Raw genomic sequence first — 115343 nt, forward strand, 5'->3', positions numbered from 1 at the left:
GTTGACCAATTTTTTAAAACCCGGTACAATCCCGCATTATAATTCCTATCCAAATCCGGCCGCTTTTCCAGATTTCATACGTCCCGGCCCGGTGGAAAAGACCGATGATCACCCGATTCGATTTTCGCCTTCCGTGGCGGATTATGAGAGCAACGGTCCGCCAATTCCTGACGGCTCAGGGACCGTTCCTGGCCTCCGGATTGGCCTTTGATCTGCTCCTTTACTGTGTCCCGCTCCTTTTTCTGATCCTTTCGGTCATGGGTTTTCTCCTCGCCCGGAAGGAGCAGATTGAAGTGGCCAAAAACCTCCTGACCCAGGTGATGCCCGGGGCCCATCAGGTCATCACCGAGAATCTTACGATGATCGTCGCGAGCCGGAACCAGTCCGGACTGATCGGGTTCCTCCTCTTCATCATGTTCAGCATGACCATGTTCGGGTCGGCCCGCACCGCCTTGAATGCCGTCATGGCGGTCACGCGGCCGGGCAATTTTTTCATCGGGAAGGGGGTCGATCTTTTGGTCTCCGTGTTTTTCGCCGGCCTTTTCGGTCTCACCATCGCGGTGCTGTCGCTGCTGTCGGCCCTCCGGGGATTGACGGACCGGATCTTCTTTCTCGGCGCCATCCTCAGACCCGGCTGGATGCTGCTCAGCGAGGTCCTCGGCTTTCTGTTCACGGCGGTGCTCTTCTACGTGCTGTACCGATTCTGCCCGGCCCGGACCTGCGGGCGCAACGCGCTCTCCATCGCCTCGCTGGCGGGAGCGGGGCTGTTTGAAATATCAAAATGGGTCTTTGCCTGGTATGTCTCGAGGGCCCGGGACTTCGCCCTTGTGCACGGCACGTTGAACGGCCTGCTATTCTTTCTTCTCTGGGTTTATTATGCCTGCGTGGTTTTTCTCTTCGCCGGCGCCTTGGGATGGGCGGTGGATCGCGAGACGGCGTCCCTTTCCCCGCGCGGACCCTTACCCGGAGACTAATCCTCCGGTGCGGCCGCGGACAGACAGTCGAATAACCCTCTTCTTCCTGACCGCCCTCACCCTGGCCTTCGTATCGGCGTCACCCGCCCGCTCGGAGGAAACCGGGGATTCCAGGCCCGGGTTGTACTTTACCCCCCACAAGCTGAATTATTTCATTCTCAACGGGCTGCCGCCCAACGATAACGCGCAGGTCAAATTCCAGATCAGCGCGAAATATCAGGTGGTCGAATGGTCCGACTATCATTTCTATTTCGCCTATACCCAGAAATCGTTCTGGAATATCGGAAAACCTTCCATGCCCTTCGAGGAAAACAACTACAACCCCGAAATCTTCATCTCCCGCACCTTCGACCGGCCGATCCGGGGAAATCTTGAGCTCCACGACGTCGCCGTCGGTCCGATCGAACACGAATCGAACGGCTTGGACGGTCCCGATTCCCGCAGCTGGAACCGGACCTATGTCGCCTCCTCCCTCGGTCTTGAACCTCGAAAGCCCCTGGCCGAGACTCCCGCGCTGATCCGGTACCGCTTTCTTTTCTCGATCAAGCTATGGGTCCCTTACGACACGGGAAGCGAGGACAAATATCTGGAGTCCATCGGCAAGGGGAATGAACGTTTTACAGATTACGCCGGATGGGGCGAGGTCAGGATAAATCTCCGGGACCTTCTCTGGCCCAAGAATCAACTCGATATTACGACCAGGATCCTCAATGACTGGAATAAAGGGGGCTACGAATTCGGGTTTCATCAGAATATCCCCAACACCGATTTCTATTTATACGCCCAGTACTGGTACGGCTACGGCGAGAGCCTGCTGCGGTTTGCGGAGTCGGATCGAAGGTTCAAGGTGGGGTTCTCGTTCTTTTTTTAACGGATCGCGGCGTTTATATATATAATGTATGGGCGGCAACGCGCTGCGGCCCGATATGAGAGATCCGGGCAACAACAGCGGGTCGCCCCGACAAATGGGTTGATGGTTTTTATTATTGGAGATCGTCTCCGATGCCTCGTAATCTGAGTCGACGGGAGGTGCTCGGCCTGCTGGGGGTTGCCACCGCCATGCTGACGGGTTGTGGACCCGGATCGTCAAGTCCGCGATGGTTGACGGGCCTTTTGTCCCGGAAGCCGGCTGCGGCGGCGCTGCCTCCCTGCATCGTGAGGCCGGACCAGACGGAGGGCCCCTATTTCGTGGACGAGCGGCTCAATCGAAGCGACATCCGTTCGGATCCTTCTGACAACTCGGTGAAGGAAGGCCTTCCGCTCCAACTGACGCTTCGCGTTCATGAAATCCGCGACAAGGACTGCACGCCGCTCGCGGGCGTCATGGTGGATATCTGGCACTGCGACGCGAACGGCGTTTACGGGGACGTTCGGGACCGGTCGTTCGACACGCGGGGGAAGAAATTCCTGCGCGGCTATCAGATCACCGACGCCGACGGGAGGGCCCGCTTTCTGACGATCTATCCCGGTTGGTACCCGGGCCGGGCCGTCCACATTCATTTTAAGATCCGCACGAAACCCGAGTCCCGACGGGGCTATGCCTTCACGTCGCAGATTTATTTCGACGATGCCCTTACGGACCAGATTCATGCCCATCCGCCCTATGCCGCAAAAGGAAAAGGCCGGGTGAGGAACGAGCAGGACGGCATCTTTCAAGACGGCGGCGATGAATTGATTCTCCCGTTGACCCAACAACCGCCAGGATACGCCGGAACGTTTGATATCGGGCTCGTGCTGGCGTGAATCACCGATGGTACGGGCGCAGCATGCTGCGCCCCTACGAACCATTGACCATTCCTTTAAATCCCGATACAATCCCGTGTCATTATACACACCTTCCCCAGCGCGGCCGTTTCCCCACTCGATTAAACGTCCCGGGCCACTGGGATAATTTAGGCCGTCCCCAGTATGAAGAGAATCACAATGCCTGTGCTGGTTCTCGTCGCACTCCTGATATTTATAAACAGCAGTCCTGCATGGGCATCGGCCCCCGTAGAATTGGGAGCCGAGATCCATGCGGGTTGGTCCGATTTCTCGAATCCGGATTCAGACCCGACATTGGATTCCCACTCCATTCTGGGATTCGGGCTCCAGGCTCGGCAAGGCCGTTTGAGCCTTGAGCTAGGCGCGGATTGGATCGAAACGGAAGTCTCGCAAAAATTCATCGAGGGATTTGGTATTTTGCCGATTCTGCTCGTTGGGAACGTCCTAACCGTAAAAGGGAATTTGACGATCGTTCCGATTCTGCTAACCGGACGACTCCACCTCGGAACAGAAGGGGGAATGATCGACCCCTATATCGGAGGGGGTGGCGGTTATTATTTCTTATCGTATGATCCCGGTTCGACGGCAACCTCGATCACCGGCGGCAATTTATCGCATGACATCAATTTCCAAAGCACGCCCGGTATTCATGCAAACCTTGGCCTTGACATCCGGGTCACTCCCGTCATGACCTTCACAATCGATGCGCGGTACGTCTGGGCCAATGCCAAGGTGAGCTATAAAGGGGATCTGGCGGGTTTGAACTCCGGGGCCAATCCCCTGAGCCTCGATGGTTGGGTGACAACGTTCGGAATTAAGTATTACTTCAAAAACTAATTATTGAATCCGGTTGCCCCTACCGACCATTGACGATTTTCCACAATAGCGTTACAATCCTGCATCATTATATATACCTCCCCCAGCGCGGCCGTTTCCCCACTCGATTAAACGTCCCGGGCCGCTGGGGGAGAAGAGCTTTCTCAAAATATACTCTGAACCAATCTATTTCAGACAAGTAGGTACTCCCCTCCTCCGCGCCGGCCGAGGGATCGGGGGTAGCGGATTTCGTAGGGCCACGGCGCGCCGCCCCGCCACTAGAAGGGATCAATTCTTTTGACAGAAGGTCGATATAGAAATGGGTTGCTGTTGCTTCTGATAACTTTATTGACGTTGGGGATCGGTTATGCGGGGTGCGCAACCAAGAAACATTCCACCGTTATTGAGATTCGCTACCTTGTTGTTGTAGACCCTGCCCTCCCTTTTGTCGAAGACTACCAGATTAATAATTGGCTGGAGAAGGTCGAGGAAATATTCAAAGAGGCTGATGATATATCAATCCATTTCGTCCCCGCAGGAAAAGTTCACTTAGAGACCTTTTTAAGGGGTGAACAATGGGGACAAAGAGATTGGTTCCAGTCACAGAAGTTCAATGCACAGATCGATTCTCTCATCGAATCACGGCTGAGACAATATGACTTAAACTATATAAAGGATTATTTTGAGGACATCAAAAGAAAAGGACGCCTGAGCCAAAGTTTTTTTCTGAAAGATGTTCAAAATGCTCAAAAGCTGGATATCGATTTTTTTATAATGGAGATCAAAAAATATTTAACGGCTAATATTGAAGCATTTAGGGAAAAGGTAAGAATTCATGAGGATCAAAGCAGTGATCATATAAAATTCTCCCTCATGGCCGGTTGGCAAAATGCGCTGCGAGACTTGAAAGGCGCCGACATGATCCTGACCAACGAGATCGGGGCCGATATCTATACTTTGGGGGATGTGTTTAATGAGAACAGTTTTCGAGTTAGCTTTACTCCGGGGTTGGCGGATTTTGAGACGTCTAGAATACTTGTAAGTGCATTCCCTTGGCTTTATGCGCGGCCGCAGGATTCGGTCAAAGACTATACCCCGGCCAAGGATTATTTCACTTCCGCCGTGATTAGTCATGAAATTGCACATGCCATCTTTCACCTTCAACACGATTTCACAAGGGGTGACTTCATTATGAGTGCCTCAGAAAATACACAAAGTAACTGGTTCAACAGAAAGCCTCGGTTTTCCGAAGAGAGTAAAAACGAGCTTCATGCCTGGGTCCTTGTTAAAGAAGCGCGCCAATTGGAACACGAGCGACGGCACCAGGAAGCCATCACCCGACTGCAGGGCGCGATACAAGTAAAAAAGGATTATCTACCCGCCTATCAGATGCTTGCTGGAATTTACGACCAGGACGGCCAAAAAGAATCGGCCGCACGGATAAGACAGGCGAGCAAAGAGATTGATGACCGCGCCCATTGGCTTGAGAATTATTCCCGAGTTGCTTTTGCAAGTTATGCGAAGGGCAAAGAATTAGAATTGCTCGGCCGATCCGACGAGGCTATTGAAGAGTACAAAAAAGTTGTATATGGTGAGAATACAAATAATGCGTTGAATTACGATTTGCTCAATGACCTTATTATAGAAGCATACAGGAATATGGGCATACTCTATACAAACGAAATGAAACACGATGAGGGCATAAAAGTTTTAAACAAGCTATTGCAGATTCAGCCAAAAGACCCCAAAGCGCTTTACTTATTGGGAAGGAATTACTATTTTAAGAACGACAAACCGAATGCTGTATGGGCTTTGAAAAGTTTCTTGGCCTTAGAACAAGAAGGCCTGGATGCAGAGTCAGCGAGATCTCTTTTGAACGAACTCTCACAAGATAACGACGTAAAGTGAAGGAAATAAATATTGTGGTACTGCTCTCCCCTCCCCCGCGCCTGCCGAGGGATTGGGATATGAACATCATTTTGGTCTAAATACATTTTCGCTTGATTGTTTGTAATACCCGAGGATTAACCGTGAACGAGTTTTTTAAAGTAACCTTCCATTTGCTGACATTAGCCATCCCAGCCTGCGTAGCCATAGCCGGTTGTGCCTCTGAATCGTCTTTTGCCGGGAAAAATACATTAGGAAGATCCTCGACGCTACCTTTCTCCGACAGTATCAGACTATTGTCTCCTCAGGAATCGGCTCAGATGGAATACGGGGGAAAGTCTGGAACCCCTGTGGTGCTAACCAAACCAATCAGAGGTGCAAATCTGAAGCAATATAAAAGTTTTGATGCCAATATCGCTATTCTGCGCAACATAGAAGGTAGGGAAAAGGCAAACCAATATAGTCAAGTTATGCGCCAAACATCAGCGGATATTATGAAACAGCGCGGTTTTAAGGTGGTCGATCCCAACGATTCTGACGCCGGTGTCGCCAGCGTCTTTGCACCATTCCAGGCCCAATCCGGAAGGACGGCCTTTGAACTTGTTGTGATCGTCTTTGATCGCAAAAAAGGCATGGACATCATCAATGAATCTCCCGGAAAAAAGGGGTTGTCTGCAATTTATCAATCCGCCGCCTGGATATCTGTTGCGCGGCTCTATCCCCAGATCGATCTCGGTCCAGAGCCAAACCCGACCGAGAAAGAAACGCTTTCCGTCCTAAAGAAGCTCTTTGACGCTGCATTTAACAAATTTATGTCTAAAACAGAATATCCCCAGATCCATTTTGACAATCGAATTTGGACAGAAGGGCACCGGGCTAACAGAACGGGAGGATTCATTGTAGAGTTTGTCCATCAGGGGGAAACGGTTGAAAATTGGACCGAGTTGGTCACCTGGGAATTTTTTCAAACTTTAAAGACCGACACCCTTGAAGGCACGATGGACCGGATGAAACTTTACTTTTCTGAAAAACATCCCAACATTACGTGGAATGTGATAAGCAAAAGCGATACAGATTTGATTTACGAATGGAAATTACAGAACGATCCAACTAACGAAGATCAACATGAGATTGCGCGAATGATGCGGGGTGAAAATGGCATTCACCTCATACGCTACACAATCAAAACCCCCAACATACCCTCTCAGAAACGTGAGGAATGGCTAAATTTGTTGAGAGAAATTAAATTTGAGGGTTCATAATAGGTATTTCTCACCGCCCCCCCTCCCCCACGACTGCCGACGGATGAAGGTTAATGTTTCCGTAAGGAGGCCCGAAGGGGCCGACTTTTCGGATCCATCGACAGGGTCGGAGTTTGTTTGATTAACCGCGGATGGAACGAGTCTTTTTCTAACAGCAGGAGGAATGAACCATGTTTCAATGGCTGAAATCACTGCTTAAGACGCCGGAGCCGGCCGGTCCGTCCCGTACGATCCGGACCTTCGGCGCATCGGATCAGCCCATCTCCACAGCCTCGGCCGCGTATCAAGATGGCTGGATTTTTGAAACGAACGGAAACCAGACGTTTCGCCTCTTTGAGGTTCCGCTCTCCGGCATCGAGCAGTGCAGGGTGATCTATCGCGCAAAACTGAAGACCGAGAAGGTACAGGGCCGGGCCTATCTTGAGATGTGGTGCCAGCTGCCGGGACGCGGAGAGTTCTTCTCCAAAGGATTTCACCACGCCGTTAAAGGAACAAACGACTGGGCTACGTATGAGACCCCTTTCTACCTAAAGCGCGGCCAGCAACCCGACCTCGTCAAGCTCAATCTCGTCATCGAAGGCGGCGGAAAGGTCCGAATCAAAGAGGCCGAGCTGTTTTACATCCCTCTCAAATAGGAATTGGATTCATAAAATCCCTAAAGAACCCCTCCCTTCCCCCGCGCCTGCCGAGGGAATCGGGATTTCACCCTGAGGTTCATTCATCCTCCTCCCAAACCTCGTCTTTGTATTTCCGTTTCCGGACCAAGAACCGGATGAATCCCAGAACGGTGAGGACCGCCCCGAGGAAGAACAGGATGGCCGGAAGCTGGTTGCTCACGTAGACGATCCAGGTCACCTCCTGTTTGAGGTGGTCCCGCCAGGCGGCCTCAAGCTCCCCGAAGGAAACCGCCAGCGCCCCCTCGACGGCGTCCTCGATCCGCTTTCCATCCCGCAAGCCGTTCAGGATCCGTAGCAGCCCGGCGCTTCCGTAGCGCTGGACGATAAACTCCACAAAGCTCCGGCTCTGCTCGTAGGCCAGGGACAGGGCCGGGTCGTCCGCCGGGAAGGGCCCGGCCAGGGAGTTGAAGGGAACCCATTGCCCGGAGAGAACGGCCTGTTTGAGCCGGGGGCCGGTTCCCTCCATCAATGCGATCTCGGCCGTTCCGCCGCTGACCCACTGGGCCACCCCTTCGTCCAGCCACCGGGGAAGTGCGTCCTCCGGAATATGGCGGTGAAGGATGAGATGGGCCAGCTCATGTGTCAGGATCGGCTCAAGGCTGAAGGGATCGATCCGCACCCGGGCGTTGTCGATGACGATCAAGCCCCGTCGGGGTACGGCAAAGGCGACCGCGTAGCCCCCAGCCCCCATCTCCGCAAAAACCTCCCGATCCTTGACGATCATGATCTCCGGCCGGGAACCCAGGGTCCATCCCAATCGGCTCTCAAGATTCCGAAGGATCCCGGGGTAGGACGCCGCCGTCTCCTGTGCCACGCCGCCCAGGGGCTCATCATAACGGATGACCGCCTCGTCCGTTTCAATGGACCCGATCTCGCGCGCTAACGATGGAAGGTTCGGGAGTACGGCCAGGGTTAGGATGAGAAGGAAAAGAATCCGTTTCAAGGCTGGGGTCGATTCCTGGGGATCGTCCACGGATCGCTCACCGACAGTACAACCCGAAGTGCCAGGGGCACTTCGATCAACGGGTTAACTTCTTGTATTTGATCCGGTGCGGCTGGTCGGCGTCCGTGCCGAGACGCTTGTGTTTATCGGCCTCGTAGTCCTGATAATTCCCCTCAAACCAGACCACGCGGCTCTCCCCTTCGAAGGCCAGGATGTGGGTGGCGATCCGGTCGAGGAACCAGCGATCGTGGCTGATGATCAGCGCGCAGCCGGCGAAATCGAGCAGGGCCTCCTCCAGCGCGCGGAGCGTCTCGATATCGAGGTCGTTGCTCGGCTCGTCGAGCAGCAGGACGTTGCCGCCGCTTTTGAGGACCTTCGCCAGGTGGACCCGGTTCCGCTCCCCGCCGGAGAGATCCTTGATCCGCTTCTGTTGATCGGTGTTCTTGAAATTGAAGCCCCCGACATACGCCCGCGACGGGACCTCCCGTTTTCCGACCTGAATCACGTCCTTCCCGCCGGAGATCTCCTCCCAGACATTCTTCTTGTCGTCGAGCGTATCGCGCGATTGATTGACGTAGGCGATCTTCACCGTCTCGCCGATGCGAAGCGTCCCGCCGTCGGGTTTCTCGATCCCGGCGATCATATTGAAGAGCGTCGTCTTCCCGGCGCCGTTCGGCCCGATGATCCCGACGATCCCGCCCCGCGGGAGGCTGAAGGTAAGGCCGTCGATCAGGAGGCGGTCGCCGAACCCTTTCTTGATATCGGCCGCCTCGATGACCAGATCCCCGAGGCGCGGCCCCGGCGGAATGACGATGTCCTTCGTCTCGTTTCTTTTTTGCGTCTCCTCCGACGCCAGGGCTTCGTAGGCGCTCAGGCGCGCCTTGCTCTTCGCGTGCCGCCCCTTCGGCGCGGTGCGCACCCACTCCAGCTCGTGCTCGAGCGCACGGCGCTTCGCGGTCTCCTGTTTTTCTTCCAGGGAAAGGCGCTGCGTCTTCTGATCGAGCCAGGAGGAGTAGTTGCCTTCCCAGGGAATACCCTTGCCGCGATCCAGCTCCAGGATCCAGCCGGCGACGTTGTCGAGAAAATACCGGTCGTGCGTGACGGCGACTACCGTACCCGGAAATTCCTTGAGGAAGCGCTCGAGCCAGGCGACCGATTCGGCGTCGAGGTGATTGGTCGGCTCGTCCAGGAGGAGCATGTCCGGTGCCGATAACAACAGGCGGCAGAGCGCCACCCGGCGCTTTTCACCCCCGGAGAGTTTCGTCACGTCGGCCTCCCAGGGCGGAATCCGGAGGGCGTCGGCGGCGATCTCCAACTGCCGGTCGAGCTCCCAGGCGTTGACCGCGTCGATCCTTTCCTGGAGCTGGCCCTGCTTCTCGAGCAAGGCCGCCATCGCGTCATCCGACATCGGCTCGGAAAATTTGGCGCTGACCGCGTTGAATTCGTCGAGCAAGGCCTTCGTCCCGGCCACCCCTTCTTCCACGTTGCCCCGCACGTCCTTGGCGGGATCCAGGCGGGGCTCCTGCGGCAGGAAGCCTATCTTCACCCCCTTGGCCGGTTTCGCCTCCCCTAAAAAATCGGGGTCGACCCCGGCCATGATCCGAAGCAGGCTCGATTTGCCGGAACCATTGAGTCCCAACACCCCGATCTTCGCGCCGGGATAGAACGAAAGCGAAATATCTTCCAGGATCTTCCGCTTGGGAGGAACGATCTTCGTCACCTTGTTCATCGTGTAAATAAACTGATACGTCGCCACGTGAGGTCCTTCCTTTGATTCAATGGAACATGAAAGCGGGATCGCGATTTTCTATTGTTGTTCACCCATCATAGTGAGACCTCTCCTGGATGTCAAATGGCGCGGACTTGAGCTTCTCCGTTCCGAGTTTTTTGATTCCGAATTATCTCAGTTATCTTATTTCCGGGACGTAAAGAATAGTCTAAAACCTTTTTTTTGCCGGACTCCCCTCCTTCGCGCTTGCTGATGGATGGAGGATTATGGGTATTTTAGGGGCGCTTCACTATTAAGGGCAGAATTAGTCACAAGCTTTGCGGACAATGGCAGCCCGAACTTTGCCAATTTTGCCGTCCACATCCGCTTTGACGATTGATCCGGTTTTGTATCAAATGGATCCACTACCTCGGGTGGGGGAAGCGGCTGTTCGACCAACCAGGTTCCTGAGCCCACCTCTCTGATTCTCCTTGGCTCCGGATTCGCCGGGCTTGGGCTGTGGGGGCGGAAAAGATTGAAGGCGAATAGCTGAGTAAACGTTTAGAGCTAAAAAAGCGCCCGCCAGTTCTAGGCTGACGGGCGCTTTTTTTATGTCCGGGAATGGCTTGGAATTTGACCCATCATTTCACCCAGCCCCCCCCGCAAACATCACGGTCTACCCGCCGGAATATTTTATTCAGAAAAAATCTTAACCCTCCCTTTTATTGAAGCGCGCAGGGGCAGGGAACGCCGCGCCCCTACCATCGTACGATTTCCTTCCCTTTTCCTTCCTGTCTGTCGTATGGTAATATGTTATCCCGAATTTAGAATCCCCGAAGGTTGAGGTTTTCGTGCAGGGAGGATCGCGATGAATCGTCGTTCATTATATCTCACGGCACTGGCCATGATTTTCCTTGTAGGCCCGCGGATTACCGCGGCCTTCGGAGAGGACAAAGGGGATTCCCCCGGAGCTCCGGTGATCCGCACGCAGGGCGATGCGGTGCTGACGGCCGAGCCCGATCTGGCCGAGATCCAGATCGGGGTGCAGACGGAGGACCCGAGCGCGCAGGTCGCGGCCCAGAAAAACGCGGAACGGGCCGACGCGGTCCTCAAGGCGCTTCGCGAGTTCCTCGGCCGCGACGCGGACATCCGGACCGTCGCCTACTCGCTCAACCCCGTCTATCCCGTTCCGAGGGACGGAAAAAGCGGCGCCGTCCGCTATACCGCGACGAACATGCTCCGCGTCAAGACGGACCAGCTCAAGCGTGTGGGGGAGGTCATCGACCGGGCGAACAAGGCGGGGGCCAATATAAGCGGCGGACTCCAATTCAGGATCAAGGACGATGCCGCGATGCGGCTCAAGGCCCTCGAACAGGCCTCACGGGAGGCGCGGGCGAAAGCCGACGCGATCGCCTCCGCGCTCGGCATCAAGGTCAAACGCATCCTGGAGGTGGAAGAAATCGAACAGGGACCGAGGCCTTTTCCCCGCAACCGCGCCTTCGCCGGGGTCGCGATGGAGGCCGCGCCGACGCCGATCGAGGCCGGAACGCTCGAGATCCAGGCCGCCGTCGCACTGACCGCGGAGCTGACCCGATAAGGAAGGCCGGCGGCTGCGCCGTCGCCGCTTCGCGGAGCCGATGGACCTTTATGAAACGCATAAAATTGGTTCTGAATGATGTCCAGTGGTCCCTGGTCCGGGGCATTCTGGAGGAGGCCGGGATCCGATATTCGATTCTCAACGAGCAGTTCTCAAGCCTCTACCCCGGCCCGGCCCTGGGCGCCTTCGCGAGGGAAATCCTCGTGGCCGACGAGGACGAGGCAAAGGCCCGCGGACGGCTCGAGGAATTTTTCGAATAGGAGGTCGTCATGTCACGCGACGCTCAACTTAACTTCATCCAACAACAAGGGTTCAAGGACGCAAGCGCCGCCGTCTGTGAGACGCAATATCCCGCATTGATGTTCCAGCCGAGGCTCATCGGAGTGATCGTGGCGCTAGGATTGATCCTGCAGGCCCCGGCCCTGTTCCTGCTTCTCTCGGCCGTCCTGTGGTGGAACGTCCTCCTGCCGGCCCTCAACCCCTTCGACGCCCTCTACAACGGTCTGATCGCCGTACCGAAGGGGCTCCCGAAACTCAGGCCCGCTCCGGGGCCGAGGCGCTTCGCGCAGGGGATGGCGGCGTCCTTCATGCTCGGCATCGGGCTCTCCATTCTTTGGGAACGGCCTGTCGCGGCCGGGGTGCTGGAGGGATTATTGGTCGTGGCGCTCGCGGCCCTGGTCTTTGGAAAATTCTGCCTGGGGTCCTACATTTTTCACCTCATACGGGGCCAGGCCGCGTTTGCCAACCGTACGCTTCCATGGGCCCGGGGCAACTGATTCGGATATGCGCATCGAACCCAAACCGCAAGGAGGAGGGGTATGGACGGCTATCGTTTGATCGTCCTGTCCGGGATCGTGCTGGGTCTCGGTTGGTTTCCGCATCCGGTGAAGGCGCAGGGACTCCGGACCGAGAAAGTCCTGCCGCTGGCGCTCGCAGCCGAGGCGGCCGAGGCGGCGCTGGCCGCCTGCGAGGAACAGGGCTATCACGTCAGCGTCGCGATCGTCGACGGCGACGGGGTGGTGCGGGTCCTGATGCGCGGCGACGGCGCCGGTCCCCACACGGCGGACAGCAGCGGGCGCAAGGCCTACACGGCCGCGAGCCTCGGCCGGCCGACCGGGGATCTCGTCAAGATCGTCGCCGGAAACCCGGCCAATGAAGGGCTTCGAAATATGAATGAAAAAATTCTGATTCTGGCCGGGGGACTGCCCGTGAAGACGGGCGAGGAGGTGATCGGCGGCATCGGCGTCGGCGGCGCCCCCGGCGGCGAGAAGGACGAGACCTGCGCCCAGGCGGGATTGGATAAGATCAAGGACCGGCTGAAGTGAAGGTCAGTCTTTTACCCCCTGCACGGACAGGAGGACCAGCTCACCCTTCATGTTCGGATGCAGGTCGCAACGGAATTGAAAACTGCCCGGCCGGTTCGGCGTGAAGTGAATCCGGAGTGTTTCCCCGGGGTTGATGTAGACTCCGCTGATCCCCAGCCCGTAAGCGGTCCCGCCGGCCGTTTCCACCTGAACGTCCTGTTCCCGGAGATAGGGAGAGGTGAAGCCGTGCTGGACCTTGTCCAGATTTTTTAGGACGATGGTTCCCGGCTGATTCGGCCGGAGCGCCCCGCCTTGAAATTCGAAGGTATAGTTCCGGATGACGATATCGACCTGCGCGGTCTCCGCAGCGGTCAGGACGAAATCGCCTGCCGAAAGGAAAGACAATACCGCGGTCATCAATATAAACAATATAAACCCGGTCCGCAACCATCGTTTACGAATCCGCACGCGAAAAACTCCCGGAGCCCCTTGCGAGATCATGACTTGATTTTGACGGCCTGCTTGGGCAAGATAACAGAACCGGGATCGTGTGTCAAAGGAAATTCGGCCATGGAGCCGAATAGGGATGAGGCGCGCCGCCATGGTACGACTCAAGCGGGTCTATGAAAAACCCTCCAAGGAAGACGGGTTCCGGGTTCTCGTCGAGAGGCTCTGGCCGCGGGGGCTGACGAAGGAGAGGGCCGGAATCGATCTGTGGCTGAAGGAGATCGCCCCCAGCGACCGGTTGAGAAAATGGTTCGGCCATGATCCGGTCCGGTGGGAGGATTTCCGAAAACGCTACGAGGCCGAACTGAGGAAGAAAAAGGAAGCGCTCGATCCCCTCCGGCGCAGGATCGACGAAGGGGATGTGACCCTGGTTTACGCGGCGCGGGATGAAGCCCACAACAGCGCCGTGGCGCTGAAACGGTTTCTCGGTTATTAATTCTTGTTCAGAGCAGCCGACGCGCGCCGAGGTAGCGATCCCGCCAGTATTCTTCCCCGAGATTCTGGATATTGACATGCCCGCGGGCGCTGGGGGCATGGATGAATTTTCCGTCGCCGATATAAATTCCCACGTGAAGCGGCTTCTGGTGCTCGATCTTGAAATAGACCAGGTCGGCCGGCGCGATCTCGGCGACCGAAACCGGTTTTCCGGAATGGACCAATTCATGCGTCTCGCGGGGAAGGGCGAGACGGGCCGCCCGCCGATAGACGTAGCCCACGAACCCGCTGCAGTCAAACCCTTCCGGCGTCGTCCCTCCGAAGCGGTACGGACGGCCCAAAAGAGAACGCGCGGTCTTGATCACCTCGGACTGAGCCGGCGTGAACGATCGTTCGTCATCCTTTGGATGCCGTGGAAAATCCGCGCGGGGAGGGTTCCCGGCGCAGCCCGCCAGGAACACAAGCGCGAGGATCGTCATCCCGATGACCCGCCGCGGACCCATTCACGACAACCGGCGGTCTTCGGCCAAAAGCCCGGACATCTCATCCGCCGGCAAGGGTTGGCTGAAGTAATAACCTTGAATGAGGTCGCAGCGAAGCAGCCGAAGCAGTTTGAGCTGATCGGCCGTCTCCACCCCCTCCGCAATCGCTTTCAGACGGAGGTTGTGGGCCAGCGTGATGATCGCGGTCACGATGAGGGGATCATCGGGGTCGTCAGTGAGATGATGGATAAAGGCCTGATCGATCTTCAGCGTGTTGATCGGGAAACGCTTGAGGTAGCTCAAAGAGGAATAGCCCATTCCGAAATCGTCGATCGATATCTCCAATCCCATCGCTTTCAGCCGGCGGAGCGCCTTGACCGACGTCTCGGCATTCTGCATGATGCTTTCGGTCAACTCCAGCTCAACGCAACGGGGCTCGATCCCGGTTTCCTTCAGGACGCGGCCGACCGTCTCGATCAAATTCTTCTGCCGGAACTGGCGGGGGGACAAATTCACCGAGATCCGAAGGTCTTTGAACCCTCCGGAACGCCAGACCACGGCCTGGGCGCAAGCGGTCCGAAGAACCCATTCCCCGATCGGGATGATCAGTCCCGTTTCCTCCGCCAGGGGAATGAATTTTCCGGGGGAAATGAGGCCCTTCTCCGGATGCCTCCAACGGACCAGGGCCTCGACCCCGACGACCCGCCCCGAATCGAGATCGACCTGCGGCTGATAGTGCAGGAGGAACTCCTGGCGCTCCAAGGCCAGTCGAAGCGCACTCTCCAAGGAAAGCCACTCGCTCCGCTGTTTTTGAAAAACCGGATCATAATATTGAAAGCTGTTTCCGCCCTCCTCCTTGGCCCGGTACATCGCCATGTCCGCCGTCTTCAGCAGCGTGGAGGTATCCTCCCCGTCTTTGGGAGAGAGACTGACGCCGATGCTGGTCGTGACGGAGAGATCGCTCCCTTCAACGTTGATCGGCTTGATCAGGGAGTCGAGGATCTTTTGAATGATAAGGGAGACATCCCCTTCCCGGGCCAGGTCGGTCAGCAGGATCGCAAACTCGTCCCCGCCCAGCCGCGCGACCGTGTCGCCCGGACGAAGACAGAGCTTCAGCCGTTCCGAAAAGGCCACCAGCAGCGCGTCCCCGACATGATGGCCGAGGTGGTCGTTAAACTGTTTGAAGCGGTCGATGTCGAGAAAAAGGACGGCCATCACCCGCTTGCGCCATCGCAGCCGGCTCAATTCCTGCCCGAGACGGTCTTCAAAGAGCCGGCGATTGGGCAGATCGGTCAGGCCGTCGTGGTACGCGAGATACACCACCCGTTCCTCGGCCTGCTTCCGCTCGGCCATCTCTCTTTCAAGCGCTTCCTTCGTCTTGAGGTGTTCGTTGGATCGCTCTTCGACCTCCCGGAGCAGCCTCTGAACCTCGGTCTTTTCCTGTTCTTTCTCGACGAGCTCGTCTCTTAAACGGTCCAGGCGGGCGTGGGCCTGAATTACGTAAAGACAGAACAGACAGATCAGGACCGCCAGACCGGACAGGTAGGTGGACAGTTCGGCCCGGCTCGGCGCCATGGGGATGCCCATCAGATCCGGCGCGTAGATGGTGATGATCGTCAAGGTCAGGGCCACGATCACGGAGATCGATATCAACCATAAATGGCGATCGCGAGCCTTGATCTGGCCGATCCGTCCGTTTCCGGCCCCCATCCGCCTTCTCCGATGAACACACTAAAAAACCCCATCTTCCTGAACAGGAAGAGGGGTTTTCATCCATGAAGCCGACACGCGATTATATATCAAATATATAGTTCATCCGCCGATGCGTCAAGAGGTCAACGAGATCAGGGATATCATGCGCTTCCGTCATCCGCCCCCCCCCGGTCTTTCAACGGCGTCCGGGCCGGCCTGCTTGACAGCGCGATTCCTACGCCCTACAATACCTTTCCACCGATGAAACGCACACGATCCGCGCAACTCTTCGAACAATCCCAGCGTCTGATTCCCGGCGGCGTGAACAGCCCCGTCCGGGCCTTCAAAGCGGTGGGCGGACAGCCGCTTTTCATCGCGAAGGGCCGGGGGGCGAAGATCTGGGATGCGGACGGTAACGCTTACCTGGATTACGTCCTGTCCTGGGGCCCGATGATCCTGGGCCACGCCCATCCGCAGGTCATCCGGGCCATCCGGGCGGCCGCGACCAAGGGCACGAGTTACGGCGCTCCGACCGGGCTGGAGGTCCGCCTGGCCGGGATGATCCGGAAGGCCTTTCCGTCGATGGAATTGACCCGGCTGGTCTCCTCCGGAACCGAGGCCGCGATGTCGGCCATCCGGCTCGCGAGGGGTTTCACCGGCCGCGACAAGATCCTCAAATTCGACGGCTGCTATCACGGCCACGCCGACAGCCTGCTGGTGAAGGCCGGTTCGGGCCTTGCCACGCTGGGAGTGCCCGACAGTCCCGGTGTTCCGGCCGATCTGGCCAAGCACACCCTCACCGCCCCCTATAACGATCTTTCGGCCGTCCGAAAGATTTTTGATCAACACGGGCGGGAGATCGCCGGCCTGATCGTGGAGCCGGTCGCGGCCAACATGGGCGTCGTCCCGCCCAAGGATTTTTTCCTGCAGGGCCTGCGCGACATCACGCGGCAGTACGACAGCCTCCTGATTTTCGACGAGGTGATCACCGGCTTTCGCGTCGCGTTCGGCGGGGCCCAGGAGCGGCTCGGGGTGATTCCGGATCTCACCTGCCTGGGTAAGATCATCGGCGGGGGCCTGCCGGTCGGGGCCTACGGGGGAAAGCGGGAGATCATGGAGCGGATCGCGCCGTTGGGACCGGTCTATCAGGCCGGAACGCTCTCGGGCAATCCGCTGGCCGTGACGGCCGGGATCGAGACCCTCAAGCTTCTGAGTCGGCCGGGCGTCTACCGGAAACTCGAAGAGCGGTCGGAGCATTTATCGAACGGGCTGACCGACGCCGCCAAAAAAGCCGGCGTCGCGGTTTTCGGGTCGCGCTTCGCCTCGCTGATGACCCTGTTCTTCACGGACCGGATCGTGACGGACTTTGCCTCGGCCAAGACCTCCGACACCAAAGGCTACGCGAAATTTTTTACCGCGATGCTCGACGCGGGGATCTACCTGGCGCCCTCCCAGTTCGAGGCCGCGTTTCTCTCAACGGCGCATACCGACGCCGATATCGAAAAGACGATCAAAGCGGCCTACGCAGCGGTCAGGAAGATGTAATCCAGATCCCGACCGCTCCTTCAGCGACGCGCACGGGGTATTTTCAGCCTTCCCGCTTCCTTGACAATCCCCGCCCCTGAATCTATAATGCGCTATCGCCCCCATGATGAAATCCAAGATCAAAGAAGAGTTTTTGGAAAGCGCCGAGGTGAAGCGGCTCTTCGTCGAGGAGTCGGCCGACCTGATCGCCCAGACGACCGAGCGGATCATCGCCGCACTCAAGCAGGGCCGGAAAATCCTCCTCTTCGGAAACGGAGGCAGCGCGACCGACGCCTCCCATCTCGCGGCCGAGTTGGTCAACCGATACACCCAAAACCGCCGGGCGCTGCCGGCGATCGCGCTGACAACGGATCCGTCCGTGATCACGAGCATCGGCAATGATTCCGATTTCTCAGAGATCTTCGCGCGGCAGATTGAGGCGCTGGGACAAAAAGGCGACATCGCGATCGCCATCTCAACTTCCGGAAAATCGCCCAACGTTTTAAAAGGCGTCGAGACCGCGCGCAAGATCGGCATGGCCACGATCGGATTCACCGGCGGCGACGGCGGGTTGTTGGCGAAGCGGGTCGAACATGCCTTCATCGTCCCGTCCCCGGTCACGGCCCGCATCCAGGAAACCCATATCACCCTCGGCCACGTGATCTGCCGGCTGGTCGAAGAGGCCTTCAGCGAATAAACCTGAACGGGTGGCCGGAGGCGGGGCGCCCCATCCGCGCGCAGCCGGGGTCCCTACACCGGGCGGGGTGGCGAGCACGGTGGGGCTGCCGAAGGACAGGACCCGCGAAGGCAAGGAAACCTCCGTGAAAAAGAAAGAGCGAAGAAAAGACGACCGGATCGATTTTTCCGGCGTTCGGACCTATCCCCTCAAAAACCGAAAGAGCAAGGTCTCGATCCGGGAGTTCGGCCGCCCATATCGCGGCCAGGACCGGATCGCGCCGTTCATCGATTCCCTGCCGGATATCCTCGCGGCCAAGGATCTCAAGGCCGTGATCGAGGCCGTCGTCCAGGCCCATCGGAAGAAACGACCGATCATCGTCGGCATGGGCGCCCATCTGACGAAGGTCGGGCTGAACCCCATCCTGATCGACCTGATGGAGCACGGCGTGATCTCCGCGATGGCCGTGAACGGGGCCGTGATCATCCACGACTACGAACTGGCCCTGGCCGGGAAAACCTCCGAGGACGTGGAGGAGCAGCTCGGCAGCGGGGCCTTCGGCATGGCCGAGGAGACGGGACGCGACCTCAACGAGGCGATCATCAAGGGCGTCCAACAGGGGCTCGGAATCGGCGCGGCCGTCGGACAGTGGCTCAATCATTCCGACGCCCCGAACAAAAAGTTCAGCCTCCTGGCCGCCGCCGACCGTCTGGACATTCCCGTGACGGTGCATGTGGCCGTCGGCACGGACATCATCCATATGCACCCGTCCGTCAGCGGGGCCGCGCTGGGCGAGGGATCGCTGCTCGACTTCAAACGTCTCTGCGCCGTCGTCGCGCGGCTGGAGGACGGCGTCTATCTCAATATCGGCTCCGCCGTGATCCTGCCCGAGGTCTTCCTGAAGGCCCTGACGCTGGTCCGGAATCTCGGCCACACCGTCGACCGTTTCACGACCGTGAATCTCGACTTCATTCAGCAGTACCGCCCCCTGACCAACGTCGTCCGCCGCCCGACCCGGAACGGGGGGAAAGGCTACTCGATCACCGGCCATCACGAGATCATGGTGCCGCTTCTGGCGGCCGGGATCATCGAGCGGATCCGTCGATCGTCATGACCCGGTCCTCTTTCCGTGTTCGATCTTCACCCCGATCGAAAGTCAAGACCGTTCGTCAATTGAAAACGATCCTGGGCCGTCTGCGGAAGCGGGGTGAACGGATCGTATTCACAAACGGCTGCTTCGATCTGCTCCATATCGGCCACCTCCGATATCTCCAGCGAGCCCGACGGCAGGGCGACCGCTTGGTGGTCGGGATCAACAGCGACCGGTCGGTCAGGGCGATCAAAGGGCCTCCCCGCCCCCTGCTCCCGCAGGCCGAACGGGCCGAGCTTCTCGCGGCCCTGTCCTGCGTGGACTACGTCACGATCTTCAGCGAGCCGGATCCCCTTGCGGTGATCACGGCGTTGCAACCGGATGTCTTGATCAAAGGCAGCGATTGGGGTCACAATAAGATCATCGGCCGGGAGGCGGTCGAACGTCGCGGAGGCCGGGTCCGGCGGGTCCCGCTGGTCAAGGGCGTATCCACCACGCGGCTGATTGAAAAGATTTTGAAACTCTAACAAGCGGGTGGCCGAAGGCGGGGCGCCCCATCGCGCGCAGCCGGGGTTCCTACACCGGGCGGGGTGACGAGCACGATGGGGCTGCCGAAGGACAGGACCCGCTCAATGACGGCGCATGAAAGAATCCAAGTCTACAGAGGTAAAACAACCCTCCTTTCTACAACCCCTGATAACCCCCGCACTGAAACGGATACAGACCGGACGACCCCGGATGGTCTTCTCCGGACTTTGGGGTTCGGCCAAATCGGCCGTGGTCGCGGGGATCCTTCATGAGACCAACCTCCCGCTTTTCGTCCTGACCGCGACAGACGCGCAGGCGGAATCGTTTCATCAGGACCTGGTCTGCTGGTACCAATGGCTGGGCCGCCCCGCCGATGAGCCGATCCTGTTTCCATCCCCGGAAATTCTTCCCTATGAGTTGACCGCACCCCATCCCGACCTGGTTCGCGAACGGATGCGGGCCCTGTACGGGATGGCCAAGGCCGATCCCGGTCGGGCCGGACGGCCGGTCCTTTTGGTGGCCTCCGTAGCGGCCGCGATGCAGCGCGTGAGGACTCCCGTCTCGCTGCGCGAGGCCGTCCTCTCCTTGTCCGCCGGACAATCGGCCGACCGGGACGGCCTGATCGAATCCCTGGTCGATCTCGGTTATACCCGGACCGACCGCGTCGAACATCCGGGGGAATTCAGCGTGCGCGGCGGAATCCTCGACCTGTTCTCGACCGCGGACCGCGAGCCGGTTCGAATCGAATGGGCGGGCGATCAGGTCGAGTCGATCCGGTTCTTCGATCCCGAGACCCAGCGCTCCGCCGCGGCACAAGGGTTCGTCGGCATTCTTCCGGCCCGCGAACCGACCGACGAAGCCAACGCCACCGTGATGGACTATCTTCCAACCGGTACGCACCGGGTGCTGGACGAGCCCGGCCAGATCCAGGACCTTATGGAAGAATTTGATTCCGAGGTCCGCCTGGCCCGGTCCTCCCTGCCGGCCGACCGACGGACCGCGCTTCAACGCTATCTCACATCGGAGGAGTTGAACCGGCATCTGCAATCGGGGCCGTCCATTCTTCTCGAAACAAGCCATTTCGAAACGGACTCGGAACGGGACCGGCTGGCCTTCTCGACGCGTTCGCCCGAGAGCCTGGGCCTGGGCGTGAGAGGGACGCCTTTTTCCTCCGCGCTCAAGACGGCGGACGACCTGAGACGTAAGGCCCGCGTCATTTTCGTCGGCAAGACCCCGGTCCAAAGCGAAAGGCTGACGGCGCTGTTTCGCGAACATGATCTGCCGGCCGAGACCCTGCCGGGCCCGACCTTTCCACCGCCGCCCGGGCCCGATTCGATCCTCCCGTTCACCGTCGCGGTCGGCGCGATTTCGTCGGGCTTCATCGACCTTCAAAACCGTCTCGCCCTCCTGACGGACGAGGACCTTTTCGGCAAGACCGCCAAACACCGCCCGGCGCCGAAACTCAAACGGGCCCAGTTCCTCGCCTCGCTGGAGGACATGGAAGAAGGGGATTATCTCGTCCACGCGCAACACGGCATCGCGCGCTACGAGGGCCTGAAAAGACTCTCGATCCAGGGCTATGAAAGCGATTTCATGATCCTTCGTTACCGGGGGGGCGACACCCTCTACCTCCCCGTCGACCGCCTGAACCTCGTTCAGAAGTATACCGGCGTCGAGGGCCACCGACCCAAGCTGGATCGTCTGGGGGGCGTCACCTGGGCGCGGACCACGCGACGCGTCAAGAAGGCCGTCGAGACGATCGCGAAGGAAATCGTGGAACTCTACGCGGTGCGAGAGACGACCCCGGGCCATTCCTTTTCAAAAAACGCCGCGCTCGGCCGGGAATTCGATGCCGCCTTCGCCTATGAAGAGACCCCCGACCAGCTCAGGGCGATCGAGGAAATCCATAAAGACATGGAAGAGTCCCGGCCGATGGACCGGCTGATCTGCGGCGATGTCGGCTACGGGAAGACCGAGGTGGCGATGCGGGCCGCCTTCATGGCGGTGATCGACGGCAAACAGGTCGCGGTCCTGGTGCCGACGACCCTGCTGGCGCAGCAGCACGGGGAGACCTTTCGCGAACGGTTCGCGCCGTTTCCGGTCCGCGTCGAAACGCTCAGCCGGTTTCGCACCCCGAAAGAACAGAAGGCGGTCCTGTCGGATCTGGCGGCCGGCCGCGTGGATATCGCGATCGGGACCCACCGCCTCCTCCAAAAGGACGTCGTCTTCCACGATCTCGGACTGCTGATCGTGGACGAAGAACAGCGGTTCGGGGTCGGCCATAAGGAAAAACTCAAGCAGCTCCGAAAGACGGTGGACACCCTGACCCTAAGCGCGACGCCCATCCCCCGAACGCTCCAGATGGCCCTGACCGGGATCCGCGAACTCTCGATCATCGACACCCCACCGGCCGATCGCCTCGCCGTCCGAACGATCCTGACGCGCTTCGACCGTTCGGTGATTCGGAACGCCATCCTCCGGGAATTGGCGCGGGGCGGACAGGTCTTTTTCGTCCATAACCGCGTTCAGGACATCGAGCGGCTGGGGCAGTTCCTCCGGGAGCTCGTCCCGGAGGCGAGGCTGGCGGTGGCGCACGGTCAAATGCACGGACGGGAACTGGAGCAGGTGATGTGGAAATTCGTGCATCAGGAAACGAACGTCCTCCTGACCACGACGATCATCGAGTCGGGACTCGACATCCCCACCGCAAACACCATCCTGATCAACGACGCACACCGCTTCGGCCTGTCCGACCTCTATCAGCTCCGGGGACGCGTGGGACGGTCGGGTCATCAGGCCTTCGCCTATCTCCTCGTCCCCTCCGATCGCGGCCTGACCGAGGAAGCCCGGGCCCGCATCCAGGCCATCCAGGAATTCTGCGAGCTGGGCGCCGGGTTCCGGATCGCGGCGCGAGACCTGGAAATTCGGGGCGCCGGAAACTTCCTCGGCAAACAGCAGTCCGGCCACATCGCGGCGGTCGGCTTCGACTTTTATCTCCAGTTGATCGAGGAATGCGTGAAGGACCTCAAGGGCGAACCGGCCGAAGCCGAGAACGAGCCGACCCTGAATCTCAAGGTTTCGGCGTATATTCCAGAGACCTACATGCCGGACACCTATCAACGCCTGGCCGTGTATCGGCGGCTCTCGGATCTCAAAACCGAAGCCGACCTGGCCGCGTTCCGAGCCGAATTGGAAGACCGTTACGGGGCCCCTCCGGACCCGGTGGAGCGGCTCTTGCAGGCCGTCCAGATCAAGGCGCTGGCCCGGAAGCTGAAAATCCTTTCGCTCGATTCGAGGAGCGACGGGATTCATATCGCCTTCGACCCGGCCCACCCGCTGACGGAGGCCCAGGTCCGCCGGCACCTGTCGGACGCTTCGGGACGCCTCCGGGTCGTTTCCGAATTCAGCGTGCGACTGCGGCTCGGCGAATCGGAACAGGCCGAATGGCCGACGCTCTTTTCGACCCTTAGAAATTACTTGCAAAGCCTGCTATAATATGGTAGGAAACCCATCGGAGGGCGGAGGATGGATGTTTAGAAGTCCTTTACCAAAATTCGTGTTCATCACCGTAGGGCTTTTGGCCTGCAACAAGTCGGCGCCCCCTTCCCTTTCGAACCCCGATTCCACCCTGGCCCAGGTCAACGGAATACCGATCACGGTCGATCAATTTAATCGGAAATGGTCGCAACTGTCCGAACCGGCCCGCGCGGTCTATGCCGGCCCAAACGGGAAAAAAGATTTTCTGGGGGAATTGATCACGCGCGAGCTGCTCCTGCAAAAGGCCCATGAGATGAATCTGGACCGGGATAAAACCGTGGGAGAGCGTGTGGAATCCTTCCGGGAGCGGTTGTTGCTGGACGCCGCGCTTCATGAACTGATCGAGAAAAAAATCGACGTAACGGAGGAGGATCTGAGGGCCCGGTTCAACGCCCATCGAGAGGCTCTTCCCCCGATCGAAGAGGCGCGGGCGAGCCACATCCTGGTCAAGACCGAATCCGAGGCCCGGACCTTGCTGGTACGGCTGCGCCGGGGCGCCGATTTCGCCGCGCTGGCCAAAGCGCACTCCATCGATCCCGCCACCAAGGACAAGGGCGGGGATCTGGGGCTGCTGCGCAAAGGCCGGGTGCTCCCGGAGTTCGACAGGGTCGTATTCGAAATGAAGCCGGGTCAGATCAGCGACGTGGTCAGGACATCATACGGCTATCACATAATCCGCGTTCAAAGCCGGCGCACCCAAAAACCCCTCTCGGTCGATGACGTGCGGGACGAGCTCCGTGAGCAAATCATCCGGGAGAAAGAAACGGCCCTGTTCGACGCCCTCGTTAAAACATTGCGCGCCGAATCCAACATCGTGATTTCGGAGTCCCGGCTGGCCTCCGTCGGAGAAGATGTCGCAAAGAAACATGACCCCACGTCCGCGGTTCAACCCTAACCCGTTCTGTATGTACGCCGTGGTGGCCCTGTGCATCGGCTGCGGGAAGGACGCCGTTCTTCCCTCCTCGCCGATCGTCGCGATGGTCGGTGAGGACGGCATCAGTCGCGACGAGTTCAAGGCCGCGTTTTTAGAGGCCAAGATCGAGGGGGCGAACGACGAAAACAGCGAAGCCGTCAAGGAACTCAAACGGAACCTGCTCAACGAGCTGATTGAGCAACACCTGTTCCTGGCCGAGGCCGGAAGGCTGAAGCTGGAGGTCGGTGCCGATGAGCTCCAGCAAGCCGTCGACCGGGTCAAAGGGGATTACGCCGCCGGAGAATTTGAGGCCATGCTTCAACAGCAACAGACCACCTTTGAACAATGGAAGGAGCGCCTTCGAAAGGACCTCTTGAGTCAGAAGGTCATCAATCAGGCCGTGCCTCAAAACATCCAGATTTCCGGCGCGGAAGTTCAAACTTACTACGATCAGCACGCGAAGGATTTCGTGCATCCGGACGAGGTCCGGGCGCGCCAGATCGTCGTGGCCAAGGAAGAAACGGCTCGTTCGATCCGCCTTCAATTGATTCAGGGGGCCGATTTCGCCTCCATGGCGAAAAGCTATTCCCTCAGTCCGGATAAAGAGCAGGGCGGCGACCTCGGTTTTTTCGCCAAGGGCGATATGCCAGAAGAATTTGATATCGTTTTCTCCCTGGGGGTCGGGAAGATCAGCCCGATCGTCAAAACCGCCTACGGGTATCACATCTTCAAGGTGGAGGAGCGGCATCCCGCGAAACCCATGACCCCGTCGGAAGCCGCGGAGAGAATTCGAGCCCAGCTCACCCAGGAGCGACGTGAACAGTCCTTCGCCGCCTGGGTCGCCGGTCTGAAGGAGAAGGTTCGGATCACGGTGAACTATCGGATCCTTTATCAACCGCTGGGATTACCGGATTCCACCCCGGAGCCGGTCCATGACTAAACGACTCAGACACCTCATCGTCTGCTTCTTCTTTCTTGCGGCCGGAGTCCAACCGTCGTTCGGCACCACGGCCCCCGTCGACCGGATCGCGGCCATCGTCAACGGCGAGATCATCACCGCCTCCGACCTTCAATCGGCCGCCGCACGGGCCCGCCTCGGCTTGCTGGCGCTGACCCCGGACGGAACACCCTCCCGCACGCCCCCTTCCGAGCAGCAGCTCCTTGGACAATTGATCGAACAGAAACTTCAGCTGCAGCTGGCCCAGAAGAGGGGCATCACGGTTGAACCGGAGGAAATTCAAAAAGCGGTGGATGATGTAAAACAAAAAAACGGGATGCCGAACGACGCGGCCCTTCAAAAAGCGCTGGAGGAGGAGCATTCCAGCCTCGAACAGTATAAAAAAGGGCTGCAGGATCAGATCATGATCCTCAAACTCGTGAACCGTGAAGTGAAGTCCGGCGTCCTCCTCAGCGACCAGGATATTCGCGCGTACTACGAGGAGCACCCGGGCCTTTTTCGGACGCCGATGGAGTATCACCTCCACCAGATTTTCATCCCGGTTTCAAAATTCGATACTTCTTCGACGTTTGATCAGACCGTCCGGAATGTCGCCGACCAACTCAAAAGCGGCGCCGATTTCCAGGCCCTCGTCCAACAATACTCGGAAGGGCCGGATCGGAACGCGAACGGCGACCTGGGCAACCTCAAGGCGGAACAGATGCTGCCGGAAATGCGCCAGGCGATCGAACATTTGAAACCCGGCGAGGTCAGCGAACCGGTCAAAACGGCCACGGGGGCCCACATTTTCCGGCTCGATGAGATCATTCCGCCCCAAACCCGCCCGATCGCGGAGGTCAAGCCGGAAATTCAGGAACGCTTATATCAGGAGCGTTCGGCCGAATTATATGAAAAGTGGCTGAACGATCTGCGGGCCAGCGCCCAGGTTGAGATCAAATATTAGGGGAAAAAACGAAAGAACCGAATGGCAGGGAGGGTGACAGAATGATTCGAATCGCATGGGCCCTATTGTTGACGACGATGATCGGGTTATCTCCCGTGTTCGCGGACGAGTTGTTCGACGCGGACGCGGCGAAACAACATTTCAACACCGGTCTGGAGCTTTACTTCAAGCAGGATTATAAAAACGCGATCAAGGAGTTCGAGGCGGCGAGTACTATCGATCCCGATAACGCCAACGCATTGTACTTCATGGGCTATTCGTATTATAAACTGAAGGACATGAAGAGGGCCCGGGAGGTGTTTGACCAGGCCTATGGAGCGGATACCAAGTACAGCCCCATTCGAAAAACTCCGACGGTTGAGACCCCGCCGGGCCAGAAGTAAACGGCTTTCCGCTTCGCTCCAGTTCCGGACGGGCCGACATGACAAGCGGTTCCATAATCTTGAAACGGAGATCCATCCCGGGGCCGCCCTGAGCGCTCAGGGCGGAAGGCCCGTTTTGTTTAAAACCTGCACGAAGGATTGCACCAACTGCGGATCGAACTGTTTTCCGGCGCATTGATGCAGTTCCTCGATGGCCTCATCATCGCTCAGCCGTCTGCGATACGGCCGTGTCGAAATCATGGCCTGATAGGCCTCGGCGATGGCCAGAACCCGGGCCAAAAAGGGGATGTCCTCCCCGTGCAGACCTTTTGGATAGCCGTTCCCATCCCAACGCTCGTGATGGTAAAGGATGGCGGGCAGCACACCGTCCAACCGGGGGGCGTCTTTGAGCAACAACTCGGCAAGGGTCGGATGCGCCTGGATGATCTTCCGTTCTTCCAAGGTCAAGGGTCCCGGCTTGTTCAAAACATTCTCGGGCGCATTCATCAGCCCGATGTTGTGGAGCAAACTTGCGATCCGAAGGCTCTCCACCTCCGCCGGGTCGAGTTTCAAGAACTTGGCAAAACTCATGGCCAAACGAACCACCTGGTCGGTGTGGCCGAACGTAAAGGGCGTTTTGGCATCGATGGCCAATCCGATATTCCGCATCACGCTGAGTTTCGAATCCCGAAGAACGACCTCCAGGCTGCCCTGATCTTCCGCAAAGTGGGCCTTTAACATTTCCCCGTGAAGACCCACCCGATTCCGGCCGTTCTGTTTGGCAAAATAAAGGGCCTTCTCCGCCATTTCAATCAAGCCGTCCTTGTCCCGGGCGTCGATGGGAAGATTCGCAACCCCGACGCTGATCGAAATGAAGGCCCGATGACCGCCGGGCAGGTTGAAGAGATGATAGAGAACGCAGTTGCGTAGACGTTCCGCAACGACCCGGGCTCCCTCCAAGGTTGTTTCCGGAAGAAGGACCGAAAATTCCTCGCCCCCAAAGCGGGCGAGAAGATCGTTGGTCCGAAGGCCTTGTTTGATGAGCTCACTCAATTCCCGTAAAATGGCATCGCCGACCGGATGACCGTAGGTGTCATTCAGGGTTTTAAAATGATCCAGGTCGATCATGAGCAGCGAAAGTGGCCGGTTATACCTTCCGGAACGGGCGACTTCCTCCTCCAGCTGTCTCTGGAAGGCCCGGTGGTTATCGATCCCCGTGACGGCATCCTTCACCGCGGCCGACTGGGCCGTCTCTATGACCTGGGCCTGCAGCGAGAGGAGTTTCTTGGCCGTCAGACCGAAGGTCCCGCTGATCAACCATACGATGGCGATCAACGGAGTGAGGGTCAATATTTCCCGGCCGACTGCCGCAACCAGATATCCCGGTGTTCCATGGAAAACCAGACCGGCCAAATTCGATATCGAACCCAAGGCACCGGCGAGGATGAAAACCAGCGCGCCGAGACGCTCAAAATCGAGCCGTGCTTCACGTTTCAGACAGTACCCGAAGTAAAAAAGGACACCGCCCGACAGCGCGAGCACCCCTTGTTCGATCCAGCGAAGTCCATTCAACATCGTCATCCCGTTTTCCGCGATTCGGCTTTGTGGCGGATATCGCCATGGAGTTTCCATGCCATCCATGGAATGAGGATTCCCGCGCCTATCCCCAGCAACGCGCAAACCTCCTGGATCCAGACGGAATCCATAATTTGGAGAACGGCCCGGACGGCCAATATCAGGCACAGGCCGATCAGCATCATCCAGACCCGCTTGTCACCGACACTGTCCTGTCCAACCGGAAGAATCACAAGGGCCGCCGTCAACGCGGCGATCGTCAACGCGGTCGCGTTCATCACACCGATGATGTTTTCCAGATCCATCGATCCCCCTCAAACCACGGTGCCCGATGCGTTTCGCGCCCGCTCCACGAACCCCGTTCCCTCTTCCTCCGACGGTTCCATCGTCGCGAATCCCACGTTAATTCGAATCGAGTAACGGACGTTCCCGATGGTCCATTCCCGCTCGGGAAACAGAATCGGGATGCGTTGGGCCACAAGCTTCGCACCGTCCTCCGTCGTCTGGCACAACAGCCATAAGAATTCCTGGGAGTCGATCTGAGCTATCGTATCGTAGGCGCGTTTGTACGAATTCAACGTATTTAAGATCTTTCGGGTGATTTCACCCACCCCGTCCGCATTGTCGAAAGGAGAAATCTCAACTTTGACGGCGAGACAGGTCAGCGGATATTGAAAACGACGCGACCGGACCCGTTCCTCCTCAACCCGTTTCTGAAAATCCTCGATCCCTTTCAGGATCTCCGTGGCCGGATCGCGCAGAGACGAGGACGGTCGGCTGATCAAATTCACCAAGGTGCGGGCCGAAACATCCCCTCCGCCCGCCAAGGCCGCTTTAATCTTTTCAGCGGCCTTGCTCACAAGGTACCCTTGCTCGGTGAGTTTTTGAACGGCCTGCAACAATTCAAGATCCCGGTCCGTATAGCGGTAGAAAATTCTTGTGCCGTGCAGTTCCTGTCCGGGCCGCACAATCCCGATCAATTTCCAATATCCCAGTTGTCTGGCCGAGATTTTGGCCTGTCTGCAGATTTCTTTAGGGCTGTATGTCTTTTTACCCATGTTCTTCCACCGGCTATGAAAAATTGTCCATTCCTAATACATACATGAGCAATAAACGTACCAACCGACAGTAAAATAAGGGCTATTTCTTGTACATGGTTGTTCAATGTAATAAATCAACGGGTTATATTAGTGCCCTTTTTTGGGTTAAAAGAGGAACATTTGAATTAGGAAACTTCTTACCTACTACTTTGTCGAAATTTGGCAGGATTAAAGGATCAGTCTTTCAGAAATTGGGCGATTTCTTCCAGAAGGGAATCTCGGCCCTGGCCCGTCTTGGAGGAAAAAGGCAAGATGACTTGGTGAGCAGGGATACCCGGCAACGAGGTCTTGACCTGGCCAAGGGCGGATGCGAGACGTCCCCGGGGCATCTGATCCGACTTTGTGGCGACCAGGATATACCGAAGTCGGCAGGAATGAATCCATGTGATCAATTGCTGATCCAATAGACTCGGCGGGAGACGAATGTCCAACAGTACGATCAAGCCTCGAAGGGCGGGACGGTGCTTGAGATAATCATTCACCAAGTCACCCCAGGCCTGACGTTGCGCCAGGGAAACGTTGGCGTAGCCGTATCCGGGCAGGTCCACGAGATAAAAGGCCGCCGGCGATTTGATGCTCACGGTGATCTTGAAAAAGTTTATCAGTCGCGTCTTACCCGGGGTGCCGCTTGTCTTGGCCAGCCCTTTATGTCGCACCAGAGAGTTCAACAGCGACGACTTCCCCACATTGGAACGTCCCGCGAGAGCGATCTCGGGCAGCCCGTCCGTCGGACAGTCGCGAAGCGACGCGCAGCTTTTCACAAACTCCGCCCCATGGATCTTCATGGCCGTCACTCTACCGAACGGGCCAGGGACAATCAAGAAAAAAATCCTGTCGCGGGGCTGTTGACAGCCCGGGCCTTTTCTTTTATAGTGGATGGGCTATGAACGGGGATCCCGATTTCGAAAAAGTCTATCGTGCCGCCCAGGAATGCTTCGAGGAAAATCGTCTGGACGAAGCGGAACGTCTGTTTCTGAAGCTCCTGGAACGAAACTCAAAAGGGTACGCGGACGTTTTCAACCGTCTGGGTTTGATCTACTCCCAGAAAGGCCTGCTGGAGCGCGCCGCTCAATATTTTGAAAAGGCCTTGGCCATTAATCCCAAATACACGGATGCCGCCCTCAGCCTCGTTGTGACGTATAACGAACTTCAGAAGTTCGCCGAGGCCGAACGCGTCTTCAACCGTGCGGCCAAGGTGGTCCGTTCCGAACCCACGTCGCTTGATCCGTTTATTCAAGGCAAGCTGGCCAACGAGCATGGAAAGCTGGGGAATGCCTATTATAATTTGGGCCGGTACGATGAAGCCCTCGACGAGTACCAGAAGGCCGTCAAGCTCCGGCCGAATTTTGTGGATATTCTGACCCAGATCGGGATGACTCTGAGGGAGAAGGGCGAACTGGACCGGGCCATCGCGGCCTTCAGCCGGGCCAAAGAGGCCAGCCCCAAATATGTGCCGGCCTACATCCACCTTGGAATCGCCTATTACGCCCAAAACCGACGGGACTTGGCCTTGCAAGAGTGGAAAGCCGCGCAGAAGATCGATCCCGCCAACCGCGCCGTCCAGGTTTACCTGAACTTGGCCAAAAAGCCATAGCCTTTTCCTTCACCCGAGGAACCCGTGAACCCGGCCGTTCTGAGGATCAAGAATCTCCGGACGCAATTTCATACCGATGAAGGTATCGTTCAAGCCGTGGACGGAATAGATCTGACGGTCCGTCCGGGAAGCGTCCTGGGGCTGGTCGGTGAATCCGGTTCCGGAAAGTCGGTCACGGCCCTCTCGGTGATGCGCCTCATTCCACAGCCGCCGGGCCGAATCGTTTCCGGGGAGATATGGTTCAACGGAACCGACCTCATGACCTTGAAGGAAACCGAGATGCAAGCGATCCGGGGGAAACGGATCGCGATGATTTTCCAGGAACCGATGACCTCGCTCAACCCGGTCTTCACCGTTGGAAATCAGATCTCGGAAATGCTCCGTCTTCATCTGAAAATGAGCCGGAAAGACGCCCGCGACCGCACGATCGAACTCCTGGAGCTGGTCGGCATCCCCTCGGCCGGTCAACGCGCCAAGGAATATCCGCATCAACTCAGCGGCGGCATGCGACAACGGGTCATGATCGCCATGGCCATCTCGTGCAACCCCGAACTCGTTTTCGCGGACGAACCCACCACCGCCCTGGACGTCACGATTCAAGCGCAGATCCTGGTTCTCCTGGAGGAACTCCGAGAGCGGCTCGGCATGTCCCTCGTGCTGATCTCGCACGACCTCGGCGTGATCGCGGAAGTCGCCCATGAAGTGGCCATCATGTACGCCGGCCGCATCGTCGAAGAGGCCCGTACGGAAGCGCTGTTCGCGCAGCCCCTCCACCCTTACACGCAGGGACTTCTCGCCTCCCTTCCCCGATTCGATATGACGGGGGGGCGAAGGGAACGGCTCCGGGCGATTCCCGGAACCGTCCCCAAATGGACCGAGAACCTGCCGGGTTGTAAATTCACTCCCCGTTGCGGCGTGGCCATTCCGCACTGCAGCCGCCAAGAACCCGCGTTGGAGGAACTTCACCCCGGCCACCGGGTCCGATGCTGGGTCGCCATGGGGGAAAAAACGTGATGGAAGCGGGTCGGCCCACCAGCCCGGACGAACCCGCAACCGGATCGTCCCATACCGCCCTGTTATCGGTCCGAAATCTTAGAAAGTATTTCCCGATCCGCGAGGGCTTATTGACCAGGACGGACTTCCAGGTTCATGCCGTGGACGACATTAGTTTTGATCTGCAACGAGGAGAGATCCTCGGACTGGTCGGCGAGAGCGGTTGCGGGAAGTCGACAACCGGACGGCTGATTCTCCGGCTGCTGGAACCGACGTCGGGCGAGGTCCTCTTTCAAAGTGAAAATATTTTCAAAGCCGACTCCCGACGGATGCGCGTCCTGCGTCGCGAGATGCAGATCATCTTTCAGGACCCTTACGCCTCACTCAACCCCCGCATGACCATCGGGGCCGCACTCGAAGAACCGTTGATCGTCCACCGAATCGGAGACCGGAACGGGCGACGGACCCGTGTGCGACAGCTGCTCGAAAAGGTCGGATTGGACCCGGACGTCGTGAACCGCTATCCCCATGAATTCAGCGGCGGACAGCGTCAGCGGATCGGAGTGGCCCGCGCCCTGGCCCTGAACCCGAAACTCATCGTGGCCGACGAACCGGTCTCCTCTCTCGATGTCTCCATTCAGGCCCAGATCATCAACCTGCTCGAGGATATCCAGGAAGAGTATGGGCTTTCCATGATCTTCATCGCGCACGATCTTAACATGGTCCGGCATATCAGCGATCGCGTGGCCGTCATGTATCTGGGCCGGATCGTCGAACTGGGGCCGGCGACGGACCTGTACCGCGAACCGCTTCACCCGTACACCGAGGCCCTCCTGGCCGCCATCCCGATCCCCGACCCGAAGGTGAAGCGTCACCGGATCCTCCTGGAGGGCGACCTTCCAAGCCCCGTCAACCTCCCAAAGGGATGCCGGTTCTATTCCAGATGCCCGAAACGAATACCCGATTGCCTCAAGGAAGATCCTCCGCTGGTCCAGATCCGTTCCGGACACTGGGCGGCCTGCATCCTGGCCCGATAACGGGCCTCAACCGACTTTAGAGTGAAGAAACGATTTCTTCGGGAATTCGCCGGGGGCGGCCGTTCGAGACGCAGACCAAGACCACGATCGCCTCGGCGATGAGGCGGCCGTTCTGGTCCCGGACGGTGTGGGAAAAGGTGAGACTGGCCCTCGAAACTTCCGTTACGGCCGTTTCAATGTCCAGGAGGTCCGAATAGCGCGCCGGGGCCTTGTAGTCGATCTCCACACGGGTCACGACGAAGTACAGCCCTTTCTCGGCCCAGGCTCCAAGCTCGATCCCTCGCGCGCGAAGGTGTTCGGTCCGGGCCCGCTCCAGGTACCGCAAATAGTTGGCGTAATAAACCACGCCGCCGCAGTCGGTATCTTCATAATAGATTCGGATCCCCAGGTGACTCTTCGTCGGTTGCACTCTTGCTGGAACCGCCTTTCTACGCCGTCGGCCTAAAATGAAAAGACACCATCCGGCGATGGTGTCCTGAAGATATCCCCTTCGTTTTAGAAATGCAAGGAAAAGGCGTAAAGCCGGCGGAATCCTTCCGCCGTTCAGTTCAGAAGAATTTTCTTGGCCTGCTGAAACTCCGCATTCTGAAGATGGTCCAAGGCGGCTTTGATATATCCCAATCCGATAACGCACAGTTCAAAATTATCCGAAAGTTTCCGAAACAACGGCGCAAAGGGCTTGTATTTTCCGTAATTGAACTCGGACACGTTCCGATAGGAACATTTCCCGACTTTGACATAGTCGATCAGAAAGTCCGGATGGTGAATCCATTGACGGATCTTGATCCGATTCAGGAATTCCGGAAACAGGCCGACCATGAACAAGGTGAAGTCCCCGATATGCCGATGGACTTCCCTTTCCCTTTCGACCGAACCGGCATTGAGCAACAGGTCGGCTTCCAACAACATCCCGGCCACTTCCTCCAACCGCTTTCCCTTTATATCCCCAATCCGGTATAGATGATCCACGTGGATGAAATCGAGCAGCAGGTTGGAGACATAATGGGCCACCGGTTGATCCGGCCATCGTAATTGTTGAGAAAAGGTCCGCTCGGTGAGGTCCGTGAAAAGCTGTCTCAGGGGATGATGATCGGGGACCGGCTTTAACATTTCCGAATCCTCTAATTTTTTTAATTATAGCACAGATTTTGAAGACCCTCCGCCCAAGAGCGACGGGGATTCTTCGGCCCGACAGGAAACGACCACATTCGTATTCGCTCGTCGACCCCCCAGTGCGCGGGAGTTGCGCTCAGGATGGGGGTTCAAGATCGTCCGATACTCAGTCGGAGGTCAAATTCAGCAGATGGCGCCCGTGGCCGACGGACGCGCTGGTCCGGATGGCCTGATGAACAAACCCTTTCGCTTTCCGGACGGCTTGTGGAGCCTTTAATCCGGCCGCCAAACCGGCCGTGACGGCCGCGGACAGAACGCACCCGGCGCCATGCAGGCGTCGGCCGCCGACACGGGCCCTCCGAAAACGTTGCGTCCCCGAATCCCCGACCAGCAGATCGAGGGCGGCGTCGCCTTCAAGATGTCCTCCTTTGACCAAAACGTATCGGGGTCCCATCGCGTGGATTTCCATTCCCGCCCGCTCCATCTCCTTCTCCGTCCGGACCGGCAGTCCGGTCAGGGCCTCGGCCTCTTTAAGGTTGGGGGTGACCAACAGGGCCAACGGCAGCAATGACTTTTTTAAAAATTCGATATCGTCCTTCTTCAGGATCGGATAGCCTGTGGAGGAACGAACGATGGGGTCGAGGACATAGTCCTTGAGACGATATTTTTTCAGAAGCTCGCCGACGATCTCGATGCTTTCCCCGTCCAGAAGCATGCCCGTCTTGACCGCTTGAACCGGCATGTCGTCCAGAAGGGTCGTGATCTGTTTTCGGAGAAGATCGGGGGGAATCTTGACCACCTCCTGAATCCCCAGAGTGTTCTGGATCGTCAAGGAAGCGACGACGGCGGCTCCGTGAACCTTCAGAGCGGCAAACGTCCTCAGATCGGCCTGAATTCCGGCCCCTCCCGTTGGATCCGAACCGGCGATCGTCAAGGCCACGTTCAAGGCGGAAACCTCATTTAATGTTCAAAACGGAGAGTGGATTGACCCGAGCCCCGTCGATCCTCATTCCCCAATGGAGATGCGGTCCCGTGGCACGGCCTGTGGCGCCGACTTTACCCAGAACCGCTCCCTTATGGATCTTCTCGCCTTCTTTAACGTCCACCTCATCCAGGTGAAAATACATGGTGTAGAGTCCCAGGCCGTGATCCAGCACAATGCTTTTTCCGCTGAAGAAAAAATCCCCCACCAATGCCACCACGCCCTCGTTGGGTGCATGGACTGCCGTCCCTTTTGGGGCGTGGATGTCCTCCCCGCTGTGAGGCGATCGGGGTTCGCCGTTGATGATCCGCCTCAGTCCAAATGTCCCCGCGATTTCACCCTGCACCGGCATGATGAACCGGCCGCCCCAATATTTCTGGGCCGTCACCTTGCCGAGCAACTGCAAAATCTTTTCCTGTTCTTCCGCGGCCCGTTTGACGCTTTCCTCGTCGAGATCCACGTAGTTTTTTGGAACCGTCAATTTTTGGATCGCAAAATGGACCGGAAGGACTTCCACGGTGTAATGACGGTGTTCCACGGTTCCGTCCTCCATCGAAACGTTCACCCGCAAATCCTCCCGGGAGGGAGGGTCGGCCATGTCAACCCCGATCAACGCCCCGAATTCCCCCGGGGCCTCCGCCTTAAAAAAGGGGATGGTCCGATGATGGAGTTCCCCCTGGACCGATGCGGCGTGGGGGCCGACCGGAACGGAAAAATAAAAGAGGTCCCCTTGTTTGATACGGAAGACCGAGACCGGATTTGATTTCACGGGCGCTTGGGATACAGTCTCGGCGGGCCAGGAGGGCGTTTCTCCCCCCGACATCACCAGGAGGAAACTCACGAGAAAGGGCAGGTAAGCTACCTTGAAAATCTGTGACCGGAAGCCGCGGCGATTAATTCCTCAACCCTCCTGTCGGACGAGCTGAACGGATCCATGCAGAGAATGGTTTCTTCCCAGTATCCATTCAGCTTGAGATAAGTCCAGTCCACCGTATAAGAACGGTTCTTTTCACGGGCAAAGCGGATGAAGTCCCCCCGAATCTTGGCCCGCGTGGTTTGAGGCGGCTCGTTCATGGCCATCTGAATTCCGTCCTCTTCCACCACTCTTTCAACCATATCCAAGTTTTCCAGGACATAGTATAAGCCGCGCGACCGATTGACATCGTGATACTGGAGGTCCATCAGAAGAATTCGGGGATCGTCCCACCCGCAGTCCTTTTTTTCCATATAGGAAATCATGAGCTCTTTTTTCGTCACCCAATCGATCTGACGGGAGAGTTGCATGGGATCCTCTTCCAATTTGTTCAGGATATTCTCCCATTTCTGAACGATATCTTTGGTGATGGAATCGACCTCCGTCGATGCGAGGTAATCGTAAGCCCGCTCCAGATAGATCCTCTGGATCTCAATCCCCGTCAGTTCCCGCCCGTCCTCCAGTTTGACACGCCGCTTGAGCGTCGTGTCTCTGGAAATCTCCCGAATGGCCTTCACGGGGTCTTCCAGCTCGATGTTGGGAACGGTGTAGCCCTCTTCGATCATGGACAACACCACGGCGGTGACCCCGACCTTCATCAGCGTCGTAAACTCGGACATGTTCGAGTCCCCGACGATGATGTGAAGGCGACGGTACTTCTCGGCATCCGCGTGGGGCTCGTCCCGTGTATTGATGATGCTGCGCGACGACGTGGTCGAAGACGAGGTTTTTTCGTGGATGTGCTGGGCCCGCTGGGAAAGAAAATAGTGCGTTTTCCCGGAGAGCTTCAGAAGTTTACCGGCCCCCGCATAGATCTGGCGCGTGACAAAGAAAGGGATCAGCTGTTCCGTGACCTTCCAGAAGTCGACATCCCGTCGCATCAGGTAATTCTCGTGGCAGCCGTAGGTATTTCCCATCGAATCGGTGTTGTTCTTGAAAATAAAAATTTCCCCGTTAAGCCCCTCTTCCTTGAGCCGCTCCTCCGCCAACGGCAGACAGCCCTCGACCAGGCGTTCGCCCGCCTTGTCGTGGGTGACCAGGTCGAAGATGTTATCGCACTCGGGCGTGGAATATTCGGGGTGGCATCCGGTATCCTGGTAGAATCGGGCGCCGTTGACCAGGAAGGCGTTTGAAGGCCAACTGTTCGGGATCAAACCTTCAAAGATATATCCCAGCACTTTCTCCACGGGCAGATAGACCTTGCCGTTCGGAGAAAAGATCAGCCCGTATTCATTTTCGAGTCCGAATATTCGTTGTCTCATGAGAATTACCTGGCCGAGGGGGGGAGCAACTCCGTGATCTCGTCGGTCGTCAATCGCCTGAATTTCCGGCCCTGACGGTTCCGGTCCAGCACCGCCACCTCCAAGCTCTGGACGGCGAGGCGCTGGCCCGTGGTGCTCTCCATGGCTTCGGTGCATAATTTCAGCGAATCCGACAGGGGAACACCCACTTTGTAGCGGTCCCTTAAAAACAGCATAATGGCTTCCGACCGTCCACCGATCACGGTAAAACCCCGTTCATCCGTGATACTGCCATCGAAGGAAATGCGATAAATCTCGCCCGATTGCCCGCCCTCGCCCACGGCGACAACGGCAATCTCAACTTCCAGCGGCTTGACTTCCTGACTGAAGGTCGTGCCAAGTGCCTGGGAGTAGGCATTCGCAAGGGATTTGGCCGTGACATCCTCCCGGCTGTACATATACCCCTTCAGATCGGCATGCCGGATACCCGCTTTTCGAAGGTTTTCAAATTCACTGTATCTTCCCGCCCCCAGAAAGGCGATGCTGTCGTAAATCTCCGATATCTTGTTCAGAGACGTGCTGGGGTTGTCCGCCACGATTAAAATTCCATCTTGATATTCCATGGCGATGATGGACCGGCCCTTCGCGATGCCCTTTTTGGCATACTCCGCCTTGTCCTGCATCATCTGTTCGGGCGAGACGTAGTACGGAAAGGCCATCTCAGGCACCTCGCTTCCGGGTTTCGATCAACTGTTCGTAAATCTGTCGGATCTGGCGCTCATCGATATCGATAACGCCTTTGACCGTCACCGTTTTAACGGTTGGATAAATGCCCCGAACCAAATCCGGCCCCCCGGTTCCTATGTCTTCTTCCGCCGCATCATACAGCGCCACCAAGGCCGTCCGAACCCCGTCATTCTCGGCCATATCGGATTGATACAATTTCTTCATCGTCGTGCGGGCGTCTTTCCCGCCGGACCCGGTCGAAAAATAGTCGGCCTCTTCGTAACGCCCGCCGGTGATATCATATTTAAAAATGCGTCCTTCGTTCCGCTTTAAATCGTAACCGACAAAGATCGGGATGATGACCAAACCCTGAAAAGCCATCGGGAGATTCCCTTTGACCATCTGGGCCAGCTTATTCGCCTTTCCATCCGTCGTTAACTCCGCGCCTTCCAATTTTTCGTAATGCTCCAGCTCGGTCTGAAAGAGCCGGGCCAATTCGATACAGGGTCCGGCGGCGCCGGCAATGGCGATCGCGGAATGCTCGTCCACCTTATAAACTTTGTCAATCCGACGGGCCGAAACCTGATAGCCTTCCGTCGCCATGCGGTCTCCGGCGATGATCACCCCGTCCCGGTATTTCAGGGCGAGGACGGTCGTCCCGTGCCACACCAACGCGGACAAAGGCCGGTCGCTTCCGCCTTCCTCCGAATCTTTACGGACTCCCGGCAGCGCGTCCGGACGTTGGGACGAAAGCCAGTCATAAAAACTGGGTCCTGGATCTTGAAACGGCGCATTGGACTTGAAGTCCACCCTTATTCTCCACCTTTCTGGACGTAGTTTTTGACAAATTCCTCCGCGTTTTCCTCCAGCACGTCGTCGATTTTATCCATGAGCTTGTCAAGATCTTCCTTGATCTTTTTGCCCTTCTCGGCGCCTTTCGTGCCGGTCCCCGTCTCTTCTTCCTTCTTGCCGGATTCTTTTTTCCGGTCTGTTTTGTGTTCTTGCTTGGACAAGGTTTCTCACCCCCTTACTTACATGCTCAGGCGGCCCAAGACCTCTTCGATGGACTGGGCCGATTCCAACAACGAGCGGGTCAGGCTTTCCGTTCCGCGCAATGGTTCCATCAAGGGGACTTTCTTGATGGTGGTGTTTCCGACATCAAAAAGAATCGAGCTCCAGCTGGCCGCGTAGACTTCTTTTGGAAACTTCTTCAGGCAGCTTCCACGAAAGTAGGCCCGCGTGTCGGTCGGCGGATTCTGCTCGGCCTGCTCGATCTCCCGGTCCGTAGTGATGCGGTCCACGAATTGGTCCTTCTCCAAAGCGGCGTACAGCCCCTTTTCAGGGCGAATATCGTGATATTGAAGATCCATCATCGCCAGACGAGAATCTCCCCATCCGCATTTTTTTCGTTCCATATACGACTGGATCAGTTTCAGTTTGATCACCCAATCGATCTGCCGGGAAAGTTGCATGGGATCTTCCTCGAGGCGATCCAGGACCTCCTCCCACTTCTGCAGGACATCCCGCGTCGTCGGGTCCAGCTCGTGCTTTTCAAAGTAGCGACGGGCCGCTTCGACATAGAGCCGTTGAATCTCAATCGCCGTGAATTTCCGACCATCCGACAATCGAATCGGCGCCTTTAAATGGATATCCCGCGACACCTCCTTGATGGAACGAACCGGGTCCTCCAGCTCGAGTTCCGGCAACGGCCAGTTCTCTTCGACCAGGGTCAGGATCACGGCCGTCGCACCGAGTTTGATGTAGGTGGAGTATTCCGCCATGTTCGCGTCTCCGACGATGACGTGCAGGCGGCGGTATTTAACGGCATCGCAATGGGGTTCATCCCGCGTATTGATGATCGGCCGTTTCACCATGGTGTTGAGATCCACAACGGTTTCGAAGAAATCCGCCCGTTGGGAAATCTGGTACGGCACCGGAGGCATTCGATTCTCGGCGCCGACCTTTCCGGATCCGGCGTAAATCTGCCGTGTCACAAAAAAAGGAATCAGATGCTTCATGAGGGACTCAAAAGGCACCGCCCGGTCGACCAGGTAGTTTTCATGATAGCCGTAGCTGTTGCCTTTTCCATCGGTGTTGTTGCGATAGAGCACAATCTTATCCTGCTCCTTAACCCGGCTGGCGTGCTCACAGCACTGACTGAGGATTCGATCGCCGGCCTTCTCGTAAATCAACACGTCACGAGGATTGGTACATTCCGGAGTCGAATATTCGGGATGAGCCCCGTCCACGTACAGGCGGCCTCCGTTGGCCAACACCTTGTTGAGAAGGCGGTTGTAATCCGGACCGGGCCGTTCCCGTTCCCCCTCGATCTCAAATCCCCGGGCGTCCAACAAGGGGTTCTCGTGTTCATAATCCCACAGGACACGCGTCGAAGGAAGATTAGGATAGTTGTTGATCAACAACAGGGAGGTGGAGACAGGGTCGAGTGCTTCCGGATTATGGGTTACAATCCCGAATTCGGTTTCTGTCCCAAGGATGCGTTTGATCATACACGGCGCCGGTCGAACCGATCAGAGGTAGTGACCCGTTGAGATCGTCTCGATCTGCCTCGGTTCGTTCTTCTTGGCTCCCATGGTTCGAACGTGGACGATCTTCTCACCTTTCTTCCCGGCAATCTTGGCCCAATCATCCGGCTGCGTGGTATTGGGCAGGTCTTCATGCTCTTTAAATTCATCCCGCATCGCTTGGAGAAGATCCTCGCCTCGAATCCCGACCCGCCCCGTCGCGATGGTACGCTTGATGGCATATTTCTTCGCGCGGGAAACGACACCCTCGATCAGCGCTCCGCTGACGAAGTCTTTAAAATAGAGCATCTCCTTTTCGCCATTGGCATAGGTGACTTCCAGGAACTTGTTCTCCTCGCTCTGGCTGTACATCTGATCCACGGTTTCATGGATCAGCCTGTCGATCGCGGCCGTCGTGTTACCGCCGTCTTTGGCCACTTCATCCGCGTCATAGGGCAATTCAAGCAACAGGTATTTCGAGAAAACCGCCTTCGCGGCCCGTTTGTCGGGGCGATCGATTCGGATCTTCACGTCCAGCCGACCCGGCCGGAGAATCGCGGGGTCGATCAAGTCCTGCCGATTGCTGGCACCGATGACGATCACATTCCGGAGACGTTCGACGCCGTCAATCTCGGAAAGGAACTGCGGCACGATCGTGGATTCGATGTCGGAGGAAATGCCGGTTCCCCGTGTCCGGAAGAGGGCGTCCATTTCATCGAAGAATACGATCACCGGCATTCCTTCTTCCGCCTTTTCCTTGGCCTTCTTAAATACCTCGCGGATCTGCCGTTCGCTTTCTCCCACATACTTGTTCAGGAGTTCCGGTCCCTTGACATGCAGGAAGAAGCTGCGCACGTCTTTGCCCGTCATGTGGGCCAGCTTCTTGGCGATCGAGTTGGCCACGGCCTTCGCGATCAAAGTTTTCCCGCAGCCGGGAGGGCCGTAAAGGAGAATGCCTTTTGGAGGAAGCAGCTTATGCCGGGCGAAGAGATCGGGGTGCAAGAACGGCAGCTCAACGGCATCCTTGATCGTTTCAATCTGCTCTTCCAGTCCGCCGATATTTTCGTAGCTGACGTCGGGCACTTCCTCCAGCACCAATTCCCCCACTTCCGACTTGGGAAGTTTCTCGAGCAGGTAGCCGGACCGGGCGTCCAAGAGAAGATCATCCCCGACGCTGAGTTTCTCGTGGTGAAGCGGCTCGGCCAATTCGGCCACCCGTTCCTCATCGGCATGAAGCGTCACGATCGCGCGCTTCCCGCCCAGGAGATCTTTCAAGCGCACGACCTCGCCCTGACCGTCGAATCCTTTCACCTCGACCACATTCAGGGCCTCGTTGAGGACCAGCTCCTGACCCTTCCGGAGATCCTTGCTTTTAATCGAGGGATGAAGGTTGACCTTCATCTTGCGTCCGGAGACATAGACGTTGACGGTTCCGTCTTCATTTCCTCCGGAAAAAATGCCGTAGCTGGAGGGCGGCGCGGTCAACTTTTCCACCTCCACACGCAAGGCCTCGATCTGGGATTTGGCCTCGTGCAGTGTGGCCGCTAATTTTTCATTCTGTTTGTGGGCTTGTTCGAGCTGCGATCGGGAAAGGCGCAGTTGACGCAGCTCCTCCTCCATCGACCGTACCTGGACGTGAAGTTTATCTAATTCTCGCTCGTATTCTTCGATATGCTTATTCATGGCAGGCTCATTCTCCGACAACCGATCCGTGAGTCGCTTCACGGTATTACGCAAGGAGTGAAACCTTCCAGAGCCTTTTTTGGTTTCCCCCATTGTCGCTTCTCAAGTAAATAAGGAGCGCGGTTGCATCGTCATCCAATGGGCTCGTTAATTTTCATTCTATCACCGAACCCAACTACGGTCAATAGCCCTCTCCCGAACTCCATCAGGCGACGGGACCATCGTGGCGGATCGCAGCGATTTTAATTCGCGCAGCATCGCCGAGGCCGCTTCCCGCGGGTTCGGAGCCTGAAGAAGCGCGGAGATCACCGCCGCGCCTCGACCCCCATGACGGATTACTTCTGAAATTTGTTCGAGGCGTATTCCCCCGATCGCGAACACCGGTATGGAAACCCGGGAAGCCGCGGATCGGATCGCCGACGGTCCCAACGGCCGCCCCATCGACCGCTTGGAGGGGGTATCGTAAATCGGCCCCAGCACGACAAAGTCGGCCCCCGCCTCCTGCGCCTCGATCACCTCCGAGATCCCATGGGTGGACTGCCCGATAAGCCGATCCGGCCCCAAAATCTTGCGCGCCGCCGAAACGGGGAGGCTGTCGGCGCGGAGATGAACCCCATCGGCTCCCACCGCCAGACAGACGTCCAGACGATCATTGATCAGCAGGCGTGCGCCGAACCGGGTCGTCAGCGACCTCAATTTCTCTGCCCGCCGCAGAAATTCCCGTGCCGGAAGATCCTTTTCCCGGAGCTGCACGGCCCGGACACCCCCCGCCAGGGCTTCCTCCACAACTTCGTCCAACGACCGGTCGGTTAGGTGCCGGTCCGTGACTAGATAAAGGTCAAAATCGATCCGGCGACCCAAATCCGCCCTCTCCATTATATATATAGGTGTAGAGGGGTTTCCGTCGTTCCCTCTACCGACACGTTTATTCGATCATCCCTGCCGCAGGGCTGCTGGCGTTGGCATAGAGTTTTTTTGGAATCCGGCCCGCGCGATACGCCAGGCGGCCGGCCCAGACCGCAAACTTCATCGCCTCGGCCATCGCGATGGGGTCCTGCGCCCCCGCGATCCCGGTGTTCATCAAGACGCCGTCACAGCCCATTTCCATCGCGACGGCCGCATCGGACGCCGTCCCCACCCCGGCGTCGACGATGACTGGAACCCTCACGGTCTCCCGGATAATCTGGATATTGTACGGGTTTCGAATCCCCAAACCCGATCCGATCGGTGCCGCCAGCGGCATGACGCAGGCGCAGCCGACGTCCTCCAATTTCTTGGCCACGATGGGGTCATCGTTCGTATAGGGAAGGACCACAAACCCTTCCCGGACCAGAATCTTCGCCGCCTCGATCAGGCCGGCCGTATCCGGAAATAATGTCTTTTGATCCCCGATCACTTCCAACTTGACCAGGTTGGTAATGCCCGCGGCCCGGGCCAGCCGCGCGGTGCGGACGGCTTCCTCCGCCGTGTAACAACCGGCCGTGTTGGGCAGGATCCTGTACTTTTGAGGATCCACATAGTCGAGAAGGTTTTCCTTATCCCGGTCGATGATATTCACCCGGCGGACCGCCACCGTGACCATATCGGCGCCGGACGCCTCGATCGCCCGTCGGGTCTGTTCAAAATCCTTGTACTTGCCTGTGCCAACAATCAGGCGGGATTTCAGCTGAACCCCCCCAATCGTCAATACATCATCCTTCATGAACTTCCAGCCCCTCCTTAAACCCCCCCGCCGACGAAATTGATGATCTCCAATCGATCCCCGTCATTTAAAACCGTTAGGGGGAAATCCTGTTTATCCAAGATCCGAAGATTAAGCTCAACCGCCACCCGTTCCGGCGGGCTGCCCAGCTGCTCCAGCAGGCGCGCCACCGTCGTGTCCTTTTCAAACTCCCGGCGTTCTCCGTTCACAAGCACTTGAATCACCGGCGGCATCAACCACCCCGAGCCTTGTGGGGCTAAACCCCGGTCCGGCTTTTGGACTCCTAATAAAAAAACCGTACTCGGTCAGGAAGTACGGCGCGCCTCGTGTGGTCTTATGATGCCGAAACTTTCATCGAAGAGGACCGGGACCTCCATATCGCAGATCCTTCACGTCCGCCTCAAACCGGCATGCTGCCGCTTCCCTCCGCCCGTATTATCGGGATCAGGTTCTCAGGGTTGCCCGTCGATTTCTGTTCAGTGAAAAGTGCTAAGTGGTCTGTCTCAATACTCAACTGAACACTTCACACCAAACAGACATTTCCAGGCTCTCAGCCCGACCTTCACCCTTGCGCATCCGGTCGAGCACCCCCAGCAATTTTCATCATACATGACCCTCAAAGACATTGTCAATACCACTTTCGGGTCGACTCGGCTCCTCATGAAGTTTGACTTCCCGACGGGCCTTTTGCTACCATCCCCCTCGAAATCATCGCCAAGATTAGGAGTCCCGCTTGCTGTCTTTCCTCGGATATCGACTGTTCCGATTCTTCATTTCACTGGTCGGCGTCACCATTCTCACCTTTGGAATGATGCATCTGGCGCCCGGAGAGCCGACCGATCTTCAGACCACCTTGAATCCCCGTGTCTCGGCAGAGGCCAAAGAGAATCTGCGTAAACTCTACGGCCTGGACCAACCGCTTCATGTTCAGTACACCCGGTGGGTCAAACGGGTCGTGTCGTTGGACTTCGGCACTTCCTTTGTGGACGGGCAGAAGGTCGCCACCAAGATAAAGGAACGGATGCCGATCACCATCGTCATCAACCTCCTCTCGTTGATCTTGATTTTCATGATCGCCTTGCCGATCGGAGTTTTTTCCGCCACGCATCCCTATACTTCATTCGACAAAGCCACCACGGTCTTCGTATTCGTCGGGTTTGCGATTCCGACTTTCTGGCTGGCCCTTTTGATGATGATCCTCTTCGGCATCGTATTGGGATGGCTTCCGATCTCCGGTTACCAATCCCTCGATGTCAGCGGGATGGCGTTTTCCGAACGGCTGTGGGACTGGACCAAGCATCTTCTCCTCCCCGTCTTCGTCTCGGCCTTCGGAGGCCTGGCCGGAATCTCCCGATACGCACGGGCCGAGATGGTGGAGGTGATTCGGCAGGAATACATCCGGACGGCCCGGGCGAAGGGTCTGAGCGAAGGGGCCGTGGTCTACAAGCACGCCCTCCGAAACGCCCTGATCCCGATCATTACCATCCTGGGACTTTCGGTGCCCGGACTGATCGGGGGAAGCGTGATCTTCGAATCCATTTATGCCATTCAAGGGATGGGACTTCTGTTCTATCAATCCGTGATGTCGCGCGACTATCCGACGATCATGGGCATTATTATGATCGGAACGGTTTTAACCCTGCTCGGAAATTTTATGGCGGACGTTTTCTACGCCGTCGCGAATCCGACGGTCCGGCTCCGTCGAACGCAATAAAGGGTTCGAACGACAATGCAACAGCGGTCCACCCTGGAGCAATTCTGGAGACGATTCAGGAAAAATCGATCGGGGCTGGCGGGCGGCCTGATCGTTCTGTCCGTCTTCCTGGTGGCCGTCCTGGCCCCCGTCCTGTCTCCTTATGATCCCGCCCATATCGATGTGGACAGGATTTTAGTCGGACCGACGCAGGCCCATCCCCTGGGAACGGATGACCTCGGACGGGACGTCCTAAGCCGGATGATCTGGGGTTCGAGGATCTCTCTCATGGTGGGATTTGTTGCCGTCGGGATCTTGATCGGGATCGGCACAGTGATCGGCGCGGTGTCGGGTTACTACGGAGGCTGGCCCGATGATATCCTGATGCAATTTGTGGACATCATGCTCTCCGTACCGACCTTTTTTCTGATCCTGGCGGTGATCGCATTCGTCGGGCCGAACATTTGGAACGTCATGATCATCATCGGCGCCACGAGCTGGATGGGCGTGGCCCGTTTCGTGCGCGGGCAATTTCTGGCCTTGAAAGAGGCGGACTATGTCACGGCGGCGCGGGCTTTGGGCGCCAAGGACCGAAGGATCATATTTCTCCATATCCTTCCAAACGCGATGTCGCCGGTCTACGTTTCCGCCGTGTTGGGCGTCGCCGGCGCCATCCTCGTCGAATCTTCTTTGAGCTTCCTGGGCCTGGGCGTCCAGCCCCCGATGCCCAGCTGGGGAAACATCATCACGTCCGGAAAAGACATGATCGATATCGCCTGGTGGCTTACCCTCTTTCCCGGCCTCGCCATCCTGATCACGGTCCTGGGGTACAACCTGCTCGGCGAGGGCTTGCAGGACGCATTAAATCCCCGCCTCAAAGAGTAACGGGGTCTTCGGGAATCAAGTCGGAGATGGGGCGGGGAATTACGATTGACTTTGATCCCCGGATCGGGACTAAAATGATACCGCCGCCGTTTTTATTGACGGCGGCGCAACCGTTAACATCCAACGTTCCATGAACAATCCCGAAACCCTAAAACGCACCGCTTCAGCCATCGCGCCCGTCGGATTCGGTCTGGCCGTTCTGACAGCGTCCTCGGTCATGCTGGCCGGGCTCGGCAGCCGCTGGGGCTGGTGGACATTTCGCACCGGCTTCACCCTGTTGCAATGGGGATTCTATGTCGGCCTGGCCGCCGCGGCGTTTTCCATAATCGGATTGGCTGCGGCGTGGTCCTCCCCTACGCGTCGGGTCCTGTTTCCGGCGCTTTCGGGCCTGATCATCGCCGTGGTCGTGGTTGGAACCCTGTGGTCATGGAAGCTGACCGCGCAGCGTGTGCCGCCGATCCACGACATCACGACGGACACGGAAAATCCGCCATCGTTTGTCGCGATCCTTCCGCTTCGCGCAAACGCCCCCAACCCGGCCGCGTACGGCGGACCCGAGATCGCCGCACAGCAGCGCGCGGGGTATCCGAATCTTCGCCCCTTGATCCTCCCCGTCCCGCCCGCCCAGGGGTTTAAGCGGGCCCTCGCGGTCGCGCGCAACATGGGCTGGCAGATCATCGATTCGAACCCCTCCGAAGGACGCATCGAGGCGACGGATACAACCTTCTGGTTCGGTTTCAAAGACGACATCGTCGTGCGAGTCCGGCCGGCTCAAAAGGGAAGCCGCATCGATGTCCGCTCGGTTTCGCGTGTCGGCCGGAGCGATGTCGGCACAAACGCCAAGCGGATTCAAAATTTCCTTCAGGGAATGACCTTACGGAAATAGGGAAGGTCCGTAGACGGACTGGAACGAATCAAGCCAATGGAAACGAGAAACGATCCTTTCAGGCGCCATTGGGGCACGGCGGTCTTTCTGTTCGTCGCGGCCTTCCCGGCGGTCCTGCACGCTCAAACCCCGATTCGTCACGAGTTAAAGGTGATCCTCCAGCCGGAAAACAATTCCTTGGAAGTCGAGGATACGATCAGCCTCCCCGAATCCCTCCTCTCCGCTTCAAAGGGGAAATTGCAATTTAGGCTTCACGATGGGTTTCAACCGGAATCAGCGACGGCCGGGGTCAAGTTGATGCGGGAAACGAGACCGAAACGCTTGGAGAAGGATTCCGCCCCGGATTATGCAGAGGCTCCGTCGGATCGGTTTACCCTCGGTCTTCCGCCTCATCAACGGGTCTTCGTCATCCGATATAAGGGTCGGGTCGACCCTCCGGTAAAATCGGCCCAACCAACCGACGATCCCGGTTTCGATGCCGGGGTCGTCTCCCCGGAGGGGACCTTTCTGTCCGGTTCGACCCGATGGTATCCATGGGTCAACGACGACCCGGTCACCTTCTCGCTGGACGTGGACCTTCCGGAACCGTGGGAGGCGGTCAGCCAGGGGGTACGGACGCGGCATGAACGGGAACATGGGCGGATCGAGACACGATGGGAATCTTTTCAGCCGCAGGAGGAAATTATTTTGATCGGCGGTCCGTTTACCGAATACGACCGCTCGGCCGGGGCGATCCAGGTCATGGCCTTTCTGCGAACCCCGGATGCAGAACTGGCCGACCGCTACCTGGAGGCCGGAGCCACCGATCTGGAGATGTACGAGAAGCTGCTCGGCCCCTACCCCTACAGGAAATTTGCGGTGGTCGAGAATTTTTGGGAGACGGGCTACGGACTGCCGTCCCTGACGCTGCTGGGATCGGCCGTCCTTCGCCTGCCCTTTATATTGGACTCCTCCTACCCTCACGAAATTCTGCATAACTGGTGGGGCAACGGGGTCTTTGTCGACGAAGCAAAAGGGAACTGGAGCGAAGGGCTGACGACGTACATGGCCGATTATCTCATCCAGGAGCAGCGGGGAGCCGCATCGGCCTACCGACGCACGGCGCTCCAGAAATACACTGATTATGTCACCGAGCACAAGGATTTTCCGCTGACCGAATTCCGCGCGCGGCACAGTCCGGCCACGGAAGCGGTCGGCTACGGTAAGGCGATGATGTTCTTTCACATGCTGCGAGAACGGCTCGGGGGCGACGCGTTTGTGAACGCCTTGAGGAATTTCTTTCGTGAAAACCAATTCCGGCCGGCGACCTTCGACGATCTGCGTGCCGCGTTCGCCGCGGTTGCGGGAGAAGACCTCAAAAACGAATTCGCCCAATGGATCGGCCGAAAGGGTGCGCCCGCGTTGAGCCTGAGCAGCGCCCAGACTCAAGTCCGGGGAACCGGATATCTTGTCACGGCCGTTCTAGAGCAAACGCAACCCGGCCCGGCGTATCGCCTGCGCGTTCCCATCGCCGTGACGATTGAAGGCCGGGAGATGGCCTATCGGTTCTCGGCCAAAATGGATGAAAAACGCTCCGGGCTTGCGGTGATTGTCCCGGGTCGCCCCCTGCGCCTGGATGTCGATCCGGAATTTGATCTGTTTCGTCGCCTGAGTCGCGACGAAATTCCGCCCGCCCTTTCGCAGTCCTTGGGCGCCGATAAGGCCCTGTTTATTCTTCCATCCGACGCGGACGAAGACCTTCGCCGGGCCTACCGAAGCTTCGCCGAATCGCTGTCGGCCTTTTTGCAGCCGTCGTCATCCGTTTCAATAGAAATCAAACCCGATCGCGTGGTCTCCGCGCTTCCGACCGACCGCGCGGTTTGGATCCTGGGATGGGAAAATCGCTTCGCGCCGGACCTCCCGAAGGCCGTGGCGGGACGCGAGCTGTCCGTTTCGCCGAACGGGCTTCAGATCGGGGCCACGAGGGTGGAACGGAAGGGCCATGCGATCGTCCTCGCGGCGCGTCAGCCTCGAAACGCGAATGCGGCCCTCACATGGGTCGCGGCCGATTCCCTGACGGCCCTATCCGGCCTGGGTCGCAAGCTGCCCCATTACGGCTCCTACAGCTACCTCGTCTTTGAAGGGGGAGAGCCGAAGAATGTCCTCAAAGGCCAGTGGGACGTCCCGAGCTCTCCCCTGTCGATCTTCGTGAAGCAACCCGAGGGCGGCGTAATCCCGACCCCGCGGGCGAAGCTCGAAACCCGCCGCCCGCTGGCCGAACGGCCGGAGACGCCGGCCGCAGCCTCCGGCCAGCATCCGTGACCGTTACCGCCCTCTATTGATACCACTCGGCCTTGTTCTTGGGCACGTACCAGTCGGTGGGAAAGTTATACCAGATGCCGATGGGCGAGGGAGAAATTCCCTTGAACCGCTTGTGCACCACCGGAAGGGTATCGGGATAGTACAGAAAGGTGTAGGGCTGATCCTCCGCGATGAGCGCATGGATCTTGTTGTAGATTTCCTTTCGACGGTCCTGATCGCAGGTCTTCCGGCCTTCCAGCAGAAGCCGGTCGACCTCCGGATTTTTGTACGAAACGAAGTTAAACTCCCCTTCCTTGGTCTTGCTGGAATGCCAGATGTCGTAGGAATCCGGATCGCGTCCCAACGACCATCCCAGAATAATCGCCTCGAACTTTTTCTTGTCGATAAACTGGTGGAGAAAGGCCTGCCACTCCAGGACGCGGACCTCGACCTGGATCCCGATCTTCCTTAGATTCTGTTGAATGATCTCGGCCGTCTTCCGCCGTTCGTCGTTTCCTTGATTCGTCAGAATGGTAAATTGAAACGGCTGGCCGTCCTTGTCCAGAATGCCGTCGTTGTTCGTGTCCTTCCAACCCGCCTCCTCCAAAAGTTGTTTGGCCTTTTCCGGGTTGTATTCAAACTTCGGCACGTCCGGATTGTAGGCCCAGGATTCCGGGGGCACCGGTTGGGTCGCGGGCCTTCCGAGACCGAACAAAACTCCGTCGATCACCGATCGTCGGTTGATCGCATACGCGATGGCCTGACGGACCCGTTTGTCCTTAAACCGGGAGTCCAACAGATTGTAACCCAAATAGGTATAAGCAAACGCGGGGTAGCGGTATTTGTTAAAATACCGCTTGAAATACGCGGTATCGGTCTGACGTTGATACTGGATCGGGGTCAGCCCCATAAAATCCAGCCCGCCGGCTTTTAATTCCAGGAACATCGTCGCGTTGTCCGGAATGATCCGATAGATATACTCCTCCACGCGCGGTTTGCCTTCGAAATAGGCATCGTTCGCGCTCAGGACGATCTTCTGTCCGGTGACCCATTCCTTCATTCGATAGGGACCGGTGCCGACCGGATTTCGATTGAATGGGCTCGTGTTGAGATCGGTGTTCTCCAGAAGATGCTTCGGGATGATCCCCATGCCCCAGCTCGCCAGCCCCGGGGCGAAGGGCTCCTTATAGGTAACCTGAACGGTATACGGATCCGCCGCCGTGATCTTTCCCACTCGTTCAAAGTCGCCGCTGTAGGGCGTCGCCACCTTTGGGTCGATGGCTTTTTGATAGGTGAAGAGAACGTCGGCCGCCGTGAATTCCTGACCGTCCTGCCATTTCACCCCCTTGCGAAGCCTGAAGGTGACCTTTCGACAATCCGGCGAGGCGGTGAAGGACTCGGCCAAGTCCCCCACCAGATTAATGTTCTTGTCGTACTTCACCAAACCATTGAAGATCCAACCGCTGATATCCCCGGAGGCCGAGTCCGAGGCCAGCATCGGGATCAAACGCTGGGCATCGCCGATCGATCCCAGGGTGATCGCGTCCGGTTTTTCCGGTTCTCCCGCAGGGACGGCGACGGCCTCAAGACACAAGGCCGCGGCCGCGATGACGATGGCAAGCGACCGAATCATCGCCGCACGGTCATGGAGCCGTTTTGGGTGGGGTTTCCTGAGCCGGCGCCGGCGCGGCCGGGGCTGGGGTCGTTGGGGTCGGCGTGGCCGGGGCGCTTGACGGCCCTTCGGCCGGTTTCGCCGGCGCCGTCGCCGACGGGGCGGCCGCCTCCCCCGTAGCGGGCGGCGCCGCGGGGGCTTCCTGCTTCTTCAGATCCAAAACGCTCGTGGAAAGGAAGCGTCCCTTGGACAGCACGGACAGACTCAGGGAAGTGACCATAAAGATAACGGCGGCCCACACGGTCAGCTTGCTTAAAAACGTACCCGGACCGCGGCTGCCGAATACGGTCTGACTGGATCCTCCGAACGAGGCGCCGATCTCGGCCCCTTTCCCGGCTTGAAGCAGGATCACGCCGACCATGATAAAGCTGACGATCACATGCAGGATGATCAACATTATATACATCTTCTTCCTCCTAATTATCAGCGGGGGCCCGAGCGTCCGCAAAGGATCCTGGATCTCACGATGCCCCCGCGCTCGCACCGGCCAAGCCGATTGGGCGCTTTCCTTATCTCACCTCTTCATTTTTTCCAATGTTTTAACGATGGCCGCAAATCCGTCGGCTTTAAGCGAGGCCCCGCCGACCAGGACACCGTCCAGCTCCTTGATCACCGCCAGCTCCGCGATATTCTCGGTCGTCACGCTCCCGCCGTAGACCACCCGGACCGCCTCGGCCCCTTCCGGACCCAGGATCTTTTCCAGCCGTTGACGGATCAACTCATGAACCTCTGAAATCTGGCCGGCCGTCGCCACCTGGCCGGTTCCGATCGCCCAGACCGGCTCATAGGCGACCACCAGCCGATCAAAGGGCCCGGGGGCCGCCTCCGCGAGCGCCGCTTCGAGCTGCGCCGTCACGACGTCCGTCGTCCTGTGCGTCCGGCGCTGCTCCGGCGTTTCTCCCACACAGAGGACGGCGCTTAACCCGCGCTTTAATACGCCGGTCAATTTCCGCCCCACCACTTCGTCCGTTTCGCCAAATATCGATCGCCGTTCGGAATGGCCTACCAGGACGAACCGGCAACCGGCATCTTTGAGTTGGATCGCCGAAACTTCGCCGGTGTAGGCCCCTTGGTCGTCCCAATGGGCGTTCTGCGCCGCCAACAGAATGCCGGTCCCTTTCAGGACCTCGGCGACGGCTGGCAGTGCGGTGTAACTGGGCGCGATCACGATCTCGACCCGCCGCGTGTCTCCCAAGAGCCGGGTCAGCTGCCGGGCGACCGCCGTCGATTCGGCGAGGGTCATGTGCATCTTCCAGTTCCCGATCGCGATCGGCCGTCTTACAGGCTGCTGAAAAAGCCCATCTGCTTTGTTCTCGGTCCGTCGGAGATCCTCACGTACGTTCTTAGTACGCTGCGGTCTCCTCGGTCCCTGCGGCCTCGCATCTGGAGCTTTTTGAGCAGCCTGAAAAGACCGAGAGTTTTTCATTCACCCGCTTCTTCGAAAGGGAGAATTCCGCTTCGCGATCACACCCGCTGAGGCTCCTCGGCGCGGCTGGGCAACACGGCCAGACCGGGGAGTTCATTTCCCTCCAACAGCTGCAGGGCCGCGCCGCCTCCGGTTGAGATGAACGAAATGTTTTCGGACTCCCCGGCCCGGTAAACGGCCAGGGCCGTATCCGCCCCGCCCACGATCGTCAAGGCGTAGGCATTCGCGACCGCATGGGCCACGGCAAACGTTCCACGGGAGTAGGCGTCCATCTCAAAGAGCCCCATCGGCCCGTTCCAAAGAATCGTTTTGGCGTTGGCCAGCGCCTCCGTGAACAATTTAACCGAGGCCGGACCGATGTCCAGCGCCATCCAGTCCTTCGGAATTTCCTGCATCGGGACAATCTTCGTCTCGGCGCTGGGATCCCGGCTCTGCGCCACGACGCAATCGACCGGAAGGTAGAACTTCACGCCACGAGCCCGGGCGTGATTCCGGATATCCATCGCCATCTGGAGCATTCCGTCTTCGACCAGCGATCCACCCACTTCATAGCCCAGCGCCTTGTAAAAGGTAAAGGCCATTCCTCCGCCGATAATCACCTTGTCCACTTTCTTTCCCAGATTTTCGACGACTCCCAGCTTTCCCGAAACCTTCGCCCCGCCCAGGATCGCCACGAAGGGCCGGGCCGGATTGGCCATTGCCCCTTCCAGATAATCGATCTCCTTTTTCATCAGAAATCCGGCCGCGCACTGCGGAACGAACTTCGTGATGCCGGTCACGGAGGCGTGGTTGCGGTGGGCGGTCCCGAAGGCATCGTTCACGTACACATCGGCCAGACGGGCCAGGGCCTTGGAAAAGGCTTCGTCGTTTTTCTGTTCCCCGGGATGGAAGCGGAGGTTCTCCAAAAGGAGGACGTCGCCCGATTTCATTTGGCCCACCATCTTCTCCACCTGGGGGCCGATACAATCCGGGGCAAAGGCCACTTCTTTGCCCAGCAACCGTTGGAGGCGCTTCACCACCGGCGCAAGGCTCAGACGGGGATCGATCTTTCCATTGGGCCTTCCCAAATGGGAGCAGAGGATGACCTTCGCCCCCTCGTCGATGGCATAATTAATGGTGGGCAGCGCCGAACGGATGCGGGTGTCGTCCGTAATGTTGAGGTGCTCGTCCAGCGGCACGTTGAAATCCACACGGATGATCACGCGTTTTTTCTTGATCTTCAGATCTTCGATGGTCACTTTGTGCATATTCATGGGATGCCCCGTCTACGATGATCGGTTTTGATTCAGGACGGGTGCACGGTCAACGCGACAGGACCGGGCCGCCGTTGTCGCAGGCCCATCAACCTTTCCGTCCGATATATTCTATAAGATCCCGCAGACGGCAAGAATAGCCCCACTCGTTGTCGTACCAGGCGATGACCTTCACCATGCGTCCGGCCAGGACCTTGGTCAGGGTGGCGTCGAGGATCGCCGAATGGGGATTGCCGTTCAGATCGACCGAGACCAGCGGCTCTTCCGTGTACTGCAGGATGCCTTTTAAAGGACCCTCGGCCGCCTGACGGTAACGGGCGTTTAACTCCGACTCGGTCACATCGCTTTCAACCTCGGCGACCAGGTCCACCACCGAGACGTTCGGCGTCGGAACGCGGATGGACATTCCGTCCATCTTCCCTTTCAACTGGGGAAGAACCAGAAAGAGGGCCTTGGCCGCGCCGGTGGTCGTGGGAATCATCGAGAGGTGGGCCGCCCGGGCCCGCCTCAGGTCTTTGTGAGGCAAATCCAGGAGGCGCTGATCGTTCGTCACGGAGTGGACGGTCGTCATTAATCCGCGCTTGATGCCGAAACCGTCCAGGAGCACCTTCGCCACGGGAGCGAGGCAGTTCGTGGTGCAGGAAGCGTTCGAAACAATGGAATGCCTGCCGGGTTCATACATCGCCTCGTTTACGCCCAGCACGATCGTGAGATCGGGGTCTTTGGCCGGCGCCGAGATGATCACTTTCCGGGCCCCGGCGGCGAGATGCGCGCCCGCACCCTCGCGATCGGTGAATCGGCCCGTCGATTCGACAACGATGTCGATTCCCAGCGCCTTCCAGGGAAGTTTCATGGGATCTTTCTCGGCCAGCACTTCCATCGGCCGACCGTTCACCCGGATCGAGTTCTCCTTGGCCTCGATCTCGGCGGAAAGGACCCCGTGCACCGAATCGTATTTCAGGAGATGGGCGAGCGTTTTGGCATCGGTCAGATCGTTGACGGCAACGAACTCGATCTCACGATGGGATAGGGCCGACCGGAATAGATTGCGGCCGATTCGCCCGAACCCGTTAATACCGACTTTGATGGTCATCCTTGATCCTTATCATCGGTTTGGGAATCCATATCCCTGCTAAAAAGGGATTTTTATAGTAGGTGAAATCGCCCTCAAAAGTCAACTGGTCCGGTACAGCCCATCCGGATCAACCGCCCGCATCGATTCGGAAAAACTCGGCCGGCTTGGGCTGGGGATGGGACACCTTCGTGGGTTCGGTACCCTTCACAAAGATCTCGATCACGGCGTCATCCGCCCCTTCCGGCGCGAGGAGGCCGGTCTGCGGGTCGATCTTGGCGAACACCACGTTCTCCGGAATCGGAAAGGTCATTTCGGGCACCACGTCGAACGCCGCCCGCATGAAGCTGATCCAGATCGGCAGCGCGGCCGATGCGCCAGCCTCCCGATCGCCCAGCGATCGGACATCGTCGAAACCCACCCAGACGCCGGCGACAAGATTCGGAGCAAATCCGACGAACCAGGCATCCGTGAAATCGTTGGTCGTCCCGGTCTTCCCGGCCAAGGGACGACCCAGCACTTTGGCCCGCCATCCCGTCCCCTTCTGAATCACGTCCTCCATCATGTTGGTGATCACGTAAGCGGTTTCCTTCGCGATCACCTCGTTGGCTACCGGCTCGTGCTCTTCCAGCACCCGACCGGACGAATCCGCAACCGACAGGACCGAGATCGGCTCCACGCGAATCCCTTCGTTGGCGAAAACGCCGAAGACCGAGGCGAGCTCGATCAGGCTCACGCTCGAGGAACCGAGCGCCATGGAAAGATCCGGTGTCAGCGGGCTGGTGATGCCCACGCGTTTGGCGAATTCCACGACATTCTTGATCCCCACCCGATCCAGCAGTTTCACCGTCGCCAAATTGCGCGAATGGGCCAGGGCCTCGCGCAGGCTGATGGGGCCGAAAAATTTGGATTCGTAATTCTCCGGCCGCCAGACCTTCTTCTGCTCCTGGTCCACGAACACGATCGGGGAGTCCACCATGATCGTGGCCGGGGTAAACCCGCGCTCGATGGCGGTGGCGTAGATGATCGGCTTGAAGGCCGAGCCCGGTTGGCGGCGGGCCGAGAGGGCCCGGTTGAATTCGCTCCGCTTAAAATCGTAGCCCCCGACCATGGCCTTGATCGCCCCGGTCCTCGGATCCAACGCGATCAAGGCGCCCTCCACGACCGGTTCCTGATCCAGGCTGAGGACGGCTGTCTTGCCGCGGGGATCCAGCCTCCGAATCTTCACGCGGATCACATCGCCGACATGGAGGATGTCCGACGGCTTGGCATTGGGGTTAAGTTCGACGTCTTTGAGAAGGTCCGGTCCCTTCAGCCGTTTTTTGGCCCAGGCCATGCCCTCGGGTGAAATCCGTCCGGTCCGGCCGGCCGCCACGACGGTCGCTCCCTGTTCGTCCACGGCCGTGACCAGGCCGTCGATCACGTCCCCTTCCTTGACCGCGGCCATCCCCATGGTCCCGGTGCCGGTCTCCTGATCCTGGGCCATTTCTTTGGGGCTTTTGTGCGCGATCGGTCCGCGATAGCCCTGACGTTTATCCACCTCGCGGAGGCCCTCCTGTAAGGCCTGGTTGGCCGCCTTCTGCAGGGCGAGATTCAACGTGGTATAAACGCTGAGCCCGCCTTTGTACACCATGTCCTCGCTGTAGGCCGCGCTCAGATACTGCCGGAGGTATTCCATGAAGTACGGCGCGACCTCTTCTTCTTTCTCGAGTTTTTGAAAATAGAGGTCCTGTCCGTAGACGCGGCGGAATTGATCCTCGGTAATGAATCCCTCCTCCACCATACGGCGAAGGACGACGCCCTGGCGTTGCTTCGCGCGTTCGGGGTTTATGTAGGGGGAATACTCCGTCGGAGCCCGGGGCACGCCGGCCAGGTAGGCCACCTCGGCCAGATTGAGCTGATCCACGTTCTTGCCGAAATAGGTCCGGGCGGCGGACTGGACGCCGTAGGCTCCGTGCCCGAAATAGATTTGATTTAGATACAACTCCAGGATTTCGTCCTTGGTCAAAACCTTCTCGATTTGCCAGGCCAGCAGCGCCTCCTTGATCTTTCGCTTGAGGCTCTTTTCGGAGGATAGGAACAAGGAGCGGGCCAGCTGCTGGGTGATCGTACTCGCGCCCTGCCGGATACGGAGGGTCTCGATGTTGGTCAAAAAGGCCCGGAGAATTCCCAGCGGGTCGATTCCTTTGTGTTCATAAAAACGGGAATCCTCCACCGCGATAATCGCGTGGATCAGGTCCGGCGGCATCTGGCTGAACGGAACAACGACGCGCCGCTCGATGTAAAACTGGCCGATCAGTTGCCGATTTTCACCGTAAACCTTCGTCACGAGACTGGGCTGGTATTCTCGAAGGCTTTCGATGGAGGGAAGATCTCTTGAGAAATACCAGAGGGTCCCGCCCAGCCCTCCCGCCCCGAGGATTAAGAGGACGGCGGCGAGGAGCAACAGTTTGATCTTCCAGGACCACTTCGGCTTCGAAGGTTCGTCAAACTCGATTCCCTGAAAGATCCTGTCCTTATCATGCTTTCCTTCATATGGCACGTTTCACCCCAAATCGACGGCGATGGAGCCGCTTCCGTACTATTTATTACGGTTAATAAATTATTATACTTTGAAACGGTTTCGGCCCACAAGAAACCCGGCGGCCCTTCCTCTACAATTGCAAATTCTCCATGATCCTGAGATGCTTCAGGAGCTGACCGTAACGCTGGTCCGACATCGGCTCGAACTGAAGCCCGACCATGAAAAGCCGACCAGCAGCCTTGGCCCATCGGACCCGAGCCGCGACCTTCAATTCCGGGTCGGGTTGATCCTCTCCGAGGAGTTTGAGGGTCATGACAACGAGCTGTTTGGCCTTGACCGGTCGACACAGATAGACGCCGAACCCTCCGCGACCGATGCTGGCGAGGTAGGCCTCCTGGGGTTTATCTCCTCGCGCCGTCAGCGTCACCATGCCCATCGTGGTCAGACGAAGGTGTTCGCGCCGCTCGGAAATTGTGACCTCGTTCGTTTTTATTCTCGAGAGGTTGTTCACGGTTTCTTACGGTCGTTTCCGGGGAACCAACACCCCGAGACCCCCATATTCGACCCTGTCATGGAAAAAGACTGGTCAGTACGGCGTGATATTTATCTTCGGTCATTTTCTCAAACTGAACACCCACCATGTAAAGCGCTCCGGCCCGGGAGGTCCAGGCCACCTTGGCCTCGAATTCTTCTTCCTGGCCCTCCTGACCTTTCAATAAAACCGCGATGCGGAGTTTTTGGCCCGTCCGGGTCTTCTTACCCAGATAGATCCCGATGCCGCCCCGGCTGATATTGGCCAGATACCCTTCCACAAAATTTGGTTCGCCCGGCAACCAGACCCGGACCATCCCCATGATGGTCATCCGAAGATTCCGTCGTCGTTCTTTCATGCCCCTCCTTTCGCGCCGCACGCCCTCGTCATACCAGGCCCCGCCGATCGAGGGTGCGGTACTGGATCGCCTCGGAGACATGCGACGGCTCAATCCGTTCCTTGGCATCCAGATCGGCGATCGTCCGGGCGACCTTCAAGATCCGATTGTAGGCCCGGGCCGACAGGCCCAGCTTGTTCATCGCCAGCTCGATCAGTTTCCGTCCGTCGTCATCGAGGCCGCAATGCTTTTTGAGTTGCCGCGGCCGCAGCTGCGCGTTGCAGTAAATCCCGTCATTTTGATACCGCTCCTGCTGGCCCCGCCGCGCGTGGCTGACCCGTTTGCGGAGGGTGGTCGAATCCTCCCGCACCCGCTCCGCGGACAGATCCCGAAACGGAACCGCCGGCACCTCCACATGGATATCGATTCGGTCGAGCAAGGGGCCGGAGACCCTGGCGCGGTAGCGTTGGATCTGCAACGGCGTGCAGACACAGGCATGAGCGGGATCCGTGAAGAAACCGCACGGGCAGGGATTCATCGCCGCCACCAGCATGAACTGGGCGGGATACGACAAGGAGGCGGTCGCGCGAGAGATCGTCACCCGTCCATCCTCCAGCGGCTGCCGGAGCACCTCCAGAACGTTTCTCCGGAATTCCGGCAGTTCATCCAAGAACAGCACGCCGTTGTGGGCCAGGCTGACCTCTCCGGGTTTGGGCACGTGGCCGCCGCCGATGAGACCGGCGTCAGAAATCGTATGGTGCGGGGAGCGGAACGGACGGGTCGCGAGCAGGGGCTGCCGTTCGGGCAGCAGGCCGGCGACGGAATGGACCTGGGTCGTCTCGATGGCCTCGTCGAAATTCATGGCGGGCAAAATCGACGGCAAGCGCTTCGCGAGCATCGTCTTCCCCGAACCGGGCGGGCCGATCATCAAAAGATTATGGCCGCCGGCGGCCGCCACCTCGAGGGCCCGCTTGGCGTGCTCCTGGCCCTTCACGTCCATGAAGTCATCGCCGTAGACGGCCTTCTCCGAAAAAATTTCCTGAAGATTCACCGTGACGGGGACCAGGGACTGATTCCGGTTCAAAAACTCCACGACCTGGGGCAGCGTATCCGCGCCGTAGACCTGGATGCCCTCCACCACGGCCGCCTCGTTCGCATTTTCATTCGGAAGAATCAGGCCCCGCAGTCCGGCCTCCTTCACGGCGACCGCGATCGACAGGGCTCCACGGATGGACTTGACGCGGCCGTCGAGGGACAGCTCCCCCACGACGAGATAATCCCGCACCGACTCCGGTCCCAGGACCTCTTCGGCCACCAGAACCCCGAGGGCCATCGGCAGGTCAAAGGCCGATCCTTCTTTCTTGACATCGGCCGGGGCCAGGTTCACCGTGATTTTCTTCACCGGAAAATTAAAGCCGGTGTTCTTGAGCGCGGCCCGGACGCGATCCTTGCTTTCCTTGATCGCGGTGTCCGGCAGGCCCACGATCGTGAACATCGGGAGACCCAAGGCCACGTCCAGTTCCACATCCACAAGAATGGCGTCGAGGCCTAAAATGGCGCTGCTCCGTATTTTGGCGATCATGCTTCCCTCCCCAAGCGGACGTCCCGCAGGGCTCTCTATCAAGCGCCTGCTTCTGTAACGTCCGGTTTATGGTTTCGTCCGCACGACAACGGTCCGACCGGCCAGGTCGCCCAGACGTTGCCAACGGTCGGTGACGGCGAGGCTGATCAGCCCCACCCAGTAGAATAAGATCCCGTCCGCCAGGCGCAGGAGATTGCGGATTACGGACTGCCACATCGTGCAGGGTTTTAGATCCTGTCCCATCACCGCGATCCCGCAGAGCCGTTTGCCGACGGTCTGCCCCCAGAACCCTTCGGCCAGGCCATGATAGACAAGAAGCATGAACCCGGCGATCAATAAACCCGTCCCGGTTTCATTCAAAAAATGCGCGATGGGATTGGAGGATAGCAGGCTTTCCGGATCGAGCCGGGATCGAATGACGATCCATGCCGGGACGAGAATCAGCGCGGCATCGAACGCCTCGGCCAGAAACCGCTGCCCGATCGACGCAAAGCGGATACCCGGAGTCTTCGGCATGGGTTTCCAGTACGTCAGCGCGAACATCAAACCCACCGTGGCCAGCGTAACCATCACGAAAAAAAGCCACAACACCCGGTCCAGATAGCCGAGCATGGTCTGTCCCAGATCGCCTCCCATCAAAAGAACGGATCGTTCCGGGGCGCCGTCCTCCCAGGAGACATCCTCCATCTTGATACCGGCATTGATCATAAGATGCGGTTTGCCCTGCAGGAGGAATGCCGATAACTCCAGAAGACCGTCCGGAGCGGGCCGCACGATATCCTTCTCCCCATGCCACCCGCTTCCATCCCAAACCTTTAAACCGATCGGATGGGATTTCGGGGAACCGTTGGCCGGTGCCGGTCCCGTGACCGGAACATTCCAAATGTAGATTCGATCGGAGAACGACAGGGCATCGAAGCCTTCGAGCTGTCCAAACACCCCTCCCAACGATTCGACGCGACCCGGGTGTTCCCCATCCAATACCCAACGATAAAGAGTGTGGTCTTTTAGCCAGAAATAATTGACCTTGTCATCAAGGATCAGCAGGCGGGACGGACATTGTTCCGAGCAAAAGAGGTTCTGATCGTTCGGATCGGTCGCAATCGGCATGGGCCGTTCCCAGACGTCACGGGTGTAAGACGTCAGAGAGAAATCCTTCCCGAGGCGGCTGAGGACAAAGAGCTGCTCCGGTACCGTCCCGACAACCGGGTCGTCACCGATCCAGGGGGCGTCAAACCGCAGCCATTCCTTGCCGTCGAAGACGCGGTACGTCCCCTCACTGAAGAACCAGAGCTTGTCCGAGAAGGCGACCACGGATTGAAAGGGCTTGATTTCCGATTCCCCCTGCATCCGATCCTCCTCCACCGTATTCATCCACCGGCTCTCTTTGGACGGATCGGCCGATGAATCGCGCCGGATCAGGAAAAGATAAATCCGATTTCCCAGACCGGCGGCCTGAAGGTTATAGACCGGAGCCGGGAGTTGCGGGACAGGAATGCGGTGAAATAAATCCAGATAGACTCCGGCCGTCAGCAGTCCGATGAGCACGGCCGATCCAAGCGGGATGGACAGGCGGCGGCTCCAGAAGCGAACTTGATCCCGGTGATCCGTCATAATATTATAATAGCCCCTCCGAAGGAATTCTCATTATAAGAAGTTCCAATCCGGTTTGCAATCTTGACCCCGGCCGGAAAGGGGCTCATCGGCGGATTCGAATATGCACTCCGGCGGGGTCACCGGTAAAAAATCCAGAGGGCGGAATAAACCAGAATGACTTCGACGGCATGGGCCGCCATGGTGGAGAACAGGCTCCGGGTCCGGAGAATAAGCCCGCCCCATATCAAACCGTCCGTCAGCGCCAGCCAGTGATACCCCCGAAAGACCGTCATCATAAACGGGTCCCGGGAAAAGGCCACGGCCGATACGATCACGGCGAGAACAGGTCCGTACGCTTTGTCCCCCCCCATCGCGGCCAGTCGTCCCAGAAGGAACCCTCGGAAGTTCACCTCGACCAACACGGCGATCAGGACTATGCCCCATGGGACCATCAACGCAAACGGCATGCGCGCATGCGGCGTGTCACGCAGAAAATCAAAACTGTATCCCAGCCATGGAGTCAGTTTAACAATGACCCACAAATTGACAAGTCCGGTGAGACAGCCCACAAGTGAACCCACCCGCAGGCTTCCCGCCAGGTGACGCGTGACGATGAAAAGACCATCCAGACGACGGGTGTTGACGGCCGACCACACCGCGAGGCAGGCATAGGCGACGCCTTGAGGAACCAGCGTCGACCATAACGACGCGGGGAGCGCGGAGGACCAAATCGAGTAGGTAACGGTGAAGACGATTGGAATGACGGCCAGGCCGCTCCACCGTTCATTCCCGGGCCGGATAACCGTGGCTTTCGAAGATGAATCGAGCCGCAAATCCGACGTCGTATCGGCTTCGGATTTTGATCGAGCGTCGGCGATGTCTACTCCCCGCCGGCGATATCGGCCTTACAGTCGGCGCAGATCGTCATGATATCCGTCCCGGAGTAGACCGGGAAGAATTTCTCGGCCTCCTGCCCGCAGACGTCGCAAGTCCGGGGAGGAAGAACGGAGGGACTGAATCGCTGGGACGGATCCTGGTTCATATATATAGAACGGTCTCGGCGCCCTTCACCATCGTCAGCACCTGGGGCAGCCCCCAGACATCGTCGATCAGGGAATCTTTTCGGGCATCCTGGGCTGTTTTGTCGATATCCATGTACTCCAAACCGGCGCTGCAGACGATTACTTTCGCCCCGATTCCACGGGCCTCCCGGAACATTTCGCTGATGGGGGGTACTTTTTTCTCCTTCATGAGCTGAGTGATTTTATGGCTCCAGGACTGGTACTCGACCGGAAAATCGGAATGGTCCAACTGGCCCGAGTAGAATTTCTTCAAGGCCCAGAAAAACAGGATGATATAAACTTCGCTTCCCATCGCGGCCGCTGTCAGGGCGATCGTGGCCGTCTGGTACAGTTTATCATAGGTGCCGCTGTGGGCAAAGATGACGAATTTTCCCTTTTCTTGTTTCATGCCAGGCAGGATAACAGACCCCCACGGGCAAGTCAATTCGCCGGAGTGTGGGAATTTCACCAGCGAGCACGGCGAGCGAGAGGGGGAGGACTTCGGCGAGCTCAGTCGAGCGGCTTTCCCGGTGAAAGCGAGGATCGGGCCTTGCCCGTCCGAGCGCGGGGTGTGGGGGCATCGGAGGAGCGAAGCCCGCACGGGCCCCACAGATAATGACGGTGACGTGAGCCCCTAAAAATCAGATAAACAATGTGATATCGGCCTCGCCGGCATACTCGAGAAAAGTTGCCGCCCCGACCGGATCCGGGAGTCCGTCGATCAGATCCTCTTTCTTCAAGTTGAACATTTCCATTGCCATCTGGCAGGGCCACAGTTTGACTCCCGTCTCGAGCGCGATCTGCATGAGCTCCGGGACCGTGGCAATCTTTTTCTTCTTGATCTCCCGCTTCATCATGAAGGTCGCAAGGGATGTCATTCCCGGAAGGACGCTCACGATGTTGGGCATGGCCACCGGCATGGCCGGGTTTCCCAACGGCACAACCTTAAGCGAATCCTGATTGCCCTTTTTAAGGATGTTCAGGCCGAAAAATGAAAAATAAACGCCGGCTTCCATGTCCAGCGCGGCCGCGGTCGTGGCCAGGATCAGGGCCGCATAGGCGGTTTCGATCGTTCCCTTCGAGACCACCGCGATCGCCAGGCGCTTCCGTCGGCTTTCCTTTTCCTTTTTAAGTTTTTCCGCCACCAGCGCCTCGACGCGCCGATCGAGGATCTCCTTGACTTTTGCCTCGATCAGGTCGTTCAGGCTCTTATCGAGAGTGGTTGACATCTTAAATCTCCTTTATAGGTGGGGGCCCGTGCGGATGAGACTTACAACGTCCTCCGATGCCCCCACACCCCGCGCCTCTCGCGGCACAGCCGCGAACCGGCTCTTACTTGGCCTTTCGGATATAAAATTGAAACAAGCCGTCGGCCTGCCGATGCTCCAGCATCTCATGGCCGGTTCGTTTTGACCAGGCCGCCATGTCGGCCACAGAACCCGGGTCGGTGGAGATCATTTCCAGGACCTGCCCTACGGCCATCTTGTCGATCGCCTGTTTCGTCCGGATCACCGGAAGCGGGCAGAGGAGACCCTTGCAATCCAAGGATTGATCCACTTTAATTGTATCGGCCATATTGATTGTTTCCCTCCGTTTACGGCATGGAGACCGCTTATTTCGATGAGAATTATCATAGTCCGCCGTCCGACGTTAAGTCAAGGCTTGATTTGGCGCGGAGCCGGGCCCGATCCGCCATTGAACTTTCGCATGGAATGGAATATGATTAATTGGTTATGATGATGGACGAATTGGAAAGCTTGAGGGGACAACAGGTCGAAGTGGTCTATAACGCCCTCACCTATCGGGGCGAATTAACCGGCGCTTCGGAAGACGAAATCTATCTCAAAACGGGCACGGACTGGATTACGCTGCCGATGGACGGTATCCAACAGGTCCGCAAAGCGGATACCCCTTAAACCAGAGCTCGGCCATGGAAAAACCTTCCCTACACCCCATCCCGATCAACGAACCCGGTTCACCCGCGAAGACCGATTCCGAATCGTTTCGCTCGGGTGAAGAAGTCCGGATCCGCCAACAGATCCCCTGGGTCAACGCACTGCTTTTCATCGCAACGATCTTTACGACGCTCCTGGCCGGCGCCCTTCAACAGGGCGCGGAGGTCTTCCGCCATCCGGTCGAGCTGATCAGCGGAATACCCTTCTCCTTCACCCTGATGGCCATCCTCCTGACGCATGAGATGGGCCATTACCTCACCTCCCGCTACCACGGGGTCAGTGCCACGCTGCCCTACTTCATCCCGGCTCCGTCGATTATCGGAACCTTCGGAGCCTTTATTCGAATGACCTCGCCGATCCTGAACAAACGCGCGCTTCTCGATATCGGCGCCTCCGGACCGATCGCCGGATTCGTCGTGGCGATCATCGCCGTGGCGGTCGGATTGAATCATTCACGCATTGTCGAGGTTTCCACCCTCGAAGGAATGAAGCTCGGCACCCCGTTGATTTTCTCGATTATTTCCAATCTGACCATCGGCCCCGTGCCGGATAATTATGATGTGCTGTTGCACCCGATCGCGTTTGCCGGTTGGATCGGAATGTTCGTCACGGCCCTCAACCTGATCCCGATCGGCCAACTGGACGGCGGTCATGTGGTGTATGCCGTCCTCGGCCGGCATCATCGGACCCTTTCATTGCTTATGGTCCCTACCCTGATTCTGCTCGGGATAATCGGCTGGCCGGGCTGGTTTCTCTGGGCCGTGCTTCCGCTCGTTTTCGGGATCAATCACCCGCCGGTGCTGGATGCGGACCGTCCCCTCGGCCGGAGCCGGCAGATCATCGGATGGGTCTCGCTTGCGATCTTCATCCTGACCTTCACGCCAACCCCTTTCATGGGATAGTCGTCGTGGGACCGCTCAGCATGTCGCCAAAATATCGATTCGCCTTTTAACCCCTTGACAGGCGGCCTGAATTTGCTATTCTTAGGAAAACAATGTCCCTAAAAAAGTGAGGGTTTGGATCGGATGCCCATCGAAACTGAAAAGATCCTGATCGTGGACGATGAACCCAATATCCGAACCATTCTGTCCCGTCATCTTGCCAAGGTCGGCTACTCCTGCACCATCGCTGAAAATTCGCAGAACGCCATGGAGGTGCTGGAAACGACCCCCCATGCCCTGGTGATCACGGATATCCGAATGCCTGGACGGGACGGTGTTTGGCTTTTGCAAGCCCTGAAGGCCAAGTGGCCGGATACCGCCGTCCTGATGATCACCGCACTGGACGACTCCCAGATCGCAATCAATTGCCTCAAACTCGGCGCCTATGACTACCTCATCAAGCCCCTGCATCTCGAGGAGGTGACGCTGGCGACCCAGAGTGCCCTGGAAAAAAGGCGCTTGGTCGTCGAAAACAAGCACTATCAGGAGGAACTCGAGTCCAAAGTCGTGGAGCGAACCGCCAAACTCCAGGACGCCCTGGCGGAGTTGGAACTCAATTACGATCATACCCTGGAGGCGCTGGTGGCCGCGCTGGACGCGCGCGAGCACGAAACCGGCAATCACTCGAAACGCGTCGCACAATACACGCTTTTATTGTCGGATCCCTTCGATATGTCCAAGACGGACCGCCAGGACATTTATCGGGGGGCCTTTCTGCACGACCTCGGCAAGATCGGCGTCTCCGATAATATTCTCCTTAAGCCCGGCAAACTCACGGCCGAAGAATGGACCGAAATGCAACGGCACCCCTCCATCGGATACAACATCCTCAAACAGATCGGCTTCCTGGACGGCGCCCTCAAAACCGTCATCAGCCACCACGAAAGGTTCGACGGCAAGGGGTATCCAAAGGGGCTTCGCGGCCAAGAGATCCCCCTGGGCGCGCGCATTTTCTCGGTTGCGGATGCCTTCGACACCATGACCACCGATCGGCCCTACCGGAAGGCCTTGACGTATCCGGCCTCCCGGGACGAGATCCTCCGCTGCTCCGGATCGCAATTCGATCCCAAGGTGGTCGAGGCCTTTCTGAAGATCGCGGAGCGCGACTGGCTGGAATGTCAACGGGCCGGTCGGGATCCCCACTCGAAGAAGTAGAATCCCAGCGAGCCAAGCGAGCGAGAGGAGGGGCTCTATCCGGGTCCGCCCCTGCACCCGGCCGTTCGCAGCCGATGTGTGAAGGGGGCGCCGCGAGCTCCTACGTCGGCGGTTGATTGCCCGCCTCGATCGCCGCCTTCCGAACATCCACACGCAGCAATAAAACCAGGCCCAGGATAAAAAAGATCACCAGGGAAACAAGGGCGATACGATAGCTTCCGGTCAGCTGGAGCGATAGGCCGAAGAGCAGCGGGCCCAGCCAACTGGTCCCCCGTTCGCTCACCTCGTACAGGCTGAAATACTCCGCCTCCTGGCCTCTCGGTATCATGAGCGAATAGACCGAGCGGCTCAAGGCCTGACTGCCGCCGAGAACGATGCCGATCACGGCGGCCAGAATGAAGAACTGGAATGCGGTTTGCAGGAAGCCATAGGCGTAGATCAGACACCCGGTCCAGATCAGAAGACTGACCGCGATGGCCTGCCGGCTGCCGATGCCTTTGGCGACAAAATTGAAAAGGAGGGATCCGAAAAAGGCGACGAACTGCACCATTAAAATTACGGTCGTCAATGTGGAAAGCGGTAATTTCAATTCTTCCTGGCCGAATTCCGAAGACAATGTGATCACCGTTTGGATCCCGTCGTTGTAAAACAGATAGGCCACGACAAAGAGCAAGGTTTGCGGGTAGGCCCGCACTTTTCCGAGGGTGCGACCAAGCTGCTTAAACCCGACCGTCAGAAAGCTTTCCGTCGGCGGCAGCCGCTTGACCGGCTGCCGGCTTTTCAGGGTCAACAACGGGATGATCGTAAAGAATCCCCACCACACTCCGGCCGAGGCCAGACTGATCCGCACCGCCTGTCCGGTTGTCATCCCGAAAGCGTCGGCTTTTGAAAACAGGATCAGGTTCATCAGCAGGAGCAGGCCGCCGCCCAGATACCCGATCGCCCAGCCCATGGAGGAAACGGAGTCGCGCTGATCGGGGCCGGCGATCTCCGGGAGAAAGGCGTTGTATAAGACGACCGAGGCGCCGAAGCTGACATTGGCCAAAACGAAGAGCCCCCCGCCCACCAGATAGCGAGTCCCGTACAGAAAATACATGCCGGTCGTGGCCAAGGCGCCCAGATAGGCAAAGGCGGCCAGCAACTGCTTTTTCCGATGCGAGTAGTCCGCGATCGCGCCTAAGACGGGCAGAAAAATAACCTGAAGCAGCACGGATAAGGAAACCACGTAGGGGAAGAACGAGCCGGCCTTCAGGCGGAGGCCGAAAAGGTCCAGGAACCCATCGGGACCGGCGGCCGAAATGGCCAGTGTGGTGAGATATGGACCCAGGAAAACCGTTACTACGGTCGTGGAGAAGGCGGAGTTGGCCCAATCGTAAAAGTACCACCCGCGCTGCTCGGAACGATGGTTTTTCAACAGGGAATCTCTGAAAGGGATCGATGATGGCGAATTGACAAGCGTCGCTCAACCCGAATATCTACCGACCCGAGCGCTTGGCCGATTCCAGAACCTCGACCATCTCCCGGTGAATCTTGCCGTTGCTGGCCAGGATCTCCTTCAAGTAGATCTGATACGGTCGGTTTCCAAAATCGGTCACGGTCGCCCCGGCTTCGGTGGCGATCAGAGAACCCGCGGCCGTATCCCACGGCGAAAGCTTCATTTCCCAGAATCCGTCGAAGCGACCGCAGGCCACATAACAGAGGTCCAGCGCGGCCGAACCGGTCCGCCTCACACCCTGGACACGAAGGCTGAAGTTTGAAAAGTGATCCAGATTGTTCAACAGGTCCTGCCGCACATCGTAGGCGAAGCCGGTCACGAGCAAACTGGCGTTGAGTTTTTCGGTCTTCGACACATGGATCCGGCGGCCGTTCAGTGTAGCCCCCTTACCTTTCTCGGCCAGAAACATCTCCTCGTGCAGCGGATCGTACACCAGGCCCAGGACGACTTCGCCACGGGTTTCCAACCCGATGGAGACGCAGAACATCGGAAAGCTGTGGGCAAAGTTGGTGGTGCCGTCCAGCGGATCGACGATCCATTTGTGGTCGGATCCGATCGATTCGGGCGTGGCATGTTCCCCACCCTCCTCGGCCAGGAACCGATGATCCGGAAATCGTCTGCGGATCGTGCGAACAATGACCGCTTCGGCCGCCCGGTCCGCCTCGGTCACCAGATTCACCTCGCCCTTGAAATCGATCCGCATATCGGTGGCGAAAAACTTCCTCAGAACTTTTCCACCGGCCTTTGCCGCCTGGAGGGCGACATCGAGAAAGGGGCTTGGCTCGGTCTTATTTCGCATGAGGTGACTATATCATAATCCCGCGATCTTTGTGAAATGGGTTGTCTTTGACTTGAAATGAAAATGCACTATAATGTGGAAGTGGGCAAGTCACTCCTTCGTAAACAGGTCCGCCGCGAGGTTGTCGCCCTCGCCATGCCGGTGGTCCTCAGCAGCCTCCTCCAGCGGTCCGTAAGCATCGTCGACATCTTTCTGGTCGGCGGGCTGGGTGCCCCGGCCATCGCGGCCGTCGGAATCGGCCAGCTCCTGATTTTCATCTCGCTGACGGTGATCTGGGCGCTGTCCTCCGGCACTACGGTCGTGGTCGCCCAACTCTGCGGGGGCCGCCGGCGGCCGGAAGCGGCCCGAATCGCTTTCCAGTCCATCCTGTTATGCATTTTTCTTTCCGTTCTGATCAGTCTGTTGGGCGGCTTCTTCGGACTGGAGGGCGGGCGCCTTCTCGGAGCCGAGCCCGACGTGGTGAATCTGGCGGACGGTTACCTTAAAGTCATCTTCGGGGTGTTCGGATTCATCGCCCTCGTGAACCTTCTCTCCAACATTCTGTACGGGGTGGGGGACACCCGAAGCCCCCTCATCGCCGTGATCATCGCCAACGTGCTTCATGTGCTGATCGCCTATCCCCTCATCTACGGACTCTGGGGAGCGCCGCAGCTCGGCATCGTGGGGGCGGCGATCGCGGTCGGAATCTCGGAGGCCGTCGCCGTGCTGATCCTTTTCTGGGCGCTCTACCGGCACGGGGCCGTTCATGCGGGACGGTTCAATTTGGTTTTGCTCAGGGAAGTCCTCCGCATCGGACTGCCGGTCTTTGGGGACCGGGCCTTGCAACAGGCCGGTCAGACCCTCTATCTCAAGATGATCATGTTTTACGGAACGGCCGCTTACGCCGCGCATCAGGTCGGCGTCTCGATCGAAGCGCTCTCTTTCATGCCAGGGTACGGGCTCTCGATCGCCGCGACCACCGCGGTCGGCCAGAGCCTGGGAGCCAATCAACGCGATCGGGCCAACATGGTCAACTGGGAAGCCAATCGGTTCGCCGTGATGCTCATGGCCGGCATGGCCGTGCTGTTTTTCTTCTTTCCGTACATTTTGCTCCGCCTATTCACCAGCGATCCCGAGGTGATCCGTTTGGGAACCCTCTTCTTGAAAATCGTGGCGACGCTCCAGATCCCGCTGGCGATCACGATGGTTCTCTCCGGCTCGCTCAAGGCCGCCGGCGATACGCAATACCTCTTATTCACCACGGTGGTCGGAAGCTGGGTGGTTCGGGTGCCGCTGGCCTATCTTTTTACCTACGGCCTGGGGTTAAGCCTCCCGTTCGTCTGGAGCATCATGGTGGTGGACTGGCTCGTGCGGATGACCCTCCTCCTGATCCGTTACCGCTCCGAGCGGTGGCATCGCCCCTCCCTCGTCCAAGGACAAACCTTTCATGAACTCCCGGATTGACCTCCGAAGCGACACCGTGACCCGTCCTACGCCGGCGATGCGAAGGGCGATGGCCGGGGCCGAAGTCGGAGACGACGTCTTCGGCGAGGATCCCACCGTCAACCGCCTTCAGGAGCGTGCGGCCGAACGGGTGGGAAAAGAGGCCGCGCTGTTCGTTCCGTCGGGTATCATGGCCAACCAGCTCGCGGTCCGGCTCTTGACCCAACCCGGCGATGAAGTGATCATCGAGGCCCAGGCCCATATCTTCCATTACGAGGCCGGCGCCGGAGGAGCCCTCAGCGGAATTCAATTTTATCCGCTGGCCGGCGCGCGCGGCATCCTGGAAGCGGAGCAGGTGGCCGATGCGATTCGCACGGATGAAAATTATTTGCCGCCCACGCGACTGATCTGTCTTGAAAACACGCATAACCGAGGCGGCGGGAGGATCTATCCTCTGGAGAAGATCAAGGCCATCGCCAAAATTGCGCGCAGCCGCGGCGTGGCGATGCATCTGGACGGCGCAAGGATCTTCAATGCCTCCGTTGCAAGCGGAATACCGGCGGCCGAATATGCGAAGCCGTTCGATACCGTCTCGTTCTGTCTTTCGAAAGGACTCGGCGCGCCGGTCGGCTCGATGATTTGTACCTCGGCCGACCGGATTCCCTTCCTGAGACGACTGCGCCGAATGTTCGGCGGCGGAATGCGGCAGGCCGGCATCCTGGCGGCGGCCGGATTGTACGCTTTGGATCATAACGTCAAACGACTGGCGGAGGATCACGCCCATGCCAAACAACTGGCCACGGCGCTTTCGGACCGGCCCGGGGTTTCGATCGATCCGGATCATGTCGAGACGAATATCGTCATTTTTGATATTTCAAAGAGCCGTTATTCCCCGCCGCGGGCCGTCGAAACTTTAAAGCAGGAAGGCGTTCTCGTCGTCCCTTTTGGGAAGACACTGCTCCGCGCCGTGACGCACTTGGATATCAGCGGGAAGGATATTGAAAAAGCGATCGGGGCCTTTCGCAAGGTTTTCCGTTAAGTTTGACTTCGACCCGTCGCAAAAGTAAAATGGGGCATGGACCTCACCCCCCAACAGCGGGAAGCGATCAAGCACGAAAAGGGCCCGCTCCTGATCATCGCCGGCGCCGGGACCGGCAAGACCCTGGTCATCACCCACCGGATCGCCCACCTGATCCTGACTCAAACGGCCCGGCCGGAAGAGATCCTCGCACTGACCTTCACCGAAAAAGCCGCTCATGAAATGGAGGAGCGCGTGGACACCCTGGTGCCGATGGGTGCCTTCGGGTATCATATCAGCACCTTCCATGCTTTCGGGGAGCGCGTACTGCGCGAACACGGTCTGGCCTTGGGTCTGACCACCGACTTTCAAGTTCTCTCCCGCCCGGAGCAGGTCATCTTTTTCCTCGACCATCTGTTCGAATTCGATCTGGACTATTACCGGCCCCTCGGCAATCCCACGAAACATGTCGAGGCGATTTTAACGCTCATCTCACGGGCCAAGGACGAGGACGTAAGCCCGGAGGAGTATCTCGCTTTTGCCGAAAGGCTGGACCGGCTGGCCCGGAAAAAACCAAAAGACAAAAATCTTGCGGAACAGGCCCAACAACAAATGGAGCTGGCCCGGACCTATGAAACTTACCAGCGGCTCCTGGGAAAAGAGGGACGTGTCGACTTCGGGGACCTCGTGCTGCTGCCCCTCCGTCTTTTTCGGACCCATCCCATGATCCTGCAGCGGTACCAGGAACGGTTCCGTTTCATCCTCGTGGACGAGTTCCAGGACACCAACTACACCCAGTTCCAGCTGGTTCGCCTTCTGGCTCAAGACCATCAGAATATCGTCGTGGTGGGGGACGACGATCAAAGCATTTATAAATTCCGCGGGGCGGCGATCAGCAACATCCTCAATTTTATGGAGCACTATCCGGAGGCCCGCCAAGTCGTCCTGACCGAAAACCACCGCGCCACACAGACCCTCCTGGACACCGCCTACCGATTGATCCGCAACAACGACCCGGATCGGCTGGAGGTCCGGAACTCCGTAGACAAGCGTTTGAAGTCCAACCGCATGGGCGATGTTCCGGTGCTTCACCTGGCCTACGATACCGTATCGGCCGAAGCCGACGCCGTGGCCCGGACGATCGAAGAAAAGATGGATACGGGAAATTATCTCTATAAGGACTTCGCGATCCTCGTGCGGGCGAATCAGGATGCGGAAACGTTCATGCGGGCGCTCAACATGCGGGGGATCCCGTATTCCTTCACCGGAAATCGGGGGCTCTACCGCCGGGAGGAGATCCGGACCCTCGGGGCGTTCCTCCGGGTCCTGGCCGACCCCGCCGATAGCCTGAGCCTCTACCAACTGGCCGGTTCCGAAATTTACCGGCTCGATATGGAAACCTTGATCCGGTGCTCCAACCTGGCCGACCGGAAAAATCTGAAACTGGAGGAGGCCTTGATTCAATTTAAGAACGAGCCTGACCTCTTCACCGCTTCGGGTCAGGCCATGACCGTGATCACTCGGCTGCTTCAGGACCTTCGACACTTTCGCGAGGAGTCGGGACACTATGCCGCCTCCGTGCTGCTTTACCGATTTCTCCAACAGACCGGGTATCTGACCGAGCTCACCAAGGCCGAGTCCCTGGAAGCCGAACTCAAGATCAAAAACATCGGGGAATTTTTTGAAAAGATCCGCCGGATCGAGGCCGTTTTACAGCACGAACAGGTTCCCCGGGTCATCCGCTACCTGGACGCGCTGATCCAGGCCGGCGACGACCCGTCCGTGGCCGAGATCGAAACCGATCAGGACAGGGTGAGCATCCTGACGGTCCACAAGGCCAAGGGGCTTGAATTCCGGGTCGTGTTCATGGTAAGTCTGGTGGAGCTGAAATTCCCCAGCCGCGAGCGGGGCGACCCGATCGATTTTCCCGAGACGCTGATCAAGGACAAACTGCCGGCCGGCGATTTTCACCTTCAGGAGGAGCGCCGCTTGTTCTACGTCGGCATGACCCGGGCCAAGGAAGAGCTGTATCTCACCTCGGCGCGGGACTACGGCAGCGGAAAATCCCGCCGGATCAGCCGCTTCGTTCTGGAGGCCCTGGGCTTGAATGAAAAGACCGTCCCGGTCCGTCGTTCGGCCGCCCTGGAGGTGATCCGCCGATCGGCCGGGCCGCCGCTCGATCCCAACATCGCGGCCTATCATCCGGTGGAAGCACCCGTCTTGAGTTATTACAAGATCGACGATTACCTCACGTGTCCGCTAAAATACAAGTTCGCCCACCTGATCCGGCCGCCCATCCCGCGCCACCCGACGGTGATGTACGGAAGCGCCTTGCACACGGCGGTCCAGGCCTACCTCCGGCAGAAAATGACGGGAAAATCCATGCCGCTGGATCAGCTTTTGCAGGTCTTTGATAAGGCCTGGGTCAACGACGGCTTCCTGAGCCGGGAACATGAAGAGCGTCGTCTGGGGGCCGGGCGGGAAACGCTCCGGCGATTCTTCCAAAACGAGGAGGCCTCCCGCATCGTACCGGCCGCGGTCGAGAAGGGGTTCAAGTTTTTCATCGACCCGGGTCCGGAGTCCGCAAAGGTCACGGGCCGCTGGGACCGCATCGACGAAATCGGCGGAGAGGTCCGCGTGATCGATTATAAATCGTCCAACGTTCCGAGCCAGAAGAAAGCGGACGTGGAAACCCAAAAAAGCCTTCAGCTGTCCATCTACGCCCTGGCTTACCAGAAACAATACGGAAAAATCCCGGACGGCGTGGAGCTGCATTTTCTGGAATCCGGCCGTGTCGGCCGCGCGAAGAAGACGGAGGAGGATCTGGAAAAGACGGCGGCCGCGATCCGGAAGGTTTTTTCCGGAATACGCTCGGGAGATTTTTCCGCACGGCCCTCTTATATGGCCTGCCGGTATTGCGCTTATCAGAATATCTGCCCCCACACCCGCTTCGGAAAGGACGCCTGATGTTTCGTCGAGGCGCGCGGGTCCTGGCGGTCCTCATAACGGTCGTTCTCACCGCCGGCTGCGCCACCCATTCCTACTGGCAAAGGCAACGGGAACAGATCGAGGGGCTGAAGCAAACGCGCCGACCGGTTCCGCCGGTTGGAGGCTATCACGACTTCCCCGGCGTGATTCATGTCCACTCGCTCCTTTCTCACGACAGCAAGGGAACCGTGGATGAAATCGTCGAGGCGGCCAAACAGAATGGTTTGGCCTTTGTGATCATGACGGATCACCACAACCCACGGATCTACACCCGTGGCTTTGAGGGTTGGTATGATAACATCCTGGTTCTTCGGGGCTCCGAGATCATTAAAGGATGCGCCGGCCGTACGGGCGACACCTGCGACAGTCTGCTGGTGCTGGGGCTCAAGGACTATCTGGATCCCAAACCGCTGACCATGGCCCAGATCATCGACCGGGTGAAACAGCAAGGGGGGCTCGCCTTTGCCGCCCACCCGGGGGGGTTTAAAGATTGGGACCTCCCGGGGATTGACGGGATGGAGATCTACGATCTTCTGGACGACGCCGTCGATCACCCTTGGCGGTTCCCGGAATATTTAACCGATATCGAATATTCCTACAGCAACTATTCCGATCAGGTTATCCTCTCCATCCTCGACCGGCCGGATGCCGCTCTTAAGAAATGGGACGAACTTTCCCGGCAGCGACGGTGGACGGGCATCGCCGGAAACGATGCGCATCAAAATATACGGGTCCTGGGCCATCAGATCGATCCCTATGCGCTGAGTTTCGGCTTCGTCCGGACCCACATTTTGGCGAAGGAATTGAACGAGTCCGAAGTCCTGCGGGCCCTGGCTTCCGGTCATGCCTATGTGGCCTTCGACACATTCTCGGATTCCACCGGATTTGTTTTCTGGGCAGGCGATGATTCGTTTCAAGGGATACAAGGAGACGAAGTCCGGCAGACGCCCGGATTAACGTTGACGGTCGACAGCCCCGTCGTGGGATTGATGGAACTGGTGCGGAATGGAACCGTCATCCGAACCGCGACTACGGCGCATCTCAGCGTACCGGTTGAAGAGGCCGGAGTTTATCGGGTCCAGATTTCTCTCAGAATTAGCGGGCAGTGGCGGCCGTGGATTTTCTCAAACCCGATCTTCGTCCGCCCGGGCGGTTAGACTGAACCGGCATGTCAACGGCCGCGGCGCTCCGCCTTCAGCCTTCGCTTTCGGGCGTCCTGCCGTTTTCGGCGCTTCTTGACACTCGGTTTTTCATAGGCCTGCTGGCGACGGAGTTCCCGGAAAATGCCTTCCTTGGCCATTTTCCGCTTGAGAATCTTGATCGCCTTTTCAAGGCCTTCCTGGTAAACTTTGACTTCCATGGACCAGCCTTTCAAACTTCATGTGACCGTAGGGCCGTCACGTAACATCGATCGATGCATCAACTGCCGAATGATCAGCCTCACAAAATAAAAAGCCCTCAACGGTCGTTTGGGGCTTTCGGTCATCGCTCGCATATCTATAGGGACTGCATCCTCTCCGGCTGGAGGGTCGAACCATCATACGGCAGTTTGCGCGCGCTGTCAAGGGGTTTTGACCTGATCAAGGTTATTCTTAAAAAATTGCCTTGCGCGATATAAAGTTTCTCCAATTTTTAAAGACCATCGGCCGCCAATAAATTTAATCGAAATGCGAGGAGGAATATTGGAACCCTCTGAACATTTTTAACTTGACAATCTTGAACAAGAATGCTAAAAACAAAACGCCTCGAACGCTAAATTCTGCGGGGCGCTTCGTAAAATCGCCAGTAATGTCCGGCGTGAGTATTAAATAATGACGCGCATCAAGCGTTTTCCGTTCCGAATGAAAAACCACAATTGAAATAAAGGACCTATTGCGTAGACACCTCATCATCTTGGCGGTCCTATCGGTAAGCATATCTGGTTGCTTAGCCGTGGCCACGCCGGCGAGGGGTATTTTATACACGGATGTCCAGTTCGGCGACGTGTCCACATCGGCCACCGGTTCCACCAAAGAAGGAAAAGCCTGCGCGGAGTCATTTTTCTCTCTGATTGCAGTCGGCGATGCGCGAATCGCTACCGCAAAGGCCAATGCGGGAATCACTGAGGTTTCCGTGATTGATCACTCGACCAAAAATATCCTGGGCATCTATGGAGAATATTGCACCGTGGTCAAAGGTAAGTAAGCGTGTATCCGTAACCTTCAACCCTAAGGAGGGATTTATGATTAGAAAAGTGGGGCTATCGGTCCTCATCGCAGCCATTGCATTAATCCCGACGTCCTTCGCTCTTGCGGCAGGCTACGGCGCCGCGGGCTGCGGATGGGGCGGCAAGGAGATTGGAAAGAACAATGATATCCTGGCTCAGCTCGGCGCAACAATTTTAAATGGTTTTCTTAGCAATCAGACATTCGCCATGACTTCGGGTACTTCCGGATGCAAGAGTTCGATGGGAGCGGCCGAACTAGAGCAGAACCAATTTGTCGAAAGTAACTATCACAGTCTCGCAAAGGAAATGGCGGCGGGTGAGGGGGAAAACCTGGACACCTTGGCCGGCTTAATGGGTTGTTCCACAAACCAAACGCAACACTTCGCAACCTTCACCAGAGAAAACTACAATGCAATTTTTTCGAGTGAACAGGAAACGCCATCGGAAATGCTGGCCTCTCTGAAAAAAGACCTGTCGAGTGACCCGATAATGGCGGCATCGTGTTCCAAGATATAAAAAAATGAGATACGGATTACAGAATTGGCCTGTCAACCGAATCTTATAGGAGGATCAAATGAAGAAATATATTTTAGCGATTGTTGGAACGATCCTGTTTTCCTCATCCGCATTCGCCGCCGGTTATGGCGATGCCGGTTGTGGTTTGGGCTCGCTGCTATTTGGAAACCAAAAAGGACCTGTTCAGATTCTTGCCGCTACGACAAACGGGACCTCCGACAATCAGACTTTTGCCATTTCCTCTGGCACTTCAAATTGCGACGCGAAAGGATTTGACACGTCTAAATTGGAACAGGAGCAGTTCGTCGCAATCAATTTCTCCGGGTTGGCCAAGGACATGGCCGTCGGTCAAGGAGAACAGCTTACCGCACTGGCTGGCATGATGGGTTGCCCGACGGTACAGCAACCCCGATTCAACACCGTGGCCCAACATAATTACCCGGCGATCTTTGCGAGCGATTCCACCACGCCGGCAGAAGTCTTGACCGCCGTCCGGGGCGTGGTGTCACGCGACACCGAACTATCGACGACCTGTATCAACTAAGGAAGATCATAACATTCAGGGGGTACGATCATTTTTGCCGTCCAAAGCAAATGGTCGTATCCCTTTTTTTATCCGCCCGGAGCCGCCGCACTACCCCAAATCTTCATGCCATGGCACGGATAAGTTTCCTCATTGCCATCACCGCTCTCATGATCTCGTGGAACGCGGCTTCGGCTTATGCCGCTGGTGACGCCGATGGCGACCGAGAACGTTACCTAAACGAGCTCATTCTTCAGGCCCGAACGCAGGGTCTGGCTGAGAAACGAAACTGGCATCTTCTGGTTCATTACAAGAAAACGCTCTTCGGAACATACGAGAGTCAGGAAGACGGCCTCGATTTTTTCAATTCGCCCACCGGTAAGACGAATCCCGAGGAAGAGCTGATCGCGACACTCAAAAATTTCTTCACCCCTCCAGAAACCTTGAAGCCCGGGCAGGAACATCCCCAGTGCAATTTCCCGGCTCGTTACAAATGGCTCAAACGCCAACTCGCCTTTGATCCCGCACGGCTTCCGGAACAGCAGTGCGAGCGTCTCGAAGGGTGGTTGAAAGATCTGAACCCGGAGAAGGTCACCGTCATTTTTGCCTCAAGCTACATGAACAATCCGGCCTCGATGTTCGGACACACCTTTTTGCGCATCGACAAGAAACGGCAAGGCTCGGAGCAAAAGCTCCTGGATTACGGAGTGAGTTATGCGGCGACGGCCGACACGGACAATCCCTTGTTCTATATCGTTAAAGGACTGTTCGGGGGATTTAAAGGAGCCTTTTCTCTTGTCCCCTATTATGTTAAAGTCCAGGAATACAACAACCTTGAAAATCGGGACTTGTGGGAATATGAATTGAATTTGAACGACGATCAGATTAATTACATGTTGCTTCACTTGTGGGAGTTGGGCGGCAACTATTTCGACTATTATTATTTTCAGGAAAACTGCTCCTACCACATCCTCTCATTGCTGGAAGTGGCCGATCCCGACATTCATTTGACGGATCAGTTTATCTTTCAAGTGATTCCGGCAGACACGATCAAAGCACTCACCCGAAACAGTGGCCTGATTTCAAAGGAGGTGTACCGTCCCTCTCTTCTGAGTCAGTTGAACAACAAACGGGTCCGGATGTCTGAAAGTGAAAATAAGATATTCTATCGTCTGGTTAAGAATCCCTCCGCCACCGAGGAAGCAGACTACCAGAATTTGACTCTCCCCGAAAAGGCCCTCGTACTGGACGCCTATCTGGATTACGCCCAGTATCGAAGCATGCAGAAGGAAAAAACCGCAACGGTGATCGATCCGACCACAAGGCGAATGCTCTTGGTGCGCAGTCAATTGAACTATCGGAATGACGAGTCACCGCAGGTGATCCAATTTTCCACACCGCCGGAGCTTGGGCACGGAAGCGCACGAGCTGGGATAGGGTATGGCCGAAATGGAAACGAATTCTTTGAAGAGATTTCGATCCGGCCGGCCTATCATGACCTTCTGGCCAACGACACCGGCTACAGGAAGGACTCCCAGATCCTATTTTTTGATCTGACCGCGCGGAGATACAACGAATCCGAAAAAACCAAAATCGACAGCCTCAAACTCATCGATATCGTTTCATTGACACCGTACGATCCGCTCTTCAATAAACTTTCATGGAAATTGAACGTCGGCGTGGACACCCCCAAGGATCTGGATTGCGGTTACTGCAACTCGTTCAAAGGGAACTACGGGCTGGGGATGTCCTATCAACCCCGTTTCTTCTCCCCGTTTATCTTTTATTCGATGGTCGATCTTGAAATGGAACTGTCCCATGATCTGGATCGCTGGTATCGGGCCGGAGGTGGAGGAACGTTCGGAGCCTTGATCGATCTCACTCACGATTGGCGAATCCAGATCACGGGAGATTATTTGAGTTTTCCGTTGGGCCAGGAATCCCATTATTATAAAGCCTCCGCCGTCCAACGCTACTCAATATCCCAAAACGCCGATATTCGAGCCGGATGGAACGTGATAAACAGCCGGCAGGAGTGGTCGGCAGGAATCAATTATTATTTTTGACGGACAGCAAGGAGCGACCGCCATGAAAAGATTCACCATGCCGGTGTGATAACACGGATCGTGGTGCCTACGCATTTCAAGCGGCGTCTCTGTTTTATAAAAACCCGCAGCGATTTTCTGGGATGGGGAATTAAAATCTCTTTACAAATTTCCGGATCCGCTCCCGGTCCTCCGTCTTCGAGTTGGTGAACCGCCCCTATGCCGGTCCGGATATTCCGGTCCCCGTTGGATTTAGTACAGTCCATCGACCCGGATGCCGCAACGCAACAGAATGATTATGCTATAATTTGATCATGAAACTCTCGGGAGTGACTCGTTTATCGATCACGGCCTTTCTCCTGTCGCTCCTGACGTTCCCTTCGGTCTATTCAGGCTCCGTGCAAGACTCGACGCCCCCCGCGACGGCCCAACTGCTGGCCGGCGCCGCCGCTGAAACCATCACGCCGGTTGACGAGCAAGGACATCTCTGGCAGGAGCCTTATACAGACGACAACGGGAACGGGCGCTACGACGCCCCGGACCCGTTAAATCCATCCGCCGCATCGGACCGCTTTGAAGACACCAACCACAACGGGAAGTGGGACGGACCGTTTCTGGCCGGATTTAAGCACAAAAAATCCTACTACACTGCCACCGGCGTGCATGATCCGCTCTGGACACGAGTCCTGGTCCTTCAATACGGTGACGTGAAATTGGCGCTGGTCGCCCTCGATGTCGTAGGATACCTTTACCCGGAGGTCCAGGCCATCCGGAAGGAAGCCGCGGATCTGGGGTTCCGCCAATTGATCGTGGCCAGCACGCACACGCACGAAGGTCCGGACACCGTCGGCCTCTGGGGGCCCAATCCTTTCACGGACGGAAAAGATCCGCGCCTGATGGAGCACATCCGGCGTCAGACCCTCGCGGCGCTTCGCGAAGCCGACCGCCGGCTCCAACCGGCCCGTCTCACCCTTGCCAAGACAACCCTGCCGGAGGCCTTTGGACAAATCATCGCGGACCTGCGGGATCCAATCGTGATTGACAATCGGCTCATGATCCTAAAGGTGGCTGACCTCCAGGGCCGGACCATCGCCACCGTGATTAACGGCGCCATTCATCCGGAGACCACGGGCGGGACGGGCAGCCTGATCACTTCCGATTTTCCCCACTACGTGCGCGAGGACATCGAGAAGGGGGGTTTTACCCTGCAAGGCCGGAGGGTTGAAGGCATTGGAGGAACCGCCATCTACGTCAACGGCGCGGTCGGGGGCCTCATGTCGACCTTGCGAACAAAGGTCAAAGACGAATCCGGGAATATTTTGCCGCAGCGCTCCTGGGAAAAGATGCAACGCATCGGGGAATTGATCGCCGGAGCCGCCCTCGAATCGCTTCAGAGATCGTCCCCGGTATCGATCCTCGGACTGGATGTTAAGACAAAAACGCTCATGATCCCTCTCGACAACCGCTACCTCCAAACGCTTATCTCAAAGAGCGTGATCCAACGCGAAACGTACACGAACGGCCGGCCGGTTAAGCCACCCGCCGTCGGACAGGATATCCGGACCGAGGTGGACCTCATCACCCTTCTGGGACGGACCGGCACGAAAGACGCCCGGCCCAAACCGATCGAGGCTCCCCTGGCACAGATCATCACGGTGCCGGGCGAACTGTTTCCGGAGATCGCGCTGGGCGGCTACCTGGAGGACACCGCCACCTGCTGGACGGTCACCGAACGTAAAAAATCCATTGACGGCATCGGCAAGGAGCGGACCGCGGCCTCCAACCCCGGTACGCCGAAAGAGCCTGTCCTGCGGGAATCCGTGACGGCCCCGTATTCTTTTTTGTTCGGTCTCGCCAACGATGAACTCGGTTATATCGTCCCGGCCAACGATTTCGTTTTTCCGACTTTCAATCCCGGACCGGTTTTCGGGACCGACCGTTGCGGATCCAAAGACCATTACGAAGAGACGCTTTCGACCAGTTCGAAGATGGCGCCCTTGGTGACCCGGGCCTTAATCGATCTGATCCAGAACAAACCGTAGAAAGCGGGGGGCCGGAGGCGGGGCGCCCCACCTAGCGCAGCCGGGGTCCCTATACCGGGCGGGGTGGCGAGCACGGTTGGGCTGCCGCAGGACAGGACCCGCGTCTGTAACGACTCCTGACTTAAATCTATGATGAAGCGCCGAACAAAATTCCTCCGCTCATCCCTCTACGCGGTGGTCATCGCATCGCTGGGGGGATGTCTCTCGATCGACTACACACCGATTGATCAACAGCCCTTCTTTCACCGGACGGAACAGGCGCTGAACGCGTTGACTCAGAAGGCGCCCGGGGAACATCCGCGTGGCCCCCTCCGGATCGGAACGGCGAAAATCGAAATCACGCCCCCCGTCGGCTTCCCCTTGGCCGCCTACGGCGCCCGGATATCCACCGGCGTCCACGACCCCATCATGGCCCGTGCGCTCGCGATTTCCGACGGCCGCGAGACGGTCGTTCTGGTAAGCGTGGAGCTTCTCGCGGTCACGGAAGATTTTTTTAACTCCGTTTCTCAGAAAATACGCGCCGTGATACCGCTCCCGGAGGACCATTTGCTGATCGCCGCCACGCATACCCATTCCGGACCCGGAAGTCTCGGGAAACGTTTCTGGGAAAGTCTGGCGGCGGGGCCATACAACGACGGGCTCTTTGAAATGACGACGACCCGCGCGGCGCAGGCCGCGATCCAGGCGTATCGGCGTCTTCAAGCGGCCGACGTGGCCTACGGCCGCGTCGATGCGGGAGACCGGATCGCAAATCGCATGATCAAGGGAGGCCCCACCGATCCGGACCTGATCTTCCTCGTATTCAAAACGCCGGAAGGCCGACCCCTGGCCTATCTGGTCAACTTTTCGGCGCATCCGACCGTGTTGCGCAGCGAAATCCGACTGAAGTCGAGCGATTTTCCGGGAGTGCTAAGCCGCGTCCTTGAAGAACGGGCGAAACAGGAAGATCCGGAGATTGTCGCCCTTTATACCTCCGGGGCCGTGGCGGATCAACGGCCGCATCCTCCCGATGGAAAGGGCGTGTTCGAGCGCGCCGAAGGGATGGGACGGGATCTGGCCGGACGGATCTTGAGGGCCAGCACCGGTCGACCGTCCCAAGATCGGGTCCAAATTACCAGTCGAATGATCTGGATGGAACTCCCGCCTCCACAAAATTATTCTTTATGATAGAATTACGGTAAGGAATGCATGAGCACGATCCGAAATCCCCTATGTGGTTTGAAAACGCGTTTAAGATGAATCCGTTTACCGACAGCATTTTTTACACCCTAAGCTAACGGGAAATTCGCATGGTACGGAAAAAAAGACATTTCATTGCGCTATTTCTGGCGGTCGGAGGATTGTTCGGGTGCGCGGAGAAGTACATCACATCCACGGAACCGGCGCGGATTGAGAAAGAGAGCGTTGGCGCGCATTGGGAGGCGGGCGTCGCGATCAAAGACATAACACCGCAAAAGGCGGTGTATCTTGCCGGTTTTCAAAGCGGCCGAGTAAGCAAAGGCGTGCATGACCCCTTATCCGCGAGATGTTTCGTGCTTTCCAACGGAAAAACGCGCGTGGGCATCGTGAGCATGGATCTCATCGGGATGCTCGGACCCGACATAGTCGCCATCAAGAGAGGGGTGCCCGCACTTGCACCGGAGCATATCATCGTGAGTTTCACTCATACTCACAGCGGGCCGGACACCACTGGTTTGTGGGGCTTCGGGCCCTTAAGCGGGAGAGACGGGCCTTACATGCGAGAGACGATTGACGCCGCGGCGGCGTGTTTGAACGATGCGATGCGTGATATGCAAGATATCACATTGCACTTTGGATCTACGACGGTTCAATATTCCAGATTTAAACACGATCTCACCATACCCGATCCCGCGTTCACGGTCATGCGCGCCACGAGGATCCGGGATGGAAAAGAAGAGGCGCTTTTCACTCTCGTCAACTATGCCGTGCATCCCACGATCATGCGAACAAACTTTATCACCGCCGATTTTGTCGGCTCGTTCTACGAGCACGTGCGGGAACTCGGCGGCGGGATGGGCATCTTCATGAACGGGACCCAAGGGCATGTGGGTCCGGCCATCAAGCGCAATGGCGAGGACGATTGGCCGGCCGCGGACCGTTTCGGGCGGATGATCGGCGATACGGCCATGGAATTACACACCGTGCCGTCGGCTGATTATGCGATTACCGTGCGGGATGATGTCCTGAGGGTGCCGCTGGCAAATCCTTGGTTCAAAATCGCGGCGTTCTTCAACAAGGTGCCCGATCCACGCAACGGCGACGATCATACGATTCCGCTTGAGCTCAGCTATGTCAAAATGGGAGAACTGACGCTCCTGACCATTCCAGGAGAGGCGTTTCCCAACATCGGCAAGGACCTGCGGCGCGATATACACGCTCCCTTTGAAATGCTCTGCGGCCTTTGCAACGGGGCGTACGGGTACATCATGTATCCGTCGGATTACGAAAACAAAAATTACTCTTATTGGAGAGGGGTGTCCCTCGGCCCGATCGGAGACGCCGTGTACCGTTCATTGGTCCTTCTGGGAAACAACTGACGCACAACAGGGAGATGACAGAGTTTCTTAATTAAGATATACTAACCTCCGGTATCATTCCCATCCATTCCTGAGGCCGGATGAAGGAGATTCTTGCGGGGATCCTGCTCTGCATCGGTCTGAGCGCCTGCGCGGGGCCATTAAGCCAGTTTAATTTTACCGCGGTCGAGTTGCAACGTTCGCCGGACTTCTCGCACCATAATCTTGAGGAAGGCAAGGTCGCCATCCTGTCCGCGGTCGCCGTGGATATTTTCCACGAGTACCGCCGTGTCCTTGGCGATTCCTTTTCCAAGGCCCTGCGCGAAACCTATCCCCAAATACCCCAGACCCCTCCCCAGGAAACCTTGAGCCTTCTGAACAACGACGATCTCGCGGATGAGTACGCTGAAATGGTTCGAACCTATGAAATTTCCGGAATCCTTCGAAAAACGAGCCAGCAAAAAATCGGACGGGCCCTGGACGTCCGCTATCTGATTCAGGTAAGCCTGCTTCAATTCTCCCAGGACACGGCGACGCGCTTTTCTTTCCTCGGCATCCGCTTCCTTCAAACCCGGTCCTCCTCCCTTCGCGTATTTGCCCAGATTTGGGATGTGTCCTCGGGAGCGATCGTCTGGGAAGGGTCCTCTTCGGCCACGGTCGCCGGCGAGGATGTCCGCGAGAAACCGATCCCGTTTGAAGAGGTCGCCAAACGGGCCTGGGAGGAATTGCTCAAAAAGCTGCCCTGACGCCGAAACCCGCCCCTTTTTTTATCTCTTCCCCCCTCAAATGGAGTCATGACACAGGTCCCCAATCAAGATATAATTTACTAAAACCCTGAATGTTGAAAAATTTCTCAACGGCACCCGGCGGGAATCCGCATGACCATGAATCTGAAATCGATGTCCATCCTCCATCGTCTCATCCTCATCCCATTTCTCCTCGGCCTGTCCCTCGACCTGGCCGGCTGTGTATATTACGGTCCGCAGAACGTCCGTCGCGAATCGCCGCCCATCCCTTCGATTGATCCGGATTATTTTCATACCGACCCTTCCCCCGCGCCCCCGCGAATCCTCTCCCGCGAGGTTCACGACGGCTACACGATAGAAAAACTTCAATTCCAACACCACGTAGCCTTCCTGTATGTCCCCGATCAAATTCAAACCGCCCCCGTCATCATCATCCATCCGATCACGCAGGGAGATTACTTCACGGAACGGATGGCCCTTTATTTCACCCGGGCGGGTTTCATCAGCCTTCGATTCAAAAGTCATGGCCACCTGATGCTGGCCAAAAACAGCGGCGACCCGCTGACCCGCTTTGAATCCCTGCTGAAGGACGATGTGATGGATGTGATGGAAGGGGTCGACTGGCTCGACGGACAACCCTTCGTGGACCGCCAGCGCATCGGCATCATCGGGGTCAGCATGGGGGCGATCATCAGCAGCGTCGCGGTCGGGGCGGATCCGAGGATCCGGGCCGGGGTCTTTATTCTGGGGGGCGGGGACCTGGCCGGCATACTCCTGTCGTCTTCGGAACCCACGGTTGTTTCCCTCCGCAACCAATTCAAAAAGGAGGAAAACTTTTCACCCGATGAACTTCGGGCCGAGGTCGAACGCCGGCTTCGAAACGTGGATCCGCTGACTTATGCCAGCCGGCTCGATCCAAAACGAACCCTGATGATCGAAGGTTATTTTGATCACGTGATCAAACGACGGTACGCTATGGCCCTCTGGAAAGCCGCCGGAAAGCCTTCCATGGTCATGCTTCCCACCGGACATTATTCCGCCGCTCTTTTTTTCGATTACGCCCAGCACCTGGCCCTGATCCATTTCCAGAAGGTGTTCGGTCAGAAGAATAAATAATTAACGGCAAGACATCTTCTCGGGGGGCGCCGGAAACATCAGTTCGGCGGGGTCAGGAGAGCGTCCACCGACCGTTCCAGTTCCCGGTCGTCCCAGCTGTTCACGATCTCGTCCACCATCTTCCGGCTCAGCGAAACCTCCACCCCGTGGTTGGACGGAAATGGCTCCTCCTCGATCACCTGTTTCATGAGATCGTCGAACCGGGTCCGTTGAAGATCGGAAAGCCATCCGGTTTGCGCAAGCCCGTCTTCCCATCGAGCCCGCTCCGGGCTCTTCACCATCCGATGGAACTGCAAGGCTTCCTGGGCGTCCCGCCAAAAGAGGGGATGGCCGCGGGCGATGATGCGAAATTGGGTCCTCAGCCCTTCGAGTTGACCGGGGGTGGGCGAGCCCCGCCTTTTCAGAATGGCCCAGAGCTCCTCCCTCGCCGGACGGACGCTTTCCTCCGGGTCTTCGGCCACCGAGAGTACCAGTTCCGTGATCTTTTGCCGCTCCTCCGGTGCCAGAGACACCGTCCCGCTACCTCCGGAAGCGCAACCCAGGAAGAGGGACAGACTAAACCCGAGGAAGACCGAGAGGATCTTGGACCATTCCGGTGCTTCTAGCTTGGCCACGTGACGATCGCTTCCCCCCGCGGTTCTCTTAGGGCGGCTTGGGACGAACCCGTTTCAACCACCAAGAAAGGAGTTTCGGAATACGGCCCGCAAAGAATTTATCGGCATAATACTGGTCGCTCGCCCGTTTATTGGCCTGGGCCTGGGTCGGATAGACATGGATCATTCCCGAGATATCGGCCACCCTTCCCCTTTTCTTAAGCGCCAGGGCATATTCATGGATCAGATCCCCGGCATGGGCGCTTAAGATCGTGCCGCCGATGATCCGGCCGTTCGGGCGGGTGAGCAGTTTTACGGTTCCCTGCGTCTCCCCGTCGATGATGTGCCGGTCGTTGTCGGCCACCGCGAACCGCCAGACCCGGTAACCCCCTTCGCCGAATTGTTGCCGGGCCTGTTCCTCGGTCAGGCCGACCTGGGCCAGCTCGGGATCGGTAAAGGTGCACCAGGGAACCACGGAATAATCGGCCTTCCGCCTCAGGAGAGGAACCAGCGCATTGGTAACGACCAGCCCGGCCTGGTACTCGGCCGTATGCGTAAACGGAAAGCCGCCCGTCACATCGCCGCAGGCGAAGATCCTCGGATTGGTCGTCCGCATGGTTCGGTCCACCTTGATTCCACTTTGATCGAACGCAACCCCCGCCTCGTCCAGCCCGAGCCCATCCACCCGCGGACGTTTTCCCGCCGCCACGAGCATCGCGTCCGCCTCGACCGGAAAGGATTGACCGTCGCGAACACAATGGAGACGGATCCGGTCGCCTTGCCGCTCGACCCGTTCGGCCCTCGTATTCAGCTCGATCCGCAGGCCCTCCTTTACAAGGATCTCGTGAAGCCGGCCGGCCGTTTCCCGATCATCCCTGTTGAGAATGCGACCGAGCGTCTCAACGACCGTGACACGGCTTCCCAGCCGATGAAAGGTCTGCCCCATCTCGCATCCGACGGGGCCCCCGCCCACCACCAGGAGATGTTCCGGTTGCCGGGACTGTTCGAAGAAGTTCTGGTGTGTCATGTAAGGGACGCGGTCGAGCCCCTCGATCGGAGGGAGGAGCGGATCGGCGCCGACCGCGATGCAGAACCGTCTCGACTTGAGTACGCGGCCGTTGACCTCCAGCCGGTCGTGGCCGGCGAACACGGCCCGGCCTTGAATCACTTCCACACCCATCTTTCGAAAACGGTCCGGATCATCGTGAGGTTGGATCGTCAAAATCACGTCCCGCATATGCTGCATCACCCGGGCGAAGTCGACCGGAAGCGTCTGGTCCCGGAACCCGTAGGAGCCGGCATGCTCCGTCAGGTGCTTGATCTTGGCCGAGCGGATCAAGGCCTTGCTGGGGACGCAGCCCGTCCAGAGGCATTCCCCGCCGAGACGTTCCCGCTCGATGAGGGCCACCTTGGCGCCCAGGCGCACCGCGCCGCTTGCCGTCACCAACCCTCCCGCGCCACCCCCGATCACGACCAGGTCAAAGATTTCCACCGACGCACCCGTCCGATCTATCTTTTTTCTCTTTTTCCGCGGACGCGCTTTTTCCGTCCCCCGGAAAATTCTTCCGCCAGGCTCACGGCCTCCGGACTGCCGATGATCAGCGGAACTCTCTGGTGAAGGTCGACGGGACGGACTTCCATGATTCGTTCCCGGCCGCTAATGGCCCGTCCGCCGGCCTGCTCGACGACGAAGGCGAGCGGGGCCGCTTCGTAGAGCAGGCGAAGCTTTCCCCGCGGATTCCTGGCATCGGCGGGGTATAGGAAAATGCCGCCGTGGAGAAGTGTTCGATGGAAATCGGCCACCAGCGAACCCACGTAGCGGGATGAGTAAGGCCGGCCGGTGGCGGGATCCTTCTCCTTTAAATAGTCGACGAAGGCGCGGATATGGGGCTCCCAGACCGGATAATTGGCTTCATTGATGCTGTAGGTCTTCCCCCGGGACGGGATGCGGATGTTCTCGTGCGAGAGGAGAAACTCGCCGATGGAAGGATCGAGCGTGAAACCGTGCACGCCGTTCCCCGCGGTATAGACCAGGAGAGTGCTGGGGCCGTACATCACATATCCGGCCGCAACCTGGTCCGAGCCGAGTTGAAACCATTCCTCCTCGGTCCGGTGCCGATCCCCGCCCAGCCTGTGATGGATCGAGAAGATCGTCCCGATCGTCCCGTTCACGTCGATATTGGACGAACCGTCAAGCGGATCAAAAAAAAGCGTGTACTTCGAACGGGAGCAGTTCTCCGAAAGGTGCCTGGGCTTTTCCATTTCCTCCGAGACCAGTGTGCAGACCAGTCGGCTGTGTCCGAAAACGTTGATGAAGGTTTGATTGGCGTATTCGTCCAGCCTTTTGACCTCTTCCCCGTGTACATTGACTTGACCGGTCACGCCCAGAATATCCACCAGCCCGGCGCGACTTACCGCCCGGGCGATGATCTTGGCCGCGAGGCCGATCTGGTCGAGCAGAATTGACAGCTCGCCCGTCGCGGAGGGGTGAGCCCGTTGCTCCAGCAGAATGTGACGCGTGAGCGTGATCCCTTTTGTGTTCATCGGCTCCTCTTTCATCATGCCCATGACCGGAATAGGGTTTTAGTTTACACCATTTCATCGTGACTGTCATCCGGCCGCTGCAGACGATTATTGGAAGGCCGCCGGGACGGCCTTCCAATCCGTAACCTTCTTCGCCCCTGCCGGCCTGTCGTCCTCCTCATCCTCCTCCGCCATAAGGACCGCCTTGATCTTCAGTCGTATGAGCGCCTCGGCCTCCGCCACGGAACGGGTGATTCCGGCCGAAATCTTCCTCCATCCCGCGTCCCGTACTTCCTGAAGCCGTTCGACAAAGCGCTCCATACGGCGTTCCGCATCGTCCGGCATCGGCCAGGCCGCAAGAGGCGCCGGTGGAAAACCTTGGTGAGTCAGCCAATCTTTTGCCTCCGTGATCAGCGCCTCGTCTCCGGTCTCGACATATAAAAGCTGATACGGTTTGGAAAGTCGGGAAAGAACCTTGACCGCCTCCGGCATCGCGTCCGAAGGGGGAGTCGGGCTAAATGGCGCGGGTGAGGGCTCGCCGGGGATTCGGACGGAGGAGACGGCCACGAGTAAAATCGGGGTCGAGGCATTACGGCAAGCAATCGATAGCTCAACCGGCCCGGCTTCATACCTCGGGTTTTCTACAAGACGGACCGTGACGGTATACAGCCCCGGCTTGGAAGGGACAAAGCTTTTGACGGCCATTCCATCGCCCCCCGAGAGGGTCTGCCCCAGGGAGCGGTCTTTCAGAAGAAACTCGATCCGTTCGCCGCTCACGGGCCGGTTCACCAATCCCAATCCGCCCGTCACCAAGCGGACGGCCATCCGGACCGGTTGCTTCGGCTGGGCGAGTTGATCGAAGGGAATGATCGAGGCGGATGATCGGGCCGAAACCAGATTTACAGAGAATAAAACGAGAAAAAAACCGATAGGAACCGGGAGGATCCGAGCCATCTTGAAAGGACTCCGGCCTTCCGGCCGGCGCTTCAATACCGAACCGGTCTGCATGGTTCCGCATTCACCCGAATCGGTAAATCTCCCACCTCCACCCTTATTGAATCGTCCCCGTCACGGCAATGGAGACCGGGGTTGTACCAGCCGTAACCGGAGAGCCGACCCCCGTCAACCCGCCCGACGTTTGATTGATCTTGAAGGTTGAAATGCTGCCCGAGGTGTTCGACACATACACAAAATGACCGGACGGATCCACGGTGACCGCGGTCAGGCTTGCGCCGACCGGGACCGGCGAGCCGACCGCCGTCAACCCGCCGCTCGTTTGATTGATCTTATAGACTGAGATATTGAACCCAAACTCATTGGCCACATAGACAAAACGACCGGAGGGATCCACGGCGATTCCGATCGGAAATGTACCGGCATTAACGAGCGCGCCGCCACTCAACGCGCCCGTCGTTTGATTAATCGTGTAGGCCGATACGTTGCTTGAACCCTGATTCGCCACATAGACGAATCGACCGGTGGGATCCACGGCAACGGCCCTCGGGGTTGTGCCGGCATTAAACTGTGAAACGCTGCTCAAAGCACCCGTCGCTTGATTAATCGTGTAGGCCGAGACATTGTTCGAGGTGTTCGCTACATAGGCAAACCGGCCTGTAGGGTCCACGGCGACTCCGGTGGGGCTTGTGCCGGCCGAAACTGTCGAGGGGGACCCCAAAGCACCGGTTGTTTGATTGATGGCAAATCCTGAGATACTGTTCAAACTGTTCGTTACGTATAAAAACCGGCTGGTGGGTTCCACGGCAATAGCAGTTTCGATAGCGCCGGACGCGGCCGTAAACGGCGAATTGCTGAGCTCCGTCAACATACCATTGGTTGGATTACTCGTGTAGGCCGAGACACTGCTAAGACTGTTAGCCACATAGGCAAACTGCCCTGTCGGATCCACGGTGACCGCGTTAGGGTTCGTGCCGGCATTAAAAAGTGAGCCGCCACTCAACACGCCGGTCGTCGGATTAATCGTATAGGCCGAGACGTTGCTCGAGCCCCAATTCGCCACATAGGCAAACGTCGGTGTGTACACGACCGGGTTGGTGCCCGTGGTGATGGCCATCGCGTTGGCCCCGCGGCATGCGACTGTACCGAGCGAGGTGAGCGCGCCGCTGGAGCCGATACTGTAACTCAGGATGTTATGCGCTCCGTTGATCCCCACGTAAACAAATTGGCCCGAGGAGTCCACGGTGATTGCGTTGGGGTTCGTTCCGGTCTTAAACGGCGAGCCGTTGATCTTGGCCAAGGCCCCGGTCGTTTGGTCGATGGTGTAGGCCGAAATGTCATTCGAGCCCTGATTCGACACGTAAGCAAACTTCCCGGTGGGATCCACCGTCACGGTAACAGGGTTCGTGCCGGCCCCAAACGGCGAGTTGAGGTCCTCGGTTAGTTCGCCGGTCGTTTGATCGATGGTGTAGGCCGAGACGTTTTTCCCACCTTCATTGGCCACATAGGCAAATTTTCCCGAGGGATCGATAGTGACAGAGACGGGATTCGTGCCCGCCAGAAAATTCATGCCGTTGCACCCGGCTCCCCCGCCGCAGTCGATCTGCGTTAGCGCCCCTGTGTTCACGTCGATTGTATAGGCCGAGACGTCGCCGCTGGCATTGTTCGCCACGTAGGCAAACTGACCCGAAGGATCTACGGTCACGGAGGCGGGATTCGTGTTTGCCAAAAAATTCTTGGTTTTGCACCCGGGTCCCCCGCCGCAGTCGATCTGCATGAGCGCCCCCGTGCTTGGGTTGATCGTATAAGCCGAGACGTCGTCGCTGCCATTGTTGGCCACGTAGGCGAACTTCCCGGTGGGATCCACCGTCACGGAAACAGGGTCTGTTCCGGCCCCGAACGGCGAGTTGAGGTCTTCCGTCAACGCCCCGGTCGAAAGATCGACGGCATAGGCCGAAACATCGTTAGAGGATCCATTCGCCACGTAGACAAATTTACCGGCCGGATCGACGGCGACCGACTGCGGAAGCGATCCGGTCGCCGTATACCCACGGTGGCGCAGTTGACCCGTGGCGGCGTCTACCGTGAAGATGGATAGGGTGCTATCGGAGGCACTCGCCACATAGGCAAAGCGGGCCGGAGGGCCCTGGGGGCCGCGCCCGCCACCGCCTCCTCCGCCACCCCCGCCACCTCCGCCCCCACCGCCACCCCCGCCCCCGCCACCACCACCGATGCTACTCCCCCCACATCCCGCCAAAGAGAAAAGCAAAACAAGGAGCCATCCTTTTATGCGGTTTTTATGATCTGTTCCCATGAATAAATGCATCGGAAATAATCTTTCAGCCTTCCGAGCGCCCCGCACGAGCCTTCGCCAGTCGCTCTTCCACCAGACGGTTGGAGGCTTCCAGAGGCGTAATTTTTTCTTCCTTCGCACGAGCGAACACCCGGGACAGGGTTTCCGAGATCCCGGCCACACGCTCCTCCGCCTTTTCTTTGTGATAACCTTCCATTTCACAGGCGATGTTGATCAAACCTCCGGCATTGATGACATAGTCCGGGGCATAAAGAATGCGCCGGCGTTGAAGAAGGTTCGCATCCGCCCAGCTGGCCAGCGGATTGTTCGCCGCGCCGGCGACAATCCGGCAACGGAGTTTTGAAATCGCGGCCGAATTCAGCACCCCTCCCATCGCGCAGGGTGCGAAGATATCGCAAACCGCGGTATGAATTCTTGCGGGCGGTAAGGTCTCGGCTTTCAATTCGGCCACCGCAGCCTTCACCCTTGACGCATCCAGATCCGAAACGATCAGCCGGGCTCCTTCTCCATGAAGCAGTCCGGCCAAATGCCGCCCGACTTTCCCAAGACCCTGCACCGCAACGGTTCGATCCCGGAACGAATCGGATCCGAACACCTCCTTTAGACAGCACCGCATCCCGCCCAAAACGCCACGGGCCGTCATGGAAGACGGATCGCCGCTTCCCCCCTTTTCTTCGGGGATTCCCGCGGCGTAGCGGGTCAGTTCGCGGATCGTCTCCATATCGGAGAGGGTCATTCCCACGTCCTGCGCCGTAACATAGAGACCGGCCAGGGAATCGACCGATCGACCGAACGCGCGGAGCAATCGCGGGGTTTTCTCCTGCGGCCGCGCGCAGATTACCGCCTTTCCGCCGCCCAAGTTCAACCCGCTGATGGCGGCCTTATAGGTCATCGCTTTCGAAAGCCGGAGCGCGTCGGTGGCCGCCTCCTCGAAGGTCTTGTAGGACCAGAAACGGCAGCCGCCCAGGGCGGGTCCGAGCAGGGTGCTGTGAATGGCGATGATCGCGTTCAGACCGGTCTCCGAATCGGTCGTGACAATCAATTGCTCGTGCCCCTCTTTGGCCATCACCTTGAACAGTTCCATCGCGCGATCCCCTGCGATCAGATGCTTTTTTTCTTGGTCCCGGCCTTCGCTTTGTTTTGATTCGCCGCCTTATCGATCCGGACTTGATAAATGAAACCGGCCCCCTTGCGAAGATCTAATATAGAGTCGGCATCTTCCCACCGCGTATGTTGGATGGGCAGACCGAAAAAATCTTCCTGATAAACCTCATTGGGCTCACCGAAGTTTTTCTTCATTTCCCCGACGAGGTCTTCGTAAAACCGCGTGTGGAAATAAATCCGGTCATAGATGATAAACACCTTATAGAGACGGGCCTGATAGAAATAATATTCAACCCGCTCGTGGTTCGGTGTCATTCGAAAATAGACATCCGGATCCGCTTCCAGGTGCTCCGCATATCCGAACCCATCCGTCATCTCGGCCCGCTCGATATCGACCTGCTTCTGAAGCTCGGCCACGGTGATGCCCCAACCGGCCCGGTCATAACCGCCGGGTAAGGCCGCTCCGGCCGCGGCATACGATGGCAGGATCAGGCTGAGTAGGATGATGAGGATCCGCATCGGCATTTTCCGCCTCCAAGGTATCATGTTTATGATCCAGTGGCAAGAGGCGGGAAAAAAGGGCTTTATACTTCATGGAAATAAAAAAACGCCGCCCTTGGCGATGGGAGAAGTCGGCGAGAGAATAAACACCGACAATGTTGCACATCGCGGCGGGACCGGGGTAAGATAAGGTCACCATGGCGGCGCGCGATCAAAAACAAATGAGCCTGGTCGTCAGTGAGATTCGACAAGAGACGCCGGAGATCAAATCGATTCGCTTGGATCTGGGGGCGAACAAGCCTTTCTCTTTCCGACCCGGCCAGTTTGTCATCCTCACGTCCGAGGTCTGGAATCCGAAACGCAACCGGATGGGAACGGCAAACCGCGCCTTCTCCTTGTCGTCCTCCCCCACCGAGGAAGATTACATCGAGATCGCGGCCAAACGGTATCCGGAAGGCCGCCTTACACCGTGGCTTCACGATACCGTCAAGGTGGGCGATACCCTGAACGTCAAAGGGCCGGAGGGGAACTTTGTGTTCACGGAGGGTGAGAGTGAGGAAATTGTTCTGATCGCCGGTGGGATCGGAATCGCACCCTACCGCAGTATGATCCGCTACATCCTCGCTAAAAAACTGCCGGTCCGCGTCACCCTTCTCTACAGTGCCCGGACAAGCGAGGACTTTGCCTTCAAAGCGGAATTCGACGCGGCGATGAAAATGCACCCCAATCTTAACTGTACCTATACGGTTACACGTCCGGACAAAACATCTTGGACAGGCCGCATAGGACGATTTGACGAGGCCTTTCTTAAAAACCATATCGGGCCTATCGGGACATTATACTGTCTCTGTGGACCGGACCGGATGATCAAGGAATGCGGCCAAATCCTCACAAACCTGGGCGTCCCTTTCCCCTTGATCAGGTCGGAACGTTGGTAGCATTTTTTCCTTTTGCTATCGATAAGCTCCAGCCCTCCGGTATCAAATCCTTTTTCCGTTTTTTTTTATTCAAACGAAATTAAAATTAGCTTGACAATAATCATAATTTGGGAATATTATCCCAAATAATGAGTGAAATTAAAAAAGCACTGTATACAGCCGCGTTGAATATTCTTCGTCCGCTGATCAGAATTCTTCTACGCAATCATATCCCCTTCGGGGCCTTTGCCGATCTCGCCAAGCGCGTCTATGTCGATGTGGCGCTCGAAGAGTTTGGCATTCCAGGGCGAAAGCCGTCCATCTCCCGCGTCTCGATCATCACAGGACTGACACGTAAAGAGGTGAGTCTCATCAAAAAACCTCCCTCGCTGGAAAATGGCGAAGAGCTTGAGCGGTATAATCGCGGCGCACGGGTCATCAGCGGCTGGATTAGGGACAGGGCCTTTTGGAATAAGGAGGGTCAACCGAGCGAGCTTCCCATTGAAGGCAAAGAGACATCCTTCAACGAATTGGTGAGACGCTACGGAGGGGATGTCCCTTCACGCGCCGTGCTGGATGAGCTCTTGAGAGTGGGGGCCGTCGAGCGATTGCCGGACGGCCGGGTCCGGCTGATCGCGCGAGCCTTCATTCCGCACGCCCAAGAAGCGGACAAAATAAGAATACTTGGTACCGATGTCAGGGATCTGATCTCCACCATCGATCACAACCTGCAGAGCCACCCGTCCGACAGCTTTCTTCAGCGGAAAGTATCCTACGATAACTTGCCGGCCGAAGCCCTGTCAGAGATCCGTATTCAGGCCGTCCAAAAGGGACAGTCACTGCTGGAGGAGTTGGACCGCCTGATGTCTCAAAAAGACCGGGACATCAATCCGTCATCGAAAGGAACCGGTCGAAAACGAGCGACGATTGGAATTTTCTATTTTGAGGATGACGCGCAGCCACCCGATAAGGAGAAGAAGAATGAAGGGGTTTAGAGTTGTGCCCGCAATCTATAGTTTATTCATTCTAACGGCCCTAACCTCCTGCGGAAGCAGCGGCGGGCCCACCGCCGGCGGGGGGGTGGGTGGAACGGGGATCAGCGTGGGTCCGATCACGGGATTCGGAAGTGTATTCGTCAACGGTGTGGAGTTCTCAACAACAACCGAAACCTCCATCACAAAGAACGGAAGCGCGTCCGACGAGAACGACCTTCGGGTCGGGATGGTCGTCGCCGTCCAGGGCACGTTCGACGCCAACGGAACAAGCGGGACGGCCGAAAAGATCGACTTCAACGATATTCTCGAGGGCCCCATCCAAACCGGAAGCATCCAGACGGTGGATCAATCCTTTATGGTGATGGGCCAGCCGGTGAAGACCGATTCAAAAACACAGTATGCAGTCGTCACAGGATTCGACGATTTAAAGGATGGATATGTCATCGAGGTGAGCGGCCTGCCGCAGTCCAATGGAACTCTCCTGGCCACCTATATCGAACTAAAATCCACGTCCTGCTCTCCCGGAGACGAATCCGAGGTCAAGGGCACGATCCGAAACTTGGATGCCACGGCGAAGACCTTCCAGATTGGCAACCTGATGGTAGACTACAGCGCAGTTCATCCCGAGGATCTTCCCTCCGGGGGCCTCAGCGACGGGATGTTCGTCGAGGTGAAAACCACGGCCTGCTACAGCAGCGGGGTCCTGACCGCCAGCCAGGTGGAAGTCCAGACGCAGGAGATCCCGAGCACCGAAGGAACCCGAGTGGAACTGGAAGGCTTTATCACCCAGTTTCTCTCCCCCGCCAACTTCAATGTCAACGGCCAGCCTGTTTCGACAACGGGAGCGACCGTGTACGAACCCCTCGGAAAAACTTCGAATGATCTGGCTCTAAACGTGCAGGTGGAAGTGGAAGGACATTTGAACGCGCTCGGAGTCTTGATCGCCGATAAAATCTCTTTTGACGACTAAGATGGGCGGAGTGAAAGGAGGAAAATATGACGCTAAGGGATACATGGATCGTGGCCGTTTATCTGGTCACCCTGGTGTTGTGGATCTCCGCGACCGAAATGCTCGGCGGCTGGTTCAGCGTCGACTAGCGCTGCTTTGACGGTTGACAATGCGGGTCGTCTTCGGCAACAATCCGGGTCACCATGCCCTCGGACCTGATCTGGCTTCTTCCTCTATTTCTGCTGGCCGCGATGCTCTATTCCTCGGTCGGACACGGCGGCGCTTCGGCCTATCTCGCCATTCTGGTCCTCGCCGGCTACGCCCGGCCGGAGATCGCGCCGACGGTTTTGATCCTGAACATCCTGGTCACCGTGACCGGGTTAACCAACTATTATCGCGCCGGCTATTTCACCTCTCGGATCCTATGGCCCTTCATCCTCGCGTCCATCCCGGCCGCCTACCTGGGGGGGATGATCCCCCTTTCACAGCCGGTCTTCTCCGGCATCCTCGGAGGGACGCTCTTCATCGCCGGCCTCCGGTTCATCCTGTTTACAAAGCCGATTCTGCCCCGCCCTCCCGTAAATGCGGTTTGGATCTACGCCATCGGGCTCCCCGTCGGACTGGTTCTCGGATTTCTGGCCGGATTGATCGGCATCGGGGGAGGGATCTTTTTGAGCCCCCTTCTGTTGTTGATGGGCTGGGCGAACGCCAAACAAACGGCCGCGGTTTCGGCCGCCTTTATTATCTTAAACTCGTTAAGCGGGCTTGCCGCCCATGCCCTCAACGGAACAATGCATCCGGGCCTGGCCCTTCCGCTGGGGCTCACGGTATTGATCGGAGGGCAGATCGGCTCCTGGTGGGGGGCCCGAAAAATTCCGCCCAAAGTCCTGCAACAAGTCCTAGGCACGGTTCTGTTGACCGCATCGCTCAGGATGATCTACGACCTTCTCTGAGATTCCGCCGGTTTGATTCGCGGAGGACGATGACGTATAATTTGCATATGGACAAACTACCCGTCCGATCCGGCATTTTATCGATCCTATTTTATCTCCTCATCATCGTGCCCTGGTTGATTCGTTATCTGGAAGAAGGACGCTTCGCTCAATATCCCCGTGAGCTTATCCCCCAGTTCGGCCTTTCGGTCTTGATCGGGACGGGCGTTTATGTCTCGCTCCATTATCGGCGTCGATGTCTTCGGCAGCAGAGCGAAATTGAACGGTTGGCTCAGACCGATCCCGTGACGATGCTGGGCCATCCACGGGCCTTGGAAGAAGCCCTCGTCAAAGAGATCGCACGGGCGCGCCGGATGGACCGACCGCTGTCCTGCATTTTCGCCGATCTGGACGATTTCAAGATGATCAACGACCGCTTCGGCCATGCCGCCGGAAACGCCGTCCTCCAGACCGTCGGCAAAACCATCCAGGGCATCATCCGGCAGGGAATGGATTTGGCCTTCCGCTACGGCGGGGACCAGTTCGTCGTTATCCTTCCCGAAGCGGCCAAGGCCCAGGCCTACGTCATCGCCCAGCGCCTGCACCAGGCCCTGTCGAAACTCCGCCCGCCGGTGATTCCGCTAAAAACAGTTCGGGCCGTTCTGGCGGTGGCCCAGCTCCGGCCTTACCAGAAAGCGACCGACCTTCTCGGCTTGGTCGACAAAGCGACCCGCCTGGCCAAGACCCGAACTAAAGATTTCATCATCGATGCGGAAGAGCTTGAAAAGGAATTAGGGGCTTGATCGAATAGTCAGGGCCTGTTCCTCGGCGTGGTAGGAACTCCGTACCAACGGACCGGATTCGATGTGTCGGAATCCAAGACGCAGTCCTTCTTCCTTCAGGGAAGAAAATTCATCCGGGGCGTAATACCGGATGACGGGAAGATGGGCGGTCGTGGGCTGCAGGTACTGGCCCAGCGTCAGAATATCGCAGCCGGCTTCAACCAAATCACCCATCACCGACCGAATTTCATCGTCCGTTTCTCCCAATCCCAGCATCAGGCCGCTTTTGGTGACGAGGCCCGCTTGCTTGGCCCGGGAAATAACCTCAAGACTCCAGGAATATTTTCCCTGCGGACGCACGGTGCGGTAGAGGCGCGGGGCGGTCTCGGTGTTGTGATTGAGGATCTCCGGTCGGGCTTCGAATACCCGGTCCTGCGCCGCCCGGGAGCCTTTAAAGTCCGGGATCAGAACCTCGATCGTGCAGTCGTGCCGCCTTCGGATCGCATCAATCGTCTCGGAAAAGATTCCCGCGCCGCCGTCGGCCAATTCATCCCGGTTCACGGAGGTGATCACGGCATGACGGAGGTTTAACGCCCGGACGGCATCCGCCACACGGCGGGGCTCATCGGTGTCCAGGCCGGGCGGGCGGCCGGTGGCGACGGCGCAGAAACCGCAGCTGCGTGTACAGACATCGCCCAGGATCATGAAGGTCGCCGTCCCCCGGTTCCAACAGTCCCAGACATTCGGACAACGGGCCTCTTCGCAAACCGTGTGAAGCCGGAGCTCCGAAAGGAGGCCCTTCATATCCCGATAACGCGGACCCGGAAAGGCTCGCACTCGAAACCACGGCGGCAACCGCGTCCGGCCTTCCCTTGAACCGTCTTGAAGAACCGGAAGGGGATTCATGGATCAGTCTTTCTCAATAATCGACTCGATCATATCTTTGTTGATCGAAATGTAGGGAACCTTCTCGTTTGAACCGTCGACTTGAACATCCGTTAGATTGATGAAGGTTCGATCTTCCTCGTTTAATACGTCGGAGACCCGCTTGCGCATGGGCGGAATGAGCAGAAACCCCTCGTAGCTCGCATACGGGGTTCGAACCTTGACATGCACTTTTTTTCCGGCGGCCATGGTGGACCTTTCCCTCCTGGTGTGTGAATAATAACCCGCTTCCCGGTTTCGGCCGTAGAGCGAGACCGGACGGACTTTCTTCGCAAAGCCTCGAGCGCTCGACGCTTACCGTTTCTTGCGCTGATGGCGCATCTTCTTTCGAAGCTTTCGGTATTTGTGCTTCCGCATCTTTTTGCGCCGTTTCTTGACCACTCTCGACATGGATATCCTCCTCTGGAACGATCATTCTATCGATATCGGCCGCAAAAGGCAAATCCCCAAGGCACCGACCTTTGAAGAACCCCGGGCTTCCATCCGGGGATTCTTCGATCCGGGTGGAAACGCCCCTATTTTAATTCGCTCGCTAACCCCGCCTCCACAGGCGGGAGTTGCGCTCGCTAAACGGATTCAACCGGCCCTTCGGCCCGTGCTGCGCCGTTTGGTTTCGGGCTTCTCCCGAACCAAAAGGACCGGACATGCGCCGTATTCGATCACCTTGAGCGGAACACTGCCCAGAAAAAACCGCCGGACCGCCGAGCTCCCGCTGGCCCCCATGACCACGATGTCGTGATCCTTGGCCTCGTCGATAATCACCTCCGAGGGACGGCCGGAGCGCACCTTGACATCGGCCTGGACCCCCAATTGGGCCAGGATCATCTCCGCCCGCCGCACCTGCTCCTGGGAGGCCTTCTGCCCCTCCGGCTCCGCGGCGACGGACAGAATGGTCACCCGCGCATTCAGGGCCTGCGCGATCTGGGCGCCGAACAATTCGGCCTTCTCCGCCAGCTTTGAACCATCCGTGCACATGAGAAAGTCGTGGCTCTCTCGGATGTTTTTTGCAATTAAAACCGAACAAGGGGCAAATTCGGCGATCCGCAACGCCGTGCTGCCCACAAAGTAACTGGCGATGCCTTCATGGCCCCGGGATCCGGTCAGGACCAAGTCGTAGCGTCCCTGACCGGCCTCCGTCAGGATTTCCTCCGCCGATTCGCCCTCACGAAGTTTCAGCCGCACGCGTTCGGAATTGCGGCCGATCAGATGCAGTTCAACCCCTCCCTCGGCCGACCCCCGGAAGGTCTGACGGACCCCGGAATCCTTTTCGGCTGAGAAGGCCACCAAACCGGCCCCGGCCAGGATGTCCCTCGCACGCTTCAGGTATTGAACCCCAGGAATGTCCAGATCCCACTCCCCCATCTTCTTCCGTGCCGTCGTCAGATAGATCGAGTCCCCCCCGGGAGCCACGGGACGGACGTATAGAACCGTCACGTCCGCATCCAGCTCGTGGGCAAATTTCCCGCCGAATCGAATCGCCTCCTCCGCGTACGTCTGGCCGTCGGTGCACATTAATATCTTCATTCGCCACCCCCCGGAAACGCCAACAGCCTCCAGTAGCCAAAGGCCACCAGCAAGAGCAGCCCCAATGATGCGATATTCATTTTCCAACCGGCCCTGATAAAATCAGCTCGTTTCAGATATCCGCTGCTGTACACCATTCCGCAGGCCGGAGACCCGATGGTGGTCATAAACGTGAAAGCCGACGCCACGGCCGTGACCAGACCGGTGGCCACGATCGATGTGCCGGAAAGATCCGCCATGTGCAGGGTGATCGGGGCCAATAATCCGACCGTGGCGCCGCTGCTCATCACGGAAGCCAGGGCCATCGTCAATAAGGCCACAAATAACAGCATCGGGATTCCGCCGTGCAGTCCCAAAGGCTCGACCCCTCGGAGCACCCACTGGGCCGTCCAGTTCGCCGCGCCGGTATCCCGCATCGCGATTCCGATTGAAATGGCCCCCGCATAGATGAAGATCACTCCCCAATTGATTCCCCGGCTGAAATCCTCCCAATGGGCAATTCCGGTCATCAGATATAAGGCCACGCCGATCATGGCCGTGGTTCCCAGTCCGATTTGATCGCTCACGGTGATCCATAAGAACACGGTGAAAAAAAATATGATAACCGTCCACCCATCCCGTGCGGTGACGGTTCCTTCTTCCGCAACCCGGCCTCGAAGTTCCTCGATGGACCGGCTGAGGTCCACCACCTCGGGTCGAAAAGTTTTGAGAAGGACCCAGGCGACCAGCGGAATTTGAATAAGGACCATGGGATAGAGATACTCCATCCACTGGAGATAACTCACGTGCAGATGAAAAAGCTGCTTCCAGTAGGTCAGCATGATGGCATTGCGGGCTCCCCCGGACGGACTTCCGATTCCGGCCAAAACCGCACCATAGGCGATCGCCAGCATGATCAGAGGCGGAAGATTTTTCAGTTCCCGGCGGTCCGGCCCGGCGTAGGAAATCAAGGTCATCCCCACCGGCATCATCATGGCCACGACCGTATGCTCCCCGATAAACGATGCGATCAGGGCCGAAACGACAATGAGCCCGACCACCACGCGCTCCACGCGGGGCCCCGTGACCCGTACGATGGCCAGCGCGAGTCGTTTATCCAGTTTCTGCTTTACGATCGTCTCGGCGATCATCAGCGAGCCCATGATAAAAAGAAGGGAATCGCTGACAAAGGACCGCGATACCTCCATCGGACCGGCAATGCCCAGGAGTACCTCGAATATGCCGATCAGAATGGCGACCGTGGGAAGCGGCATGGGCTCCGTGACAAAAAACACGATCGCCGCGATGGCGATGGCCAACGATTTCTGGCCCGACGCCGTTAGGCCGGCAGGGGGCGGAAAAAGCAGAATGACGCCGCCCAAAATAAAACCCGCCGCGATCCACCTCCGCCGGACCAAGAAATTGAAAAGGCCACCCATCGGGTTGTTTCCTAACATACCGATCAAGGCATGTCAAGAGCAATCCCTTGCAACCTTGACCTGGCGATGGAGTCCACCGTATAATCCCCCCATGCCGTATAAATACCGCGTCGTGATCGTCGTCTTAATCGGAGGGCTTCTATGGATTTCCGGATGCGAACACGCCCCGGTCAAACCCACAGAGGATTCGAAGCGTCTCCAACAAATCGATGCCTTCGTCGAAAACCTGCGCGTGACGTACGAGAGCCGAAATGGACAGGCCTTCTCGACCCAGTACCTCGACACGCGCCCGGATGATCTGCGGGCGATCGTTTCGTTTCTCGTCGCCGTAAACTCCCTGCGCCTGAATTTTATGATCGATCAGATCGTGCTTCAGGATGACAAGGTCCAGGTTGCCCTTCATTGGGAGAATCGTTGGAAATCCGAAAAGACCGATTGGGTTAAACAACGGGGCGATGCCCTTTTTCATCTCGCCGGCAAGTCCGACCTGCATCTGCAAAGCATTGATGGGGAAAATCCCTTCACCGCTCCCATCAATTCCCCGGTATCGCCCCCATGAGCCCGGGGCCGAAAGTCGATCGGACCATTCATGTGACCGATTTCCTCGTCATCGGGAGCGGCATTGCCGGAGTTCGGGCCGCCATCGAGTTAGGACGCCACGGTCGGGTGCTCATCGTCAACAAAGGAAATCCCGCCGAGAGCGCTTCGGAATTTGCCCAGGGCGGGATTGCGGTTGCGCTGGACCCGCAGGACAGCGTCAAGGCCCACAGGGCCGACACGCTCCGGGCGGGCAAGGGCCTCTGCCGCCTGGAAGCCGTCGAAATCCTGGTCAAAGAAGGGCCGGCCCGGGTCCGGGAACTGATCCGGTGGGGCGCCCGGTTTGACCGGCGGGGAAAGCGTTATGTCCTCGCCCGGGAGGCCGCCCATCGTTGCGCCCGAATTCTGCGGCGGGGGGACGCCACCGGAACCGAGATCATGAGGACCTTGCTGGCCAAGGCGAAACCGTTTCGAACCATCCGCTGGCTCCCGCGGCATTTTACGTCCGATCTGCTGACCGACCAGGGGCGGTGCGTTGGAGCCATCCTGTTATCCGAATCCGGCGATGTTCGTGTGATCGGGGCCAAGGCCGTGATGCTCGCTTCCGGCGGGGCCGGTCAGATTTATTCCCGAACCACCAATCCCCCTGTCGCGACGGGGGACGGAATGGCGATGGCTTACCGGGCCGGTTGTACCCTCGAAGATATGGAGTTCGTCCAGTTCCACCCGACCGCGCTCGCGCTCCCGAACGCCCCGGCCTTCTTGCTTACCGAAGCCCTGAGGGGGGAGGGGGCGATCCTTCGCAACGCCCGCGGCGAGGCCTTTATGAAGCGATACGATCCGGCCGGCGAACTGGCGACGCGAGACGTCGTCAGTCAGGCGATTTGGCAAGAGATGCACGCCAGCCAGGTCGATCATGTTTATCTGGATGTCACCCACTTGAAAGCCGGGTATATTCATGAGCGGTTTCCGACCGTTTCCCAGACTTGCCTCCGGTACGGTCTGGACATCACACAGACACCTATCCCCGTCGCACCGAGCGCTCATTTTATGATCGGGGGGGCCAAGACGACCTTGTCGGGGGCGACTTCCTTGGACGGTCTGTACGCCGCAGGCGAAGTGTCCTGCAGCGGGGTTCACGGGGCCAATCGTCTGGCGAGCAATTCCTTGTTGGAAGGGTTGGTATTCGGCGCCCGGGCCGGCGAGGCGATGGCTGGCTCCGCGCGGAAAGGGGCGGTGAAGTCCTCCGAGATTCAGTCCGTCTTTGAGAAAAACCGACCGGGTTGCATCGGCCTTCAATCGGTCTTCCCGACCTCCCTGGAGACGGCCACGGCCCGGCTTAAGGAAACGATGTGGAATCGGGTCGGCATTGTCCGGGATCATTCATCGCTGACGGATGCGTTGACGGTTTTGGAAAAATGGAAATCCCTGACGACCGCCCCCGTCGTTTCCCAGCAGGAAGGGGAATTCAAGAATATGGTGACGGTGGCCTCAATGATCGTGCGGGCCGCGTTGTTGAGAAAGCACAGCATCGGCGCACATCACCGTTCGGATGATCCCAAACCGGGGACACGGTCCGAACCGCGGCATATCGCGTTCCGTCTTTCGGATCGTCCTCAGGGGGACTGGGTATAGGCCACTCGAAAACGCCGGGTGTCCTGATACTGCTCCGGGACATTGGTATAGATCACCTGGCCATTGGGAGAGAAAATTTTGTAAATGGATTTCCGGGAGGACTCTTTTCCACGGTAGGTTTTATAAGCGGCCAGCACCTTCTGTATATAACGATGCGTTTTCTCGATGGGCGGAACCTGGCGGTAGCGGTTGACGGTCTTTTCTCCGGCATGGTAGGCCGCCAGCGCCAACGTAAGATCTCCGTTGAACCGGCCCAGAAGATAGCTCAGGAGTTTCACGCCGCCGGAAATATTTTCGGACGGATTGAATGGATTCTGGACATCCAGGGTTGAGGCCGTCGCTGGCATCAGCTGCATCAGGCCCATCGCACCGGCATTTGAAACCGCACGCGGGTCAAAATCCGACTCCACTTTGATCACCGCCTTGACCAAGTCCGGATCCACGCGGTACTGGCGGGAGGCGCTTAGAATCGTCTCGTGGATGTCCTCAATTCGGACCGGGATGATCGGGGCCGGCACCCGAATCTGCCGGAAACGCGGATCAGTCGGCACGTTCGAAAAATGAACCACTCCGGCGGAGTCGATGAATTGATATACCTCGCCCGCGGCCGAGGCGGCCCAACCGATCAGGCCCCCCAATGTCAGGATAACGGCGAACGAGATTCCCCGACCCGTTCCGATTCGTGCAAAGAATTTCATCGACCTTTTTGAACGGTTGACCGACATTGGATGCACCGCTATCTGTTGATTATTCATAATTTTTTAAAGCATACCATTCATATCGAACGGTGTCAATACATTTGGAGCATCACCCCCGGGGATTAACAGACTATCTTGACTGCAAAACACGATGATTTTATAATGACAATCGATCCATTGAATGCGGGCCGTCGTGTTTTGAACGATTCCGTTATAAATTAAGGAGGGCGCAATGCCACCTATCCGATGGGACCCTTTCCGAGACCTCTTGTCCCTCCAGGAACGAATGAACAAGCTGTTCGAGGACAGCCTCGTTCGATCGAGCAGTCAACTGGGGGACTCCTCCGAAGGCACCTGGACGCCCGTGGTCGATATTCTGGAAAAAGACGACGCGATCATTCTGAAGGCGGAGCTTCCCGGCGTGCGCCTGGACGACGTCGATTTGCAGATCAAAGACGACGTCCTGATCTTAAAGGGCGAACGCCATTTTGAGAAAGAAACGAAGAAAGAAAACTATCATCGCATCGAACGCTCCTACGGTACATTTTCAAGATCCTTCACGCTGCCCGGCATTGTGGATCAATCCGGGATCAGCGCCAAACTCAAAGACGGCATTCTGGAGGTCAAGCTGCCCAAGGCGCGGTCGACGGAGTCGAAGCCCATCCCGATCGAGATCAAAAAATAGACACCCCGCGAGCAACGCGAACGGGAGGACGGCCCGGGACCGACAAGAATTTAGCTTAGCGGACGGAGAAAGCCGATGATCCAGTTTGACCGACTCACCATCAAGGCGCAAGAGGCCGTGATCGATGCCCAAAAATCGGCCGAACAGCATCAACATCAACAGGTGGATGTCGAACATCTCCTCCTCGCCCTCCTGAACCAGACGGACGGGATCACCCCCCCGCTTCTCAAGAAACTGGGCGTCGACCCGGAAGTCCTGCGCAAGGAACTCCAGCAAAACCTCAATGAGCGTCCCCGGGTCACCGGGAGCGGCCTCGGTCAATTGTACGCCACGCCGCGGCTCAATCAGGCCTTCGATCAAGCTCAGACCGAGGCGGCCCAGCTTCGGGATGAATACATCAGCGTGGAGCACATCCTTCTGGGCTTCCTCGCCGGCGACGGTTTCACGGCACAACTCCTGCAGCGATACGGCGTAACCAAAGAGCGGGTGCTGAGCGCGCTGGTCACCATCCGGGGATCCCAGCGGATCACGGATCAAAATCCGGAGGATAAATACCAGGCCCTGACCCGCTACAGCCGGAACCTGACCGATCTGGCCCGGCGGGGAAAGTTGGACCCCGTCATCGGACGCGATGATGAGATTCGCCGCGTCATCCAAGTCCTTTCCCGACGAACCAAGAACAATCCGGTCTTGATCGGCGAGCCGGGCGTCGGGAAAACCGCCATCGCGGAGGGGCTGGCCCAACGCATCGTCAACGGGGACGTCCCGGAAGGCCTGAAAAACAAACAGGTCGTCGCGTTGGATTTGGGCGCCTTGATCGCGGGGGCGAAATTCCGGGGAGAGTTTGAGGATCGACTGAAGGCCGTCCTCCGGGAAGTGACGGAGGCTCAAGGCAGCATAATCCTTTTTATCGACGAACTGCACACGCTGATCGGGGCCGGGGCCGCCGAAGGGGCGATGGATGCCTCCAACATGCTGAAACCCGCGTTGGCGCGCGGCGAATTGCGTTGCGTCGGCGCCACCACGCTCGATGAGTATCGTAAACACATCGAGAAAGATGCGGCGCTGGAGCGCCGATTCCAGCCCGTCCTGGTGACCGAGCCCTCCGTCGAAGACACCATTTCCATTCTTCGAGGCCTCAAAGAGCGGTACGAGGTGCATCACGGCGTCCGAATCAAGGATTCCGCCTTGGTGGCCGCGGCCATGCTTTCGCATCGGTATATCTCGGACCGGTTTCTTCCCGACAAAGCCATCGACTTGATCGACGAAGCGGCCTCCCGGCTTCGGATGGAAATCGACAGCATGCCCACCGAGCTGGATGAGATCGAGCGCCGCATTCGACAGCTCGAAATTGAAAAGGAGGCGATAAAAAAGGAAAAGGACCCCGGCTCCAAAGATCGGCTGGCCAAAATCGATCGCGAAATATCTCACCTGAAGGAGGACAGGGACCGGCTTCGTCTTCAGTGGGACGCCGAAAAAGAATCCATACGCAAGATCCGCAATGCGAAAGAAGAAATCGAGCGGGCCCGAATCGAGGCGGAAAAGGCCGAGCGGGACGGGAACCTCGGCCGCGCGGCCGAGCTCCGTTACGGCCGGCTGATCGACCTCTCCAAGCAGCTTGAGGCCGAGAATCGTCGGCTCCAGGAACTCCAGTCCCGCCAGAAGATGTTGAAGGAAGAGGTGGATGAAGAGGATGTGGCCGAGATCGTCTCCAAATGGACGGGCATCCCGCTCAACCGAATGCTGGAAGGCGAAATTCAGAAACTGGTCAAGATGGAGCAGCGACTCAAAGAACGTGTGGTCGGCCAGGACGAGGCGATCACGGTCGTCTCCAACGCGGTGCGACGGAGTCGGGCCGGCATCCAGGAACCCAATCGTCCGATGGGCTCGTTTATATTCCTGGGACCCACCGGCGTCGGCAAGACCGAATTGGCCCGGGCCCTCGCCCAATTTCTTTTTGATGATGAACAGGCCCTGGTCCGCATCGACATGTCCGAATATATGGAAAAACACGCCGTGTCGAGATTGATCGGGGCTCCGCCGGGTTATGTGGGATATGAAGAGGGCGGACAACTCACCGAGGCCGTCCGTCGCAAACCCTATTCCATCATCCTCTTTGATGAAATTGAGAAGGCCCACCCCGACGTTTTCAACATCCTCCTTCAACTCCTCGATGACGGTCGCCTGACGGACGGACAGGGCCGCACCGTGGATTTTAAAAACACCGTGGTCATCATGACATCTAATATCGGTAGCCAGCAAATTCAGGAACTGGGAACCAAAAATGAGGACGAAATGCGCAAAAACGTCCTGACGGCGCTTCGTTCGCAATTTCGTCCGGAGTTCCTGAATCGAATCGATGATATTGTAATTTTCCATCCCCTGGGACTGCCGGAGTTGACATCCATCATCGAAATCCAGATGAAGAATCTGCAGCACCGATTGGCCGAGAAGAAACTCACGCTCGCGCTGACGGATCGTGCGAAAAAATACCTGGCCCAGGAGGGATACGACCCGGTCTACGGAGCCCGCCCCCTGAAACGCATAATCCAACGAGATATCTTGAATCCCCTGGCATTGCAATTGCTCCAGGGAGATTTCAAAGAGGGGGACACCATCGAAGCGGATGTTTCACCCAACCGGAGTTTGATCCTCAAACGCGCCCGGACGGACGGCAAGATCGCCTCGTAATTATGTATTGACAGATTTTACCGGATTGTGATAAACAGGGCCTGCATCGTTGTTCGGAGCGCTTCGTCTTCGCGTTCCCTGAAACCCATTCACCCAAGACTTTTCCCTTGTCCAGGTGTCATCGTGTCCGCAAAAAACATCCTCCTGGTCAACGATGATCCTTCCCTCCTTGAATGCTTTCAGAAAGCCACCCCTTCAGCGGTACTTTCGATACGGGATACCTCCCGCCTCCGTCAAAAATTGGAACACCAGGTCTTCCCCCTCATCATCCTGGAAACAAAAAAAGATTGGATGAGGGATCTCAGGCGCCTGATCCGCAACGGCAAACACCCCGAGGACCGATACGTGATCATCGGCTCCTCCGGAATGCTTAAACTGACCGCGGATCGCATCAACGACATCACGACGCAGCTGATCGGAAAACCATCCCCCGGCTCGACGTCCCAGACCAAGCCGGTCCAGCCGAAGACGACCCCGAATCTGGCCCTGGAAGAATTCATGGAACACCGGCTCAAAGATTTCGTCAGGCAAATGAAAGCCTCCGGAGGCCGTAATCTTCACCCCATGTTGCTGCGGGAAATCGAACGGCCGCTGATCACCGTCACGCTGAGAGAGACGAACGGCAATCAGATTCAAGCGGCTCATCTGCTCGGAATGAACCGGAACACGCTTCGAAAAAAGATTAAGGATCTCAAGATTCGGGTTTCCAAAAACCGCCAGAATACCTCTCAAAAATCCGCTTGACAATGGCCGAACGAGTTGATATTTTACACACGCTCTTTATACGGATTACCCGATCTTGCGGTTTTAGGCCACCCGCCACTCATCGTGTGATCGCTTGTACTGAGAGACAACGTTAATTTTTCGGCGGATTATCCAAACGCCGGCGATCCATTCCCAAGCCCGGAATGTGGGGAGGACTTTTTCCATGACCAAGCAGCAACTGATTGAAAAAATTTCAGGGACGGCCGGTATCAGCAAGGTGGCTGCCGTGGATGCCCTGAACGCCGCCATCGAAGGAATTACGACCGCCCTCCGGAGAGGTCAGAAGGTCAGTCTGGTCGGTTTTGGAACTTTTTCAGTCACAAAAAGGAAGCCTCGCGTCGGACGAAACCCCAAGACCGGCGACGTCATTAAGATCCCAGCCTGTCGTGTCCCGAAATTCTCTGCCGGCAAAGAACTCAAGGCCGCCGTAAAATAGGTTGCACACCGCACTTGACCGGTCGAAGTTTACACGGGCCTGTTTCGCCCCCGTTACCCGATCGGCCAGGCATTCTCTTCTTGTTGTGTCGGGCCGTGGCCAAGCCTATTCACTTGACAAATCAAGCGGTTTATATTAGGATTCAACCCACGATAGGCGCGTAGCTCAGGGGTAGAGCGCTACCTTGACACGGTAGAGGTCGGCGGTTCAAGACCGCCCGTGCCTACCATATTTCTAATACATCGGGTTCTATAGCGACGGATGAAAAGGCATCGTGACGAACGGGTTGTGTGACGTTGTTCTGCGATGAGTCATGATCCTGCGTAGACTCTGACACGTACACCACCGGGTTCGGAGGGGTGCCTTTGCCGTTTCTAATGGCCATAAGGCCCCGTGTCCCGATGCCTCTTTGAAGATGAAATGAAAATGACGCGTTCACCATTACAAGAAGTCAGGGTGCGATTTCCCGACCGGACGGAGCGCCGTTTCAGCCATGACACGCTTTTGTCGGATGTGCTGGCTCAAGCCAAAGCGTCCTGGAAGGAAGCGCCCGTGGCCCTCAAGGTCAACGGAACCGTGATGGGTCTCGGCCAGCGTCTGTCCGACGCCTCTCCGGGAACGGATCCTTTTATCATCGAGCCGGTGTTTTTCTCCTCTCCCGAAGGGCAGGAAATCTACCGCCACAGCAGCGCCCATATCATGGCTCAGGCCGTAAAAGAACTCTTCCCGAATGCCAAACTGGCCATCGGCCCCCCGATTGAAGACGGGTTTTATTATGATTTCGACCTCGGACGGCCCTTTACACCCGAGGACCTTGACAAGATCGAGCGTCGGATGAAGGAGATCGCGGCCTCCCACTACGCTTTCGAGCGGAAGGTGCTTTCGAAACAGGATGCGATCCGTTTCTTTGAGGAGAAGGGCGAATCGTATAAGGTGGAACTGATCCGGGAGCTGCCGGAAACCGAACCCATCACGATTTACGAACAAGGCCCGTTCGCCGATTTGTGCCGTGGGCCCCATGTCCTCTCCACCCAACACGTCTCGGCCTTCAAACTGCTCACCACCGCCGGGGCGTATTGGCGGGGGGATGAACGAAACCCGATGCTGCAAAGAATTTACGGAACCTCCTTTCCGAGTCAGGAGGCCCTGGATCAACATCTGAAACGGCTTGAGGAGATCAAGCGGCGCGATCACCGCCGGCTGGGAAGGGATCTGGATCTTTACAATGTCATGGATGAAATCGGCCCGGGGCTTGTGATCTGGCACCCCAAAGGGGCGCTGATCCGCAAACTGATCGAGGATTTCTGGAGGGAACAGCACCAGCGTCATGGTTATGACTTTGTTTACTCTCCGCACATCGCGCGCCTGGATCTTTGGAGGCAAAGCGGTCATCTGGACTTCTACCGAGAGAATATGTACGCCCCGATGTCCATTGAAGGGATCGAGTATGAACTCAAACCGATGAACTGCCCTTTTCACATCATGATCTATAAATCCCACCTCCGGAGTTACCGGGACCTTCCGATCCGCTTCGCGGAACTGGGCACCGTTTATCGCTACGAACGCTCCGGCGTCCTTCACGGCTTGATGAGAGTCCGGGGCTTTACACAGGACGACGCCCATCTTTTCTGCCGACCGGACCAGATCGAGGAGGAGATCCTCAAGGTTTTGGACCTTACGGTCTTTACCTTGAAGACGTTCGGATTCACCGAATACGATATCTATGTCTCCACCCGACCCGAAAAAGCGGTGGGCTCCCCAGAAAACTGGGAGCGGGCCACCTCGGCCCTGGAGTCGGCGCTCAAGACCAAGGGCATGGCTTACCGAATCGATCCCGGCGAGGGTGTTTTTTACGGTCCCAAGATCGACCTGAAAATCAAGGACGTGCTCGGACGGGCCTGGCAATGCACCACCGTTCAGGTCGACTTCAATCTGCCGCAGCGGTTCAAGCTGTCCTATATCGGGGAAGACGGCAAGGAGCATCAGCCCATCATGATCCATCGCGCGCTCATGGGTTCGATCGAGCGGTTCTTCGGTGTGCTGATCGAGCACTATGCCGGCGCCTTTCCGCTCTGGCTCGCCCCGGTTCAGGTCAAAATCATGCCGATTACGGACCCGCAGCACGCTTACGCCGTCGACGTCGCCCGCCTGTTGACCGAAGCCGGTTTTCGGGTGGAAACGGATCCGCGAAACGAAAAGATCGGATTAAAAATCCGCGAAGCGGAAATGGCCAAGGTCCCCTACATGGTCATCCTCGGCGCGCGTGAAGCCCAGAGCCGGAAACTGTCTGTGCGCAAACGCAGCGGAGACAATCTCGGCGAGATGGACATCACCGCTTTTGTTGATCGGCTGAACGGTGAAGTCGGTCAACGAGTATCATCCTAACTTAAACCCGATTTCGGAATCGAAGTCGGACCACCGTAAAGAAAGGAGGCGTCCACTATCGCGGTCAAACAGCGTGTCAATAACGAAATCCGGGTTCGGGAAGTCCGGGTCATCGGGGTCGAGGGAGAACAGCTCGGCGTCCTGCCGACGCGGGAGGCCATCGCCAAGGCCGCCGAACAGGGCTTCGATCTGGTGGAGGTGGCGCCGACGTCTCAGCCGCCCGTCTGTCGTATTATGGATTACGGAAAATTCAAATACGAACAGAACAAGAAACTCCATGCGATGAAACAGCATCAGAAGACGACGCATGTGAAAGAGATCAAATTGAGGCCCCACACGGACAAACACGATCTGGATTTCAAGATTCGTCATATTCGCGAATTTTTGCAGGCCAGTGATAAAGTCAAAGTGACGATGATGTTCCGGGGCCGGGAAATGGTGTACCTCGACGCCGGCAAGATGACCCTGGCCAAGGTCATCGAGTCCGTGAACGATATCGGAATCATTGAACAACAACCCCGACTGGAAGGGCGCAACATGATCTTGATCCTGTCGCCCAAACCCCAAACCGCCTAAAGGGGCGGTCCTCTGGCTGGCGCCATTCGTGAGAATCCATCTAGTGAGGTCGGCGAGCGATAGGAAATTCAGAATCTTTGGAAGCTTAAAGAGAGGGGGCGACGCAAGCCCCTAAAATTAACGGAAAGGACTTGAAACAAAAATGCCAAAGCTAAAATCGCACAAAGGGGTGGCCAAACGGTTCAAGCGAACCGGAACCGGCAAGATCAAACACAAGCAAACCGGTAAGAGCCATCTGTTGACTCACAAAACCCGGTCCCGGAAGCGGCACCTCAGGGCCTCCGGGCTGGTTTCGAAGGCCGATCAACAGACGGTCAAACGCCTGTTGCCGTATTCCTAAAATGAATCACCCCAGCGAACAAAGCGAGTGAGAAGGGAAGGCTGAAAAGTCCCCGCCCGGGGGGATTTTCCCTTATTTTCCATTTTCAATTTACGACTACCGGCGGGTAATTTTGGAAAATGGAGAATGGTAATTCGTAAATAGGGAATCCACAAATCTCGGGAAATGAATCGGAGGGGGCGACCTGAGCCCCTTCAAATAGAAAAGGAGTGAAGGTATGCCACGCGCAAAAGGAGGTCCAAAAACAAGAGCACGCCGAAAAGGCCGGCTGAAACTGGCCAAAGGGTTTTACGGCGGGAAACACCGTCTTTTCCGGACGGCGACGGAGCTGGTGGACAAAGGCCGGCAATATGCCTATCGCGACCGGCGGCAACGGAAACGGGATTTTCGCCGTCTTTGGATCGTGCGGATCAACGCCGCCGTGTCCAATCACGGGCTGTCTTACTCGAAATTCATGGCCGGATTGAAAAAGGCCGGCATCGGGCTCGATCGAAAAGTCCTGGCCGATCTGGCCATCACGGATCCGCAGGGTTTTGCGAAGATCGCGGAAACGGCGAAGTCCAAGCTGGCCGCGGCTTAGGCGGCCGGGTTTCCCTCTACGATTGAGGGGCCTGTATCAGCGATCCTTCGGGCGGAAAGTCCAATGCCAGCTCAAAAACCGCGCAGGGCATCGCGATTTGCCAGTTCGCGAGGACCTGCGGATGAAGTTCGCCGATCAACCCAAGGTCACGGCCCCCGGCCACGATCTTTCCGACCCGTCCCTCGATGAAGGAGGGATGGGAGGCGGGCTCCAATTGATAGATCCCGCCCATATAGTACATCAACAGGTCCAGACAGGAATGAAGCTCCGAAAAGTTGGCCGCCGGATGGGCGATCAGCGCGGCCAGTTTCAGCAGGGTTCGTGTTCCCTCGGGCGCGTTCCCGTCCGTGAGGGCCGTTTCGCCCGCCTCGAAGATCCGGTGGGGATAGAAGCTCTTCGAGCTGGCGGCCTCCACCCGCAACAGAGAAGGGACAAGGCTGCTCCGTAAGGCCGAGTAGGTCTGCGACATCACGTTTTCAACCAGGACCAGATCCGCTTGCATATCGGAGAGGGACATCCGGTCGACCGATTCTTCCCGATTCGTCAGGATATTTGAGATCACTTCCTGGAAACCCATTCCGATCATGGATTCCCTGACCCGATCCGAGACCTGTTCGATGGACGAAAGCCCTCCGAGCGTAAATTCGGTCGGCATCTCGGATTCAAAGCTTTCATAGCCCCGGCTGATCGCAAAATCCTCCACCACATCCACCGGATGAAGCAAATCATCCCGGTAAGCCGGCACCGACACGGTCAGGCGGCGACCGCGGGTCCGAACGGTGTATCCGTAGGCCTTCAGGGTCGAAACGGCCGTCGGGGCCTCGATCGCTTCCCCCAAAGCCGCGCTCAGATGGTCCAGCGTCATTTCCATCGGCCTCGCCAACACGGCCGGCATCGTAATCTTTCGTCCGTAATCCGTGGCATAAGGATAACGGACCTCGACCGGGTCGATCCCGGCGCCCCGGTCGGCGAGATTCGCCGCCAAGATATTCACGGTCAGGATCACCATGCGAAGATCGGTCCCGGTGACTTCGACAAACAGATCGCGGTCCCCGACCCGCACTTCGCCGACCTCGCGGCTGTTGATGATCGGCGGGAATGAGAGAACCTTGTCTTCCCGGTCGGCCAACAACGGATAGGCGGCCGCCCCGGATAAGATCCCGGCGTAGGTTTTTCCCTTGGGATGCTCCTTCAAGATCTCGGCCGGGGTCATCGACGATTCGGACCCGAGCGGGACGAACCGGGCTCCGTCGGGCTGAACCGTTTTGTACGTGACGGGAAAAGCGATCCGGGCCAGTCGATAAAGACCGATCGAAACCAGGTGACGTTTCCGTCCGAAACTCTCGCTCAGCTTTTCCTGGGTCTGGATCAGCTGGACCAGCGCTTCCCCGTCGATGGACAGGCCGCGCGCGATGCAGGCTCCGATGTACGGTCGGAC

112 protein-coding genes, 1 tRNA gene, 1 pseudogene and 1 riboswitch (1 of these 115 running past the window's edge) are annotated in these 115343 nt (G+C 57.7%); of the genes and pseudogenes, 59 read left to right on the top strand and 55 right to left on the bottom strand.

Annotated features, from left to right (window positions below):
• Positions 1-143: 143 nt before the first annotated feature.
• From VMN77_01165 to VMN77_01195, 7 genes are all read left to right on the top strand, one after another.
• The gene (locus tag VMN77_01165) at positions 144-974 is read left to right on the top strand and encodes a YihY/virulence factor BrkB family protein (protein ID HTN42389.1); all 831 of its coding nucleotides are present in this window, start codon (positions 144-146) and stop codon (positions 972-974) included.
• Between the two features lie 7 nt (positions 975-981).
• The gene (locus tag VMN77_01170) at positions 982-1845 is read left to right on the top strand and encodes a phospholipase A (GenBank protein HTN42390.1); all 864 of its coding nucleotides are present in this window, start codon (positions 982-984) and stop codon (positions 1843-1845) included.
• A gap of 131 nt (positions 1846-1976) precedes the next feature.
• The gene (locus VMN77_01175; GenBank protein ID HTN42391.1) at positions 1977-2717 is read left to right on the top strand and encodes an intradiol ring-cleavage dioxygenase; all 741 of its coding nucleotides are present in this window, start codon (positions 1977-1979) and stop codon (positions 2715-2717) included.
• A 180-nt stretch (positions 2718-2897) separates the two neighbouring features.
• The gene (locus tag VMN77_01180; GenBank protein HTN42392.1) at positions 2898-3575 is read left to right on the top strand and encodes an OmpW family outer membrane protein; all 678 of its coding nucleotides are present in this window, start codon (positions 2898-2900) and stop codon (positions 3573-3575) included.
• A gap of 303 nt (positions 3576-3878) precedes the next feature.
• Entirely contained in the window at positions 3879-5462 is a 1584-nt protein-coding gene (locus VMN77_01185) for a hypothetical protein (GenBank protein HTN42393.1), read from the top strand.
• Between the two features lie 122 nt (positions 5463-5584).
• Positions 5585-6703 (top strand): hypothetical protein, encoded by a 1119-nt coding sequence (locus VMN77_01190; GenBank protein HTN42394.1) that lies wholly within the window; start codon positions 5585-5587, stop codon positions 6701-6703.
• A 170-nt stretch (positions 6704-6873) separates the two neighbouring features.
• The gene (locus VMN77_01195; GenBank protein HTN42395.1) at positions 6874-7338 is read left to right on the top strand and encodes a hypothetical protein; all 465 of its coding nucleotides are present in this window, start codon (positions 6874-6876) and stop codon (positions 7336-7338) included.
• A gap of 79 nt (positions 7339-7417) precedes the next feature.
• On the opposite strand, the gene VMN77_01200 is transcribed toward VMN77_01195, so the two are convergent.
• Both VMN77_01200 and ettA read right to left on the bottom strand, forming a co-directional pair.
• Complete coding sequence (locus VMN77_01200) at positions 7418-8353, bottom strand: peptidase MA family metallohydrolase (protein ID HTN42396.1); 936 nt, start codon at positions 8351-8353, stop codon at positions 7418-7420.
• 46 nt (positions 8354-8399) lie between these two features.
• Positions 8400-10079 carry an energy-dependent translational throttle protein EttA gene (gene ettA / locus VMN77_01205; GenBank protein HTN42397.1) on the bottom strand — a complete coding sequence of 560 codons (1680 nt, stop codon included), beginning with the start codon at positions 10077-10079 and terminating at the stop codon, positions 8400-8402.
• An 820-nt stretch (positions 10080-10899) separates the two neighbouring features.
• On the opposite strand from ettA, the gene VMN77_01210 reads away from it, so the two are divergent.
• Genes VMN77_01210 through VMN77_01225 form a run of 4 tightly spaced genes read left to right on the top strand, consistent with a single transcriptional unit; the run spans position 10900 to position 12953 of the window.
• Positions 10900-11628 carry an SIMPL domain-containing protein gene (locus VMN77_01210; GenBank protein ID HTN42398.1) on the top strand — a complete coding sequence of 243 codons (729 nt, stop codon included), beginning with the start codon at positions 10900-10902 and terminating at the stop codon, positions 11626-11628.
• Positions 11629-11678: 50 nt separating this feature from the next.
• On the top strand, positions 11679-11888 hold the full coding sequence (locus VMN77_01215; GenBank protein HTN42399.1) for a DUF2007 domain-containing protein: 210 nt from the start codon (positions 11679-11681) through the stop codon (positions 11886-11888).
• Positions 11889-11897: 9 nt separating this feature from the next.
• Positions 11898-12404, top strand: coding sequence for a DUF4395 family protein (locus tag VMN77_01220; protein ID HTN42400.1), 507 nt, complete (start codon positions 11898-11900; stop codon positions 12402-12404).
• A 42-nt stretch (positions 12405-12446) separates the two neighbouring features.
• The gene (locus VMN77_01225; GenBank protein HTN42401.1) at positions 12447-12953 is read left to right on the top strand and encodes a heme-binding protein; all 507 of its coding nucleotides are present in this window, start codon (positions 12447-12449) and stop codon (positions 12951-12953) included.
• 3 nt (positions 12954-12956) lie between these two features.
• Here the strand turns inward: VMN77_01225 and VMN77_01230 are convergent, their stop codons facing one another.
• A complete protein-coding gene (locus VMN77_01230; GenBank protein HTN42402.1) occupies positions 12957-13400 on the bottom strand; it encodes a cupredoxin domain-containing protein in 444 nt (147 codons plus the stop codon).
• 133 nt (positions 13401-13533) lie between these two features.
• Between VMN77_01230 and VMN77_01235 the strand changes: the two genes are divergently transcribed.
• Positions 13534-13875, top strand: a complete 342-nt coding sequence (locus VMN77_01235; protein HTN42403.1) for a DUF488 family protein — start codon at positions 13534-13536, stop codon at positions 13873-13875.
• Between the two features lie 7 nt (positions 13876-13882).
• Here VMN77_01235 and VMN77_01240 read toward each other — a convergent pair whose 3' ends face one another.
• Positions 13883-14377 carry a C40 family peptidase gene (locus VMN77_01240; GenBank protein ID HTN42404.1) on the bottom strand — a complete coding sequence of 165 codons (495 nt, stop codon included), beginning with the start codon at positions 14375-14377 and terminating at the stop codon, positions 13883-13885.
• On the bottom strand, positions 14378-16066 hold the full coding sequence (locus VMN77_01245; GenBank protein HTN42405.1) for an EAL domain-containing protein: 1689 nt from the start codon (positions 16064-16066) through the stop codon (positions 14378-14380).
• Between the two features lie 243 nt (positions 16067-16309).
• Here VMN77_01245 and hemL point away from each other — a divergent pair, with 243 nt between their 5' ends.
• The 9 genes from hemL to VMN77_01290 all read left to right on the top strand — a co-directional run bounded on the left by hemL (position 16310) and on the right by VMN77_01290 (position 26600).
• Positions 16310-17593, top strand: coding sequence for a glutamate-1-semialdehyde 2,1-aminomutase (gene hemL, locus VMN77_01250; protein ID HTN42406.1), 1284 nt, complete (start codon positions 16310-16312; stop codon positions 17591-17593).
• A 103-nt stretch (positions 17594-17696) separates the two neighbouring features.
• Entirely contained in the window at positions 17697-18269 is a 573-nt protein-coding gene (locus VMN77_01255) for a D-sedoheptulose 7-phosphate isomerase (GenBank protein ID HTN42407.1), read from the top strand.
• Positions 18270-18393: 124 nt separating this feature from the next.
• On the top strand, positions 18394-19362 hold the full coding sequence (locus VMN77_01260) for a hypothetical protein (protein HTN42408.1): 969 nt from the start codon (positions 18394-18396) through the stop codon (positions 19360-19362).
• Entirely contained in the window at positions 19359-19865 is a 507-nt protein-coding gene (gene rfaE2, locus VMN77_01265) for a D-glycero-beta-D-manno-heptose 1-phosphate adenylyltransferase (protein ID HTN42409.1), read from the top strand. Before VMN77_01260 ends, rfaE2 begins: the two co-directional genes overlap by 4 nt.
• A 211-nt stretch (positions 19866-20076) precedes the next feature.
• Positions 20077-23361: a transcription-repair coupling factor gene (gene mfd, locus VMN77_01270; GenBank protein ID HTN42410.1), complete on the top strand. Its 3285-nt coding sequence runs from the start codon at positions 20077-20079 to the stop codon at positions 23359-23361.
• Between the two features lie 34 nt (positions 23362-23395).
• Positions 23396-24298, top strand: a complete 903-nt coding sequence (locus VMN77_01275) for a peptidylprolyl isomerase (protein HTN42411.1) — start codon at positions 23396-23398, stop codon at positions 24296-24298.
• Positions 24270-25256, top strand: a complete 987-nt coding sequence (locus tag VMN77_01280; protein ID HTN42412.1) for a peptidyl-prolyl cis-trans isomerase — start codon at positions 24270-24272, stop codon at positions 25254-25256. The genes VMN77_01275 and VMN77_01280 overlap by 29 nt, the downstream gene beginning before the upstream one ends.
• Positions 25249-26217: a peptidyl-prolyl cis-trans isomerase gene (locus VMN77_01285; protein HTN42413.1), complete on the top strand. Its 969-nt coding sequence runs from the start codon at positions 25249-25251 to the stop codon at positions 26215-26217. The genes VMN77_01280 and VMN77_01285 overlap by 8 nt, the downstream gene beginning before the upstream one ends.
• A gap of 41 nt (positions 26218-26258) precedes the next feature.
• Positions 26259-26600, top strand: coding sequence for a tetratricopeptide repeat protein (locus VMN77_01290; GenBank protein ID HTN42414.1), 342 nt, complete (start codon positions 26259-26261; stop codon positions 26598-26600).
• 96 nt (positions 26601-26696) lie between these two features.
• Here the strand turns inward: VMN77_01290 and VMN77_01295 are convergent, their stop codons facing one another.
• From VMN77_01295 to yihA, 4 genes are all read right to left on the bottom strand, one after another.
• The gene (locus tag VMN77_01295) at positions 26697-28160 is read right to left on the bottom strand and encodes a diguanylate cyclase (protein ID HTN42415.1); all 1464 of its coding nucleotides are present in this window, start codon (positions 28158-28160) and stop codon (positions 26697-26699) included.
• Positions 28157-28459 carry a hypothetical protein gene (locus tag VMN77_01300; GenBank protein ID HTN42416.1) on the bottom strand — a complete coding sequence of 101 codons (303 nt, stop codon included), beginning with the start codon at positions 28457-28459 and terminating at the stop codon, positions 28157-28159. The genes VMN77_01295 and VMN77_01300 overlap by 4 nt, the downstream gene beginning before the upstream one ends.
• Positions 28460-28468: 9 nt before the next feature.
• Positions 28469-29212 (bottom strand): MerR family transcriptional regulator, encoded by a 744-nt coding sequence (locus VMN77_01305; protein HTN42417.1) that lies wholly within the window; start codon positions 29210-29212, stop codon positions 28469-28471.
• Positions 29213-29430: 218 nt separating this feature from the next.
• Entirely contained in the window at positions 29431-30039 is a 609-nt protein-coding gene (yihA, locus tag VMN77_01310) for a ribosome biogenesis GTP-binding protein YihA/YsxC (GenBank protein HTN42418.1), read from the bottom strand.
• 98 nt (positions 30040-30137) lie between these two features.
• On the opposite strand from yihA, the gene VMN77_01315 reads away from it, so the two are divergent.
• The 3 genes from VMN77_01315 to VMN77_01325 are packed head-to-tail and all read left to right on the top strand — an operon-like array spanning position 30138 to position 32878.
• Entirely contained in the window at positions 30138-30848 is a 711-nt protein-coding gene (locus tag VMN77_01315) for a tetratricopeptide repeat protein (protein ID HTN42419.1), read from the top strand.
• 24 nt (positions 30849-30872) lie between these two features.
• A complete protein-coding gene (locus VMN77_01320; protein HTN42420.1) occupies positions 30873-31862 on the top strand; it encodes an ABC transporter ATP-binding protein in 990 nt (329 codons plus the stop codon).
• Positions 31862-32878 (top strand): ABC transporter ATP-binding protein, encoded by a 1017-nt coding sequence (locus VMN77_01325; protein HTN42421.1) that lies wholly within the window; start codon positions 31862-31864, stop codon positions 32876-32878. Before VMN77_01320 ends, VMN77_01325 begins: the two co-directional genes overlap by 1 nt.
• 16 nt (positions 32879-32894) lie before the next feature.
• Here the strand turns inward: VMN77_01325 and ybgC are convergent, their stop codons facing one another.
• From ybgC to thiS, 13 genes are all read right to left on the bottom strand, one after another.
• Positions 32895-33287, bottom strand: a complete 393-nt coding sequence (gene ybgC, locus VMN77_01330; GenBank protein ID HTN42422.1) for a tol-pal system-associated acyl-CoA thioesterase — start codon at positions 33285-33287, stop codon at positions 32895-32897.
• Between the two features lie 134 nt (positions 33288-33421).
• The gene (locus VMN77_01335) at positions 33422-33988 is read right to left on the bottom strand and encodes a hypothetical protein (GenBank protein HTN42423.1); all 567 of its coding nucleotides are present in this window, start codon (positions 33986-33988) and stop codon (positions 33422-33424) included.
• A 169-nt stretch (positions 33989-34157) separates the two neighbouring features.
• Positions 34158-34931, bottom strand: a complete 774-nt coding sequence (gene thiD / locus VMN77_01340; GenBank protein ID HTN42424.1) for a bifunctional hydroxymethylpyrimidine kinase/phosphomethylpyrimidine kinase — start codon at positions 34929-34931, stop codon at positions 34158-34160.
• Between the two features lie 16 nt (positions 34932-34947).
• Positions 34948-35742 carry a M23 family metallopeptidase gene (locus VMN77_01345; GenBank protein HTN42425.1) on the bottom strand — a complete coding sequence of 265 codons (795 nt, stop codon included), beginning with the start codon at positions 35740-35742 and terminating at the stop codon, positions 34948-34950.
• Between the two features lie 89 nt (positions 35743-35831).
• Positions 35832-37208 (bottom strand): Pup--protein ligase, encoded by a 1377-nt coding sequence (gene pafA / locus VMN77_01350; GenBank protein HTN42426.1) that lies wholly within the window; start codon positions 37206-37208, stop codon positions 35832-35834.
• Between the two features lie 5 nt (positions 37209-37213).
• The gene (gene prcA, locus VMN77_01355; protein HTN42427.1) at positions 37214-37906 is read right to left on the bottom strand and encodes a proteasome subunit alpha; all 693 of its coding nucleotides are present in this window, start codon (positions 37904-37906) and stop codon (positions 37214-37216) included.
• A gap of 1 nt (position 37907) precedes the next feature.
• Positions 37908-38723 carry a proteasome subunit beta gene (gene prcB, locus VMN77_01360; GenBank protein ID HTN42428.1) on the bottom strand — a complete coding sequence of 272 codons (816 nt, stop codon included), beginning with the start codon at positions 38721-38723 and terminating at the stop codon, positions 37908-37910.
• Positions 38724-38725: 2 nt separating this feature from the next.
• Complete coding sequence (locus tag VMN77_01365) at positions 38726-38926, bottom strand: ubiquitin-like protein Pup (GenBank protein ID HTN42429.1); 201 nt, start codon at positions 38924-38926, stop codon at positions 38726-38728.
• 18 nt (positions 38927-38944) lie between these two features.
• Positions 38945-40423, bottom strand: coding sequence for a depupylase/deamidase Dop (dop, locus tag VMN77_01370; GenBank protein ID HTN42430.1), 1479 nt, complete (start codon positions 40421-40423; stop codon positions 38945-38947).
• Between the two features lie 21 nt (positions 40424-40444).
• Positions 40445-42121, bottom strand: coding sequence for a proteasome ATPase (arc, locus tag VMN77_01375; protein ID HTN42431.1), 1677 nt, complete (start codon positions 42119-42121; stop codon positions 40445-40447).
• A 162-nt stretch (positions 42122-42283) separates the two neighbouring features.
• Positions 42284-42982, bottom strand: coding sequence for a thiamine phosphate synthase (thiE, locus tag VMN77_01380; protein ID HTN42432.1), 699 nt, complete (start codon positions 42980-42982; stop codon positions 42284-42286).
• Positions 42983-43046: 64 nt separating this feature from the next.
• Positions 43047-43823, bottom strand: a complete 777-nt coding sequence (locus VMN77_01385) for a thiazole synthase (protein ID HTN42433.1) — start codon at positions 43821-43823, stop codon at positions 43047-43049.
• 17 nt (positions 43824-43840) lie between these two features.
• The gene (gene thiS / locus VMN77_01390; GenBank protein HTN42434.1) at positions 43841-44056 is read right to left on the bottom strand and encodes a sulfur carrier protein ThiS; all 216 of its coding nucleotides are present in this window, start codon (positions 44054-44056) and stop codon (positions 43841-43843) included.
• A gap of 171 nt (positions 44057-44227) precedes the next feature.
• Positions 44228-44425: riboswitch (TPP riboswitch) on the bottom strand.
• Positions 44426-44556: 131 nt separating this feature from the next.
• On the opposite strand from thiS, the gene VMN77_01395 reads away from it, so the two are divergent.
• The 4 genes from VMN77_01395 to VMN77_01410 all read left to right on the top strand — a co-directional run bounded on the left by VMN77_01395 (position 44557) and on the right by VMN77_01410 (position 49588).
• Positions 44557-45537, top strand: a complete 981-nt coding sequence (locus VMN77_01395) for an ABC transporter permease (GenBank protein HTN42435.1) — start codon at positions 44557-44559, stop codon at positions 45535-45537.
• Positions 45538-45552: 15 nt separating this feature from the next.
• Positions 45553-46401 carry an ABC transporter permease gene (locus VMN77_01400; protein HTN42436.1) on the top strand — a complete coding sequence of 283 codons (849 nt, stop codon included), beginning with the start codon at positions 45553-45555 and terminating at the stop codon, positions 46399-46401.
• A gap of 130 nt (positions 46402-46531) precedes the next feature.
• Positions 46532-47287 (top strand): DUF1499 domain-containing protein, encoded by a 756-nt coding sequence (locus tag VMN77_01405; GenBank protein HTN42437.1) that lies wholly within the window; start codon positions 46532-46534, stop codon positions 47285-47287.
• A 36-nt stretch (positions 47288-47323) separates the two neighbouring features.
• Entirely contained in the window at positions 47324-49588 is a 2265-nt protein-coding gene (locus VMN77_01410) for a M1 family aminopeptidase (GenBank protein ID HTN42438.1), read from the top strand.
• 13 nt (positions 49589-49601) lie between these two features.
• On the opposite strand, the gene VMN77_01415 is transcribed toward VMN77_01410, so the two are convergent.
• From VMN77_01415 to VMN77_01485, 15 genes are all read right to left on the bottom strand, one after another.
• Complete coding sequence (locus VMN77_01415; GenBank protein HTN42439.1) at positions 49602-51200, bottom strand: peptide-binding protein; 1599 nt, start codon at positions 51198-51200, stop codon at positions 49602-49604.
• Between the two features lie 10 nt (positions 51201-51210).
• Positions 51211-51645, bottom strand: a complete 435-nt coding sequence (gene secG / locus VMN77_01420; GenBank protein HTN42440.1) for a preprotein translocase subunit SecG — start codon at positions 51643-51645, stop codon at positions 51211-51213.
• Positions 51646-51753: 108 nt separating this feature from the next.
• Entirely contained in the window at positions 51754-52509 is a 756-nt protein-coding gene (tpiA, locus tag VMN77_01425; protein HTN42441.1) for a triose-phosphate isomerase, read from the bottom strand.
• Between the two features lie 194 nt (positions 52510-52703).
• Positions 52704-53918, bottom strand: coding sequence for a phosphoglycerate kinase (locus VMN77_01430; protein HTN42442.1), 1215 nt, complete (start codon positions 53916-53918; stop codon positions 52704-52706).
• An 88-nt stretch (positions 53919-54006) separates the two neighbouring features.
• Positions 54007-55011 (bottom strand): type I glyceraldehyde-3-phosphate dehydrogenase, encoded by a 1005-nt coding sequence (gene gap, locus VMN77_01435; GenBank protein ID HTN42443.1) that lies wholly within the window; start codon positions 55009-55011, stop codon positions 54007-54009.
• 109 nt (positions 55012-55120) lie between these two features.
• Positions 55121-57532 (bottom strand): PBP1A family penicillin-binding protein, encoded by a 2412-nt coding sequence (locus tag VMN77_01440; protein HTN42444.1) that lies wholly within the window; start codon positions 57530-57532, stop codon positions 55121-55123.
• A gap of 112 nt (positions 57533-57644) precedes the next feature.
• A complete protein-coding gene (locus VMN77_01445; GenBank protein ID HTN42445.1) occupies positions 57645-58025 on the bottom strand; it encodes a PilZ domain-containing protein in 381 nt (126 codons plus the stop codon).
• Positions 58026-58083: 58 nt separating this feature from the next.
• The gene (locus VMN77_01450; GenBank protein HTN42446.1) at positions 58084-58404 is read right to left on the bottom strand and encodes a PilZ domain-containing protein; all 321 of its coding nucleotides are present in this window, start codon (positions 58402-58404) and stop codon (positions 58084-58086) included.
• Positions 58405-58432: 28 nt separating this feature from the next.
• On the bottom strand, positions 58433-59965 hold the full coding sequence (locus VMN77_01455) for a YifB family Mg chelatase-like AAA ATPase (protein ID HTN42447.1): 1533 nt from the start codon (positions 59963-59965) through the stop codon (positions 58433-58435).
• Positions 59966-60031: 66 nt separating this feature from the next.
• On the bottom strand, positions 60032-61579 hold the full coding sequence (locus tag VMN77_01460; protein HTN42448.1) for an RDD family protein: 1548 nt from the start codon (positions 61577-61579) through the stop codon (positions 60032-60034).
• A 119-nt stretch (positions 61580-61698) separates the two neighbouring features.
• Positions 61699-62394 carry a CPBP family intramembrane glutamic endopeptidase gene (locus VMN77_01465; GenBank protein HTN42449.1) on the bottom strand — a complete coding sequence of 232 codons (696 nt, stop codon included), beginning with the start codon at positions 62392-62394 and terminating at the stop codon, positions 61699-61701.
• A gap of 47 nt (positions 62395-62441) precedes the next feature.
• Positions 62442-62603: a hypothetical protein gene (locus VMN77_01470; GenBank protein HTN42450.1), complete on the bottom strand. Its 162-nt coding sequence runs from the start codon at positions 62601-62603 to the stop codon at positions 62442-62444.
• On the bottom strand, positions 62600-63031 hold the full coding sequence (locus tag VMN77_01475) for a hypothetical protein (protein ID HTN42451.1): 432 nt from the start codon (positions 63029-63031) through the stop codon (positions 62600-62602). The genes VMN77_01470 and VMN77_01475 overlap by 4 nt, the downstream gene beginning before the upstream one ends.
• Before the next feature lie 232 nt (positions 63032-63263).
• Positions 63264-63851, bottom strand: coding sequence for a DsrE/DsrF/DrsH-like family protein (locus VMN77_01480; GenBank protein ID HTN42452.1), 588 nt, complete (start codon positions 63849-63851; stop codon positions 63264-63266).
• 103 nt (positions 63852-63954) lie between these two features.
• Positions 63955-64197, bottom strand: a complete 243-nt coding sequence (locus VMN77_01485) for a sulfurtransferase TusA family protein (protein HTN42453.1) — start codon at positions 64195-64197, stop codon at positions 63955-63957.
• A 158-nt stretch (positions 64198-64355) separates the two neighbouring features.
• Between VMN77_01485 and VMN77_01490 the strand changes: the two genes are divergently transcribed.
• From VMN77_01490 to VMN77_01500, 3 genes are all read left to right on the top strand, one after another.
• A complete protein-coding gene (locus VMN77_01490) occupies positions 64356-64538 on the top strand; it encodes a hypothetical protein (protein ID HTN42454.1) in 183 nt (60 codons plus the stop codon).
• A gap of 14 nt (positions 64539-64552) precedes the next feature.
• Positions 64553-65479, top strand: coding sequence for a site-2 protease family protein (locus tag VMN77_01495; protein HTN42455.1), 927 nt, complete (start codon positions 64553-64555; stop codon positions 65477-65479).
• A 123-nt stretch (positions 65480-65602) separates the two neighbouring features.
• Entirely contained in the window at positions 65603-66673 is a 1071-nt protein-coding gene (locus VMN77_01500) for an HD domain-containing phosphohydrolase (GenBank protein ID HTN42456.1), read from the top strand.
• Positions 66674-66773: 100 nt separating this feature from the next.
• Here VMN77_01500 and VMN77_01505 read toward each other — a convergent pair whose 3' ends face one another.
• Positions 66774-68087, bottom strand: a complete 1314-nt coding sequence (locus VMN77_01505; GenBank protein ID HTN42457.1) for an MFS transporter — start codon at positions 68085-68087, stop codon at positions 66774-66776.
• Positions 68088-68148: 61 nt separating this feature from the next.
• Entirely contained in the window at positions 68149-68967 is an 819-nt protein-coding gene (locus VMN77_01510; GenBank protein HTN42458.1) for an inositol monophosphatase family protein, read from the bottom strand.
• 63 nt (positions 68968-69030) lie between these two features.
• Here VMN77_01510 and VMN77_01515 point away from each other — a divergent pair, with 63 nt between their 5' ends.
• Genes VMN77_01515 through VMN77_01530 form a run of 4 tightly spaced genes read left to right on the top strand, consistent with a single transcriptional unit; the run spans position 69031 to position 75552 of the window.
• On the top strand, positions 69031-70410 hold the full coding sequence (locus VMN77_01515) for an MATE family efflux transporter (GenBank protein ID HTN42459.1): 1380 nt from the start codon (positions 69031-69033) through the stop codon (positions 70408-70410).
• The gene (gene ltaE, locus VMN77_01520) at positions 70394-71428 is read left to right on the top strand and encodes a low-specificity L-threonine aldolase (protein HTN42460.1); all 1035 of its coding nucleotides are present in this window, start codon (positions 70394-70396) and stop codon (positions 71426-71428) included. Before VMN77_01515 ends, ltaE begins: the two co-directional genes overlap by 17 nt.
• A 36-nt stretch (positions 71429-71464) precedes the next feature.
• Entirely contained in the window at positions 71465-74374 is a 2910-nt protein-coding gene (locus VMN77_01525) for an ATP-dependent DNA helicase (GenBank protein HTN42461.1), read from the top strand.
• Entirely contained in the window at positions 74374-75552 is a 1179-nt protein-coding gene (locus VMN77_01530; protein HTN42462.1) for a CehA/McbA family metallohydrolase, read from the top strand. Before VMN77_01525 ends, VMN77_01530 begins: the two co-directional genes overlap by 1 nt.
• Positions 75553-75566: 14 nt before the next feature.
• Here the strand turns inward: VMN77_01530 and rpsU are convergent, their stop codons facing one another.
• Both rpsU and VMN77_01540 read right to left on the bottom strand, forming a co-directional pair.
• Complete coding sequence (gene rpsU, locus VMN77_01535; GenBank protein HTN42463.1) at positions 75567-75755, bottom strand: 30S ribosomal protein S21; 189 nt, start codon at positions 75753-75755, stop codon at positions 75567-75569.
• A 298-nt stretch (positions 75756-76053) separates the two neighbouring features.
• Positions 76054-76497, bottom strand: a complete 444-nt coding sequence (locus VMN77_01540; GenBank protein HTN42464.1) for a hypothetical protein — start codon at positions 76495-76497, stop codon at positions 76054-76056.
• Between the two features lie 119 nt (positions 76498-76616).
• Here VMN77_01540 and VMN77_01545 point away from each other — a divergent pair, with 119 nt between their 5' ends.
• The 8 genes from VMN77_01545 to VMN77_01580 all read left to right on the top strand — a co-directional run bounded on the left by VMN77_01545 (position 76617) and on the right by VMN77_01580 (position 86126).
• A complete protein-coding gene (locus VMN77_01545) occupies positions 76617-77117 on the top strand; it encodes a DUF3015 family protein (GenBank protein ID HTN42465.1) in 501 nt (166 codons plus the stop codon).
• A 58-nt stretch (positions 77118-77175) separates the two neighbouring features.
• Positions 77176-77661, top strand: coding sequence for a DUF3015 domain-containing protein (locus tag VMN77_01550; GenBank protein ID HTN42466.1), 486 nt, complete (start codon positions 77176-77178; stop codon positions 77659-77661).
• A 110-nt stretch (positions 77662-77771) separates the two neighbouring features.
• On the top strand, positions 77772-79706 hold the full coding sequence (locus VMN77_01555; protein ID HTN42467.1) for a DUF4105 domain-containing protein: 1935 nt from the start codon (positions 77772-77774) through the stop codon (positions 79704-79706).
• Between the two features lie 293 nt (positions 79707-79999).
• Entirely contained in the window at positions 80000-81727 is a 1728-nt protein-coding gene (locus VMN77_01560; GenBank protein ID HTN42468.1) for a hypothetical protein, read from the top strand.
• A gap of 129 nt (positions 81728-81856) precedes the next feature.
• A complete protein-coding gene (locus tag VMN77_01565; protein ID HTN42469.1) occupies positions 81857-82894 on the top strand; it encodes a neutral/alkaline non-lysosomal ceramidase N-terminal domain-containing protein in 1038 nt (345 codons plus the stop codon).
• A gap of 122 nt (positions 82895-83016) precedes the next feature.
• Positions 83017-84285: a hypothetical protein gene (locus VMN77_01570; GenBank protein HTN42470.1), complete on the top strand. Its 1269-nt coding sequence runs from the start codon at positions 83017-83019 to the stop codon at positions 84283-84285.
• An 80-nt stretch (positions 84286-84365) separates the two neighbouring features.
• Positions 84366-85010 (top strand): hypothetical protein, encoded by a 645-nt coding sequence (locus VMN77_01575; GenBank protein HTN42471.1) that lies wholly within the window; start codon positions 84366-84368, stop codon positions 85008-85010.
• A 132-nt stretch (positions 85011-85142) separates the two neighbouring features.
• On the top strand, positions 85143-86126 hold the full coding sequence (locus tag VMN77_01580) for a prolyl oligopeptidase family serine peptidase (protein HTN42472.1): 984 nt from the start codon (positions 85143-85145) through the stop codon (positions 86124-86126).
• 38 nt (positions 86127-86164) lie between these two features.
• Here the strand turns inward: VMN77_01580 and VMN77_01585 are convergent, their stop codons facing one another.
• From VMN77_01585 to VMN77_01615, 7 genes are all read right to left on the bottom strand, one after another.
• A complete protein-coding gene (locus tag VMN77_01585; GenBank protein ID HTN42473.1) occupies positions 86165-86740 on the bottom strand; it encodes a hypothetical protein in 576 nt (191 codons plus the stop codon).
• A 28-nt stretch (positions 86741-86768) separates the two neighbouring features.
• Positions 86769-88211, bottom strand: coding sequence for an FAD-dependent oxidoreductase (locus VMN77_01590; GenBank protein ID HTN42474.1), 1443 nt, complete (start codon positions 88209-88211; stop codon positions 86769-86771).
• 17 nt (positions 88212-88228) lie between these two features.
• Entirely contained in the window at positions 88229-89263 is a 1035-nt protein-coding gene (fbp, locus tag VMN77_01595) for a class 1 fructose-bisphosphatase (protein ID HTN42475.1), read from the bottom strand.
• Positions 89264-89350: 87 nt separating this feature from the next.
• Positions 89351-90250: a hypothetical protein gene (locus tag VMN77_01600; protein HTN42476.1), complete on the bottom strand. Its 900-nt coding sequence runs from the start codon at positions 90248-90250 to the stop codon at positions 89351-89353.
• 43 nt (positions 90251-90293) lie between these two features.
• Positions 90294-92318, bottom strand: coding sequence for a beta-propeller fold lactonase family protein (locus VMN77_01605; GenBank protein HTN42477.1), 2025 nt, complete (start codon positions 92316-92318; stop codon positions 90294-90296).
• A 217-nt stretch (positions 92319-92535) separates the two neighbouring features.
• The gene (locus tag VMN77_01610; GenBank protein ID HTN42478.1) at positions 92536-93594 is read right to left on the bottom strand and encodes a Glu/Leu/Phe/Val dehydrogenase; all 1059 of its coding nucleotides are present in this window, start codon (positions 93592-93594) and stop codon (positions 92536-92538) included.
• Positions 93595-93611: 17 nt separating this feature from the next.
• On the bottom strand, positions 93612-94139 hold the full coding sequence (locus VMN77_01615; protein HTN42479.1) for a hypothetical protein: 528 nt from the start codon (positions 94137-94139) through the stop codon (positions 93612-93614).
• 173 nt (positions 94140-94312) lie between these two features.
• Here VMN77_01615 and VMN77_01620 point away from each other — a divergent pair, with 173 nt between their 5' ends.
• The 5 genes from VMN77_01620 (at position 94313) to VMN77_01640 (ending at position 98711) form a co-directional block, all read left to right on the top strand.
• On the top strand, positions 94313-95053 hold the full coding sequence (locus VMN77_01620; protein ID HTN42480.1) for an FAD-binding oxidoreductase: 741 nt from the start codon (positions 94313-94315) through the stop codon (positions 95051-95053).
• Between the two features lie 128 nt (positions 95054-95181).
• A complete protein-coding gene (locus VMN77_01625; GenBank protein ID HTN42481.1) occupies positions 95182-96027 on the top strand; it encodes a DUF6502 family protein in 846 nt (281 codons plus the stop codon).
• Positions 96014-96997, top strand: a complete 984-nt coding sequence (locus tag VMN77_01630) for a DUF5666 domain-containing protein (protein ID HTN42482.1) — start codon at positions 96014-96016, stop codon at positions 96995-96997. The genes VMN77_01625 and VMN77_01630 overlap by 14 nt, the downstream gene beginning before the upstream one ends.
• 182 nt (positions 96998-97179) lie before the next feature.
• Positions 97180-97929, top strand: a complete 750-nt coding sequence (locus VMN77_01635; protein ID HTN42483.1) for a sulfite exporter TauE/SafE family protein — start codon at positions 97180-97182, stop codon at positions 97927-97929.
• 29 nt (positions 97930-97958) lie between these two features.
• Positions 97959-98711: a GGDEF domain-containing protein gene (locus VMN77_01640; GenBank protein HTN42484.1), complete on the top strand. Its 753-nt coding sequence runs from the start codon at positions 97959-97961 to the stop codon at positions 98709-98711.
• Here VMN77_01640 and lipA read toward each other — a convergent pair.
• From lipA to VMN77_01665, 5 genes are all read right to left on the bottom strand, one after another.
• Positions 98700-99596: a lipoyl synthase gene (gene lipA / locus VMN77_01645; GenBank protein HTN42485.1), complete on the bottom strand. Its 897-nt coding sequence runs from the start codon at positions 99594-99596 to the stop codon at positions 98700-98702. The two genes, VMN77_01640 and lipA, sit on opposite strands and share 12 nt — an antisense overlap.
• 3 nt (positions 99597-99599) lie before the next feature.
• Complete coding sequence (locus VMN77_01650) at positions 99600-99824, bottom strand: hypothetical protein (GenBank protein ID HTN42486.1); 225 nt, start codon at positions 99822-99824, stop codon at positions 99600-99602.
• Positions 99825-99929: 105 nt separating this feature from the next.
• Entirely contained in the window at positions 99930-100025 is a 96-nt protein-coding gene (locus VMN77_01655) for an AURKAIP1/COX24 domain-containing protein (GenBank protein ID HTN42487.1), read from the bottom strand.
• Between the two features lie 186 nt (positions 100026-100211).
• Positions 100212-101159 (bottom strand): universal stress protein, encoded by a 948-nt coding sequence (locus VMN77_01660; GenBank protein ID HTN42488.1) that lies wholly within the window; start codon positions 101157-101159, stop codon positions 100212-100214.
• Entirely contained in the window at positions 101156-102577 is a 1422-nt protein-coding gene (locus tag VMN77_01665; GenBank protein HTN42489.1) for a DASS family sodium-coupled anion symporter, read from the bottom strand. The genes VMN77_01660 and VMN77_01665 overlap by 4 nt, the downstream gene beginning before the upstream one ends.
• A 91-nt stretch (positions 102578-102668) precedes the next feature.
• Between VMN77_01665 and VMN77_01670 the strand changes: the two genes are divergently transcribed.
• Positions 102669-103136, top strand: a complete 468-nt coding sequence (locus VMN77_01670; protein HTN42490.1) for a hypothetical protein — start codon at positions 102669-102671, stop codon at positions 103134-103136.
• A complete protein-coding gene (gene nadB / locus VMN77_01675) occupies positions 103133-104749 on the top strand; it encodes an L-aspartate oxidase (protein ID HTN42491.1) in 1617 nt (538 codons plus the stop codon). The genes VMN77_01670 and nadB overlap by 4 nt, the downstream gene beginning before the upstream one ends.
• Here the strand turns inward: nadB and VMN77_01680 are convergent.
• On the bottom strand, positions 104731-105447 hold the full coding sequence (locus VMN77_01680; GenBank protein HTN42492.1) for a lytic transglycosylase domain-containing protein: 717 nt from the start codon (positions 105445-105447) through the stop codon (positions 104731-104733). The genes nadB and VMN77_01680 overlap by 19 nt on opposite strands.
• Before the next feature lie 232 nt (positions 105448-105679).
• Here VMN77_01680 and VMN77_01685 point away from each other — a divergent pair, with 232 nt between their 5' ends.
• The 9 genes and pseudogenes from VMN77_01685 (at position 105680) to rplT (ending at position 113905) form a co-directional block, all read left to right on the top strand.
• A complete protein-coding gene (locus tag VMN77_01685; GenBank protein HTN42493.1) occupies positions 105680-106132 on the top strand; it encodes an Hsp20/alpha crystallin family protein in 453 nt (150 codons plus the stop codon).
• A 78-nt stretch (positions 106133-106210) separates the two neighbouring features.
• Positions 106211-108823: an ATP-dependent chaperone ClpB gene (gene clpB, locus VMN77_01690; GenBank protein ID HTN42494.1), complete on the top strand. Its 2613-nt coding sequence runs from the start codon at positions 106211-106213 to the stop codon at positions 108821-108823.
• Positions 108824-109375: 552 nt separating this feature from the next.
• A pseudogene (locus tag VMN77_01695) lies at positions 109376-109567 on the top strand (helix-turn-helix domain-containing protein).
• 184 nt (positions 109568-109751) lie between these two features.
• Complete coding sequence (locus tag VMN77_01700) at positions 109752-110024, top strand: HU family DNA-binding protein (GenBank protein HTN42495.1); 273 nt, start codon at positions 109752-109754, stop codon at positions 110022-110024.
• 154 nt (positions 110025-110178) lie between these two features.
• Positions 110179-110253: transfer RNA gene (locus tag VMN77_01705), tRNA-Val, on the top strand.
• A gap of 350 nt (positions 110254-110603) precedes the next feature.
• Positions 110604-112409 (top strand): threonine--tRNA ligase, encoded by a 1806-nt coding sequence (gene thrS / locus VMN77_01710; GenBank protein ID HTN42496.1) that lies wholly within the window; start codon positions 110604-110606, stop codon positions 112407-112409.
• A gap of 57 nt (positions 112410-112466) precedes the next feature.
• Complete coding sequence (infC, locus tag VMN77_01715) at positions 112467-112985, top strand: translation initiation factor IF-3 (protein ID HTN42497.1); 519 nt, start codon at positions 112467-112469, stop codon at positions 112983-112985.
• A 142-nt stretch (positions 112986-113127) separates the two neighbouring features.
• Complete coding sequence (rpmI, locus tag VMN77_01720) at positions 113128-113325, top strand: 50S ribosomal protein L35 (GenBank protein HTN42498.1); 198 nt, start codon at positions 113128-113130, stop codon at positions 113323-113325.
• A 217-nt stretch (positions 113326-113542) separates the two neighbouring features.
• The gene (rplT, locus tag VMN77_01725) at positions 113543-113905 is read left to right on the top strand and encodes a 50S ribosomal protein L20 (GenBank protein ID HTN42499.1); all 363 of its coding nucleotides are present in this window, start codon (positions 113543-113545) and stop codon (positions 113903-113905) included.
• A 16-nt stretch (positions 113906-113921) separates the two neighbouring features.
• On the opposite strand, the gene pheT is transcribed toward rplT, so the two are convergent.
• Positions 113922-115343: the 3' portion of a phenylalanine--tRNA ligase subunit beta gene (gene pheT, locus VMN77_01730; protein HTN42500.1), read on the bottom strand. It continues 297 nt past the right edge of the window; only the last 1422 of its 1719 coding nucleotides appear in the window; the start codon falls outside the window, past its right edge — the gene reads right to left on this strand; the stop codon is at positions 113922-113924.

It is taken from the genome of Nitrospiria bacterium (genome assembly GCA_035498035.1).
GTDB lineage: Bacteria > Nitrospirota > Nitrospiria > JACQBZ01 > JACQBZ01 > JACQBZ01.

Excerpts from the sequence above, each read along its gene's own strand:
- VMN77_01165 (HTN42389.1), top strand. The coding sequence starts at position 144 with ATGAGAGCAACGGTCCGCCAATTCCTGACGGCTCAGGGACCGTTCCTG.
- VMN77_01175 (HTN42391.1), top strand. The coding sequence starts at position 1,977 with ATGCCTCGTAATCTGAGTCGACGGGAGGTGCTCGGCCTGCTGGGGGTT.
- VMN77_01180 (HTN42392.1), top strand. The coding sequence starts at position 2,898 with ATGCCTGTGCTGGTTCTCGTCGCACTCCTGATATTTATAAACAGCAGT.
- VMN77_01195 (HTN42395.1), top strand. The coding sequence starts at position 6,874 with ATGTTTCAATGGCTGAAATCACTGCTTAAGACGCCGGAGCCGGCCGGT.
- VMN77_01210 (HTN42398.1), top strand. The coding sequence starts at position 10,900 with ATGAATCGTCGTTCATTATATCTCACGGCACTGGCCATGATTTTCCTT.
- VMN77_01215 (HTN42399.1), top strand. The coding sequence starts at position 11,679 with ATGAAACGCATAAAATTGGTTCTGAATGATGTCCAGTGGTCCCTGGTC.
- VMN77_01220 (HTN42400.1), top strand. The coding sequence starts at position 11,898 with ATGTCACGCGACGCTCAACTTAACTTCATCCAACAACAAGGGTTCAAG.
- VMN77_01225 (HTN42401.1), top strand. The coding sequence starts at position 12,447 with ATGGACGGCTATCGTTTGATCGTCCTGTCCGGGATCGTGCTGGGTCTC.
- VMN77_01235 (HTN42403.1), top strand. The coding sequence starts at position 13,534 with ATGGTACGACTCAAGCGGGTCTATGAAAAACCCTCCAAGGAAGACGGG.
- VMN77_01240 (HTN42404.1), bottom strand. The coding sequence starts at position 14,377 with ATGGGTCCGCGGCGGGTCATCGGGATGACGATCCTCGCGCTTGTGTTC.
- VMN77_01245 (HTN42405.1), bottom strand. The coding sequence starts at position 16,066 with ATGGGGGCCGGAAACGGACGGATCGGCCAGATCAAGGCTCGCGATCGC.
- hemL (HTN42406.1), top strand. The coding sequence starts at position 16,310 with ATGAAACGCACACGATCCGCGCAACTCTTCGAACAATCCCAGCGTCTG.
- VMN77_01255 (HTN42407.1), top strand. The coding sequence starts at position 17,697 with ATGATGAAATCCAAGATCAAAGAAGAGTTTTTGGAAAGCGCCGAGGTG.
- rfaE2 (HTN42409.1), top strand. The coding sequence starts at position 19,359 with ATGACCCGGTCCTCTTTCCGTGTTCGATCTTCACCCCGATCGAAAGTC.
- mfd (HTN42410.1), top strand. The coding sequence starts at position 20,077 with ATGGTCTTCTCCGGACTTTGGGGTTCGGCCAAATCGGCCGTGGTCGCG.
- VMN77_01275 (HTN42411.1), top strand. The coding sequence starts at position 23,396 with ATGTTTAGAAGTCCTTTACCAAAATTCGTGTTCATCACCGTAGGGCTT.
- VMN77_01280 (HTN42412.1), top strand. The coding sequence starts at position 24,270 with ATGACCCCACGTCCGCGGTTCAACCCTAACCCGTTCTGTATGTACGCC.
- VMN77_01285 (HTN42413.1), top strand. The coding sequence starts at position 25,249 with ATGACTAAACGACTCAGACACCTCATCGTCTGCTTCTTCTTTCTTGCG.
- VMN77_01290 (HTN42414.1), top strand. The coding sequence starts at position 26,259 with ATGATTCGAATCGCATGGGCCCTATTGTTGACGACGATGATCGGGTTA.
- VMN77_01295 (HTN42415.1), bottom strand. The coding sequence starts at position 28,160 with ATGACGATGTTGAATGGACTTCGCTGGATCGAACAAGGGGTGCTCGCG.
- VMN77_01300 (HTN42416.1), bottom strand. The coding sequence starts at position 28,459 with ATGGATCTGGAAAACATCATCGGTGTGATGAACGCGACCGCGTTGACG.
- VMN77_01305 (HTN42417.1), bottom strand. The coding sequence starts at position 29,212 with ATGGGTAAAAAGACATACAGCCCTAAAGAAATCTGCAGACAGGCCAAA.
- yihA (HTN42418.1), bottom strand. The coding sequence starts at position 30,039 with ATGAAGATCCATGGGGCGGAGTTTGTGAAAAGCTGCGCGTCGCTTCGC.
- VMN77_01315 (HTN42419.1), top strand. The coding sequence starts at position 30,138 with ATGAACGGGGATCCCGATTTCGAAAAAGTCTATCGTGCCGCCCAGGAA.
- VMN77_01325 (HTN42421.1), top strand. The coding sequence starts at position 31,862 with ATGGAAGCGGGTCGGCCCACCAGCCCGGACGAACCCGCAACCGGATCG.
- VMN77_01335 (HTN42423.1), bottom strand. The coding sequence starts at position 33,988 with ATGTTAAAGCCGGTCCCCGATCATCATCCCCTGAGACAGCTTTTCACG.
- pafA (HTN42426.1), bottom strand. The coding sequence starts at position 37,208 with ATGAGACAACGAATATTCGGACTCGAAAATGAATACGGGCTGATCTTT.
- prcA (HTN42427.1), bottom strand. The coding sequence starts at position 37,906 with ATGGCCTTTCCGTACTACGTCTCGCCCGAACAGATGATGCAGGACAAG.
- dop (HTN42430.1), bottom strand. The coding sequence starts at position 40,423 with ATGATCAAACGCATCCTTGGGACAGAAACCGAATTCGGGATTGTAACC.
- arc (HTN42431.1), bottom strand. The coding sequence starts at position 42,121 with ATGAATAAGCATATCGAAGAATACGAGCGAGAATTAGATAAACTTCAC.
- VMN77_01385 (HTN42433.1), bottom strand. The coding sequence starts at position 43,823 with ATGAAGGATGATGTATTGACGATTGGGGGGGTTCAGCTGAAATCCCGC.
- thiS (HTN42434.1), bottom strand. The coding sequence starts at position 44,056 with ATGCCGCCGGTGATTCAAGTGCTTGTGAACGGAGAACGCCGGGAGTTT.
- VMN77_01400 (HTN42436.1), top strand. The coding sequence starts at position 45,553 with ATGCAACAGCGGTCCACCCTGGAGCAATTCTGGAGACGATTCAGGAAA.
- VMN77_01405 (HTN42437.1), top strand. The coding sequence starts at position 46,532 with ATGAACAATCCCGAAACCCTAAAACGCACCGCTTCAGCCATCGCGCCC.
- VMN77_01410 (HTN42438.1), top strand. The coding sequence starts at position 47,324 with ATGGAAACGAGAAACGATCCTTTCAGGCGCCATTGGGGCACGGCGGTC.
- VMN77_01415 (HTN42439.1), bottom strand. The coding sequence starts at position 51,200 with ATGATTCGGTCGCTTGCCATCGTCATCGCGGCCGCGGCCTTGTGTCTT.
- secG (HTN42440.1), bottom strand. The coding sequence starts at position 51,645 with ATGTATATAATGTTGATCATCCTGCATGTGATCGTCAGCTTTATCATG.
- VMN77_01430 (HTN42442.1), bottom strand. The coding sequence starts at position 53,918 with ATGAATATGCACAAAGTGACCATCGAAGATCTGAAGATCAAGAAAAAA.
- gap (HTN42443.1), bottom strand. The coding sequence starts at position 55,011 with ATGACCATCAAAGTCGGTATTAACGGGTTCGGGCGAATCGGCCGCAAT.
- VMN77_01450 (HTN42446.1), bottom strand. The coding sequence starts at position 58,404 with ATGAAAGAACGACGACGGAATCTTCGGATGACCATCATGGGGATGGTC.
- VMN77_01455 (HTN42447.1), bottom strand. The coding sequence starts at position 59,965 with ATGATCGCCAAAATACGGAGCAGCGCCATTTTAGGCCTCGACGCCATT.
- VMN77_01460 (HTN42448.1), bottom strand. The coding sequence starts at position 61,579 with ATGACGGATCACCGGGATCAAGTTCGCTTCTGGAGCCGCCGCCTGTCC.
- VMN77_01470 (HTN42450.1), bottom strand. The coding sequence starts at position 62,603 with ATGAACCAGGATCCGTCCCAGCGATTCAGTCCCTCCGTTCTTCCTCCC.
- VMN77_01475 (HTN42451.1), bottom strand. The coding sequence starts at position 63,031 with ATGAAACAAGAAAAGGGAAAATTCGTCATCTTTGCCCACAGCGGCACC.
- VMN77_01480 (HTN42452.1), bottom strand. The coding sequence starts at position 63,851 with ATGTCAACCACTCTCGATAAGAGCCTGAACGACCTGATCGAGGCAAAA.
- VMN77_01485 (HTN42453.1), bottom strand. The coding sequence starts at position 64,197 with ATGGCCGATACAATTAAAGTGGATCAATCCTTGGATTGCAAGGGTCTC.
- VMN77_01490 (HTN42454.1), top strand. The coding sequence starts at position 64,356 with ATGATGATGGACGAATTGGAAAGCTTGAGGGGACAACAGGTCGAAGTG.
- VMN77_01495 (HTN42455.1), top strand. The coding sequence starts at position 64,553 with ATGGAAAAACCTTCCCTACACCCCATCCCGATCAACGAACCCGGTTCA.
- VMN77_01500 (HTN42456.1), top strand. The coding sequence starts at position 65,603 with ATGCCCATCGAAACTGAAAAGATCCTGATCGTGGACGATGAACCCAAT.
- VMN77_01510 (HTN42458.1), bottom strand. The coding sequence starts at position 68,967 with ATGCGAAATAAGACCGAGCCAAGCCCCTTTCTCGATGTCGCCCTCCAG.
- VMN77_01515 (HTN42459.1), top strand. The coding sequence starts at position 69,031 with ATGCACTATAATGTGGAAGTGGGCAAGTCACTCCTTCGTAAACAGGTC.
- ltaE (HTN42460.1), top strand. The coding sequence starts at position 70,394 with ATGAACTCCCGGATTGACCTCCGAAGCGACACCGTGACCCGTCCTACG.
- VMN77_01525 (HTN42461.1), top strand. The coding sequence starts at position 71,465 with ATGGACCTCACCCCCCAACAGCGGGAAGCGATCAAGCACGAAAAGGGC.
- VMN77_01530 (HTN42462.1), top strand. The coding sequence starts at position 74,374 with ATGTTTCGTCGAGGCGCGCGGGTCCTGGCGGTCCTCATAACGGTCGTT.
- rpsU (HTN42463.1), bottom strand. The coding sequence starts at position 75,755 with ATGGAAGTCAAAGTTTACCAGGAAGGCCTTGAAAAGGCGATCAAGATT.
- VMN77_01545 (HTN42465.1), top strand. The coding sequence starts at position 76,617 with ATGATTAGAAAAGTGGGGCTATCGGTCCTCATCGCAGCCATTGCATTA.
- VMN77_01550 (HTN42466.1), top strand. The coding sequence starts at position 77,176 with ATGAAGAAATATATTTTAGCGATTGTTGGAACGATCCTGTTTTCCTCA.
- VMN77_01555 (HTN42467.1), top strand. The coding sequence starts at position 77,772 with ATGGCACGGATAAGTTTCCTCATTGCCATCACCGCTCTCATGATCTCG.
- VMN77_01560 (HTN42468.1), top strand. The coding sequence starts at position 80,000 with ATGAAACTCTCGGGAGTGACTCGTTTATCGATCACGGCCTTTCTCCTG.
- VMN77_01565 (HTN42469.1), top strand. The coding sequence starts at position 81,857 with ATGATGAAGCGCCGAACAAAATTCCTCCGCTCATCCCTCTACGCGGTG.
- VMN77_01570 (HTN42470.1), top strand. The coding sequence starts at position 83,017 with ATGGTACGGAAAAAAAGACATTTCATTGCGCTATTTCTGGCGGTCGGA.
- VMN77_01575 (HTN42471.1), top strand. The coding sequence starts at position 84,366 with ATGAAGGAGATTCTTGCGGGGATCCTGCTCTGCATCGGTCTGAGCGCC.
- VMN77_01580 (HTN42472.1), top strand. The coding sequence starts at position 85,143 with ATGACCATGAATCTGAAATCGATGTCCATCCTCCATCGTCTCATCCTC.
- fbp (HTN42475.1), bottom strand. The coding sequence starts at position 89,263 with ATGAACACAAAAGGGATCACGCTCACGCGTCACATTCTGCTGGAGCAA.
- VMN77_01600 (HTN42476.1), bottom strand. The coding sequence starts at position 90,250 with ATGCAGACCGGTTCGGTATTGAAGCGCCGGCCGGAAGGCCGGAGTCCT.
- VMN77_01610 (HTN42478.1), bottom strand. The coding sequence starts at position 93,594 with ATGGAACTGTTCAAGGTGATGGCCAAAGAGGGGCACGAGCAATTGATT.
- VMN77_01615 (HTN42479.1), bottom strand. The coding sequence starts at position 94,139 with ATGCCGATGCGGATCCTCATCATCCTACTCAGCCTGATCCTGCCATCG.
- VMN77_01620 (HTN42480.1), top strand. The coding sequence starts at position 94,313 with ATGGCGGCGCGCGATCAAAAACAAATGAGCCTGGTCGTCAGTGAGATT.
- VMN77_01625 (HTN42481.1), top strand. The coding sequence starts at position 95,182 with ATGAGTGAAATTAAAAAAGCACTGTATACAGCCGCGTTGAATATTCTT.
- VMN77_01630 (HTN42482.1), top strand. The coding sequence starts at position 96,014 with ATGAAGGGGTTTAGAGTTGTGCCCGCAATCTATAGTTTATTCATTCTA.
- VMN77_01635 (HTN42483.1), top strand. The coding sequence starts at position 97,180 with ATGCCCTCGGACCTGATCTGGCTTCTTCCTCTATTTCTGCTGGCCGCG.
- VMN77_01640 (HTN42484.1), top strand. The coding sequence starts at position 97,959 with ATGACGTATAATTTGCATATGGACAAACTACCCGTCCGATCCGGCATT.
- lipA (HTN42485.1), bottom strand. The coding sequence starts at position 99,596 with ATGAATCCCCTTCCGGTTCTTCAAGACGGTTCAAGGGAAGGCCGGACG.
- VMN77_01650 (HTN42486.1), bottom strand. The coding sequence starts at position 99,824 with ATGGCCGCCGGAAAAAAAGTGCATGTCAAGGTTCGAACCCCGTATGCG.
- VMN77_01655 (HTN42487.1), bottom strand. The coding sequence starts at position 100,025 with ATGTCGAGAGTGGTCAAGAAACGGCGCAAAAAGATGCGGAAGCACAAA.
- VMN77_01660 (HTN42488.1), bottom strand. The coding sequence starts at position 101,159 with ATGAAGATATTAATGTGCACCGACGGCCAGACGTACGCGGAGGAGGCG.
- VMN77_01665 (HTN42489.1), bottom strand. The coding sequence starts at position 102,577 with ATGGGTGGCCTTTTCAATTTCTTGGTCCGGCGGAGGTGGATCGCGGCG.
- VMN77_01670 (HTN42490.1), top strand. The coding sequence starts at position 102,669 with ATGCCGTATAAATACCGCGTCGTGATCGTCGTCTTAATCGGAGGGCTT.
- nadB (HTN42491.1), top strand. The coding sequence starts at position 103,133 with ATGAGCCCGGGGCCGAAAGTCGATCGGACCATTCATGTGACCGATTTC.
- VMN77_01680 (HTN42492.1), bottom strand. The coding sequence starts at position 105,447 with ATGAAATTCTTTGCACGAATCGGAACGGGTCGGGGAATCTCGTTCGCC.
- VMN77_01685 (HTN42493.1), top strand. The coding sequence starts at position 105,680 with ATGCCACCTATCCGATGGGACCCTTTCCGAGACCTCTTGTCCCTCCAG.
- VMN77_01700 (HTN42495.1), top strand. The coding sequence starts at position 109,752 with ATGACCAAGCAGCAACTGATTGAAAAAATTTCAGGGACGGCCGGTATC.
- thrS (HTN42496.1), top strand. The coding sequence starts at position 110,604 with ATGGGTCTCGGCCAGCGTCTGTCCGACGCCTCTCCGGGAACGGATCCT.
- rpmI (HTN42498.1), top strand. The coding sequence starts at position 113,128 with ATGCCAAAGCTAAAATCGCACAAAGGGGTGGCCAAACGGTTCAAGCGA.
- rplT (HTN42499.1), top strand. The coding sequence starts at position 113,543 with ATGCCACGCGCAAAAGGAGGTCCAAAAACAAGAGCACGCCGAAAAGGC.